The sequence below is a fragment of the Agarivorans sp. 1_MG-2023 genome (assembly GCF_030548385.1).
Classification (GTDB): domain Bacteria; phylum Pseudomonadota; class Gammaproteobacteria; order Enterobacterales; family Celerinatantimonadaceae; genus Agarivorans.
Genome location: NZ_JAUOSJ010000014.1, coordinates 1 through 115343 on the forward strand (window position 1 = coordinate 1; position 115343 = coordinate 115343).

General features: G+C 44.7%; 117 protein-coding genes (1 of these 117 running past the window's edge). 53 read left to right on the plus strand and 64 right to left on the minus strand.

The features are described from left to right. Positions 1-144: 144 nt before the first annotated feature. The 3 genes from Q4592_RS17785 to Q4592_RS17795 form a co-directional block, all read right to left on the minus strand. Positions 145-645, minus strand: coding sequence for a C40 family peptidase (locus Q4592_RS17785; RefSeq protein ID WP_303515960.1), 501 nt, complete (start codon positions 643-645; stop codon positions 145-147). Positions 646-647: 2 nt separating this feature from the next. Then, the gene (locus Q4592_RS17790; protein WP_303515675.1) at positions 648-1262 is read right to left on the minus strand and encodes a flavin reductase family protein; all 615 of its coding nucleotides are present in this window, start codon (positions 1260-1262) and stop codon (positions 648-650) included. A gap of 80 nt (positions 1263-1342) precedes the next feature. After that, a complete protein-coding gene (locus Q4592_RS17795; protein ID WP_303515677.1) occupies positions 1343-2467 on the minus strand; it encodes an alanine--glyoxylate aminotransferase family protein in 1125 nt (374 codons plus the stop codon). 792 nt (positions 2468-3259) lie between these two features. Between Q4592_RS17795 and Q4592_RS17800 the strand changes: the two genes are divergently transcribed. Next, positions 3260-3469, plus strand: coding sequence for a DUF1127 domain-containing protein (locus tag Q4592_RS17800; RefSeq protein ID WP_137673896.1), 210 nt, complete (start codon positions 3260-3262; stop codon positions 3467-3469). Positions 3470-3587: 118 nt separating this feature from the next. Next, entirely contained in the window at positions 3588-4517 is a 930-nt protein-coding gene (gene miaA, locus Q4592_RS17805; RefSeq protein WP_303515680.1) for a tRNA (adenosine(37)-N6)-dimethylallyltransferase MiaA, read from the plus strand. On the opposite strand, the gene Q4592_RS17810 is transcribed toward miaA, so the two are convergent. Together Q4592_RS17810 and Q4592_RS17815 are read right to left on the minus strand one after the other, a co-directional pair. Continuing rightward, positions 4518-4763, minus strand: coding sequence for a DUF3624 family protein (locus Q4592_RS17810; RefSeq protein ID WP_303515682.1), 246 nt, complete (start codon positions 4761-4763; stop codon positions 4518-4520). Positions 4764-4795: 32 nt separating this feature from the next. Further along, a complete protein-coding gene (locus Q4592_RS17815) occupies positions 4796-6187 on the minus strand; it encodes a coniferyl aldehyde dehydrogenase (protein WP_303515684.1) in 1392 nt (463 codons plus the stop codon). A 124-nt stretch (positions 6188-6311) separates the two neighbouring features. On the opposite strand from Q4592_RS17815, the gene Q4592_RS17820 reads away from it, so the two are divergent. The 3 genes from Q4592_RS17820 to Q4592_RS17830 are packed head-to-tail and all read left to right on the plus strand — an operon-like array spanning position 6312 to position 8462. After that, positions 6312-7310: a hydrolase gene (locus Q4592_RS17820; protein ID WP_303515685.1), complete on the plus strand. Its 999-nt coding sequence runs from the start codon at positions 6312-6314 to the stop codon at positions 7308-7310. Next, positions 7307-7555: a YheU family protein gene (locus Q4592_RS17825; RefSeq protein ID WP_137673892.1), complete on the plus strand. Its 249-nt coding sequence runs from the start codon at positions 7307-7309 to the stop codon at positions 7553-7555. The genes Q4592_RS17820 and Q4592_RS17825 overlap by 4 nt, the downstream gene beginning before the upstream one ends. 37 nt (positions 7556-7592) lie before the next feature. Then, entirely contained in the window at positions 7593-8462 is an 870-nt protein-coding gene (locus tag Q4592_RS17830) for a phosphoribulokinase (RefSeq protein WP_137673891.1), read from the plus strand. Between the two features lies 1 nt (position 8463). Here the strand turns inward: Q4592_RS17830 and Q4592_RS17835 are convergent, their stop codons facing one another. Further along, complete coding sequence (locus Q4592_RS17835) at positions 8464-8868, minus strand: OsmC family protein (RefSeq protein ID WP_137673890.1); 405 nt, start codon at positions 8866-8868, stop codon at positions 8464-8466. A gap of 211 nt (positions 8869-9079) precedes the next feature. Between Q4592_RS17835 and crp the strand changes: the two genes are divergently transcribed. After that, positions 9080-9718 carry a cAMP-activated global transcriptional regulator CRP gene (gene crp / locus Q4592_RS17840; protein WP_016403770.1) on the plus strand — a complete coding sequence of 213 codons (639 nt, stop codon included), beginning with the start codon at positions 9080-9082 and terminating at the stop codon, positions 9716-9718. A 48-nt stretch (positions 9719-9766) separates the two neighbouring features. Here the strand turns inward: crp and Q4592_RS17845 are convergent, their stop codons facing one another. The 9 genes from Q4592_RS17845 to rpe form a co-directional block, all read right to left on the minus strand. Beyond that, positions 9767-10561, minus strand: a complete 795-nt coding sequence (locus Q4592_RS17845) for a DUF1338 domain-containing protein (protein ID WP_303515696.1) — start codon at positions 10559-10561, stop codon at positions 9767-9769. 10 nt (positions 10562-10571) lie between these two features. Next, positions 10572-12041 carry a succinylglutamate-semialdehyde dehydrogenase gene (gene astD / locus Q4592_RS17850; protein ID WP_303515698.1) on the minus strand — a complete coding sequence of 490 codons (1470 nt, stop codon included), beginning with the start codon at positions 12039-12041 and terminating at the stop codon, positions 10572-10574. 40 nt (positions 12042-12081) lie between these two features. Then, positions 12082-13113, minus strand: coding sequence for an arginine N-succinyltransferase (astA, locus tag Q4592_RS17855; protein ID WP_137673887.1), 1032 nt, complete (start codon positions 13111-13113; stop codon positions 12082-12084). Between the two features lie 115 nt (positions 13114-13228). Next, positions 13229-14440 carry an aspartate aminotransferase family protein gene (locus Q4592_RS17860; RefSeq protein ID WP_303515704.1) on the minus strand — a complete coding sequence of 404 codons (1212 nt, stop codon included), beginning with the start codon at positions 14438-14440 and terminating at the stop codon, positions 13229-13231. A gap of 294 nt (positions 14441-14734) precedes the next feature. After that, positions 14735-15316, minus strand: a complete 582-nt coding sequence (locus tag Q4592_RS17865) for an aminodeoxychorismate/anthranilate synthase component II (protein WP_303515706.1) — start codon at positions 15314-15316, stop codon at positions 14735-14737. A gap of 88 nt (positions 15317-15404) precedes the next feature. After that, positions 15405-16313, minus strand: a complete 909-nt coding sequence (locus Q4592_RS17870; protein WP_303515707.1) for a cation transporter — start codon at positions 16311-16313, stop codon at positions 15405-15407. A 146-nt stretch (positions 16314-16459) separates the two neighbouring features. Then, positions 16460-17464: a tryptophan--tRNA ligase gene (gene trpS / locus Q4592_RS17875; RefSeq protein ID WP_303515708.1), complete on the minus strand. Its 1005-nt coding sequence runs from the start codon at positions 17462-17464 to the stop codon at positions 16460-16462. Between the two features lie 30 nt (positions 17465-17494). After that, positions 17495-18190 (minus strand): phosphoglycolate phosphatase, encoded by a 696-nt coding sequence (locus tag Q4592_RS17880; protein ID WP_303515709.1) that lies wholly within the window; start codon positions 18188-18190, stop codon positions 17495-17497. A gap of 9 nt (positions 18191-18199) precedes the next feature. Continuing rightward, complete coding sequence (gene rpe, locus Q4592_RS17885; RefSeq protein ID WP_137673881.1) at positions 18200-18877, minus strand: ribulose-phosphate 3-epimerase; 678 nt, start codon at positions 18875-18877, stop codon at positions 18200-18202. A 118-nt stretch (positions 18878-18995) separates the two neighbouring features. Here rpe and Q4592_RS17890 point away from each other — a divergent pair, with 118 nt between their 5' ends. After that, a complete protein-coding gene (locus Q4592_RS17890; protein ID WP_303515714.1) occupies positions 18996-19178 on the plus strand; it encodes a DUF2970 domain-containing protein in 183 nt (60 codons plus the stop codon). Here the strand turns inward: Q4592_RS17890 and Q4592_RS17895 are convergent. The 9 genes from Q4592_RS17895 to pilM all read right to left on the minus strand — a co-directional run bounded on the left by Q4592_RS17895 (position 19175) and on the right by pilM (position 28087). Next, a complete protein-coding gene (locus Q4592_RS17895; protein ID WP_303515716.1) occupies positions 19175-19990 on the minus strand; it encodes a Dam family site-specific DNA-(adenine-N6)-methyltransferase in 816 nt (271 codons plus the stop codon). The two genes, Q4592_RS17890 and Q4592_RS17895, sit on opposite strands and share 4 nt — an antisense overlap. Before the next feature lie 2 nt (positions 19991-19992). Continuing rightward, positions 19993-21459 carry an AAA family ATPase gene (locus Q4592_RS17900; RefSeq protein WP_303515718.1) on the minus strand — a complete coding sequence of 489 codons (1467 nt, stop codon included), beginning with the start codon at positions 21457-21459 and terminating at the stop codon, positions 19993-19995. A 10-nt stretch (positions 21460-21469) separates the two neighbouring features. Next, positions 21470-22546, minus strand: a complete 1077-nt coding sequence (aroB, locus tag Q4592_RS17905; protein WP_303515720.1) for a 3-dehydroquinate synthase — start codon at positions 22544-22546, stop codon at positions 21470-21472. A 7-nt stretch (positions 22547-22553) separates the two neighbouring features. Then, positions 22554-23069 (minus strand): shikimate kinase AroK, encoded by a 516-nt coding sequence (gene aroK / locus Q4592_RS17910; protein WP_137673876.1) that lies wholly within the window; start codon positions 23067-23069, stop codon positions 22554-22556. A 170-nt stretch (positions 23070-23239) separates the two neighbouring features. Next, positions 23240-25312: a type IV pilus secretin PilQ family protein gene (gene pilQ / locus Q4592_RS17915; RefSeq protein ID WP_303515724.1), complete on the minus strand. Its 2073-nt coding sequence runs from the start codon at positions 25310-25312 to the stop codon at positions 23240-23242. A gap of 10 nt (positions 25313-25322) precedes the next feature. Then, positions 25323-25850, minus strand: a complete 528-nt coding sequence (locus tag Q4592_RS17920; protein ID WP_137673874.1) for a pilus assembly protein PilP — start codon at positions 25848-25850, stop codon at positions 25323-25325. Further along, positions 25847-26443 carry a type 4a pilus biogenesis protein PilO gene (locus Q4592_RS17925; protein ID WP_303515727.1) on the minus strand — a complete coding sequence of 199 codons (597 nt, stop codon included), beginning with the start codon at positions 26441-26443 and terminating at the stop codon, positions 25847-25849. Before Q4592_RS17925 ends, Q4592_RS17920 begins: the two co-directional genes overlap by 4 nt. Continuing rightward, a complete protein-coding gene (locus Q4592_RS17930; protein WP_137673872.1) occupies positions 26443-27018 on the minus strand; it encodes a PilN domain-containing protein in 576 nt (191 codons plus the stop codon). Before Q4592_RS17930 ends, Q4592_RS17925 begins: the two co-directional genes overlap by 1 nt. Further along, complete coding sequence (gene pilM, locus Q4592_RS17935; RefSeq protein ID WP_137673871.1) at positions 27011-28087, minus strand: type IV pilus assembly protein PilM; 1077 nt, start codon at positions 28085-28087, stop codon at positions 27011-27013. Before pilM ends, Q4592_RS17930 begins: the two co-directional genes overlap by 8 nt. A 159-nt stretch (positions 28088-28246) precedes the next feature. Between pilM and Q4592_RS17940 the strand changes: the two genes are divergently transcribed. Beyond that, a complete protein-coding gene (locus tag Q4592_RS17940; RefSeq protein ID WP_303515731.1) occupies positions 28247-30823 on the plus strand; it encodes a penicillin-binding protein 1A in 2577 nt (858 codons plus the stop codon). Here Q4592_RS17940 and oxyR read toward each other — a convergent pair. From oxyR to Q4592_RS17960, 4 genes are all read right to left on the minus strand, one after another. Beyond that, positions 30820-31710, minus strand: coding sequence for a DNA-binding transcriptional regulator OxyR (gene oxyR, locus Q4592_RS17945; RefSeq protein WP_137673869.1), 891 nt, complete (start codon positions 31708-31710; stop codon positions 30820-30822). The genes Q4592_RS17940 and oxyR overlap by 4 nt on opposite strands. Before the next feature lie 215 nt (positions 31711-31925). After that, positions 31926-35264: an esterase gene (locus tag Q4592_RS17950; RefSeq protein ID WP_303515734.1), complete on the minus strand. Its 3339-nt coding sequence runs from the start codon at positions 35262-35264 to the stop codon at positions 31926-31928. A gap of 686 nt (positions 35265-35950) precedes the next feature. Beyond that, complete coding sequence (gene groL / locus Q4592_RS17955; RefSeq protein ID WP_137673853.1) at positions 35951-37609, minus strand: chaperonin GroEL; 1659 nt, start codon at positions 37607-37609, stop codon at positions 35951-35953. Positions 37610-37661: 52 nt separating this feature from the next. Beyond that, the gene (locus Q4592_RS17960; RefSeq protein ID WP_137673852.1) at positions 37662-37952 is read right to left on the minus strand and encodes a co-chaperone GroES; all 291 of its coding nucleotides are present in this window, start codon (positions 37950-37952) and stop codon (positions 37662-37664) included. Positions 37953-38277: 325 nt separating this feature from the next. On the opposite strand from Q4592_RS17960, the gene Q4592_RS17965 reads away from it, so the two are divergent. Then, positions 38278-38460: a hypothetical protein gene (locus tag Q4592_RS17965; RefSeq protein ID WP_137673851.1), complete on the plus strand. Its 183-nt coding sequence runs from the start codon at positions 38278-38280 to the stop codon at positions 38458-38460. A gap of 54 nt (positions 38461-38514) precedes the next feature. On the opposite strand, the gene Q4592_RS17970 is transcribed toward Q4592_RS17965, so the two are convergent. Then, the gene (locus Q4592_RS17970; protein WP_137673850.1) at positions 38515-38997 is read right to left on the minus strand and encodes an FxsA family protein; all 483 of its coding nucleotides are present in this window, start codon (positions 38995-38997) and stop codon (positions 38515-38517) included. Between the two features lie 191 nt (positions 38998-39188). Between Q4592_RS17970 and cutA the strand changes: the two genes are divergently transcribed. Both cutA and Q4592_RS17980 read left to right on the plus strand, forming a co-directional pair. Then, positions 39189-39509: a divalent-cation tolerance protein CutA gene (gene cutA / locus Q4592_RS17975; RefSeq protein ID WP_303515743.1), complete on the plus strand. Its 321-nt coding sequence runs from the start codon at positions 39189-39191 to the stop codon at positions 39507-39509. Further along, positions 39485-41287, plus strand: a complete 1803-nt coding sequence (locus Q4592_RS17980; RefSeq protein WP_303515749.1) for a protein-disulfide reductase DsbD — start codon at positions 39485-39487, stop codon at positions 41285-41287. Before cutA ends, Q4592_RS17980 begins: the two co-directional genes overlap by 25 nt. Positions 41288-41612: 325 nt before the next feature. Here the strand turns inward: Q4592_RS17980 and Q4592_RS17985 are convergent, their stop codons facing one another. Next, a complete protein-coding gene (locus tag Q4592_RS17985) occupies positions 41613-43634 on the minus strand; it encodes a methyl-accepting chemotaxis protein (RefSeq protein ID WP_303515752.1) in 2022 nt (673 codons plus the stop codon). Between the two features lie 314 nt (positions 43635-43948). Between Q4592_RS17985 and Q4592_RS17990 the strand changes: the two genes are divergently transcribed. Next, positions 43949-44845 (plus strand): LysR family transcriptional regulator, encoded by an 897-nt coding sequence (locus Q4592_RS17990; RefSeq protein ID WP_303515754.1) that lies wholly within the window; start codon positions 43949-43951, stop codon positions 44843-44845. 58 nt (positions 44846-44903) lie between these two features. Here Q4592_RS17990 and Q4592_RS17995 read toward each other — a convergent pair whose 3' ends face one another. Next, positions 44904-45920: a GlxA family transcriptional regulator gene (locus Q4592_RS17995; protein WP_303515757.1), complete on the minus strand. Its 1017-nt coding sequence runs from the start codon at positions 45918-45920 to the stop codon at positions 44904-44906. A 96-nt stretch (positions 45921-46016) separates the two neighbouring features. On the opposite strand from Q4592_RS17995, the gene Q4592_RS18000 reads away from it, so the two are divergent. Continuing rightward, positions 46017-46988, plus strand: a complete 972-nt coding sequence (locus Q4592_RS18000; protein WP_303515758.1) for an alpha/beta hydrolase — start codon at positions 46017-46019, stop codon at positions 46986-46988. 171 nt (positions 46989-47159) lie between these two features. After that, a complete protein-coding gene (locus tag Q4592_RS18005) occupies positions 47160-47453 on the plus strand; it encodes a DUF5522 domain-containing protein (RefSeq protein WP_201798749.1) in 294 nt (97 codons plus the stop codon). Positions 47454-47467: 14 nt separating this feature from the next. On the opposite strand, the gene Q4592_RS18010 is transcribed toward Q4592_RS18005, so the two are convergent. Next, the gene (locus Q4592_RS18010; protein WP_137673844.1) at positions 47468-47959 is read right to left on the minus strand and encodes an ABZJ_00895 family protein; all 492 of its coding nucleotides are present in this window, start codon (positions 47957-47959) and stop codon (positions 47468-47470) included. 285 nt (positions 47960-48244) lie between these two features. On the opposite strand from Q4592_RS18010, the gene Q4592_RS18015 reads away from it, so the two are divergent. Together Q4592_RS18015 and Q4592_RS18020 are read left to right on the plus strand one after the other, a co-directional pair. Then, positions 48245-48853, plus strand: a complete 609-nt coding sequence (locus Q4592_RS18015) for a LysE family translocator (RefSeq protein ID WP_303515763.1) — start codon at positions 48245-48247, stop codon at positions 48851-48853. Positions 48854-48920: 67 nt separating this feature from the next. Then, positions 48921-49580: a response regulator transcription factor gene (locus tag Q4592_RS18020; protein WP_303515765.1), complete on the plus strand. Its 660-nt coding sequence runs from the start codon at positions 48921-48923 to the stop codon at positions 49578-49580. Positions 49581-49630: 50 nt separating this feature from the next. Here Q4592_RS18020 and Q4592_RS18025 read toward each other — a convergent pair whose 3' ends face one another. Both Q4592_RS18025 and Q4592_RS18030 read right to left on the minus strand, forming a co-directional pair. Beyond that, on the minus strand, positions 49631-49939 hold the full coding sequence (locus Q4592_RS18025) for a hypothetical protein (protein WP_303515766.1): 309 nt from the start codon (positions 49937-49939) through the stop codon (positions 49631-49633). 197 nt (positions 49940-50136) lie between these two features. Continuing rightward, a complete protein-coding gene (locus Q4592_RS18030; protein ID WP_303515771.1) occupies positions 50137-53658 on the minus strand; it encodes a hybrid sensor histidine kinase/response regulator in 3522 nt (1173 codons plus the stop codon). Between the two features lie 367 nt (positions 53659-54025). Here Q4592_RS18030 and Q4592_RS18035 point away from each other — a divergent pair, with 367 nt between their 5' ends. The 5 genes from Q4592_RS18035 (at position 54026) to Q4592_RS18055 (ending at position 60195) form a co-directional block, all read left to right on the plus strand. Then, a complete protein-coding gene (locus tag Q4592_RS18035) occupies positions 54026-55825 on the plus strand; it encodes a DUF294 nucleotidyltransferase-like domain-containing protein (protein WP_303515774.1) in 1800 nt (599 codons plus the stop codon). A gap of 8 nt (positions 55826-55833) precedes the next feature. Next, positions 55834-56466, plus strand: a complete 633-nt coding sequence (locus Q4592_RS18040) for a 3'-5' exonuclease (RefSeq protein ID WP_137673839.1) — start codon at positions 55834-55836, stop codon at positions 56464-56466. A 157-nt stretch (positions 56467-56623) separates the two neighbouring features. Continuing rightward, positions 56624-57430 carry a family 16 glycosylhydrolase gene (locus Q4592_RS18045; protein WP_303515778.1) on the plus strand — a complete coding sequence of 269 codons (807 nt, stop codon included), beginning with the start codon at positions 56624-56626 and terminating at the stop codon, positions 57428-57430. Positions 57431-57718: 288 nt separating this feature from the next. Beyond that, positions 57719-59671 (plus strand): acetate--CoA ligase, encoded by a 1953-nt coding sequence (gene acs, locus Q4592_RS18050; protein WP_303515781.1) that lies wholly within the window; start codon positions 57719-57721, stop codon positions 59669-59671. 158 nt (positions 59672-59829) lie between these two features. Then, positions 59830-60195, plus strand: coding sequence for a rhodanese-like domain-containing protein (locus tag Q4592_RS18055; RefSeq protein WP_303515784.1), 366 nt, complete (start codon positions 59830-59832; stop codon positions 60193-60195). Positions 60196-60275: 80 nt separating this feature from the next. Here the strand turns inward: Q4592_RS18055 and Q4592_RS18060 are convergent, their stop codons facing one another. After that, a complete protein-coding gene (locus Q4592_RS18060; protein ID WP_303515787.1) occupies positions 60276-63461 on the minus strand; it encodes an efflux RND transporter permease subunit in 3186 nt (1061 codons plus the stop codon). 8 nt (positions 63462-63469) lie between these two features. Next, on the minus strand, positions 63470-64708 hold the full coding sequence (locus tag Q4592_RS18065; protein ID WP_303515790.1) for an efflux RND transporter periplasmic adaptor subunit: 1239 nt from the start codon (positions 64706-64708) through the stop codon (positions 63470-63472). A 178-nt stretch (positions 64709-64886) separates the two neighbouring features. Between Q4592_RS18065 and Q4592_RS18070 the strand changes: the two genes are divergently transcribed. Next, entirely contained in the window at positions 64887-65528 is a 642-nt protein-coding gene (locus tag Q4592_RS18070) for a TetR/AcrR family transcriptional regulator (protein ID WP_137673834.1), read from the plus strand. 9 nt (positions 65529-65537) lie between these two features. On the opposite strand, the gene Q4592_RS18075 is transcribed toward Q4592_RS18070, so the two are convergent. Then, positions 65538-66380, minus strand: coding sequence for an AraC family transcriptional regulator (locus tag Q4592_RS18075; protein ID WP_303515793.1), 843 nt, complete (start codon positions 66378-66380; stop codon positions 65538-65540). Positions 66381-66522: 142 nt separating this feature from the next. Here Q4592_RS18075 and Q4592_RS18080 point away from each other — a divergent pair, with 142 nt between their 5' ends. The 4 genes from Q4592_RS18080 to accC all read left to right on the plus strand — a co-directional run bounded on the left by Q4592_RS18080 (position 66523) and on the right by accC (position 70342). After that, a complete protein-coding gene (locus tag Q4592_RS18080) occupies positions 66523-67908 on the plus strand; it encodes an MATE family efflux transporter (RefSeq protein ID WP_303515796.1) in 1386 nt (461 codons plus the stop codon). A gap of 143 nt (positions 67909-68051) precedes the next feature. After that, complete coding sequence (aroQ, locus tag Q4592_RS18085) at positions 68052-68498, plus strand: type II 3-dehydroquinate dehydratase (RefSeq protein WP_137673831.1); 447 nt, start codon at positions 68052-68054, stop codon at positions 68496-68498. A 35-nt stretch (positions 68499-68533) separates the two neighbouring features. Then, positions 68534-68986, plus strand: a complete 453-nt coding sequence (gene accB / locus Q4592_RS18090; protein WP_137673830.1) for an acetyl-CoA carboxylase biotin carboxyl carrier protein — start codon at positions 68534-68536, stop codon at positions 68984-68986. Between the two features lie 12 nt (positions 68987-68998). Continuing rightward, positions 68999-70342, plus strand: coding sequence for an acetyl-CoA carboxylase biotin carboxylase subunit (gene accC, locus Q4592_RS18095; protein WP_137673829.1), 1344 nt, complete (start codon positions 68999-69001; stop codon positions 70340-70342). 69 nt (positions 70343-70411) lie between these two features. Here the strand turns inward: accC and Q4592_RS18100 are convergent, their stop codons facing one another. Further along, positions 70412-71440, minus strand: coding sequence for an MBL fold metallo-hydrolase (locus Q4592_RS18100; RefSeq protein WP_303515799.1), 1029 nt, complete (start codon positions 71438-71440; stop codon positions 70412-70414). A gap of 249 nt (positions 71441-71689) precedes the next feature. Between Q4592_RS18100 and Q4592_RS18105 the strand changes: the two genes are divergently transcribed. The 5 genes from Q4592_RS18105 to fis all read left to right on the plus strand — a co-directional run bounded on the left by Q4592_RS18105 (position 71690) and on the right by fis (position 75040). After that, the gene (locus Q4592_RS18105) at positions 71690-72160 is read left to right on the plus strand and encodes a hypothetical protein (protein ID WP_303515801.1); all 471 of its coding nucleotides are present in this window, start codon (positions 71690-71692) and stop codon (positions 72158-72160) included. Between the two features lie 76 nt (positions 72161-72236). Next, positions 72237-72617 (plus strand): hypothetical protein, encoded by a 381-nt coding sequence (locus tag Q4592_RS18110; RefSeq protein ID WP_137673826.1) that lies wholly within the window; start codon positions 72237-72239, stop codon positions 72615-72617. Positions 72618-72706: 89 nt separating this feature from the next. After that, positions 72707-73585 carry a 50S ribosomal protein L11 methyltransferase gene (prmA, locus tag Q4592_RS18115; protein WP_303515805.1) on the plus strand — a complete coding sequence of 293 codons (879 nt, stop codon included), beginning with the start codon at positions 72707-72709 and terminating at the stop codon, positions 73583-73585. Between the two features lie 163 nt (positions 73586-73748). Next, the gene (gene dusB, locus Q4592_RS18120) at positions 73749-74705 is read left to right on the plus strand and encodes a tRNA dihydrouridine synthase DusB (protein ID WP_303515807.1); all 957 of its coding nucleotides are present in this window, start codon (positions 73749-73751) and stop codon (positions 74703-74705) included. 35 nt (positions 74706-74740) lie between these two features. Further along, entirely contained in the window at positions 74741-75040 is a 300-nt protein-coding gene (fis, locus tag Q4592_RS18125) for a DNA-binding transcriptional regulator Fis (protein WP_016402072.1), read from the plus strand. An 80-nt stretch (positions 75041-75120) separates the two neighbouring features. Here fis and Q4592_RS18130 read toward each other — a convergent pair whose 3' ends face one another. Both Q4592_RS18130 and udp read right to left on the minus strand, forming a co-directional pair. After that, positions 75121-75579 carry a hypothetical protein gene (locus tag Q4592_RS18130; RefSeq protein WP_303515815.1) on the minus strand — a complete coding sequence of 153 codons (459 nt, stop codon included), beginning with the start codon at positions 75577-75579 and terminating at the stop codon, positions 75121-75123. A 324-nt stretch (positions 75580-75903) separates the two neighbouring features. After that, positions 75904-76671 carry a uridine phosphorylase gene (udp, locus tag Q4592_RS18135; RefSeq protein WP_303515817.1) on the minus strand — a complete coding sequence of 256 codons (768 nt, stop codon included), beginning with the start codon at positions 76669-76671 and terminating at the stop codon, positions 75904-75906. Between the two features lie 242 nt (positions 76672-76913). Here udp and Q4592_RS18140 point away from each other — a divergent pair, with 242 nt between their 5' ends. Then, positions 76914-77321, plus strand: a complete 408-nt coding sequence (locus Q4592_RS18140; RefSeq protein ID WP_303515820.1) for an META domain-containing protein — start codon at positions 76914-76916, stop codon at positions 77319-77321. Between the two features lie 11 nt (positions 77322-77332). Here the strand turns inward: Q4592_RS18140 and Q4592_RS18145 are convergent, their stop codons facing one another. The 3 genes from Q4592_RS18145 to Q4592_RS18155 all read right to left on the minus strand — a co-directional run bounded on the left by Q4592_RS18145 (position 77333) and on the right by Q4592_RS18155 (position 79306). Next, a complete protein-coding gene (locus tag Q4592_RS18145) occupies positions 77333-78382 on the minus strand; it encodes an SO_0444 family Cu/Zn efflux transporter (protein ID WP_368509305.1) in 1050 nt (349 codons plus the stop codon). Then, on the minus strand, positions 78366-78773 hold the full coding sequence (gene zntR / locus Q4592_RS18150; RefSeq protein WP_303515823.1) for a Zn(2+)-responsive transcriptional regulator: 408 nt from the start codon (positions 78771-78773) through the stop codon (positions 78366-78368). Before zntR ends, Q4592_RS18145 begins: the two co-directional genes overlap by 17 nt. A 116-nt stretch (positions 78774-78889) precedes the next feature. Continuing rightward, a complete protein-coding gene (locus tag Q4592_RS18155; RefSeq protein WP_303515825.1) occupies positions 78890-79306 on the minus strand; it encodes a VOC family protein in 417 nt (138 codons plus the stop codon). A gap of 118 nt (positions 79307-79424) precedes the next feature. On the opposite strand from Q4592_RS18155, the gene soxR reads away from it, so the two are divergent. The 10 genes from soxR (at position 79425) to Q4592_RS18205 (ending at position 91333) form a co-directional block, all read left to right on the plus strand. Further along, positions 79425-79886, plus strand: a complete 462-nt coding sequence (gene soxR, locus Q4592_RS18160; RefSeq protein WP_303515827.1) for a redox-sensitive transcriptional activator SoxR — start codon at positions 79425-79427, stop codon at positions 79884-79886. 71 nt (positions 79887-79957) lie between these two features. Next, a complete protein-coding gene (locus Q4592_RS18165) occupies positions 79958-80134 on the plus strand; it encodes a DUF6435 family protein (RefSeq protein ID WP_137673817.1) in 177 nt (58 codons plus the stop codon). Between the two features lie 67 nt (positions 80135-80201). Then, complete coding sequence (locus Q4592_RS18170) at positions 80202-82037, plus strand: diguanylate cyclase (protein WP_303515830.1); 1836 nt, start codon at positions 80202-80204, stop codon at positions 82035-82037. 270 nt (positions 82038-82307) lie between these two features. After that, a complete protein-coding gene (gene purH, locus Q4592_RS18175; RefSeq protein ID WP_303515833.1) occupies positions 82308-83900 on the plus strand; it encodes a bifunctional phosphoribosylaminoimidazolecarboxamide formyltransferase/IMP cyclohydrolase in 1593 nt (530 codons plus the stop codon). An 85-nt stretch (positions 83901-83985) separates the two neighbouring features. Further along, positions 83986-85275, plus strand: a complete 1290-nt coding sequence (gene purD, locus Q4592_RS18180) for a phosphoribosylamine--glycine ligase (protein WP_303515836.1) — start codon at positions 83986-83988, stop codon at positions 85273-85275. A 157-nt stretch (positions 85276-85432) separates the two neighbouring features. Then, positions 85433-86029, plus strand: a complete 597-nt coding sequence (locus tag Q4592_RS18185; protein WP_137673813.1) for a YitT family protein — start codon at positions 85433-85435, stop codon at positions 86027-86029. Between the two features lie 3 nt (positions 86030-86032). Further along, positions 86033-87241 (plus strand): methyltransferase, encoded by a 1209-nt coding sequence (locus Q4592_RS18190; protein WP_303515839.1) that lies wholly within the window; start codon positions 86033-86035, stop codon positions 87239-87241. 78 nt (positions 87242-87319) lie between these two features. Then, positions 87320-88915, plus strand: coding sequence for a succinylglutamate desuccinylase/aspartoacylase family protein (locus Q4592_RS18195; protein ID WP_303515842.1), 1596 nt, complete (start codon positions 87320-87322; stop codon positions 88913-88915). A 26-nt stretch (positions 88916-88941) separates the two neighbouring features. Continuing rightward, positions 88942-89535, plus strand: a complete 594-nt coding sequence (locus tag Q4592_RS18200) for a DNA-3-methyladenine glycosylase I (protein ID WP_303515844.1) — start codon at positions 88942-88944, stop codon at positions 89533-89535. A gap of 847 nt (positions 89536-90382) precedes the next feature. Beyond that, the gene (locus tag Q4592_RS18205) at positions 90383-91333 is read left to right on the plus strand and encodes an NADPH:quinone reductase (protein ID WP_303515846.1); all 951 of its coding nucleotides are present in this window, start codon (positions 90383-90385) and stop codon (positions 91331-91333) included. Between the two features lie 63 nt (positions 91334-91396). Here Q4592_RS18205 and Q4592_RS18210 read toward each other — a convergent pair whose 3' ends face one another. Both Q4592_RS18210 and aqpZ read right to left on the minus strand, forming a co-directional pair. Further along, entirely contained in the window at positions 91397-92467 is a 1071-nt protein-coding gene (locus Q4592_RS18210) for a TRAP transporter substrate-binding protein (RefSeq protein WP_303515848.1), read from the minus strand. Positions 92468-92709: 242 nt separating this feature from the next. Further along, positions 92710-93408: an aquaporin Z gene (gene aqpZ, locus Q4592_RS18215; RefSeq protein WP_137673807.1), complete on the minus strand. Its 699-nt coding sequence runs from the start codon at positions 93406-93408 to the stop codon at positions 92710-92712. A 280-nt stretch (positions 93409-93688) separates the two neighbouring features. Here aqpZ and Q4592_RS18220 point away from each other — a divergent pair, with 280 nt between their 5' ends. Next, on the plus strand, positions 93689-94228 hold the full coding sequence (locus tag Q4592_RS18220) for a YfaZ family outer membrane protein (RefSeq protein ID WP_137673806.1): 540 nt from the start codon (positions 93689-93691) through the stop codon (positions 94226-94228). A gap of 67 nt (positions 94229-94295) precedes the next feature. Here the strand turns inward: Q4592_RS18220 and Q4592_RS18225 are convergent, their stop codons facing one another. The 3 genes from Q4592_RS18225 to Q4592_RS18235 all read right to left on the minus strand — a co-directional run bounded on the left by Q4592_RS18225 (position 94296) and on the right by Q4592_RS18235 (position 97379). Next, a complete protein-coding gene (locus Q4592_RS18225; protein ID WP_201798745.1) occupies positions 94296-95525 on the minus strand; it encodes an ABC transporter substrate-binding protein in 1230 nt (409 codons plus the stop codon). Positions 95526-95595: 70 nt separating this feature from the next. Beyond that, entirely contained in the window at positions 95596-96447 is an 852-nt protein-coding gene (locus Q4592_RS18230) for a carbohydrate ABC transporter permease (protein WP_137673805.1), read from the minus strand. Next, positions 96447-97379, minus strand: a complete 933-nt coding sequence (locus Q4592_RS18235; protein WP_174235951.1) for a carbohydrate ABC transporter permease — start codon at positions 97377-97379, stop codon at positions 96447-96449. The genes Q4592_RS18230 and Q4592_RS18235 overlap by 1 nt, the downstream gene beginning before the upstream one ends. Positions 97380-97638: 259 nt before the next feature. Here Q4592_RS18235 and Q4592_RS18240 point away from each other — a divergent pair, with 259 nt between their 5' ends. Both Q4592_RS18240 and leuA read left to right on the plus strand, forming a co-directional pair. Next, positions 97639-98742: an ABC transporter ATP-binding protein gene (locus Q4592_RS18240; protein WP_137673804.1), complete on the plus strand. Its 1104-nt coding sequence runs from the start codon at positions 97639-97641 to the stop codon at positions 98740-98742. Between the two features lie 282 nt (positions 98743-99024). Then, entirely contained in the window at positions 99025-100698 is a 1674-nt protein-coding gene (leuA, locus tag Q4592_RS18245; protein WP_303515856.1) for a 2-isopropylmalate synthase, read from the plus strand. Positions 100699-100739: 41 nt separating this feature from the next. Here leuA and Q4592_RS18250 read toward each other — a convergent pair whose 3' ends face one another. Both Q4592_RS18250 and Q4592_RS18255 read right to left on the minus strand, forming a co-directional pair. Beyond that, the gene (locus Q4592_RS18250) at positions 100740-101219 is read right to left on the minus strand and encodes a peptidylprolyl isomerase (RefSeq protein WP_137673802.1); all 480 of its coding nucleotides are present in this window, start codon (positions 101217-101219) and stop codon (positions 100740-100742) included. Positions 101220-101319: 100 nt separating this feature from the next. Beyond that, complete coding sequence (locus tag Q4592_RS18255) at positions 101320-101511, minus strand: hypothetical protein (RefSeq protein WP_303515859.1); 192 nt, start codon at positions 101509-101511, stop codon at positions 101320-101322. Positions 101512-101786: 275 nt separating this feature from the next. On the opposite strand from Q4592_RS18255, the gene Q4592_RS18260 reads away from it, so the two are divergent. Further along, on the plus strand, positions 101787-102209 hold the full coding sequence (locus Q4592_RS18260; RefSeq protein ID WP_303515861.1) for a hypothetical protein: 423 nt from the start codon (positions 101787-101789) through the stop codon (positions 102207-102209). On the opposite strand, the gene Q4592_RS18265 is transcribed toward Q4592_RS18260, so the two are convergent. The 3 genes from Q4592_RS18265 to Q4592_RS18275 form a co-directional block, all read right to left on the minus strand. Beyond that, positions 102206-102559, minus strand: coding sequence for a sirohydrochlorin chelatase (locus Q4592_RS18265; protein WP_303515864.1), 354 nt, complete (start codon positions 102557-102559; stop codon positions 102206-102208). The two genes, Q4592_RS18260 and Q4592_RS18265, sit on opposite strands and share 4 nt — an antisense overlap. Positions 102560-102717: 158 nt before the next feature. Further along, the gene (gene hupA / locus Q4592_RS18270) at positions 102718-102990 is read right to left on the minus strand and encodes a nucleoid-associated protein HU-alpha (RefSeq protein ID WP_137673798.1); all 273 of its coding nucleotides are present in this window, start codon (positions 102988-102990) and stop codon (positions 102718-102720) included. A gap of 167 nt (positions 102991-103157) precedes the next feature. Further along, positions 103158-103742 carry a YjaG family protein gene (locus Q4592_RS18275; RefSeq protein WP_303515871.1) on the minus strand — a complete coding sequence of 195 codons (585 nt, stop codon included), beginning with the start codon at positions 103740-103742 and terminating at the stop codon, positions 103158-103160. A 121-nt stretch (positions 103743-103863) separates the two neighbouring features. Here Q4592_RS18275 and Q4592_RS18280 point away from each other — a divergent pair, with 121 nt between their 5' ends. After that, the gene (locus Q4592_RS18280) at positions 103864-104796 is read left to right on the plus strand and encodes a D-2-hydroxyacid dehydrogenase (protein WP_303515874.1); all 933 of its coding nucleotides are present in this window, start codon (positions 103864-103866) and stop codon (positions 104794-104796) included. Positions 104797-104827: 31 nt separating this feature from the next. Here the strand turns inward: Q4592_RS18280 and Q4592_RS18285 are convergent, their stop codons facing one another. Further along, positions 104828-105067, minus strand: coding sequence for a TIGR02922 family protein (locus Q4592_RS18285; RefSeq protein ID WP_137673795.1), 240 nt, complete (start codon positions 105065-105067; stop codon positions 104828-104830). Between the two features lie 261 nt (positions 105068-105328). Between Q4592_RS18285 and Q4592_RS18290 the strand changes: the two genes are divergently transcribed. Further along, positions 105329-105541, plus strand: coding sequence for a DUF4177 domain-containing protein (locus Q4592_RS18290; protein WP_137673794.1), 213 nt, complete (start codon positions 105329-105331; stop codon positions 105539-105541). A gap of 3 nt (positions 105542-105544) precedes the next feature. After that, positions 105545-105928 (plus strand): TM2 domain-containing protein, encoded by a 384-nt coding sequence (locus Q4592_RS18295; protein ID WP_303515877.1) that lies wholly within the window; start codon positions 105545-105547, stop codon positions 105926-105928. On the opposite strand, the gene Q4592_RS18300 is transcribed toward Q4592_RS18295, so the two are convergent. The 6 genes from Q4592_RS18300 to nudC form a co-directional block, all read right to left on the minus strand. After that, positions 105925-106098: a PLDc N-terminal domain-containing protein gene (locus Q4592_RS18300; protein WP_303515879.1), complete on the minus strand. Its 174-nt coding sequence runs from the start codon at positions 106096-106098 to the stop codon at positions 105925-105927. The genes Q4592_RS18295 and Q4592_RS18300 overlap by 4 nt on opposite strands. A 26-nt stretch (positions 106099-106124) precedes the next feature. Continuing rightward, positions 106125-106454, minus strand: coding sequence for a hypothetical protein (locus Q4592_RS18305; RefSeq protein WP_303515881.1), 330 nt, complete (start codon positions 106452-106454; stop codon positions 106125-106127). Between the two features lie 10 nt (positions 106455-106464). Beyond that, a complete protein-coding gene (locus Q4592_RS18310) occupies positions 106465-107250 on the minus strand; it encodes a sulfite exporter TauE/SafE family protein (RefSeq protein ID WP_303515883.1) in 786 nt (261 codons plus the stop codon). A 21-nt stretch (positions 107251-107271) separates the two neighbouring features. Continuing rightward, on the minus strand, positions 107272-107454 hold the full coding sequence (locus Q4592_RS18315; protein ID WP_303515886.1) for a hypothetical protein: 183 nt from the start codon (positions 107452-107454) through the stop codon (positions 107272-107274). Positions 107455-107626: 172 nt separating this feature from the next. Further along, a complete protein-coding gene (gene hemE / locus Q4592_RS18320; protein ID WP_303515889.1) occupies positions 107627-108691 on the minus strand; it encodes a uroporphyrinogen decarboxylase in 1065 nt (354 codons plus the stop codon). A gap of 105 nt (positions 108692-108796) precedes the next feature. Continuing rightward, a complete protein-coding gene (gene nudC / locus Q4592_RS18325; RefSeq protein ID WP_137673790.1) occupies positions 108797-109591 on the minus strand; it encodes an NAD(+) diphosphatase in 795 nt (264 codons plus the stop codon). A 186-nt stretch (positions 109592-109777) separates the two neighbouring features. Here nudC and rsd point away from each other — a divergent pair, with 186 nt between their 5' ends. Further along, complete coding sequence (gene rsd, locus Q4592_RS18330) at positions 109778-110257, plus strand: sigma D regulator (protein ID WP_137673789.1); 480 nt, start codon at positions 109778-109780, stop codon at positions 110255-110257. 97 nt (positions 110258-110354) lie between these two features. Here the strand turns inward: rsd and fkpA are convergent, their stop codons facing one another. Beyond that, complete coding sequence (gene fkpA, locus Q4592_RS18335) at positions 110355-111119, minus strand: FKBP-type peptidyl-prolyl cis-trans isomerase (protein WP_137673788.1); 765 nt, start codon at positions 111117-111119, stop codon at positions 110355-110357. A 147-nt stretch (positions 111120-111266) separates the two neighbouring features. Between fkpA and Q4592_RS18340 the strand changes: the two genes are divergently transcribed. The 3 genes from Q4592_RS18340 to Q4592_RS18350 are packed head-to-tail and all read left to right on the plus strand — an operon-like array spanning position 111267 to position 112981. Then, complete coding sequence (locus Q4592_RS18340) at positions 111267-112244, plus strand: WD40 repeat domain-containing protein (protein ID WP_303515899.1); 978 nt, start codon at positions 111267-111269, stop codon at positions 112242-112244. A 4-nt stretch (positions 112245-112248) separates the two neighbouring features. Next, positions 112249-112470: a SlyX family protein gene (locus Q4592_RS18345; protein WP_137673786.1), complete on the plus strand. Its 222-nt coding sequence runs from the start codon at positions 112249-112251 to the stop codon at positions 112468-112470. A 13-nt stretch (positions 112471-112483) separates the two neighbouring features. Continuing rightward, complete coding sequence (locus Q4592_RS18350; RefSeq protein WP_303515901.1) at positions 112484-112981, plus strand: GNAT family N-acetyltransferase; 498 nt, start codon at positions 112484-112486, stop codon at positions 112979-112981. A gap of 42 nt (positions 112982-113023) precedes the next feature. On the opposite strand, the gene Q4592_RS18355 is transcribed toward Q4592_RS18350, so the two are convergent. The 3 genes in view from Q4592_RS18355 to Q4592_RS18365 are tightly spaced (at most 56 nt apart) and all read right to left on the minus strand, a layout consistent with a single transcriptional unit that may run on beyond the window. Further along, positions 113024-114019 carry a nickel/cobalt transporter gene (locus Q4592_RS18355; protein WP_303515903.1) on the minus strand — a complete coding sequence of 332 codons (996 nt, stop codon included), beginning with the start codon at positions 114017-114019 and terminating at the stop codon, positions 113024-113026. An 8-nt stretch (positions 114020-114027) separates the two neighbouring features. Next, positions 114028-114648: a DUF1007 family protein gene (locus Q4592_RS18360; protein WP_303515964.1), complete on the minus strand. Its 621-nt coding sequence runs from the start codon at positions 114646-114648 to the stop codon at positions 114028-114030. Between the two features lie 56 nt (positions 114649-114704). After that, positions 114705-115343 carry the 3' portion of a metal ABC transporter solute-binding protein, Zn/Mn family gene (locus Q4592_RS18365; RefSeq protein WP_303515905.1) on the minus strand. The gene runs 387 nt beyond the window's last position, so 639 of the gene's 1026 nt are visible here — the last part of the coding sequence; its start codon lies beyond the right edge, outside the window; the stop codon is at positions 114705-114707.

The window sequence follows — 115343 nt, forward strand, 5'->3', positions numbered from 1 at the left end:
GCAGCGCCGCTTGCCGTGTCAGTGGAGTCGCATTATAGGGATCCGCGATTTTGGTGCAAGCGTTTTTTGAAGAAAATCACAGAAATCGAGTCAAGTGTTCAGATAGTAGTCAGAAGCTGTGATTTTAGTTGGTTTTATCTACAATTAGAGCCGTTTTATCGTGATGATCTTTGGTGACCAATAAACATTATCGAGTCGAGAAAAGATCACGCCTTTAGAAGTAGATGCATGAAGAAAGTGCTGTTGGTCATAAATGACACCAACATGTCTCACTTTATGGCTGGTTTTAAAGAACACCAAATCACCGGTACGCGCTTTAGCTAAGTTAACGGTTTTACCCTGCTGCATTTGGGCTTGTGTAGTTCGAGGAAGCTGCTTTTGGTAGATACTACTATATAGATGTTGCACAAAAGCGGAACAATCAATCCCTGCTTTGTTCGCCCCCCCTAATTTGTAGGGCGTACCTTGCCAATGCTTATGTAGAGCCAAGAACAGAGTTTGCTCGCTGCTTATTGAATTAGCTTGCTGGTTCACCCCACCGCTAGTAGATGACTGACTACTGCAACCCACCAGCCACATTCCAGCAATGAACAAAGCCAGAAGCTGGTAACTACGCGCGACGTTATTAGCTAATTCAAACTTCATCACTATTTAGGCCGCTGGATAGTAAAGCTTTGACCGTTTGCCCAGTACTCTCCACCACCTAAACGGCCTAAAGGATTTAGCGCGTTAGTATCTAGATTCATACGGCCGTCATTCATTGTGGCAAATTGTTCTTCTATATATAGGTGTAATACTTTAAGGATGATCATCGACTGTGGCGTATTCCCGATAGACTGCATCTCAAACAGTTCACACGCCATGGCAATAGGTGCATCAGCTAAACGTGGTAATGCAAACCCTTCGAAAGAAGCAAGTTCTAGTTGCTGTTGAACAATCTCAGATTCACCATAAGGCAAGGTTTTTGCTGATTCCGTTACTTGCTTGGCTTGTTCTGCACTGGCGATATGCACTACACAGTATTTACCGTTCTGAATATTGACCTTGGTGTCTTTATCACTCCCGTCAGGCTTCTTACCCACTGATAGCATGATCAATGGTGGATCTGAGCTAATTGCAGTGAAATAAGAAAAAGGAGCGAGATTATAAGAAGTTGGCTGGCCATTATCGCTAAGTACCCACGCAATAGGACGAGGTACAATGGTTTGAGTCATGCAATGATAAACTTGGTTACTTAACAAGTCGGCAAAGTCGATATACACCTAAAAGCTCCTTAATATAGGAAGGTGGTAAACAACAAACCCGCAATAGCGGGTTTGTTTATCAGTATAGAACGAAATAATTAGTCTTTAGCCATTACCTCAGACAATGCCGCTAAACACAAGCTAACATTCTCTTGGCGAGCTGCGTAGCCCATCAAACCAATACGCCAAGCTTTACCTGCAAACTTACCCAAGCCGGCACCAATTTCTAAATTGTAATCATTAAGTAACCGAGAGCGAATTGCTTGCTCGTCTACCCCTTCAGGAATGGCCACCAGATTTAACTGAGGCAAGCGGCAACTCTCATCCACCATTAAATCTAAACCTAGTTTAGCTAAGCCTTCAGCAAGTACAGCATGTTGCTGAGCATGGCGTTGCCAAGATGCTTCTAATCCTTCTTTATATAACATGAGTAAGGATTCGTGTAAGGCATATAAAGCTGTTACTGGAGCAGTATGATGATACGAGCGTTTTTGCTCGCCTGACCAATAACCCATGACTAAGGTTTGATCTAAAAACCAGCTTTGAACTTTAGTTTTTCGTTGCTTGAGTTTATCTACTGCAACCTGACTAAAACTAACTGGAGACAAGCCAGGTACACAGGACAAACACTTTTGACTGCCAGAATAAATGGCATCAATGCCCCATTCATCTACTTTAAGAGGAATGCCTCCCAATGAAGTCACTGCATCTACAATAGTTAAGCTGTCATTTTTCTTGGCTAAGGCACATAAGGCTTGTGCGTCTGATGCGACGCCGGTGGATGTTTCTGCATGTACAAACGCCAACACTTTGGTATCTGGGTGTTGCTCAAATGCTTTAGCGACTTTAGTAAGAGAAACCGGTTCTCCCCAATTGTCTTCAACGACGATAGGCACCGCACCACAGCGCTCCGCATTCTCTAGCATGCGCTGACCAAATACACCGTTAATACATACAATTACTTTATCGCCTGGCTCAAGTAGATTAACAAAGCACGTTTCCATGCCTGCAGAGCCTGGTGCTGATACCGCGAACGTATGCTGATTAGTCGTTTGAAATGCATATTGCAGTAAGGCTTTAATCTCATCCATCATATTCACAAACAAGGGATCTAAATGACCAATAATCGGTCGGCTTTGCGCTTGTAATACTTGAGGAGAAATATCTGAAGGGCCTGGACCCATTAAGGTACGGCGCGGGGGATTAAAAGAACTTACGTCCATCCTAATGTCCTTATATTTATATTGTTATTTATTGTAATTATCTGTGTTGCGTAATTACTCTAACATTGCCTTAACAAAAGTTGAACGTAAAATGTACAGCTGCGCATCGACACTTTGTTTAACGCTATAAATTGCACAGTGAAGCGCTCGGCAACAACTTCGATATTGATAAGCAATTGCTAGTTTCAATCTAAAACAACACTGCGAGCCATTTAATAAATATAACTAAGTCTAATAAGGTTAACATCACAGTTAGTGAATAGCTGAAAAATCCCAATAATCAGCACTTACTTGAATAAGATCAAACCACCAACAACGCATTAACAAAAAAGTACAAAATTTAACCTGGAGATCACCAGTAAGGACGAGCTTGTTAAGCCTATCTAGTACCTGAAAATTGATCTAAAACATAAAACAGCCCGACTTTAACAATGTCCAACAAAGCCATACAGATAAAAGGTAAAGGCAATTATTAGAGCACTTAAAATGGCGTAGAATAAATAGTCAAATCGCGATCAAACCCTCCTCCTTGTAACTCTACTTAACAAACAGGCTATAAATCTAGAAACTTGGTTCAAAATCTAAACAATAGTTAATTATTCCTCGCTAGAATTTGTACTCTAAATTCATTTTAATGAATAACTATTCGCCTATTTTTTCACTAAAAATAAAGCTCCACAGAAAAGAAAGTTAAATTAGTTTTTCTAATGAAAAAGATGCAGTTTATTTTGTTTGAGAAAGCCCCAGAGCAAGCCTAAGATGGCCCCATCAACTGAGATGAGGTCCTAGATTATGAGCACTAACACAAATACTATCGGCAACAACAAAAACACGTCTTTCTTACAGCACGCTGTAGAGGTTTACCAACTTTGTAATGTTTGGCTGTTACGCCAAAAAACACGACGTCAATTAGCCCAATTACCTGCGTACTTATTACGTGATATTGGTTTAAGCGAAGCTGATCGCTACCAAGAGTCTCGTAAGCACTTCTGGGAAAACTAAAACAAACTCGTTTTTCGCCAAGGATCTCAGGCTTATTTAGAACGGCATGTTGCTTTGCACATGCCGTTTTTGTTTTTTCTTGTTACCATTCCCCGCAAAACCCGCTTTGAAAAACACTATGCAAACTGACTTAGCCAATCTCATCGTAGTACTCGGCCCTACCGCCTCAGGTAAAACTCACTTAGGTGTGGAATTAGCTCGCCACTATAACGGCGAAGTGCTATCAGCGGATTCACGGCAGGTGTATCGTGGTTTAGATATTGGCTCAGGGAAAGATCTTGCTGAGTATCAGGAGATCCCCTATCACCTGATCGATATCGTTGAACCCGATACTGAATATAGTGTGTTTCATTTTCAGCGAGATTTTTTTGCGACTTACGCACAAATAAAACAGGCTAAAAAGTTACCCATTATGGTGGGAGGAACGGGGCTTTATATTGACGCAGTCACTCAAAACTACCAATTGAACGAAGCGCCGGTAAACAAAGCGCTTAGAGACGAACTGGCCACGCTTAGCTTGGAAACGCTACAGCAACGTTTGCTCGCCTTAAAACCAGAGCAACATAACAGCACCGACTTAACAGTACGGCCACGCTTAGTGCGAGCGATAGAGATTGCTGAAGCCGATGTTCAAGTCAGCGGGCAAGATGTAGCGGTACACCCAACTATTACGCCGTTATATATCGGGATCCGCTGGGATCGCTCGGTATTACGCGAGCGCATCACGCTGCGCCTAAAACAACGCTTAGAAGAAGGCTTGATTGAAGAAGTACAGCGCTTGCATTCAGAGGGGGTAAGTTATCAAAAGCTGGAGTTTTACGGTTTAGAATACCGCTTGGTTGCCCAGCACTTACAAGAACAACTCACTTACAACGATATGTTCCAAAAGCTAAACTCACAGATTCATCAATTTGCTAAGCGCCAAGACACTTGGTTTAGGAAAATGGAACGTCGTGGCGATGTGATTCATTGGCTGGATCCACAGTATGACTTAGTAGAACAAGCGAAGCAGGTTGTTGAGCCACAGCTACATAGCTTAACAAGCTAGTTAATTAGAAGGTGGCTCTGAGGCAAACCAGCGGTAATAACAAAACATCAGCCAATGAGCCAAACTTAGCAAAGCAAAGGCTGCAAAAGCTAACCATAAGCTCAGCTGATAAACCGCGACCTTACCGCTATACATTACACTTAAAAGCAACATAACCAGCCAACCAAGATTCGCCAGCAACATGCATTGCTGGCAACGTCCTAACTTTTCTACAAACCACGCTTTTTGGCAAAACTGACAGCTCACAATGGCGACTCAACTGGTTTCAATTACGCTAATTATCCACGCGTCATCAGTTTGATCAAGAGATCAGTAAACTTGTTATAAGGTGGCTGCATTAGGCTAATCGCCGCAAAACGCCCTTGCTTGAAAATAGGCAGCATTTTTGAGAACTGCACAAATCCATCATAGCCGTGATAATGGCCCATACCACTTGCCCCTACTCCACCAAATGGCAGTTCATGCTGTGCTACATGCAGCAATACCTCGTTAATACATACCCCACCCGCTTGGGTTTGCTGTATCACTTGCTGTTGTAGCTGCTGTTGATTACTAAATACATAAAGCGCTAGCGGGTGTTCATGCTGATTAACATAAGCAATTGCCTCTGCAAGTTCTTCGTATTCAACCACAGGTAATAATGGCCCAAATATCTCTTGCTGCATCAAGGTGGTTGTAGCTGGAGCATCGAAGATTAAAGTAGGTGCTATTTTGCCACTACTTTCGCCTGCAATAAGCGGAGTAGTATTGGCTCCCTGCTGCTCTGCATCTCCTAGTATTTCGTGTAAGCGGGCCAGAAAATCACTGGAGATAATACTTGAAATAGATTTATCAGATAAATCGCTATAGTGCTTTTTGCAGTAAGCCAAACAAGCATCGATAAAGGCTTGGCGCTGAGATTTAGGTAGCAATATGTAATCGGGAGCCACACAGGTTTGCCCTGCGTTAAATAGTTTACCCATCATAATGCGTTCAGCCGCTAACTTTATTGGGTAATCATTAGCAATAATCACCGGAGACTTACCACCTAACTCTAGCGTTACTGGGGTAAGGTTCGCGGCAGCGGCTTGCATCACTTTACGGCCAGTATTGGTAGAACCGGTAAAGACTAGATGATCAAAGGCCAAACCAGAGAACAGCGGGCCTAGGTCGCCATCATCAGCGTAAATACTCACTACGTCATCAGGCAGGTATTGAGGCATTAGGTCTATCAGCAGCTTAGTAAGGTGCGGGCTTAGCTCTGACATTTTAATCATTGCTTTATTGCCCGCCGCCAATGCGTCGGTTAAGGGACCAATGGCTAAGTACAAGGGATAATTCCAAGGTACGATAACCCCAATAACCCCTAACGGCTGCGCAACTACGCTATTACTAGCCCCAAAATGCCAAATACTAACGCCACGCCGTTGCGGCTTAAGCCATTTTTTTAAGTGCTTAAGTGCATAACGGATCCCTTCAATAGAAGGGAATATTTCAATCAGCTGAGTTTCGTGAGAGCTTCGATGGCCAAAATCCTCGCTAATAGCCTTTATAATGGCACTTTGGTTTTCCAATATAAGTGCCAGCAGCTGGTCTAAATGGTATTTTCGCTGCTGCAACGTTGGATACGTTTGTTGTTTAAACGCTGCCTGCATACGAGATAAATCTTGATTAAGTTGCTGCTGATTCATGGGCGCCACCAATAATAGTTTGTCTTACGTTAATCTAGATTATGTTACCAACGGTAACTTGTAAATAAAAATGACAAAGCTTGAACAATTTTATGACTAAGCACATAGTTTGTAGCTAGCTATATTGTGGAGAAAAAGCATTAACCCAAGTCAATTTAAAGCGCCATGGTGGGCCAGCAACAAACATCTACAAACGCTACTTCCCACCTTTTTATTAAGGCGAAAAAAAATCACACTCGATTGGCAAAAGCTTGAGCTAAGCGACGGCGACTTTGTAGATTTAGCCTGGATAGATAGCGCTCAAGCTGCAACTCCCGAACAACCTATTGTAGTGGTATTTCATGGTTTAGAAGGCAGTGTAAATTCTCCTTATGCCAAGGGTATTCTGCAAGCTTGCCAACAACAAGGCTGGCGCGCGGTTGTGATGCACTTTCGTGGCTGCAGCGGTAAAGCCAATAAACTATGGCGGGGATATCACAGTGGCGAAATAGGCGATGCCACCGCATGCATTGCGCATTTGCAGCAGCAGTTTCCTAATGCGCCTTTATTAGCTTTAGGTTATTCGCTAGGGGGCAACATGCTCGTTAACTACTTAGCAAAAACACCTAGCTCCCCTGTTAAAGCGGCGGTTATTGTTTCTCCACCACTGCATTTAGCCGCGTGTTCAGAACGCTTGCAGCAAGGTTTTTCCAAAATTTACCAGCATCACTTGCTGTCTCGCATGAAAGACAATCTGGTCAAAAAAATCGCCCAAACTCATCAAGCCCCCTTAAAACCTCAGCAAGTTCAACAATGGCGCAACTTTGTGGAATTTGATGAACATTACACAGCTAAGGCCCATGGCTTTAAAGGCGCAGCAGATTACTATCAGCGTTGTAGCGGTCTACCGCTATTAAAAGACATTCAACACCCTACCCTGTTAATTCACGCTGCCGATGACCCGTTTATGGACCAACGAGTGATTCCTAATACCAGTCAGCTAAGCAAGGCAGTGGAGTATCGTTTAAGTGACACAGGTGGACACGTAGGTTTTGTTGGTGGTAGCCTGCTGCGCCCCAAATTTTGGTTGGAATCGAGTATTCCGCATTGGTTTAAGCAGCAATTAGAGCAAACAGATAAATGATTATTCCTTGGCAGCAACTAGATCCTAATACCTTCGATGCATTATTAGAGAGTTATGTATTACGCGAAGGGACTGACTACGGTGAGCAAGAGCTGAGCTTAAGCGAGAAACTTGAACAAATTAAACAACAAGTTATTAATGGTTCGGTTTTAATCGTATACTCAGAGCTTCACGAAACAGTAAACTTAATTGCCAAAGAGCAGTTTGATGCCTCTGCCATGGAAGGGCAGCAGGATGATGGGTAAACCATGTTTATAATCATCACCAACAGATAAGGCCACTATGTCAGCTAAGCATCCCGTTATTGCCGTTACCGGTTCTTCAGGCGCAGGAACATCTACCACCAGCGAAGTATTCGCCCACCTGTTTAGACAGCACAAGCTAAACGCGGCGTTTATCGAGGGTGACAGTTTCCATCGCTACACTCGCCCAGAAATGGACGTGGCAATCCGTAAAGCGCGCGAACACGGCAAACACATTAGCTATTTTGGCCCCGAAGCCAACGACTTCAATTTACTGTACGAATTCTTCAAACAATATGGTGAGAATGGCACTGGTCAATACCGCCGCTACCTGCATACTTTTGACGAAGCAGTACCATATAACCAAATGCCGGGTACTTTTACTCCTTGGCAAGACTTACCTGAAGAAACCGACGTATTATTCTATGAAGGTTTGCATGGCGGTGTGGTTTATGACGAGAAAAATGTCGCCTCTAAAGTGGACCTACTTATCGGCATGGTCCCCATTGTTAACTTAGAATGGATTCAAAAACTGGTACGCGATACCACTGAACGAGGCCATTCACGTGAAGCAGTGCAAGAATCAATAGTACGTTCAATGGACGACTACATTAATTACATTACCCCGCAGTTTTCGCGTACACATATCAACTTTCAACGCGTGCCCACGGTGGACACCTCTAACCCCTTCAGCGCGAAAAGCATTCCGACATTAGACGAAAGCATGTTGGTCATTCGCTTTAGAGGGCTGAAAAACGTCGACTTTCCGTTTTTGCTGCAAATGATTGACGGCGCTTATATGTCTCGGCAAAACACCATTGTGGTACCAGGCGGTAAAATGGGTTTTGCCATGGAGCTGATCCTGTCGCCAATGATTCAACAACTATTAGAGACAGGAAAAATTCGCTAAGTTAAGCGCTTTCAATACGATAGCTGTGGCTTATATCACAGCTTTTACTCAACATTAATGACACTGAACAGTACTTTTCCATGCTTAGTTGCACAGCGCGCGCTACGTGTTTTTCACTTAAATCATGCCCTTTTACCACAAACTCTAAGTGAATCTTGGTAAATACTCGGGGGGTTCCCTCGGCCCGTTCAGAATCTAGATTAACTTTACAATCAGTGACTTGCTGTCTCGCTTTGCCCAAAATTGAGATAATATCTACTGAACTACAGCCACCAGCGGCCATTAATACGTACTCCATTGGGCTTGCAGCAGCCTGTGCATTGTCACCGTCCATCAAAATTTGGTGACCTGAGCTACTTTCTCCAATAAATTGTAGTTCTTTAGACCACGTAACGGTCGCTTTCATGTTAGATTCTCCTAGGGAATATTTCGTCAGCCAGCTTAATCTAGGTCAAGGTTCAAGGCTAGTGTTTGCCTCATACTAAAGGCGTATAAATGCCTTGCAGCAAAGCCCGAAGCCTTTTATGCTAGAGGCGGAATGGACGACTACAACAATAAATACAATTTGTTAGTTATAAAGCTAGCAAATAATTATAAAGACAGAGGATTTCTTTAATATGGTAATTGGCAAACCTCAAGCTGATCCGGTGATGGAGTGGTTTCTTTCTCACTGTCACATTCATAAGTACCCATCAAAAAGTACTTTGATTCATGCTGGCGAAAAAGCTGAAACGCTTTACTACATTGTAAAAGGTTCAGTCGCAGTATTGATTAAAGATGAAGAAGGCAAGGAAATGATCTTGTCTTACTTGAATCAAGGTGACTTCATGGGTGAATTGGGTCTTTTCGAAGACACTGAAAATCCAATTCGTACTGCTTGGATCCGGGCTAAAAGTCCTTGCGAGGTAGCGGAGATTTCTTACAAGAAATTCCGTCAGCTAATCCAAGTTAACCCTGAGATCTTAATGCGCCTTTCAGGCCAAATGGCGAACCGTTTGCAAATCACCAGCCAAAAAGTAGGTGACTTAGCATTCTTGGACGTTACTGGTCGAATTGCACAGACCTTATTAAACCTAGCTAAGCAGCCTGACGCGATGACGCATCCAGACGGCATGCAAATTAAGATTACCCGCCAAGAGATCGGCCAAATTGTTGGTTGTTCACGCGAAACGGTAGGTCGTATTCTTAAGATGTTAGAAGAGCAAGAGTTAATTACCGCACACGGTAAAACTATAGTGGTTTACGGCACACGCTAGTAAGCTACCACGCTAATAAAAAAGCCGCTAAATGCGGCTTTTTTTGTTTTAGTGGGAGCGATCGGTACTGCTAAATATTTTATCTGCTGAGGCTTCTACAAAGCCCGAATAAAGCTCTCCGTTAGGCTTGGGATAACGCAAGGCAAACTCATAAAAGCAGCTAGGAATACTGTGCTTACTGTCGCTAAATACCACTTCAGCTTGATCGGCCAAGGTGGCAGACTGCTCTAGCAACACCTCTGGCGACCCTTTGATCTCTCCCCCTGCAGTATTTAAGCTAAAACCAGCCTCTTTTAGTTGCTGATTCACTTGCTGTAAATCATCCATACCCGCAAGTTGATTCACCGAAATAGTAAAATGATTGGCTCGATAACCATAGGCCGCTAACCAAGCCGCATATTCACTTTCGTTAAGCAGTGTTTGGTATTCAGCATAGCTAAGCTGCCAAGGTCGTCCGGAAAAAAATACCTCTGGTCGCTGGTATAAGTCGTTATTTACCTGTGCAGCTAAGCCTTGAACAATCGCTTGAGACTCTGGCGACAAACTTTCTACCTGCAGCTCACTAATAAACACCTTTGGAACAGTGGGGTCATCGTGTTCAAAATGTGCAGCATCCAAGTGTTTATTGGCAAAATGATATTCCCCACCCTTTCGATAACCCATAGCGATTAAATGCTTAGCAAAGGCATCAACACCGGTATTAGGTAAATTAAAGGTACGCACTGCAATGTGATCATTCACTACCTCAGCACCTTTACCGAGTAGCTGATGAATAGAGTCAGCACTAGGTGTAACCGCCAAGTATTGCTCCCACAAGCGCTCAAAAAACAAATCTACAGTCATAACTCACTCCTTAGAAGTGCAGGCCAGGGCTTAAGCTTGCTGGTAATACGCTGGCTTTACCTTCCATAGATGCAACAGGATAAGCACAGTAGTCGGCCGCATATTTGGCACTCGCGCGATGATTACCCGAAGCCCCCACTCCACCAAACGGCGCAGCACTTGAAGCGCCAGTAATTGATCTGTTCCAGTTCACAATGCCTGCGCGAATACGGTGGCGGAAGTTTTCCCACTTGTCCTCGTCCACGCTAAGTAAACCAGCCGAGAGGCCATAACGAGTATTGTTGGCTTGGGCTATCGCTTCATCCCAATCAGCGTAACGAATAACTTGTAACAAAGGCCCAAAGTATTCTTCGTCTGGCAGTTCTGCCACTGCCGTGACATCTACAATTCCTGGGCTAACAAAACCTTTACTTGGATCTGCTTGGCTAAGCTCAACTAAGGACTTAGCCCCTAAATCCAATAATTGTTGCTGTGCTGCCACCATACCAGCTGCCGCTTTCGCGCTAATCATGGCACCAATAAACGGTTGCTGTTCAGCGTCGTATTCGCCCACTTCTATGGCTTTAGTTACTTCCACTAAGCGGCTCAGAATTTTCTCGCCTTGTTCGTTATTAGGTAAAAACAAGCGGCGAGCACAGGTACAACGCTGGCCTGCCGAAATAAAGGCAGATTGCACAATGTCATGCACCGCAGCATCGATGTCTTCTACTTTATCAACCACAAGAGGATTATTGCCGCCCATTTCTAAGGCCAAAATCTTATCTGGCTGACTGGCAAACTGTTTATGCAATACGTGACCGGTATTTGAGCTACCAGTAAAGAACAAGCCGTCAATGCCAGCGTGCGAGGCTAAGGCCTTGCCTGTATCAACCTCACCTTGGACTAAGTTAAGCACGCCTTCAGGCAAACCTGCTTGCTGCCACAATTTAACCACTCGCTCGGAGATAGAAGGAGTCAATTCAGATGGTTTAAGTACCACAGTATTGCCGGCAATTAAGGCCGGAACAATATGCCCATTAGGCAGGTGGCCGGGGAAATTATAAGGGCCAAATACAGCTACGACACCATGCGGTTTATGACGTAATACCGCGGTCGCGATAGGCAACTCTGAAGATGACTCCCCAGTGCGCTCATAATAGGCTTTTTCTGAAATAGCAATTTTACCGATCATGGCAGCTATTTCGGTGCGTGTTTCCCACAATGGCTTGCCGGTTTCTTGGGCAATGGTTAACGCCAGTTGCTCTTTGTTTTGCTCCAGCAAGTGGGCAAACTGTTTGATCACTGCAAGGCGAGATTCAACGCCACTCATGTACCAAGCAAACTGCGCTTCACGTGCGGCAGCTACCGCATTATCAACTTGTGAAGAAAGCGCTGCTTTGCCTTGCCACACACTAAGGTTTTTAGCTGGGTCTATAGACTCAAATACGGTCCCTTCGCCTGCTAACCATTGACCATTAATAAACTGATTTAAATGTTCCATTACTAGCTCAAATCCTTTAATGCTGCCCGTAGGCGAAGTTCTATTGCTCGAAACGCAAGGCACCCACGCGAATGCTTGCTCCTTCATTTACCAATAATGCGTTTGCAGCTTCTGGCGAAATAAGCGCTGTTTGCTGCTGTAGATTAATATCGATAGCTGATACACAGGCGCGAAAGTCTTGAAGACGCGCGTTGGTGAGTAACATCTCTTCAGCTGCATCACTAGGCTGTCCAATACGAATCTTGAGTTTAAAAGAGTGCTTAACACTCTCAATCAACTTCAAAGGACACTCTACCGTTGGTCCAGCATCAAAAATATCTACATAACCGTGTTTGCAAAAGCCTTCGGCTTCCAACAAACGCAGTGCTGGCCGCGTTTTTTCATGCACTTCACCAATTACCGCTTGGGCTTCTTTACTAAGCAAATTCACGTAGATGGGATATTTCGGCATCAGTTCGGCAATGAACTCTTTTTTGCCTACGCCTGTAAGGTAGTCGGCAGTGGGGAAATCCACGCTAAAGAAGCTATCTTGCAACCATTGCCAAAATGGCGAACGGCCTTGCTCGTCGGATACACCGCGCATCTCGGCAATGACCGATTCATTAAAGCGCTCTTGGTGTTCAGCCATGAGTAAGAAACGACACTTAGATAGTAAGCGACCATTCTGACCTTGACGGTGCGATTCTTGTAAGAACAAGGTGCATAGTTCAGTAACGCCAGTGTAGTCATTGGTTAGCGTGAGCGTTTCCACCACGTTATAAACGTTTAAACTACGTGAAGCATGAACCACCTTGCCTAGGTGATAAGTGTAAAATGGACTGCTCATGCCTACAGCAGCATCAATGGCGCTGGTGCCAACCACTTCACCGGTTACGGTATCTTCCGCCACCATTAAATAGTGTTGGTCGCCAGGTTTATCGGTATCGGTTGCAAACGAACGAATAGAATGCGCTAATTTTTCACGCAATAAAGGCTCGTCAACCGGTAAAGAAGTAAAGCCTATCCCAGACCCAACCGCCATTTGTAACAAGGCAGGATAGTCCGTTTCCTTAATAGGACGGATAACTAACATGGCTACATCTCCCTTTTTTGAATAGCACAGAACCGTAGCTAAATATTAGCCACTACTCTTGATAGTTAAAAAGTATAACTTGGCTGGCCTTATTGCTAAGGCCAGCCCAAAAACGCTAAGCGTTTACCACGTTGGCAACAGCTTGCTCGAAACGCTGCATGCCTTGTTCAACATCAGCTTGAGGGACAATTAAAGAAGGCGTGAAGCGCACTACGTTAGCACCAGCGACTAATACCATTAAGCCTTGATCGGCCGCTGCCACTAAAAAGTCACGCGCTCGGCCTTGGTATTGCTCGTTTAGCACAGCTCCCAGTAACAAACCTTTACCCCGTATTTCTGAAAATACTTGGTACTTCTCGTTAATGGCATTCAAGGCTTCTCTAAACCATTGTTCGCGCTGCTTAACACCGTTTAGCACTTCTTCGCTGTTTACAATGTCGTAAGCGGTTTCTGCTACGGCACAAGCTAATGGGTTACCGCCGTAAGTACTGCCGTGGGTTCCTACTTTCATAGAAGCCGCAATCTCAGTAGTGGTTAACATCGCACCGATTGGAAAACCGCCACCTAAGGCTTTGGCTGAGGTAAGAATATCCGGCGTCACATCTAGGCCCATGTAGGCATACAACTCGCCAGTACGGCCCACACCTGTTTGTACTTCATCAAAGATAAGTAGCGCATTGTGTTTATCACATAGCTCACGCACTTTTTTTGCAAAGGCTAAATCTGGGCTGATAATGCCACCTTCGCCTTGCAACGGCTCCATCATCACTGCACAAGTTTGGTCGTCGATAATCGCTTCAAGCGCCGCTAAATCGTTGTAAGGGATATGCTCGACATCACCCGGCTTAGGACCAAAACCATCTGAGTATGTAGCTTGACCGCCTACGGTAACAGTAAAGAAGGTGCGACCGTGGAAGCCCTGTTCAAAGGCAATGATTTTGGTTTTGTCTTTTGAGCCATGCTCAATTGCGTAACGGCGCGCTAATTTAAGCGCGGCTTCGTTTGCCTCGGCACCCGAGTTACAGAAAAACACTTTTTCAGAAAAGGTACTGTCGACTAATTTTTTGGCTAAGCGCAGAGCTGGTTCGTTAGTCAATACATTACTTAGATGCCACAAGGTTTGACCTTGTTCGGTTAAGCTTTTCACCAACGCAGGGTGACAATGCCCTAAACAGCTAACCGCAATACCACCAGCGAAGTCGATATACTCTCGGCCCTTTTGATCCCATAAGCGTGAACCTTCGCCCTTAACCGGAATAATAGCCGCCGGGGCGTAATTAGGAACCATAACTTCATCGAATAGCGCGCGAGTAACAGCGTGTGACATGTAGTGTTCTCCTTTAGCTTTCTGGCGATCCCTTTATGTCAAAGGCCAGAAAGGTTAATAGTATGTAAAGAGTTTGGCGATTATGGCAAATATCGAGAGCGATGTCTGAGTATTCAGCCATTAAGCCATACAAAATATGGCCATTTTTAAGCATATTCAGTGCATAGTTCTAATAATAGCGTAGGGAATATTGCTTGCAATGCCCTCACATCAAAATCATCAAGCATAAATATGCATTATTTATTCATTCTATATAATCAATGCATTAAATCATTTTAAAGCCCATTCATTCTATTAATTAGAATCAATAAAGTTACTTAGCAACTGCAGACCTTGCTTTGTAAGAATGCTTTCAGGGTGAAACTGCACCGCATGTATCGGTAAATGCTTATGTTTAAGCCCCATAATTTCGTGCTTTTCACCTGCATCATTGTGGCTCCAAGCTGTCACTTCTAAACATTCCGGTAAGCTGTTTGCCTGAACCACCAAGGAGTGATAACGAGTAACAGCCATTGGGTTAGCGAGCCCACTAAATACCGAATCTTGCTGGTGATATACCGGCCTTACCTTGCCATGCATGGCTTGAGCCGCACGCACTACTTTGCCGCCAAAGTGCTGTGCAATACACTGATGTCCTAAACACACACCAAGAATGGGCAGCGTGTTAGAAAACTCGGCAATAACCGCGAGAGAAATCCCTGCTTCATTGGGTGAACATGGACCTGGTGAAATAAGCAAATGAGACGGTGCAAGCTGCTTAATTTGTTCAATGCTAATCTCATCATTACGACGAACCACAACCTCTACATTCAGCTGCGAAAAGTACTGATAGAGGTTGTAGGTAAATGAATCGTAATTGTCGATAATCAGTAGCATGTAACCAGAATAGCCTGCAGGTTAAAAGCGCTATAGTAGCTGATTTTTAGTTAGCAGGCAGCGACATTTCGAGCTGCTGTAATAATTTTCATCCAGCAGAAAATTCGCCTTGCTCTGAGGGTTCAACAAATACAATTTCGGTATAATTATTCTGGTAATACTGATTAGCCAAACTACGAATTTGTTTTCTCTGCTGAACCATATCGTCTAGCGCAAGTTGATGATTCCTGCACACCACCTCTATGGTGACCCAAAAGCGACGACCGGTTTTCATCACCACTATCTCTCCTAACTCAAAACCATTTAACATGGTTTGCTGCTCTAAGGCTTGAGTAAATGGTTTGGTATGTTCGGGTTCAGGAGCGCTCAGTAGTAGTTCTTTAAAGCCATTTTTAACCAGTAGGTAAGGGTCTTTTAAGAAGATAAGTGAAAATACAATCACTAGAATTTGGTCTACATAACGGGCTATCCACCCTACGCTGCTGTCTTGAATAAGTAATACAATGATTAATGCTACGCCAATGGCACCGGAGATCACCGAGTTTATTAGCCAGCCTTGCTGCTCAGCCAGCAGTAAGTTAGAAGCCTGCAGCTTATTACTGCGTAAACATAGCCACCAAGCCAATAAACAACCAGACACGGCGGGCACGACATAAATCAGCATCATGCCAATTTGCGGCTCGCGACCACCAGCTAACATGGTTTGCAAATTCGCCGACAAAGCAAACGCAACCAGCACCAGAATAGAGATCCCTTTCACCATTACCATTAGCGGCTCAAAGGCAAAGTAGCCCATAGGAAAGCGTTCGTTGTAGTTTTGGCTGGTGAGGTAGGCAATGCGGATCCCAGTAAAGGCCATTACTGAGGACAGTAGATTAAAAACCCCGTCTAACATGATAGCGCCAGACTCGGTGTGCACCCCCATAGCAATGCCCCATAGAGACAGTATCAAGGCGATAACCGCCGAATACACCAGAGTTTTGCGTTCCAGATCCATCTACTCGCTCCTCGGCATTGGCCGATTAAATCAATATGTTGATATTACAGCAAATACTAGCAAGCGGGCAGCTAAGTCACTAGCGTTAACTATTGGGTATAAAAAAGCCCAGCGCTTGGCTGGGCTTTAACACTTAGAACAAATTGCTACTTTAAGCGAATGAAACCTAAAACATCATAAACCGCCTCTAGGGTTTTACTGGCTTGCTCACTAGCACGGGCTGCACCTTTCGCCATAATGGCTTGTAGGGCTGCTTCGTCGTCGCGTAGTGCTTGATAGCGCACCTGAATGGGTTCTATCATCGCCACCACTGCGTCTGCCGTGTCAACTTTAAGGTGACCATACATTTTACCTTCATAGCTAGCCACCAACTCATCTATCGATTTTCCGGTAGCGACCGATTGCAAAGTTAGTAGATTTGATACACCTGGCTTTTCATCACGATCAAAATAGATACGCGCGGCTTCATCTGAATCAGTCACCGATGCTTTAATCTTCTTAGCGATTTGCTTTGGTGTATCGTTTAGCAAGATGAATGCTTTAGGGTTGTCGTCTGACTTTGACATCTTCTTAGTTGGCTCTTGAAGCGACATAACTCGCGCACCAAACTTAGGGATGAATGGTTCTGGCACAGTGAAAATGTCACCGTAAAGCGTATTGAAACGATGAGCAATGTCTCGGGTTAACTCAAGGTGCTGCTTTTGGTCGTCTCCAACAGGAACAGCATTGGCTTGATACAATAGAATATCGGCCGCCATAAGCGCTGGGTAGGTATACAAACCGGCATTAGTGTTGCTGGCGTACTTACTCGACTTATCTTTAAACTGAGTCATGCGATTCAGTTCGCCCATTTGAGTGTAACAGTTAAGCGCCCAGGCTAGTTGAGCATGCTCTGGTACTTGTGACTGAACAAATATGGTGCTTTTGTCTGGATCTAAGCCACAAGCAATATACATGGCTAAACCATCTAATACCTGGTTCTTAAACTGCGTAGGCTCTTGGCGAACAGTAATAGTGTGTAAGTCGGCTAACATGAAGTGACAGTCGTAGTCGTTTTGCATGTCAATCCATTGGTTTATTGCCCCAATATAATTACCAATGGTTAACGAACCTGAAGGCTGAATGCCACTTAATACTATGGGTTTACTCATGATGTTCCTATTCAAACAATTACGATGGGCTTAAGCCGTTACCGAGCCATTCATTAGCTCTACTAAAGTCTCAAGGCTGTCTGCCACAAATTCGGGGCCACTTAGTGCAATATCTTCACCGTAGTTGTAGCCGTAGGTCAAGCCCAGAGAGGCACAACCCGCCGCTTTTGCCGCTTGAATATCATTTTTTGAATCTCCCACCATAAGAAGCTGGTCGATATTCAATTGATAGTGCTCTACAAGATGCTGTAACGGCAGTGGGTCTGGCTTTTTACGTGCTAAGCTGTCGCCCGACAATACTACGTCAAAGTAGCGTGCAAGATTTAGCTGTTCTAATAAAGGTTGGGTAAACAAACCTGGCTTATTAGTAACAATGGCCATGGGAATATTTAGCTCCGCAAGCGCGGCAAGACTTTCCCCTACTCCCTGATAAAGTTTACTGGCGACACAGAGCCTTTCGCTATAGTGGCGATTAAATAGCGGTTTGGCTTTGAGGTACAAAGCTTCATCTAAATCTTCAGCAATAACAGAAGTACCAGATAAGGCACGTTTAATCAGCACTTCTGCACCATTGCCAACCCAATGACGAATAGTTTGCTCTGAGAATTCACTACGCCCTAAATCCACCAACATAGCATTTATAGCTAAAGCCAAATCTGGAGCGCTATCCACTAAGGTGCCATCTAAATCAAAAGCGATAAGTTTAATCTGTTTTAACTGAGTCATTAATTGGCCTTACTTTGTTGCTTTAGCTAATTCAGCACGCATTTGGTCAATTACTGCTTTGTAATCAGGCTTACTGAAAATAGCAGACCCTGCTACAAACATGTCGGCACCGGCAGCGGCAATTTCACCAATATTGTCAGGGGTTACGCCACCATCAATTTCTAAGCGAATATCGTAACCACTGTCATCGATTTTTTTACGTACCGCGCGCAGCTTATCAAGAGTATTTGGAATAAATTTCTGGCCGCCAAAACCTGGGTTAACCGACATTAACAAAATCATGTCTAGCTTATCCATTACGTAGTCAAGGCAATGCAAAGGTGTTGCAGGGTTAAGCACTAAGCCCGCTTTACAGCCTTGCTCTTTAATCAGCTGCAAGCTGCGGTCAATGTGCTCAGACGCTTCAGCATGGAAGGTAATCATGCTAGCGCCTGCTTTAGCAAACTGCGGAATAATTGCGTCAACCGGTTTTACCATTAGGTGCACATCAATCGGAGCGGTAATACCGTAGTCGCGAAGCGCCTTACACACCATAGGACCAACTGTTAAGTTTGGTACGTAATGGTTATCCATTACATCAAAGTGAACCACGTCTGCACCGGCAGCTAATACGTTTTCTACTTCTTCACCCAAACGGGCAAAATCGGCAGCTAAAATTGAAGGGGCAATTAAAAAGGGTTTGCTCATTGGGATAACCATTGGATTTTAAAGTGCGCAATTTTAGCGCAGCTTGTGCCGTGATCCAATCACTGTACAAAGATAGTTTTTATGGCATGCTGAAATTTCACATTCTAAGGAGCAAAAAATGGCTGGTAAAACTGCATCTTTGTTCAAAAGCGTACTGGGAGCACTATTTGGTGTTCAATCAGACAAGCAACGCCAACACGACTTCAGCCAAGGCAAAGCGTGGAAATTTATCGTGTTAGGCATTGTGATGGTGATAATGTTTGTACTGAGTATTGCGCTACTAGTAAAAGTGATTACTTAATTAGCGTGGTAGTAAGCCAGTAATTCGGCCACTTTCATGCGTTTATGCCCCTTCCGGCTAATAGTACGGCGCACACTTAGCTGACTCAACTCACTGCTTTGATAGATAGTGCGTGTTAGTGGTAAATCATGATTACTAATCAACACCGATGCCCCGCGCTGCTGAGCAGCTATTGCTAATTCGCCTAAACGTTCTTGGTCGCTGCGATTAAAGCCTTTACTGGCATAGTTGGTAAAACTGGCGGTAGGGCTTAGGGGAGCATAAGGTGGATCGCAATAAACAATGTCGCCGGCTTTAATGTCAGCAAAGGTGTCTACATAACTGCAACAACGAAACTCTGCACGCTTCGCCTTCTCAGCAAAAAACGCTAACTCATGCTCAGGAAAATAAGGTCGTTTGTAAGAACCAAAGGGCACATTAAAGCCACCACTCCGATTGTAGCGACACAGACCATTGTAGCCATGACGATTCATATACAAGAACATTAAGGAACGTTGATAGCTGTCTGTAGTCGCATTAAACCGCTTACGCACCTCATAGTAAAACTCACTCTGATTACACTCAGGCGTAAAGTAAAGCTTGGCGTCGTTAATGAACTTCTGCGGACTTGTTTGCAAAAGTTTATACAGATTAATTAAATCTGGGTTAATGTCGCTTAACAGATAACGAGAATAGTCGGTATTTAGAAATACCGAAGCAGCGCCAACAAAAGGTTCAACTAAAGTATCGCCTTCAGGAAGTTGTTGTTGAATATCTTCAATTAGGCCGTATTTTCCGCCAGCCCACTTTAAAAAAGCACGAGTTTTCTTCATTTCTATTGCGTCAATTCAAACTGTACCTGTTTAAATTGCTTAATCAATGAATCTAGATTTTGCTGTTTTAAACTTGTGCGAGCGGCTTGGGCTTCTTCGCGAGTAGCAAAGTCACCGTAAATAATTTTATAGGGTACGTTGGGGTTAGCACTTGAGCGATAAACCCAAACGTCAAGTGACCATTGGCGTGCAGAGACAAACTGTTGAGCTTTCTCGCGGTTATTCAGCGCCATTAGCTGTAAGGTGTAATGCTTACTTGGCTTAGCTTCTAACAGGGATTTCACATCGGTAACTTTAATTGCTACGTCACTGTTTTCCATCGTTTCAAGGCTTGGGCTAACGGCCTCTTCGGGCAGCTCCGCCAGTAAGTTATCGTTATCTTTAATCTCTGTCACTTGGCCGGTGTCAGCTTTAGGCTCGTTTTGCTCAGCCAATAGTTTATTAACTACGTCGTCTTCAACAATCACTCGTAGCTCATCGCTACTGCTTTGCGAACTAATATCAAGTTCTTCCGGTAAATCTTGAGACGGGAGCTCTGCGGTCTCGACTTGACTCCCGAGTAGGTTTGAACTGCTCGACGTTGTATCTGCAGCACTTTGGCTTGGTGAACTACCATTAGCTAAGGTCGGCTCTTCCATCAAGGCGAGTGCGATACGGCTGTCGTTATTGTCGCCATCGCCGCCCCAGTCGTTAATAACTTGTACCAGCAAACCGGCGACAGCTGCACATAACACCACTGCGATAACCAAATAGAGCTTGTTACGATTAGGACTACTTGCTTCTGACATGGGAATATCTCCGGTAACGATTTGATCGACAAATTGATAAATTAGACGAGGATTTCCTTTCGCCGAGGCTATATGTTGTTCAATGGCTTGTTGATTTTCAAACTCAGCCACATAGTCTGCCCGATTAAACAGTAGTGAAGCGAGTTCAAATGCTTCACTTTCGTTTAACGGAGAGACATCAAAATACAGTACGTCATTGCTTAGCGCATCCAATTGCGCATTAAACTCTGTGCCGCCTTCTGCAAACAACAGCAGCGACATATCGTGATGATAAAGTTGATTGTAGTGTTGATAAAACTCGACTAACTCTTTGAGTATATCGGCGCTCAAGTGCTGTGCATTGTCCACTATCACAACCAAGGGCGCAGCGCTTTCTTTTACATTGCGCTGGAAGCTATCAAATAGCGGATCGTCTTGATTAAAGAGAGGGTCTTTGAGTAACTGTTGAAGCAAATCACGACGCAGCCTACTGCCTTCATCGGCTGCTGCGGAAACAAAAGCGTGATTCGCAAAAGGGGCATGCTCTAATACCGAAGTAGCAAGGGATGACTTTCCTGAGCCAGCCTCACCCGTTACACAAATGAATTTAGCACTAAAGCGAATTTGGGTGATAAGTCTATCGCGCAAACGTAATTGACTTTGCAATTGCGCAAACTCGGCATCGCGCCGCACTTCCACCATTCAAATTGCCTTATTGAAATCGACTGATAACTGTTTTTATATCACTTTCAGTAATTGTATCAACTACTTCTGCTGTACCAATAGAGCTAGGTAGTACTAAACGTAGTTTTCCGTCTAATACTTTCTTGTCACGCATCATATGGGGAATAAACTGCGCTAAGCCCATATTCTGCGGCGGTACAATTGGTAAACCCGTTCGTTCAATCAGCTTACGCATTCGTTCAACAAGCGTTTTATCGATCATACCGGCCAGTTCAGCTGTTTCTGCGGCCATTACCATGCCAGCACCTACAGCTTCACCATGTAACCAAACACCATAGCCTTGTTCAGCTTCAATAGCGTGACCAAAGGTATGCCCAAGGTTTAGGAGCGCTCGAATACCTTGCTCAGTCTCATCTTTAGCAACAACTTCGGCTTTAATTTCACAACAACGAGCTATAGCACGCGTCATTAAAGCAGGGTCTAAATTCATAAGTTGATCAAGATTATCTTCAAGCCAACTGAAGAAATCAGCATCATATATAATGCCATACTTAATCACTTCAGCCATGCCTGCTGCTAGCTCACGCTTATCCAACGTAGCTAAGCAATTGATGTCGATAATCACCGCTTTAGGTTGGTAAAATGCACCAATCATGTTTTTACCCAGCGGATGGTTTACCGCTGTTTTCCCCCCCACCGAAGAGTCAACCTGTGACAACAAGGTCGTAGGTACTTGTATAAAGGGTACCGCTCGTTGATAACACGCAGCAGCAAAACCTGCCATGTCACCAATCACTCCACCGCCAAGCGCCACAATAGTGGTATCTCGGCTGTGTTGCTGAGCTAACAACTCTGAAAAGATTTGATTTAGCGTGTCTAAGTTTTTGTATTGCTCGCCGTCTGGCAAGCTCACTACATCTACGGTGTAGCCGCTTAAACAAGCCATTAGTTGCTCTAAATATAGTGGTGCGACCGTAGTATTAGTGACAACCATAACCTTTTTACTGGAGATGGCTGAACTAAATAAATCAGCTTGGTTTAATAAACCTTGGCCAATAGTAATGGGGTAACTACGCTCACCAAGAGCAACCGTCAAACATTCCATTGTTATTTTAGAATCCTAATAATTCGATGATTTGATTGGCCACTGCTTTGGCACTTTGATCGTCTGTTTTAACGGTGTAATCGGCCACATCGGTGTACATGGGATTACGCTCACCCGCTAAATTTTCCAATACTTCTCTAGGTTCATCTGTTTGAAGTAATGGGCGACGTTTATCACGTTGAGTACGCGCAAACTGCTTATCGATAGTGGTTTCTAAGTAAACTACGATGCCGCGCGCAGAAAGATGATTGCGGTTTTCTTTACTAATAACAGAACCACCACCCGTTGCTAATACGATGCCTTGTTCTTGAGATAGGTCGTCAATAACGCCTTCTTCACGAACTCTAAAACCGGCCTCGCCTTCTACGTCAAACACCCAAGCGATATCGGCACCGGTGCGGCGTTCAATTTCTTGGTCTGTGTCGTAAAATTGCAAGTGTAATTGCTGTGCTAAATGACGCCCGATTGTGCTTTTCCCAGCACCCATTGGTCCTACAAGGAAGATATTTCGTTTCTCAGCCATGCTTCTTCAAATTTGTCTTTGTCTATTTTCTCCCGGCAATGCGGGCACGTGATGTTCAAACCTTAGTAAAAAGATCAGGGCGGGATTATCTCAGTATGGAGGGGACTTTGGCAACCGCAAAATCACTCTCAAATCGAATGACTCGACCTGAGAGTGATTAAAAGGCTTGTTTACAGGGTGTCTAGCAAGATTTTAGGCGTTACAAATATCAGTAACTCATTCTTGTTAACACTCTCAGTAGTCGTGCGGAACAAGTAACCTAAACCTGGGACATCACCCAAAATAGGTACTTTTTTCACTCGATTAACATTTTGCTGTTGGTAGATACCACCTAGTACGATGGTTTCACCATTTTTAACCAGTACCTGAGTACCAATCTCTTGCTTGTTAATCGCAACTGCAGGGCCAGTTGGTGTGAGTACCGCTTCACCTTCTGAATCTTGAGTAATAACTAAGTCAAGAATCACATTACCGTCAGGCGTGATTTGCGGTGTTACTCGTAAGCTTAATACCGCTTTCTTGAAGGTGACCGAGGTAGCACCACTAGAAGCATTTTCTACATAAGGGATTTCACGACCCTGTTCAATGTACGCAGCTTTTTGGTTGGCAGTAGTAATGCGTGGACTTGCAATCACTTCACCTTTGTTTTCTTGCTCTAAAGCTGAAAGCTCTAAGTCAAGAATTTGGCCGTTGGCTAACTTGGCCACTTGGAAGGCGATTGAACCAGCAGGGTCTGCCACCGGTAAATTCACATTCAAACGGTCATCCAAGTCAGGGATGTTACCGGCGAGCACATCGTCAGCGCCTTCTAGAGTACCCGAAGTAATACCAGTGCCACTACCAGCAGAACCAGAACTCGTAACACCCCAGCGAATACCTAACTCTTCACTAACATCGTCACTTACCGTCACCATCCGCGCTTCAATCACGACTTGCTTAACCGCAATATCCAGTTTTTCAACCATCGCTTTGATGTTATTTAGTGATTCTTCAGTATCCTTAATCAACAAGGTATTAGTACGATCATCAACCGCTACCGAACCGCGCTCTGACAGCATTGAAGTCTGCTCGCTTTTCAGTAAAGCTGATAAGTCTGCCGCTTTAGCATAGTTAACTTGAATATACTCTGAGTAAAGCGGAGCTAGATCTGCCACTTGTTGAGCACTTTCTAGCTGTTGACGTTCCTGCTCAGCAAGTTCAGCGGCTGGCGCAATCAACAATACATTGTTATCTAAACGCTTATCTAAGCCTTTCACTTTCAAAATAATGTCTAGTGCTTGCTCCCAAGGCACATCGTCCATACGCAAGGTAATGTTACCGCGTACCGAATCAGTGGTAACCAAGTTAAGCTTGTTAAAGTCAGCAATTAGCTGCAGCACCGTACGCACAGGGATATCTTGGAAGTTCAGGGAAATAGGCTTACCCTGATACTCAACTTTGGCACCTTCTTCAGGTTCAAGCTGCTTAACCTCAACTAAAAACAGTTCGCCTGATTGGTCATAACGGTAATCAAAGTCACCATCAATGGCGATTTTAAGCTGTACCTTAGCATCATGTTTAAACACTTCTACACTTTCAACTGGTGTAGCAAAATCGTTTACATCCATGACATAAACATTTTCTTCAGCAATATCGGTATTGTAAAAATCAACAATTAGGCTGTTGTCTCGGCGCTTAATATCGGCAGCGATTGAACTGTTATTCAAATCAATCATCACCTGGCCTGAACCACCTTTACCGCGGCGGAAGTCTATCCCCTCAACGGTATTAATGGTGGCGTGCTCAACACGGCTAGCATTTTCAAAAGCATCATCAACAGAGCTTTGCGCATTCGCTGCCGCAATTGGCAGTGCACCAAGTTTAATTAATACCCTTTGTGAGTCTTTGCTTACCTGGTAAGGCACCAATCGCTCTAAGGCTAGCACCAGCTGCAAACCTGACTCAGTTTGCAAACTTTGAACTTGCTTAACGCCACCACCTTCAATGGGTAGAGGGTTAATTTTTAATGCAGAACTAGCGTTAGCAACATCAATAACCAACTGATTAGGCGAATATTCGAGGTGGTCGTTTACATTATCGATAGGCTTATCGAAAAGTAACTCTATTTCCACCGCTCCTTTCACCATTGGGTTAGTGTTTAGTTGAATTAACTGAGCATTTGCCCAAGCTTGTGTTATGCAACAAAACACACCAGCCAGCAGCAAGCCGCTTTTGTATACTCCTTGCAGCATCTTTCCCTTCATGCCTATTTCCCTATTGATCAACTTTCGAGAGCGAAAGTTGAGTAGTTCTTTCGTTCCAACAGCCTTCGCCGTCTGAAACAACTTCTTGAATATCCAAACCTACATCGCTTACCTTCACAATCATGCCGTGATGTAAGCCTAAATAGTAACCTTCTTTAACACGATACAGCTCACCACCAGGTGCCTCAACCAAGGCCCATAGGCTTGGTCCGTCACCCAAAATCCCACGCATAGTGAGACTGGATAAAGAGAACTGTTCAAGCGATTGCTTTTGACGCGTGATGCTTGGTGTAACAGTACACTCTTTCTCTGTGTTTAAGGTGGTATCAGCAAGTTCAGCCCTTGGGCTAGTGAACGGATTTCGTCGTTCAGTTGCTTGATAAGCTAAATGCTCAAAAGGTTTAATTTCTGGAACATCTTCCTTAACCGGTACTTTCCGTGCCTTCACTTCCATTACATATTGTTGCAAGTCATCTTGAGACGCCTCACAACCCACTAATGCAAGCAGGGTCAATCCAATAGCTATGGCTCTCATCATTTCCCCTTCGGCGCTGGTTTTTCTTTGTAGCGGTAAGTTTTGGCTAACATCGCCATACTTAATGTTCCGCCATCACCTTGTTTTTTCATGGTGATGTTATCCAAAATAACAATCCGAGGAAGCGCTGCAACAGCACTGACAAAAGCACCTAACTGATGGTAAGTACCACTCACTTCCAGCTTAATTGGTAGCTCAGTAGAAAACTCATGTTCTACTTCTGGCTCCCAATTAATGCGACGAAACTCCAAGCCATTATCAATACCGATAAAGCTAAGTTCATCCAGCAAACCGGGAATCTCATGTTTCTCTGGAAGCTGTTTAAGCAAAGATGAAAATGCCACGCGCATTTCTTCTACTTGCTTTTGGTAAATGGGTAAGTTGCCAGCAATAGCCGCTTTAACTTCAAACTTTGAGCGTAAGTCTTGCTCTTTAGCTTCAAGTTTCACCAACTCTTTTTGCTCGTCTGCAATTTGGTAATAATAAAAGCCTGCAGAAAGCAAACCACACACCACCAAGCCGAAAATAATCTTTGCAACTTTAGGCCAGGTACCAATGCTCTCTAAATCGAGTTCATTTAACTGCTGTAAATCCATTACTTAGCCTCCTTTTTTTCTTCAGGAACACCAAGTTTTACCGCAAAGTTAAGTTGGAACTTACTGAGTTCCATATCCGCTTGTTTACCTGGTAAAGCAACAATGGAACGAATACTAGGGCTACCTAGCCACACTTTTTGCTCAATATTGCGCATCAAGCTAGCCACTCGGTAGTTCGCCTCACTCTTACCATCTAAATTAATTGCTGAGTCTCTAAAGGCTAAGCTATCCAAGTAGATGCCGGTAGGGGCAATTAACGGCAGGTTATTAAAGATTCTAGTTGGAACGTTGCGGCTTTCTTGCAAGGTTTGAATCAATGCAATCCGCTCTTTCAAACTTTTCTTCTGTTCTTTAATTTTGCGAATTTCGCCAATTTGATGATCAAGAATGGCAATTTCTTTTTCAAGAAACTGATTTCGCGCAGTTTGTTTGTCTTGAAGGTTAGTGTAGTAACCCTGCACGCCCAGTAACGCTACCAGAGTAATAGCTGCAGCAGATGCTAAGCCAATCCAAAATTCACGCTTTTGTTTAGTTTTAACCTCATCGCGCCAAGGAAGTAAGTTAATGTTAGACATTATCAAAACTCCTTAAAGCTAGACCCAGCGCAACCATATATTTACCGCCTTCTTGACGAAGTTTTTCGCGGTCAACCGAACGGTCAAACTGACAATCATTAAACGGCGCAGCTTTAATTACTGGCACCTCTAGATCACTTTGCATCTGAAACATCAGTTCATCAGACAAAGCACTACCACCACTAACTGCGATAGCGTCTAAAGATTTATAACCACTGGAGCTTAAAAACAACGACACCTGACGGCGTACATTTTGAATAATACCGCTAACAAACTGAGCAAATACGTCTATTTCGTAGTTTTCCGGTAAGCGACCGCTTACTTTCATCTCTTTCGCTTCTTCTAAGCTAAGACTATAGAAACTCGCAATTTGTTGGGTATATTGAGCGCCACCAAAGTTTTGTGCTCGGTTATATACCACTTCACCTTTATCCAAAATGGCAAAGTTTAACGTGGTTTCACCGATATCAACTAAACCGATAATTTTGCTTTCATCAAACTCTTCGTCTTGCTGGTTAAGCACGTAGTTCCAAGCACGCCCTAAAGCATGTGACTCAACGTCTACAATTTTGGTTTCAAAATCAGCATTGGTTAGCACTTCAGCACGGATGCTTACAGCCTCAGTGCGGGCAGCACTTAACAACACATTATTTCGATTAGGCTCACTTTCGTTAATACCTAACACTTCAAAATCAAGACTAATTTCATCAATTGGAAATGGAATAGAGTTTTCAGCCTCAAGCTCTACTTGGGTCTCTAACTCTAATTCTGACAAACTACTGTCCATGTAAATTACTTTAGTAATTACATGGCTACCTGCTACAGCTGTCGCCACCTGGCGACTACGCGATGGAAGTTTTCGCTTCAATTCGCGTAATGATTCAGTAATCTCTTCCGGAGAAACAACTTGGTTATCGACTAACGCGCCTGTTGGTGTATCAACTTCGGCCACAGACTCAACTTTCAACCCTTTTGAGGATTTTGAAAGCAATAAGCCCTTAATTGTGGCAGATCCAAAGTCGATACCTAACAAAGCAGTCGATGATTTTTTACCTATCCCTAGTACCATGACTCGCCAACTATCTTTTTAAATTTAAACAGTTACCTGTGATTGCAGAATAACGGGTTATTGATTTAGGTGCTAATAGTTATTAAGAAAGTTGTCGAAACAGGTCACAATTTGACGATATAATCGGCGATTCTTTAGATACAGAGTGCAAAATTCGGAATGAAATGGCTTAAAAGACTGTTATTTTTGATTTTCTTAGGGTTTAGCCTTGGGCTAGCAGCAGTCACTGCATTATATTTTTATTTTGCACCTCAGTTGCCCGACGTGACAACTTTACGAGATGTGCAACTACAAACCCCCATGCGAGTATTTAGTGCGGATGGCGAGTTAATCTCCCAATTTGGAGAGAAACGCCGTATTCCCTTACAAATTGATGAGGTTCCCGAACAAATGCTGCAAGCATTTTTGGCTACCGAAGATGCCCGCTTCTATTCACATCCAGGTATCGACCCAATTGGTATTACTCGGGCTGCAGTAAACTTGATCGCTACCGGCGAAAAAAGCCAAGGCGCAAGTACTATTACTCAACAAGTAGCGCGTAACTTTTTCTTAACTCGGGAAAAAACTTACATCCGCAAGATCAAGGAGATCTTTTTAGCGATAAAAATTGAACAGGAATTATCGAAAGATGAAATTCTGGCTTTATATCTCAATAAAATCCCCTTGGGCTATCGCTCTTTTGGTGTCGGCGCCGCTGCACAAGTATATTACGGAAAAACAGTAGATCAGCTTACACTACCGCAAATAGCGGTTATTGCGGGTTTGCCCAAGGCTCCTTCTGCGTTAAACCCTATTCGCTCTCCAGAGCGTGCCCGCGACCGTCGCCGTGTGGTATTGGGCCGTATGTTAGAAACCGGCTATATTGATCAAGCAAGCTTTGATGAAGCGAATCAAGCACCGATTACTGCGACTTATCACGGCGCTGAAATCAGCCTCGCTGCGCCTTATTTGGCCGAGATGGTTCGTCAGCAAATTCTCGAGCAATTTGGCGAAGATGCGTACACGACAGGCATGGATGTGTATACCACCGTGACTGCCAAACGACAAAATGCCGCAACCGACGCGTTACGAACAAACCTTAAAAGTTATGATCAACGCCATGGTTTTCGCGGCGCGATTAAACAGCTATGGAAAGACCAAGAACCAGCGTTAAGCCAGGAAGACATAAACAAACAACTCGCCAGTTTACCTAATTACGGCGTACTACGTGCTGCAGCAGTAATATCGACTACTGACAACAGCGCAAATATTCTAGTTAAAGGTGGAAAGCTTGGTGTAATCGCCTGGGATCATATGAAATGGGCACGTCGGTTTATTACTGATACTCGCCAAGGTCCTGCGCCTAAGTTAGCCGGTGAGATACTATCTGCCGGTGATGTAGTATGGGTAGAAGCAATCGCCGATAACCTAGATACCGCAGGCAAAGAAGCTAGTGACAGCAGTGAGCCTGAGAACCAACCTCTAGCAAGCAGCTACTCGCTTTCTCAGCTTCCGGATGCTGGCGCTGCACTAATTGCTATTTCTCCATTAGACGGAGCTGTAGAGGCCTTAGTGGGTGGATTTAGCTTTAATCAAAGCAAATTTAACCGAGTTACTCAGGCCAGCCGTCAAGTAGGCTCAAATATAAAACCATTTTTGTACTCGGCAGCCTTTGAGCAGGGTATGACCTTAGCCACATTGGAGAACGATGCGCCTATTAACCGTTGGGATAAGGCAATGGGAGTGGCTTGGCGCCCGAAAAACTCCCCGCCTGTTTATGATGGCCCTATCCGTCTGCGAGTGGCTTTAGCTCAATCTAAAAACGTTGTTTCAGTACGTTTAATGCGAGATTTAGGTATAGATGCCGTTATTAAACATTTAGCCAAGTTTGGCTTCCCAGCAAACGAGCTACCGCGCAACGAATCTCTCTCTTTAGGCTCAGCATCGTTAACGCCCATGCAAGTTGCCAGTGCCTATGGTTCTTTTGCCAATGGCGGATATTTAGTGAGTCCTTATTTCATTGACCGTATAGAAGATGGCGAAGGCAATATCATCTTCCAGCAATTGCCAAAAGTAGCCTGTGATTCATGTTTTGAAACCATTGAGCACGCCCCTAGTTTGGGCAAGTTACTCAATGTTAAAGGTAATCCTTTAAAACAATGTGATATTTCATTTGCTCAAGAAGATGATTTAGCACCAAGAATTATTAGTGCTGAAAATGCGTTTTTGGTCTCGCAAGCGATGAACAGTGCCGTTTGGGGCGGTGGTAGTTGGGCACATAAAACAGGTTGGAATGGTACCGGGTGGCGAGCAGCGAAAGAGCTTAAACGTCGAGACATAGCCGGTAAAACGGGTACAACAAACGATGCCAAAGACGCTTGGTTCTCAGGTTTCTCTCCCGACCTAGTGGTGACATCTTGGATTGGTTTTGATGACTTTAACCGCGAGTTAGGCGAGGCATCGTACAATGCTAATTTAGACAAAAACCAAGTTACCGGAAAAGAGTTCGGCGCAAGAACTGCTCAGCCAGCCTGGATCGATTTTATGAAAGTAGGTTTAGAAGGCGTGCCAGAACAAGCCTTCACACCACCTAAAAACGTAAGTACGGTAAGGATTGATCGCACCACCGGTTTGTTGACCAAATCGAGCGATCACACAACTCGCTTTGAGTACTTCGAGAACGGTACCGAACCCAAAGAATATGTAAAACCATCTTCAGGTTCAGTATTTGATAGTGAAGAAGAAGAGTTGTTCTAAGCTAACTCTGTATGAGATTGAATCAGTTTAGCTAACTGATTAAAGCATGGTCGTCGAACCGAGTTGTTTCTATAAAGCAGACTTATTCGGCGACTAGGCTCTGGGGAGCTAAAGTGGCGATAACAAATGCCATTTTGTTCTTCAGTATCTGGTATCGCGAGTTGAGGTAATAAGGTAATACCCATTCCGGCCGCAACCATATGCCGTAAGGTTTCTAAGCTGGTTGCTTTAAAACTGGTATCTTCTTTGGCACCAGCTGCAAAACAGTAACCCATCGCTTGGTCACGCAAACAGTGACCATCTTCTAACATGAGTACTTGCTCACCGCTCAGTTCAGAGAGTTGAACTTCTTGCTGATTTTGCCATTTATGGTTGCTTGGCATTGCCAACATTAAGGGTTCATCAAACAAATCAATTGAGCCAAAACGCTCCATGTCTGGTAAATAAGCCAGCAGCAGACAATCAAGCTCGCCCTCTTCTAATCTTTGTAATAAAACATGAGTTTGTTCCTCATAAAGAAACAACTCCATTTCACTAAACTCTTCACGAATATGTGGCACGATTTTGGGTAACAAATAAGGAGCAACAGTAGGAATTAAACCCACATGCAACGGCCCAGCCATAGGTGCTTGGAAGCTTTTAGCCATGTCCTTCAAGCCTTTAACTTCGAGTAGAATGGTACGCGCCTTAGCTGCAAGCTCATCGCCAGCATGGGTGAAAATCACCTTCCGCGATGTTCGCTCAATCAGCAGTAATCCGAGTTCTTCCTCTAACTTAGCAATTTGGCCGCTTAAGGTGGGTTGGCTAACAAAACACTTTTCTGCCGCTTTGCGGAAGTGTTTTAGCTCTTGTAGTGCAACCAAGTATTCTAGATCTCTTAAATTCATTTAATTCTCATTTTCAACTTTGCTGAACACTAGCGCAGTGCTGCAATAGCTAATCATTTTTCCTTAGCTTACCATCATTAGTTGTCTGTTCATCAAATATGCGACTTCAGTTAGGGAGTGACTAGCAGCTAAATGAAGATTCAAGCCAGAAAGGCAGGTATTGCTAAATGGGAAAAACAGCCAGTAGCAAAGCAACTGGCAGTTTAACTAGTAGGTTACTTAACCGCAGCTTGGATTCGAATAGCAGCAATATCGAGCAAGTTAATTGCAGCATCTTTGGTATCAGTAAAAGTGCTATTAGCAGCTAAATAACTCATATTGTAAAAATCGTACAAAGCCAGTGAGTAGTTGCCAATGGCTAACTCAGCCTGCAGCGGTGTAGAGTACACCAGTGGCTTAGTATTAGCCTGAGTACGCGCATGTGGCATTTGGATTGGCCCCTCTGCCACTACATCACCACTGCTATTTTTAACTACCATCCACTTCACCGCGTTGGTTACTCCTAGATTAATCGCGTTATGGTCATTATGGTATTTAAGTTGAATGTTATAGCTGCCGTTGGCGCTAATTTGTAAATTGCTCACACTTAAACTATCGCCTTGGTTACCCCATTGCTTTAAGTAAGCTTGAGCAATCACCGCATCGGCAGGGCTTGCCGCAACGTTACTACTTACCCGAGAATCACTCACCAGTATTTCTTGGCCCGATGAATAACACTGCGGCACACTGTGATGCGACACATTGTCTGAGGTGCTAAATACTGCTTCTACGCTATAACAAGCAGCAACGCCTGCTTCGGGGGCAATGTTGTCTAGATAAACGCCTAAGGCTTGTTGAGCGCCAATTTGATCACCATTACGGTAGATGCGATAACTTACTGGTTCGTTGTTTTGAGTATCACTTATCTCTAGCGCTAGCTTGCCTGCCTCTAAAAATACTCGTTCGATCACTGGAGAGAATGGAGCAAACACTTGTGGGGCTTGGCTAGCTAGAGCCTCAGCTGTCACCTGAGTAATATCATTAGCTCCTGCTACCAAATCTCCTAGTGTAATCACTATGCTATTACTGTCTGCCAATGCCGACCAGGCGATTGAAGAAGCATTGCTTGTCCCATTTAAACTGACACTTTGAACAGGATAATAGCCAGGCTCGTCACTCTCTGCGGGCAATTCGATTTGTACATCAATATTGTGACCACGCAGGGTAAGCCCTTGTAAACTAATAGTGCTGTTATTGGCAAACAGGGTACGGCGTAATTTACTGGTGATAAACGGATTGAGATTTATGCCGCTCTCTTCTGTTTGCACGCCAAACACACCATCAATCACCATGCCTACATAGGCCCCCACAGACCAAAGCTGGCGAGTCGAATTAATCACCGGCCCAGATAATCCCGGATTATCGATATCCAATAAATTAGGTTTAAGGCTTAACCATTCTAGGTTTTCCATATTCGACAGATTCAGCGATGCAGCCCGAATCAGGGTATCAAAGGCAGCATCGGCCACCGCAACATTATTGGTGCTTATCGCCGCTTTCAACCCATAAGCAGTCACAAATGGCCAAACTGCACGATTGTGGTAAACAGCAATTCCCGGTTGCTGAGGAAAGATAACCGGCGCGCCTAAGTCGCCGTGTGGATAATTGGCCACAACACTTGCCGCTTGCGAGCTATCAGCAATACCGCTTACCACCGCTAAAGCTTGGCCTAACCAATCAAACTTGTATAAGGCTGCGCCATCTTGATGACCAGCAATAATGCTACTGTACAAACCTTTATCGGCTAACCAAAACTCTTGGTTAATAGCATTTTTAAGATCACTTGCCCAACCCAGATACTTAGCTGACGCAACACTGTCTCCCAACTCTTGGGCTAACGATGCAGCCAGCTGAATTGCTTGGTAGTGCAGTACATTAGTAGATAAGGCTTTGCTGCTGCCTAGACTCGCAATGTCGTTAACAATCCAGCTGGCGTAGCTTTGTTCACGCCAATCAAGAAACGACTGTTCGCCTCTATATAAGCCGTCTTGCGTGTCAAACGCAGCAACTCGATCATTCTCTAAGGTATTAACTAATGCTGGGTATGCTTGGTTCACAAAAGCTGTTCGATCATTGCCACTCAAATTATGCAGTAGCTTTTCGGCCCCCATTGCCCAAGTAACGCGATCGGTACTGATTGGCCAACTTCCGCCCGTGCCAGTATCTTGTACAATCTGTAAACCGTCGTCAGACCCTTTTGCGTAAGCGGGTTTAGTTTGCCCTTCACGGTATGGTGACAGCTTAAATTCTAATGAGTTTTTAACACGCAGAGGATCAATCATTGCCAAGCCCAAGTGAGCAGCGTAAGACAGATCTCTGGTCCACACGTAGTGCCATTTAGCTCCCGTTTCAAAACAATCACATGGAATAGCTTCACCCCCGTTGTAATTGTCATCAACAATCTCGCTTACGCTGTTTTGCACCGTTTCATTTAGGGCCAGCGCAAACAAGCCGTCAAAGGCAATGTTTCCGGTACGTACCTTAGCCTGGCCAGCTAGCTCTTGGTAAAGTACGTAGTTATTGCCGGGGTCCCGTAAATCTTGAGTCGTTGATTGGGCATATTCGCGTAGTTCTGCCGCTGCCGTTTTAACTGAAAATGTCGCTTTGCTAACATCGTCATCAACGGTATTCGGGTAATTCAACTCAAGGGTGAGCTCATGATCCAAATGGGGATCTATGGTTACATCACCGCTACCATCGGTTTCAGTAACACTAAAGACCAGTGCAGAAGGTTGACTAGCATCGATAGTAAACTGGTAAAAAGCCGTTTCTGTAACAAAAAAACTACTGTTCGGGCCACTTTCCTCCAAGGTGTACTCTTTATCTAGCTCTGCCACCACCGGATTATCGGCATCCAACACCCACTCGCTCGACCAATCAGCATAAGCCAATTTAAACTCATGGTTACCGGGGGCGATTTGCTTAGTTAGCTGATATTGGTTATCACCTAAATACTTCAGCTCATCATCACTAGTCCAGCCATTAAAGCCGCCGCGAATATAGAGTTTTTGAGCTAATGGAGGTATATCTTCCTTGTAGCTAAATACCGGAGAAGAGAGATCCTCGCCTACCGTTAACACAAAATCATAAACACCTGCATTTTCTAACACTAAAGACATATTCGCAGCTGCTTCGCCAATGGCTAGAGGGTAATCGGTGTTAGGGCTGAGCTGAGTTAGCTCATCAATATTTGCTGTAAAGGTTGTCTCTAAGGTCCAGTTTTCATCGGCGACCTTAAACTCATGAACTCCTGCGGTAAATTCAGTGTTATCTAAGTGATAATTTTCGCCATTAAAGCTCATCTTAAACTTCTCTTCGGCAGACCAACCGCTAAAGCTGCCTTTCAAAAATAAAGGAGCTTGGTAAGGAGCCGCACTCACACAAGCGGTACCCTCGGCATTTTGTTCTAAGGGCGGAGCGCAATTTAACGATGAATCATCAGATAAACAGCCGTTCAGCAATATAATTGAGCTAAGGCCAATAAAGCCTCTGCTCACTGTAATTTTTGTTAGCATTTGTTATTCCCACTATAACGATTATTCAGTACTTTGCTCTGCGTTTACAGCCGCCAAGAAACCCTTAGTAACTGCAAATTTGTTATCTTTTTAGTGCGAGGCAAAGGCACACCTAAGGCATTAACACCTTATTGATAAGTATATATTTAGTGGTTGTATGGTAAGTGAAGTCCATCACGCTTCATTGCTGACTAAAAAGTCACTACTGATTTTGTGAGGCAAGGCCTTAACTGTTAATAATCAACAGGGCTAAATTTTTTACCTAAACCAACTCTGTTAGTGAATAGTGTTTGGTAGCCGAAATAGTAAAATCAATAACGCGATTCAATGCAAAGCACGATGGTGGAAATTTTGTGGCCATAGCTTGGAAGTAAAGGCAGGCTTTCACGATTAAGAGTATTAAGGCGACAGTGAACATGACGCATGCCCGAATGGCGTTCAATTAGCTTGCTAAGTATTCAATTTAATTATCCGGTACTTCATGAACTTGGCTTATTCAGACTTAAAGCCGAGCAAGCAGTAGCAGCCCCTCTAGGCCCTATAGCCTTTCTGCAATCAAACTAGAGCGGAGATGTTAGTAATTGATAGTCAGAATACAAAAATTACAGTAATAAAAAAGCCGGTAAAGCTAAGCTTTACCGGCTTTTAGAAACCTTATGAGTTTCTATGAATAGCTGGAGCTATGATTACATCATGCCGCCCATGCCACCCATGCCGCCCATACCACCCATGCCGCCCATATCAGGAGCGCCACCAGCAGCTTTATCTTCAGGCTTGTCAGTGATCATACACTCGGTAGTGATCATCAAACCTGCAACAGAACCAGCAAACTGAAGAGCAGAACGGGTTACTTTGGTTGGGTCAAGAATACCCATTTCTAGCATGTCGCCGTATACGCCAGTACCAGCATTGTAACCGTAGTTAGCTTCGCCTTCTTTAACTTTGTTAGCAACAACAGATGCTTCGTCACCCGCGTTAGTTACGATTTGGCGAAGTGGAGATTCCATTGCGCGAAGTGCTACACGAATACCTACGTTTTGGTCTTCGTTGTCACCTTCAAGGCCAGCTACTTTAGCTGCAGCGCGCACTAGAGCAACACCACCACCAGCCACTACGCCTTCTTCAACCGCTGCGCGAGTTGCATGTAGTGCATCTTCTACGCGGTCTTTTTTCTCTTTCATTTCAACTTCAGTAGCTGCACCAACTTTAATTACCGCTACACCGCCAGCTAATTTAGCTACGCGCTCTTGAAGTTTTTCTTTGTCGTAATCAGAAGACGTATCTTCGATTTGTTGACGAATTTGATTTACGCGGCCTTGAATTGCCGCTTCTTCACCAACACCATCAATGATAGTAGTGTTGTCTTTAGAGATAACTACGCGCTTAGCTGTACCTAAGTCTTCTAAAGTCGCTTTTTCTAGCTCTAGGCCAACTTCTTCAGAAATAACAGTACCGTTAGTTAGAATAGCGATGTCTTGAAGCATAGCTTTACGACGGTCACCAAAACCCGGGGCTTTAACAGCAGATACTTTAACAATACCGCGCATGTTGTTAACTACTAATGTTGCTAGGGCTTCGCCCTCAACATCTTCAGCAATAATAAGCAATGGCTTACCCGCTTTAGCTAGTGCTTCCAATAAAGGAAGAAGTTCGCGGATGTTAGAGATTTTCTTATCAGCCAAAAGAATGAATGGGCTGTCTAGCTCAACAGTACCGTTCTCTTGGTTGTTGATGAAGTAAGGAGATAGGTAACCGCGGTCAAACTGCATACCTTCAACAACGTCTAACTCATCTGTTAGCGCTTGGCCTTCTTCAACCGTAATTACGCCTTCTTTACCTACTTTTTCCATTGCTTCTGCAATGATGTTACCAACAGTGACATCAGAGTTAGCAGAAATAGTACCTACTTGAGCAATCGCTTTAGTATCGGCACATGGTGCAGATAAACCTTTTAGCTCTTCAACAGCAGCGATTACCGCTTTGTCAATTCCGCGCTTAAGATCCATTGGGTTCATGCCAGCAGCTACTGCTTTAAGGCCTTCGTTAACAATAGATTGAGCAAGTACTGTTGCAGTAGTCGTTCCGTCACCAGCAGCATCGTTGGCTTGAGAAGCAACTTCTTTCACCATTTGTGCGCCCATGTTTTCAAACTTGTCTTCAAGTTCGATTTCTTTAGCAACAGATACACCATCTTTAGTGATGGTTGGAGCGCCAAAAGATTTGTCTAATACTACGTTACGGCCTTTAGGACCTAGAGTAACTTTTACTGCGTCTGCAAGTACGTTTACACCAGCCAACATTTTGCTGCGTGAATCGTTTCCAAATAATACGTCTTTAGCTGCCATGATACATTTCCTAATATTCGTTCAGCTTTTTCTTAACCAGAAAAAAGGGAGATTATTCTACAATTGCTAGAATGTCTGACTCAGACATGATTAGCACTTCTTCGCCATCAACTTTTTCAGATTTAACGCCGTAACCTTCGTTAAATACTACAGTGTCACCAACTTTTACATCTAAGGCTTGGATTTCACCGTTATCAAGCATACGACCTTTACCTACGGCAACTACTTCGCCACGCGTCGATTTTTCAGCCGCTGAACCAGTTAGCACAATGCCACCAGCAGACTTACTTTCTTGATCTTTACGTTTGATGATAACGCGGTCATGCAACGGACGGATGTTCATTGCTATCTCTCCTTTAAAAAACATTCATGTTTGTTTGTAAAATGCAGCCAAGGCTACAAAGCTTTCTGTTGAAAATAAGATGGGGGCGTTCAAAGCGCATACAAGGGGTAAAGCAGAAATTTTTTGGTTTTTTATCGCAAAAACTTAGCGAATATCAAAATGAAAACATTTTCAGCAACAAATTTTACAAAAAACACTTGAACCCGAATAAAAATTTGAGCAGGATCACAGCTACTGGTCGTACTAGACAGTTATACCAACATTTGAATAACAAATAGATAACAAATTGTTGGTTAAATTTAGCGTAATAGCGGGAGCACTTAGCATGCAGCAACTTTACATTGCATTTGAGCGTTTAAGCGGATTTCTCTCAAAAGAGAAAACTGTTTATTTGTCTTTCCAGGGTAGCGTTAAAGAAGCCGAAGAGCATCTGCGTTCCGATGAGTTTGATTCATTTTTGTCTACCAGCAAAGGCTTGAATCCACGCATCGTGACCACCAAACACTAAGCAATAAGCTTTAGACAGATATAAAAAAAGAAGGGCTTGCCCTTCTTTTTTGTTTTAATCGTCTTTTCTTTCAAACTCGCCTTCAATGGTGCTACCGGGTTTCTCACCCACTTTACCGCTTGGCGGATTAGCATCTTTCACATTGCCGCCTCCTGGCGTTTGAAAACGCATCGACTGCATCTTAAGCGCTTGAGATTTTAATACTCGCGACGCCAAAAAAGCCCGTAGTGGCGGCAGCAAAATAAGTAAACCAAAGGTATCCGTAATAAAACCAGGCATTACCAGCATAGCGCCAGCAATAATCAACATTAGCCCTTCAATCATTTGCTGAGCAGGTGTTTCTCCTCGCTCCATCGCCGAACGCGCTTGAAAAGCGGTTTGTAATCCTTGGCTACGAACTAATGACGCACCCACCAATGCGGTAAGAATAGTGAGAGCGATGGCGCTTAAGGCTCCCATTTGGCTGCCCACCTGAATCAGTACATAAATCTCGGCGTACGACAGGCCAGCAAACAACAAAAATACATATAAAAACAAGGCGTAGTTCCTCTAAGTCATGGAGAAGCTTAATCAGCGCTTCACCTTAAGAGTAAAATATGGGGGCTAATGGGGCAAATTTAAAGGTTTGTGTTCAATAAAGCAGCGGTTAACCCTGCTGTTAGTAAATAGCTTAAGCACTTAACGCCAAGGTTTCTACACTTTAATAAAGCCTTAAAAAGGAGTTGATAATGGACACTGCCTGCTATTTGGTTCTCACCACGTTCCCAGATCAAGACTCAGCGCAACGCTTTGCCCAGCAAGTGGTAGAAAAAAAGTTAGCCGCTTGTGTTAACATTTTACCGCAACTCAGGTCTATCTATCGGTGGCAAGACAAAATTGAGTCTAGCCAAGAAGTACAACTGCAAATTAAAACCAATTTACGGTGTATAAATCTATTACAGTGTTTTTTAAGAAAAGAGCACCCTTATGATTGCCCTGAATACATTGCACTACCGATTGAACAAGGAGCGAGTGATTACCTCAAATGGCTAAACGATTCTTTACAGTAGTATTAGCGCTCTGCTTGAGCCTACCCGCCCATGCCAACAACTTACTTGATCAGCTACCGGGTTTAAATACTGGCCCGTCGACCAACGCTCATGATTTTTTGCCGGTAGACAGCGCCTTCGCCTTTAACTTTGTAGAACAAGACAAGGCCCTGCACTTAAGCTGGCAAGTGGCTGAAGAGTATTATCTCTATCAGGCGCAGTTTATTGTTGAAGCCGACGGACAATCTCTAGATTTAAGCTCTCGTTTACCACAAGGTAAATTGTACAACGACGCCTATTTTGGTGAAGTGATGATTTACCCACACGATGTTTCCTTTTCATTGCCCTTAAGTGAGTTTAATAACGCCAATAGTATTACCGTGACTTACCAGGGTTGTGCTGAAGCAGGCTTATGTTACCCACCGGAAACCAAATCGGTATTTCTTTCGCAAAGCGGTTCAGCGTCTACTGACTCAGCGAACTCAATTAGCGACGCCGACAATAACAGCCCAGCGCAATCAGCTAGCACTGAATCAGTGCCTATTAGCCAACAATGGGTACTCGCCGAGCGTTTAACCAATAGCAGTATTTGGCTAAATACGTTGTTGTTTTTTGTATTGGGAATTGGCCTGGCCTTTACACCTTGCGTATTTCCTATGTACCCCATCCTTACTGGTATTATTGCCGGCTCGGGCAAGCAACTGAGTAGCAAGCGCGCCTTTTCATTGTCTTTAGCTTATGTGCAAGGCATGGCGGTGACTTTTACGGCTATAGGCTTAGTGGTCGCCAGCGCCGGATTACAATTTCAAGCAGCCTTACAGCACCCTGTTATCTTAGGCAGTTTAGCCATACTGTTTGTGGTGTTGGCGCTATCGATGTTTGGCGTTTTCAACCTACAGCTTCCGAGCAACTTACAACAAAAGCTAAACAACTTAAGCAATAAGCAACAGGCCGGCTCGCTCACTGGCGCTGCAATTATGGGGATGATTTCAGGTTTGGTAGCCTCGCCTTGTACAGCAGCACCGTTGTCTGGCGTGCTCATTTATGTGGCCCAAAGTGGCGACATTGGCTTGGGCGCGCTCACTTTATACAGCTTAAGTTTAGGCATGGGCTTACCGCTGCTAATCCTTGGCGCAAGTAGCGGCCGCTTACTGCCTAAAGCTGGCGCATGGATGAACCACGTTAAAACATTTTTTGGCGTGATGTTATTAGCGGTAGCGGTATTACTGCTAGAACGATTTATTCCGGCTTCGGCGGTTCACGCTTTATGGGCGGTATTAGTGATTGGTGCTAGCGCTTACTACTATCATCAGAACCGCTTAACCGTATTAAGTGCCTGGCAAACTGCCCGTCAGCTTATCTTGTCGGCAATAATGATTGTGGCCTTGCTGTGGGCTGCTCAACCTTGGTTGTCGCCTCCTCAAGCCATTAAACAAGGCGAGTTTATTCAAGTAGCAAACTTGGAAGAAATGCAGCAGCAGTTAGCGTTAGCCGCTGCGCAAGGAAAACCCGCGCTGGTCGATTTTTACGCCGATTGGTGTACCGCCTGCAAAGCCTTTGAAAATGAAACCTTTCATGCGCCACAAGTGGCTGCAAAGCTTGACAACATGGTACTGATTCAAGCCGATGTGACGAAAACCAATGCCACAGCAATAAAACTACTCGGCCATTATGAAGTCTTAGGTTTGCCCACCATATTGTTGTTTAACCACGCAGGCGAAGAACTAAACCAAGCCAGAGTCACTGGTTTTATGAACGCCGAAGCCTTTAAAGCCCACTTAATACTCAACGGTTTATAGTTAATAAAAAGCCACCTTAGGGTGGCTTTTTATTGAGTGCTGTTATGGCTTAGCGCTACTTAAGGCTCTACTCAACATGTTCGTTCGCTAGCACTATTGGCCTGTTAATGACTAAATCCTAAAATGGAGTCGTCATTAACAATTTTAACGTGGCGCTAGATATAGTGGTGTCGGTTCAGCTTTCGCTTTCAGTAAGGCCTAATGCCTTAGCAAAGATACAGTAAGTGTTCCACCTACTGCCGGCCTTTTAAGGCGGACTGTGGCTACCAATATTAGCCAATAAAAAAACCACCCTAAGGTGGTTTTTCTTTAGTACCGTCGAGATTTAAGCGACCTTAAAGCCCTGTACCAAATCAACTTGTTCTTTAGCCACCGATTCTAAATCATCACTCAGGCGATTTAGTTCAGTAACTACAGTTAAGTTTTGCTGCGCCGCACTCGAAATGGTTTCCATACTGCACGACACATCTTCACTGGTTGTTTGCTGCTGATTAGTGGCTACACTAATTTCTTCATTAAGCAGCGATAGTCGCTCAATGTGAGTATTAATATCGCGTATCTGCTGGTTAATGCTGTTCACGTTGTTGGCATTCAGCTCCATACTCTGGTTACACTGCTCAATCTCTTTCACTGCCAGTGAGGTATCTTGCTGAAGCCCACCAATCATGGTTTGAATCTCAGTGGTAGACGACGCGGTACGCTGTGCTAGTTGTCTAACTTCATCTGCTACCACAGCAAAGCCACGACCTTGTTCACCGGCGCGAGCCGCTTCAATGGCAGCATTAAGCGCTAACAAGTTAGTTTGCTGCGTAATCCCTTCAATCACTTCCAAAATGCCAAAAATGGCGTTGCTGCTTTCATTAACGTGTTTAACTCTATCAGTCGAACTCGCAATATTGGCCGCTAAGGCTTGGTTGTTCTCTAAAGCTTCTTCAGTTAAACGCACACCATCTTGGGTACTATCACTAATTTCTCGCATCCCTTGGGCGGCTGATTCGGCGCGTCGAGCCACATCTTGAATCGCCTGTTCCATTTCAGTCATGGCCGCCGACACGGTAATACACTGGCTGCGTTGCTCGTCCAGTTGCTTCAACATGTCGTTGCCGTGCTGGCGGTTAACCGTAGAAGCTTGGCCTAGAGCCTCACTCTTATTGCGCAAACCGGTCACAGTGTCGCGCTGTTGCTCAATCACTTGGTTAAGCTGCGAACTCAACATGCCAAACTCGTTGCCACTTTGGTATTGGCAGCGTTGGCTTAAATCGCCGGCTGCTAAGTGCTTCAAGGTTTCGATCAATTGCTTCAATGGAGCCCTAATCAATTGTTGAATAGTTAATCCCATGGCTAAACAAAACAATACCGTTAAGGGAATGACCACTGCGCCGCTGCTAATCAAGGTAGAAATACTGCCCGACGCACCTTCAATTTGCTTCTCTGTGGCGCTTTGGCTCTCGGTAATTAGCTGGCTAAGGTTGGCATTAACGGCCTCTAATTGTTCTGTGATAGAGCCTTTCAGCTTCATTAACTGGTTTTGCTTAATTAAATACTGTTGGTATTGACCCAATAAACCACCAAAAGCGGTCACTTCATTCAATAACCATGGAACTTGCGTTACCAACTCATGCTCGCCTTGAGAGCCACCTGATAGCTCTTTTTCCACAATCAAGTCACCAAAATCTTCTTCTACGTAGGTTTTGGTTTCGCGGTTGCTGGTCATCAATTTACCCACTTCTCGCGGGTCAGTTGAATTTAATACGTTAATGGTGGCCAATTGCATGGCCGATAAATCGGTGCTTACCGCATCCAATAACACTCTGGTCATATTAGGATCGGTTTCATCAAACAGCTGGCCTAACAATAAGTTAATACGAAGTGAAATACCTTGGAAAGTTGCAGTGCGCTCTGACAAAGAAGTACCGCTAGAAATAACATCCTGGTGCAGTTCTAATAAGCTTTCGCTATCTTCGAACAACAGCTCATTTTGCTCTTGCACTAAAGTGAAACTCTCGCTCTCTACGCCGTTTTCAGCTAGCCAGTTAACCAGTACATCTTCAGCTACCTTGTAGTCAGCCACACGCTGACGATACTGCTCAATGAGTTGATTAACTTGTTGCTCATCGCGCTCTTGAATCGCATTATTCAGTACCCGTTCAACCGCGGTTAAGCTTCGGTCTAAATGGCTGGTATGCTCCATTAATGGGAACGCTTGGGTAATCACTTCACCCATGGTATTTTCGGCTTGCTGCATTTGCTTCCATGCCACTAAGCCTAAACCTAACAATACGACACATAGCAGCGAAAATGTTGCGAGAATCAATTGAGTAATTGACAACTTTTTGTGTATTAGCATCTCTATCTCACTTTTAAAAATTTGCCACATCCATATGTAAGCGCTTACATGTTAACTGGATGGCACATCACCACTTATTATGTTTTCCAGATCAGCAATTATGTAATCACGTTTTCGAGAGCTAAGCTAAGTTTGTGTGAACGTTAACATCTTGTTACAAAATAAAAGAGTGATATAGCTCAACAAAGAGCTGTAGCAAAACAACACACTGACAATAAAATCAATAATATCAACAAATAGGGAATCAAACTATTTGCCGCTATACACAAAACACCAGCCCGAGTAAGCTAAACACTTCATAACAGGAACACCCCATGCAACTTGGTAAGATAAACCTAAATTTACTCAGCGCTTTGTATTACCTGCTGCAAGAGCAAAGCGTAACTCGCGCGGCTGAGAAAATGCATTTAAGCCAATCAGCCATGAGCAAGCATTTAGCTAAATTACGCGAAGTGTTTGGCGACCCGTTGTTGGTACGTGTGCAGGGTCAATTACAAGCCACACCTAAAGGCTTAGAGCTAAAAGCCCAAGTGGCTCCCCTGTTGGATTCAGTCGAAAATCTATTACATCAACAGGTTTTTGAGCCCAGCCTCTGCCAGCGCACCTTTACCATTGCCACCTCCGACTATGTTAGTGAGCACTTACTACCTAAAGTGCTAGGCTTAATCTACGAGCAAGCACCGCAGCTTAATATAGAACTGTGCAACTGGGATCACACCACCAATCGGTTACTGCACAGTGGTGAAGTAGATTTAGGCATGACACTACCGCCTAAAGACAGTACCGAGTTACATGCCACTACCTTAGGCACCGACCGCTTAGTGTGTTTAATGCACCAACAGCATCCCTATTTAGCCCTTAACACGCCCAGTGTCGCTGATTATTGTCGCTATCCCCATGCCATTATTACCACCGGGGCAGATAAAAATAGCCACATTGACCGGTACTTACAGCAACAAGGGTTTCAGCGACAAATACAGTTTCGTGCATCGTCTTATCCAGCGACCGTTCAAATACTTAGCGAAACACGTTTTATTCTTACTTTGCCAGCAAAGATTGCCCAGCAGTTAGTAAAACAGCGACCACTGGCGATCGTTGATTTACCTTTTACTGTAGAAAATTTTGAGTATTCGCTAATTTGGCATCACCGTAATCATCACGATCCAGCGCACTCTTGGTTTAGGCAGCAGATACACCAAGCAATGACATAAACAAGACGTAAGTAAGCACTTACACGAACAAATTAAAGGCTTAATAAAGCAACTGTTCTTATGCTGAAATACTGTGAGCCATAATGCCAAATTGCTGGCGATAGGTTTCCATGGTCATTGCCATCTGCTTTTTAAATAATCGGCGGAAGCTACTTTCGTCTTTATAGCCCACTTCTAGTACAATTTTGCTACTCGGCAGCTGAGTTGCCTCTAACAAATTACAAGCTTGATTCACCCTCACCTGTTGCAAGTACTGCAGTGGTGAACAAGCTAAGGCAGCTGCAAAACGGCGCTTTAGCTGGCGATCACTAATATTCAGTTCCTCGGCTAACCCCACCATGTTCAGTTCTTCGCTACTATTACGTTGCAAATACAATTGCGCCTGTTGCACTAACGCATCTTGGTGTTCAGGTTTGAAGTGAGTCGCCCGATAAGGCGCAGCAGGCGGCGCGTTTAAGTCCATCATCAATAACTTAGCAGTGTTAATTGCCGTTTGATGTCCCGCAAAACGGCCAATTAAACGCAACACTAGGTACTCATAAGCCATGCTGCCGCCAATTGAGCACAACAAATTGTGATACTCAGCAATGGTGTTTTGACTATCAATGGTGAGCGTAGGGAATGCTTGACGAAAATGGTGCTCGTTACGCCAATGCATTAGTGCAGGGTTCTTACCCAGTAAATCGGCTTGGGCCAGTAAAAACGCTCCGGTACACATGCAAACAATCATCTTGTCTTCAGCCATGTGTTGTTGCAGTACCGGTACCATTACTTCACTTTTTTGCATTGCCGCCTGCACCTTACCAAAATTACTGGCCGACTGATAAATACCGGGAATAATCCAAATATCGGGTTTATCGCCACGCGCGACAAAACTGGCTAAATCACAATCGGCATCAATGCGTAAACCATTGGTGGGTCGCACACTATTGCCGTCTAAAGACACTAACTCCCACTCAAATAAAGGCTGCGCACCAGACTTGATTAAGCTGTAGTTGGCGGCAATTAGGGCGTCTAAAATACCGTTAATACCTGTACCAAAACAGTTATCCATTAATAAAATTGCGGCTTTCATCTCATGTCCAATTTCACCATTACATTGGCAAATATGACACTTATTTTGTGTTCTAGCAATCGGCATACTAGCCACTCAGTCGCATGGAGCCATAAAATGAATCAGCCCATCTCTCAAGAACCAACACCGATTAATAGCGAAACAGCAAAAGCGAGTACCGATATTAATCATGCCCTTGCAGGTAAGCGCCACAAACGTGTGGTGCCACTGAGTTACCAAGCAGCGGGTTTGTTATTTAACTTGGCGGGGTATTGCCATCAACGTTGGGCGGGAGCCCAACTCGCCAATTTGTGGTTTAGAGTGTTTAAACGTAAACCTAGCCCTAAGGCTCAGCAATTTTGGCAAAGTGCCGAGCAAGTGCACTCTATCAATGTAAACCAACATAAAGTGGCTCTACACCTATGGGGAAGTGGGCCATTGGTGGTGTGTTTACATGGCTGGAGTGGCAGTGGGATTCAATTTCGTCATTTTATAGAACCATTGGTGGAGGCTGGATACCAGGTTGCAGCATTTGACGCCCCTGGTCATGGCATGCATACAGACAAACATAGCCACTTGCTTAATTTTAGCGACAGCCTCAGCGCGATTGCTCAGCAATATGCCCCTGTGCACTGCGTATTAGCTCACTCCTTTGGGGCGATGGCTACTACCACCGCTCAGCAGCGAGGGTTTACCACCAACAATATTGTGATGCTAGCGCCACACTTAAACGTTCAAGAAATGTTTAATACCTACGCCAAGCTACTTAACTTAAGTCGTGGGCTTAAAACCTCGTTTCAACAACAAGTGGGCGAAAAAATGCAGAACTTGTTGGCGGGCGACGATCCTTGGCAGTTATTTACCGTAGAGCGTTTGGTGCCGCAAACCACCAAAGGTTTGTTGATCAGTGATGCTCAAGACCAAGAAGTAGCTCAACAACAGTTCAAGCAAATTGAGCAGCGCTGGACAGCCGCTAACCACTACCAGACCCAAGGTTTAGGCCATTTTAAGATCCTTAAAGACCCACAGGTAATTGAACAAACGGTGCAGTTCTTGGTAAACCAGCGAAAAATAGACGGTGAGGTTTAACAGGGAAACATAGGCGGAAGTAGCGAAATTGTTTATGCTGGCGAATATCAAGTATCGCCTAATTAGGCCACCATGAATAAACCTAAATCAACTACACCCTCTTCGTCTATCTGCCCGGGGTGCGGGGAATCACTCGCCTGCACCGCAAATGCACAATGCTGGTGTATGAAAATGCCCACAATATTGCCGGTTACGCTGGGTTTAACCGGCGATGCTTGTTTCTGCCAAGGCTGTTTATCTAAAAAACTGGCGGTTAAACTAGAACGGTTAATTGCCAGTACACCACATGCCGAAATGTTAGAACAAGCAGCGCGCTATCGCCCTATAGGAGAGGCATCAAGCAAACTTCAAGAGCATCTAGATTACACAACAGAGAATGGTTTTATGGTGCTTAGTGCTTGGTATCACCTTAAGCGCGGCACATGCTGCGGCAATGGCTGTAGACATTGCCCCTACCCAAGTTAAACCAAAATTGAAGCCTAAAGTGGATTTGTTCTGGCTAATTGCTTAGTAAATGCTTTATTAGCAAAGCCATAAGCTAAACGTGTTAAGCCCCAAAATACTAATAATACCACTGCAATAATCGCATAAAGAGCATGTAAGTCGATAGACAGTTCAAATAATAAAGCCGACAGTTCTGCTTGCACATCTAACCAAGCAATCATGCCGTAAATCTCGTAGAAAGAATAAGCAAACACCGCCAGCAACTCGATCACAGAAATAAGCACCGACGCTAACCAAGACCAAAAACTTAAATACCGCAGTTCACGCCGAGTAAGTACCCGGCGATGATCGTTTACAAACAGCTGAACAGTTATTAAAGCCGACAGCATCAAAATAATAAGGCCTAAAAAGCTATTGGTTTCTAAATCTAAGTAAGACACCACCATGCCAAATACTAAGGAGCTGGCGAAATACACCAGCGAAAACCAGAGTAAATATTTGTTAATTGATACATCAGCTGTTTGCACGCTCTTCCCTTAACTTTGTTTAGCTAAACATCGATTGCCACAGCAATAACTGCATGGCGTAGTTTACCTACTAGCCAAAAATTATCACTGCCTACCCAAAAACAAATTAACCCATATCAACTTAAGCAGCGCTACAAAAACTCAGCTCACATTTTCTACAATAACTCGTTTAGACAAGCTAAATTCCATTTTGGAATACTTTAAATGACAATAATTCCATTTATCTGGTCAGCGTTGCTTCTTACACTAGCGCCAGTTTTCGACTTCCAGTTTCAGGGATGGCCCGTGTTAGAAGCCCTCAGCGCTCTTTTATTAATTAATCTTCTTGGCATGTTAAGCCCAGGCCCAGATATGGTGATGGTATTGCGCAATGCTAGTAGCGGTAAACGCCAAGCCGCACTATGCGTGATGGGTGTATTGCTAGGCTTTAGCATTCATATCAGCCTAGCTATTGGTGGGCTGTCTATCCTTATCAAACAATCGCCCTTGCTGTTCGAAATTTTGCGTTGGAGCGGCGCTGGCTTTTTAGTATTTCTTGGTTTAAAAACCTTATTTAGCCGCTCAGAGCTAATTGAACTAGCCGGAGAGCCACAACCCAAACGAGCTAAAAAAGTGGTGCTTAGTGGCGTTGCTTGTAACTTACTCAATCCTAAAATTTTAGTGTTTGTGGTTAGCGTATTTAGCCAGTTTATTGGCAGCGATACTTTGCTTAGCGAAAAGCTGATTTTGGGTGCAGCCTTGCTGCTCGAAACCGCCCTGCTTTGGTACGTAATCGTGCGAATTCTTTCACATCATCGAGTACAAGTTAAGCTGCAACGTTATCAACAATGGGTAAATCGCTTTAGCGGATCAACCCTGCTTGGCATGGGAACTTTGCTCGGCCTTCACAGTTAATTAGTAAGCAAATTGAATCCGTGAGGGCTTGGTGCTATGGTCAAAAAAAAGGCAGAAAACCCTCGCTATGGAAGATACTTACAAGATCATTATCGCTGATGACCACCCCTTGTTTCGTAGTGCTCTTCAGCAAGCAGTGCAAACTGCAGTTCCCGATGCTCAGTTACTAGAAGCTGAGAATGTTAACGACCTACTCAAGCTCTTAGACCTAGAGCGTGCCCCCGACTTATTACTACTCGATTTAAAAATGCCTGGTGCCAATGGTTTCTCGGCATTTACCCATTTACATGGCCAATACCCCGAGCTACCTATTGTGGTGATTTCGGCCAGTGAAGAAACCAGCGTAGTACAAAAAGCTAAGCAATTGGGCGCGACGGGGTTTATTCCTAAATCAACGCCATTGCAGCAGCTAGTTGCCGCTATTCAACACATTATGGAAGGCGACGATTGGTTTCCAGCCGGTATCGATTTTACCAGCCAAGTAGAAGAAGACCCACTCGCCGAGCGCTTAGCCAGCCTCACACCACAGCAATACAAAGTATTAGTCATGCTGAACGAAGGTTTGCTAAACAAACAAATTGCTTACGAACTCAGTGTGTCTGAAGCTACTATTAAGGCGCACGTTACAGCTATTTTCCGCAAACTTAACGTTAAAAATCGCACCCAAGCGGTAATTGCACTGCAGCAATTGGAGCTAGAGCCAAGCCCGGAAGATAACGAAATTTAGGAAACTTTATTACAAAAGAAGCCCGCTGTAGCGGGCTTAAACTAACAGTACTAGTGAATAGCTATTATTCCAACGGTTGGGAATTCGGTCGGGTCAGTATCATTAGTCCAATATCTAACACGAATGTTACTTTGATTGTTTAATTTAGCCGCTAGAGCTGTTGAATATAGCGCATCGGCATTAGGGTTTCCTGCTTCCCCAATACGTAACCACCCATTAACGCCTTCAAGTTGCATCAAGTAGTCACCACCACTACTCACATAAACAACTGATATACTAGCCCCAGTTTTATCAATCATTTCCGAATAACTAAAGCTTGAGGTTAAGCATAAAACTGCGGCCAATAGATATTGCTTCATTAATGTAATCCCTTACGTTTCATAACTAAAATGTGAAGCTCGGATATTTTGTTGCAAAGTACCCTCAGATTCACGACCAAATAGAACACTTAACTTAACATTTTTAACCTAATAAATCAGTTACCTAGAGCAGACTAATTAACAAACAATATCCCGCGGACTTCTTTATTTTTATAAATATAAAATTCACGATAACCTTAAGAGTTCGGCTTTAGCCAATAATTCGCTGCTGTTTTGCTGTTAAGCAGTTGCTGGCAGAGCTTTTTCAAACGCAGTGGTCGCAACGGTTTACTCAAGTATGCGAAACCTTGGGCGCGTACTCTGTCGATGAGATCAGTTTGTCTGTCAGCGCTAATCACTATGCCATGACACGATAAGCCGCGTTCATGAATGAGTCTTTGCAGGGCTTCTAATCCAGTTTTATCAAAATCGAGGTGGTAATCGCTAAGTATTAGCTCTGGCACCCAGCCGCCGTCTATCACTTCTTCGGCTACGTTAGCATCTTCACAGCAAATAACTTCGTAACCCCAGCGACTAAGTAAACTCTCCATGCCCACTAATATGTCTGGTTCATTATCAATACACAGTACCCGCGCGCCTTGAGTGGTGGTAATTGCATCACCTTCTGGCTTCACTTGCTTATGCACGTTTAATGCTTCAACTACTGGCACAGTGATATAAAATACGGAGCCTTTACCGGGTACCGATTCCACGCCAATCGGTATCTCGAGCAATTCGGCAAAACCCTGAGCAATGGCTAAACCTAAACCCAGTCCTTCTTCTCGGGCTCTGCCAGATTTTTGTAGCTGCTGAAACTCTTCAAATATTTGCTGCTGTTTGCTTTCTTCAATACCGGGGCCGTTGTCCCATACCTCTAAACGCAGGTTGTTACCTTTACGCCGACCGCCCAACAGTACTTTGCCATTGGGGTTATAACGCAAGGCATTGGTTAAAAAGTTCTGCAATATTCGACGCAATAATTTACTGTCGCTGCGCACGGTTAACTTGCTAGCCTGCAACTTAAGCGCAACACCTTGCTGTTGAGCCAGAGGAATAAACTCTGCATGAATATGATCCAGTAAATGGCCAATCTCGAACTGCTCGGTACTCACCACTACTCGGCCAGATTCCAAGCGCGAAATATCCAGCAAATCACTGATGATTTCTTCGGCAGAATATAAGGATTTATCAATGCTGGCAGCTAAAAACTTGGCCTCTTTTTCTAACTCGGCTTCCAACAGTGAACCGGTAAACAATTTGGCTGCATTAAGCGGTTGCATTAAATCGTGGCTCACCGCCGCTAAGAAACGGGTTTTGGATTGGTTAGCTTGCTCGGCAGAGCTGGTGGCATGTACCAGCTGCTGGTTAATTGATGAAAGCTGCTGAGTACGCTGTGCCACTCGCGCTTCTAGAATTTCGTTGGCCTGTTTAAGCATATCTTCGGCTTGGCGGAAGGTAGTAATGTCACTAAATGTCATCACATAGCCACCATTGGGCATAGGGTTTCCCTGCACTTGAATCACCCGCCCATCACGGCGGATCCGCGATGATGTGTGGCTATTACCACGGCGTAAATGCTCTACCCGCCGCTCTACATGCTCTTCAATATCTCCAGGGCCACATAAACCGTTTACGGCATTATGGCGAATTAAATCTTCTATCGGCCGGCCTACTGAGATCATGCCGTTTGGAAAGTCGAAGAGCTCGGTATAGCGACGATTCCACGAGACCAGCTTGAGCTCTTGATCAACAATGGCAATGCCTTGGTCAATGTGTTCAATCGCGCCTTGCAATAAGTGTTTATTAAACTGTAAGAGTTCAGAGGCTTCTTCGGCGATAGAAGCAAACTCTTCTAGCTGAACTTGCTTACCTTGCAAGGCAGAGCCTAATACTAAACGCGCCGACGAAGAGCCAAATACACCGCCTAACATACGCTCGGTTTCGGCAATTAATTCTACCGGAGCTTGCTGGTTTGGGCTTAACTCTACGCCGCGTGAGGTGGCATATTTACCAAAGGCATCACTGATACGTTGGGTGCCCAAAAAGCGCGACGCCAGCATGTGTAACTCTTCTACGCTCACTTTCGATTGGTAGAGCGCGCCAGCGTCATCGCTCTTACCCGGTTGGCCAACAAAGTTACTGGCTTGCAGCCACTCTGATACCGCTGGGCTAGATAGCTTAGAGATTAAAATGTAGGCCGACAAGTTTCCTAACAAACTCAGTAATATGCCCCAATTTTGATTAGAGATAAGCGCATGGCCCTGTAACTGCGGCGCGCTTAACCAATCGGCAATCCATTGATTAAAAATAAGTGGGTTCAAACTATCGGTCATATTTAACAGATTGAGCAACCACAGGCTCATACCCACCAACAAACCGGCATACACACCAGTGCGATTACCTTCGCGCCAGTACAAACCAAATATTAAAGGAATAGCCAGTTGGGCAATGGCGGCAAAAGACAAAAAGCCAATATCGGCAAGATTGCTAATCTCACCCAACATTAAGAAGGTGCCCCAGGCTAGTAGCAAAATGACTAAAATAGTGGTGCGACGCACGTTTAGCAGTAATTCACTAAATTGAGCAAAGTTACGGCGGCTTAAGCCACCTTGTTTAAGCAGTAGAGGCAGCACTAAATCATTGCTCACCATAATCGCCAAAGCAATGGTAGACACCACCACCATACCGCTTGCGGCCGAGGTGCCACCTAAAAAGGCCACCATACCCAATATGTTTTGGCCGGCAGCCAATGGCAGGCTAATCACGTAGTTGTCGGCAGGGGTATTGCTCGGTAACAAGTAGTCACCCGCAAAGGCGATGGGCAATACAAAAATGGCCAACAGCACTAAATAAGTTGGGAATAACCAGCGAGCAGTTTTTAAATCATTAACTTGGTTGTTTTCAACCACTGTCACGTGAAATTGGCGGGGCAAACAAATCACCGCCGACATAGCCAGCAAGGTTGCCACAATTAAATCGCTAACATCGGCAAAGCTAATCTCTTGCCACTTAAGACTGAATGACTCACCCACAGCCTGCTGAGCATCGAGCGGTAAATCCCAGAGTATTGATACAGCCAGCAAGCCAACGCATACAAAGGCCACCAGCTTTACTAGTGATTCGAACGCTATCGCCACAATTACCCCGCGATGGTGCTCGGTGGCATCAATATGACGAGTGCCAAATAACATGGTAAATATCGCCAAGGCAATACTCACAAATAAGGCGATTTGTGAGCTGCTGCCTTTACCCACCGCTTCGCGCATGGCTTCGCCACCAAACAGATCCAAGCCCATAACAATGGCACGTAATTGCAAGGCGATATAAGGCAATACACCAATGATGCAAATCAGTGAGATGACCACTGCTAAGGTTTGAGATTTACCGTAACGTGCCGCGATAAAGTCGGCAATGGTTGTGATATGCTCGCGTTTGGCGATCAAAACCACTCGCGCAAGCAGTTTCCAACCAAATATAAATAGCAGCACAGGGCCAAGATAAATAGGAATAAAGGATAGGAAGTTTTCGCTGGCCTGCCCCACCGTGCCGTAAAAGGTCCACGAGGTGCAATACACTGCAATAGAAAAACTATAAAACGCGGGTTGCCAGCGTAAGCGAGCACTAGAGTTTTGATCGGTATAGTAGGCAATAACAAACAATAGCCCCAGGTATGCCAAAGACAAGGGAATCACTAACCAACCTTCACTCACTATCTGCATCTAAAATCCGTTTCCTAGACTTTCATTTTCCAAAATGATTTATTACTGATCATCTACCGCAAATTAACGATAGAACCGCCAAACTTCACTCTTCACTCAGCGACATATCAGCATCTAAAATCCATTTCCTCGACTTTCATTTTCCAAAAACTAAATGCTTATCGTCGTGCGTTAGCGATTAAAAGACCCGCCCAATTTCATGAGTCACTTAGAGTAAGCATCTGCATTCTGTTCGAGTGCTCATTTAGCCCACTTTACTCTGTTAAACCCGTGTTGTGAGCACGTTTAGACTAAAGTCGCCTTGGTTACGTTAGCAAAAAAGAACAAGCTTAACTGTGATTAATTTACCGAACTGCTAGGTGAGGCAATGAGCTCAGACTTTAATTTTCAGCACCCGCCCTTTGATCAGCTTGAGCCTAAGCAGCGTGACCTTGTGTCTAGCAACCTAGATATTCATTATTTTCAAAGCCAGCAAAAAATTGTTACTGCGGGCGCACTCGCCGCCGACTTATTCATTGTAATAAAAGGCCAAGTAGAAGAGCGTGCCGACAATAACGATGAAGTATTTGCCCACTACACCGTAGAAGACTGGTTTGATGTTCGCTCGCAATTTGGCGGCTACGCCAAACACGATTACATCGCCCTAGAAGAAACCCTTTGTTACGCCCTTCCCAGCCAAGTATTTCGCCAACTGGTGAGTGAAAACAGCGACTTTGGTGATTACTTTCAACGAGATTTAGCCACTCGCCATCAACTGGTTGAATCGCGCGAAGGTAACAAAAACCTGGCCGAATTTATTCTTACCACTATTGATGAACGCAATGTGCAGCCCGCAGTTGTGATAGAGGGAGAAACTTCGCTACAACAAGCCACTTTAATTATGCGCGAGCAAAAATTGGAATCACTGCTGGTGAATCACGATGGTTGTTTTGGCATGCTAACCGGCACCGATTTACTGCACGCAGCCGTGCTAGTGCAGCAATCTTTAGACACGCCAGTTTGTCAGTTAGCTAACTTCAATTTAATTAGCGTAAACAAAGGTGACTTTCTATTTAACGCCATGCTGCTAATGACTCGCAACAGCATTGAACGAGTAGTGGTGAAGGATCAGCAGAAGATCATTGGCATACTCGAAATGGCCCACTTGCTTAGCTTGTTCTCTACCCATTCGCATGTATTGGCTCTGCGCATTGCCCGCGCCTCTACCATTGAAGAGCTGAGCGAAGCCGCACATACCCTCAATACTTTGGTAGAAAATCTGTGTAACAACGGTATTCGAACCCTGTTTATTATGAAGCTGCTAGCCACCATGAATGAGCAGATTATTAGCCGCGTATTTGAGCTAAGTATTCCCCAGCAACATCACAACCATATTTGTTTAATGGTAATGGGCAGCGAAGGCCGCGGAGAACAGATAGTAAAAACTGATCAAGACAACGGCTTGGTGATAGAAGATGGCTACGACTGGCCAGAAAAACAACAGCAGCTTAATCAGTTTAGCGAATACTTGCTCGAATTAGGCTACCCACCTTGCCCTGGCAACATAATGGTGAACAACACACAATGGGTGCAGCAACAAAGTCAATGGAGCCGAACCATTGCTAAATGGATAGAAACAGGCCACGGCGATGCAATGATGAACCTAGCCATTGTGATTGACGCCCACGCCATTGCCGGTAATAAAAGCCTACTGCGGCGTTTGCGAAAAGACTTAATGGCACAAATGGCTAATCGCAGTGTAACCCTGGCGTTTTTTGCCCAGCCGGCCCTTAAGTTCCATACTCCTTTAACCTTGTTTGGCAACATCAAGTCTAAACAAGCTGGCTTAGATATTAAGAAGGGCGGTATTTTCCCCATCGTGCATGGCGTAAGAGCGCTCGCCTTAGAGGGCTCGATAGCCCCCACCAATACCCTTGAGCGAATCGAACAACTCGCCTTGCTAAAAGTGCTAGACGAAGATACCGCTGCTAACCTTAAAGAAGCTTTACTGTTGTTCTTTAAATTGCGCATCCAGCAACTATTCCCAGTGGATGAGAACCAAGATTATCACGTACTAAAAGTGGACCAACTTAACCATAGCCAACGGGATTTATTGCGCCACGGGTTGCATGTGGTGAAGAAGTTTAAACAGTTATTAGCCCTACACTTTAATATTCGCGATTATTAGGTAGTTCGATGTTGCAACGTTTGCTTTACCAACGAAAATATCGAGATAGTCCTTTTGCCACGCTGTTTCAGTACTACCGTGGTCCAGAGTTTGTTGCTTTAGATTTAGAAACCACCAGCTTAGATACCAAGCAGGCTGACATTGTTTCTATTGGTGCTGTCATTATTCGCGAGCAGCGCATTTTGTCGAGCCAATGTTTCGATGTAAAAGTGCGCTCCACAGAGAAATTAGCCGCCGATTCAATAAAAATTCACCGCTTACGCCACAGCGATTTAGAGCAAGCGAGTCAGCTAGAAGAAGCACTGCCCAAACTGCTAGATTTTATAGGTCCAAGGCCAATAGTGGGTTACAACATAGCTTACGACCAACGCATTCTCAATCGCTTTTGTCGCCAATTGTATGGCTTTAAGTTGGTCAATCCTTTAATCGATGTTGGCCGCATGTTTGCCGACAAAGTGCATGTAGACCACGTAGGTATTAGCCCCAACTTGGACTTAGTCCATATTTGCCAAACCTTGGGGATCCCCTTGTCTGGCCGCCATCAAGCCATTGACGACGCCATTACCGCGGCAATGATTTATCTGCGGCTGCAGTTTGGCCCTCGCCCCACTCACGCAATTCCACAAGCTATCTCCGCATAAGTGCCACTTTTTGTATTAAAAATGACAAAGCATTTCATCGTTATTTCAACAAACTAGCGCTTACTCACAGGCTGAGAAAGTGACCCAATATAGCGCTGGAGAGATCCTCTTCAAGTCGCTAAATTGAGGGCAATTATTATGATGTATGGAACAATTCATGAAAAAAATCGCCCTACTCACCTTACTTTCCGCAGCCCTCTCGGCATGTGCTGTTGCAGAACAACCCAACCAAGATACACATGCACAAACCGGCGCATTAAATCGCAGCGACAAACCGCTGTTTGGGGCAGAGGTTTATAGTAACGACAAAGTCTTATACGGCAAATTTGTTACTCGCATGAAGCTAGTGTCTAGCCCTGGTGTAGTATCGTCATTTTTTACCTACGATAACGAATCTTGGCAAGGCAAAGGGATCCCTTGGAGCGAAATCGACTTTGAAGCCATTGGTAAAACCCCAAACCAATTACAAACTAACTTGATCACTGGCCAAGTGAATAAACGAGTGCACAGTGAAAAGAAACACAATGTTCCTCAACTTGAAGAATTTGTTGAATACACCATCACCTGGACACCCAACGATATTATTTGGCAAGTAGACGGAGAAACCGTTCGCCACGACAGCGCCTCTAAGCAAGTGATTGCAATGCGTGATATACCACAAAGCTACCGGATGAATATTTGGATCTCCGAAGCCATTGGCTGGGTAGGGCAATTCCAAGCAAGCAGCTTACCGCTACACCAAGTGGTTGATTGGATGGAATACTACGAATACCAAGACAACGGCCAGTTTTCGCTGTCTTGGCGTGATGACTTCAACAACTTTGACGAAAAACGCTGGGGCAAAGGCGACTGGGGTTTTGATTCAAATTTAGTGACGTTCTCGCCAAACAACGCCAACATTGTTAACGGTAAGCTAGTACTAAGCCTTACCGAAGAAGGTATGCCTGCCAACTACAGCGAGTAAGCTGTTTCAAACCTCAGCCTACGCGCTGGGGTTTCTCCCTACACTTTTCCGCTATAACAACTCTGACCAGAAGCACTAACCATTTAGTGTTCAAGCGCCGTGAGCCGCCTCTCAGTTTGACCTCGCAACAGAAAAAATCACTTTGATTAATAAAGCATTTTACTATTCTTCACAAATAATTAACCAAAAGTCTAATTGTCGACAACCTATGTCGGTGCGAGTCTAGAATCAAATCCGAGACGTCATTGACGATATCCCGCCTCGATAAGAGGAAGCAAGGAGAGGAACATGAGTGAACAGAAGCTGTACCCGGTTAAACCTAATATTGCAGAAAGCTGCCTACTAAACGACCAACAGTATTTAGACATGTACCAAGAGTCTATTACTCAGCCAGACCAATTTTGGGGTAAACACGGTAGTGAGTTACTCGAGTGGATCAAACCGTTTAACAGCGTAAAAAATACCTCTTACGACCCAGGCCATGTCAGCATTAAGTGGTTTGAAGATGGCCTGCTAAATGTCAGCGCTAACTGTATCGACCGTCACCTAAAAGAACGAGGTGATGAAGTAGCCATAATTTGGGAAGGCGATAGCCCAGCAGAAGACAGCAAGCTCACTTACAACGAACTGTATGAACAGGTATGTAAATTCTCTAACGCGCTAAAAGAACAAGGTGTGAAAAAAGGTGAAGTGGTATGTTTGTACATGCCAATGGTGCCAGAAGCTGCTGTTGCCATGTTAGCTTGTACCCGCATTGGCGCAGTGCACTCTATTGTGTTTGGTGGTTTTTCTCCTGAAGCCCTATCGGGTCGAATCATCGACTCAAACTCCAAATATGTGATTACCGCCGATGAAGGGGTACGCGGTGGCCGAGGCGTTCCACTCAAAGCCAACGTAGATCAAGCCTTAGAAAACCCAGATTGTGCCTTTGTTAAAAGTGTCGTAGTGCTTAAACGCACCGGAGGCTCGGTAGATTGGCATGCTGGTCGCGATGTGTGGTGGCATGAAATTACCGAGAATCAAGCTGGTGACTGCGAACCAGAAGCAATGAATGCCGAAGACCCACTATTTATTTTGTATACCTCGGGCTCAACGGGCAAACCTAAAGGCGTATTACATACCACTGGCGGTTACTTACTTTACGCCACCATGACTTTTAAATACGTATTTGATTATCACCCTGGCGACATTTACTGGTGTACAGCCGATGTAGGATGGATTACCGGCCACAGCTATTTGGTTTATGGACCACTGGCCAACGGCGCCACCACCATTTTGTTTGAAGGTGTGCCAAATTACCCTACTTCAGCACGTATGAGCGAAGTATGTGACAAACACCAAGTGACAATTTTATACACTGCACCCACCGCTATTCGTGCACTAATGGCGCAAGGTGACGCCGCTATCGAAGGTACCAAACGCAGCAGCTTGCGTATTATGGGTTCAGTAGGTGAACCAATTAATCCAGAAGCTTGGGAATGGTATTACCGCACGATTGGTGACGAGCGCTGCCCCATTGTAGATACTTGGTGGCAAACCGAAACAGGTGGTATTTTAATTACTCCACTACCAGGCGCCACGGCCTTAAAACCCGGTTCTGCAACTCGCCCATTTTTTGGTGTGCAGCCCGCTTTGGTTGATAACGAGGGCAATGAACTAGAAGGCGCTGCCGAAGGCAACCTGATTATTAAAGACAGTTGGCCAGGGCAAATGCGCACCGTATACGGTGACCATGAACGCTTTGAGCAAACCTACTTTTCGACCTTCCCGGGCACTTACACCACGGGTGATGGTGCGCGCCGCGACGAAGATGGGTATTTTTGGATTACCGGCCGTGTAGATGATGTGTTAAACGTAAGCGGTCACCGCATGGGCACCGCTGAAATTGAAAGCGCACTGGTAGCTCACCCTAAGATTTCTGAAGCAGCCGTTGTGGGTGTACCACACGAAATCAAAGGCCAAGGCATCTACGCTTACATCACCCTCATGGCGGGTGAAGAAGCCAGCGCTGAACTTCACAAAGAAGTGAAAGCTTGGGTACGTAAAGAAATTGGCCCCATCGCAACCCCCGATATTTTACACTGGGCAGAAGCGCTACCAAAAACCCGTTCAGGTAAGATTATGCGCCGTATCTTGCGTAAAATTGCCACCAATGAAACCGACTCATTGGGCGATACTTCAACCCTTGCCGATCCGTCGGTAGTCGATAAGCTAATAGAAGAAAAATCTAACGCAGCCTAAACGCTGATTAAAAAAGCCGCTAAATTAGCGGCTTTTTTGTGTATGCTGATTAAGAACTGTCCAGCTAGCGAATTTAGATCAAAATATTAAGCGAGCTGTGCCGATACACTACTGTGAACTAGACCAATGCAGAAATTAACTTCATTACAAGGAACATTATGAAGATGATTCGAATATTAAGCTGTTTATGGCTTTGCAGTATTTTCAGCATTACCGGGGCTCAGGCGACGGAACGCGCAGATACAGCTTGGCAAAATGTACTTAAACAACAAGCCCTATTGATTGATGTACGCACCGAAGGAGAGTTTTCCCAAGGTCATATTGAGCAGGCTTATAACATTCCACATACCGCAATTGCAGAGCAAATTGCTTCAGTGACTAAAGATAAGAACCAGCCAATCGTTGTATATTGCCGCTCAGGTAACCGCTCTGGTTACGCCTTGCAGGTATTACAAGCAATGGGTTATCAACAAGTGGTAAATGGTGGTGGGCTAGACGAGATGCTAACCTCTCAGCCTAAGTAACCAAGACAAAAACTAAAACGCCGCCGCTTGAATCTCAAGCGGCGGCGTTTTCTTTTCAATGTGTAATGATTAAAACAGGGTCACTTAGCAATAAACACAGGGTTTGCCATAGCTAAATCTTGTTTATCATCTTCTTCACTAGGCTTTGGTGTACGCTTGGCCAGCAAGTAATAAAACAGTGGCGTGAGTAACAGTCCAAATACCGTCACACCGATCATACCTGCGAATACCGCTACTCCCATGGCTTGGCGCATTTCGGCCCCTTCTCCAGTAGAGAACACCATCGGTACCACTCCCATAATGAAGGCAATTGAAGTCATTAATATCGGGCGTAAACGTAAGCGAGAAGCTTCTAATACAGCTTCCATCACGGTGCGACCTTGGTCTTGCAGCTCTTTGGCAAACTCAACAATTAAAATGGCATTTTTGGTCGCGAGGCCAACCAGTACAATTAAGCCAATTTGGGTGAAGATGTTGTTATCTCCGCCCCACAGCAATACTCCGCTAATCGCCGACAACAAAGTCATTGGAATGATCAGAATAATCGCCATTGGCAAACGTAAGCTCTCGTATTGTGCCGCTAACACCATAAACACCAAGATAATCACCAGCGGATAAATCAACATGGCAGTATCACCCGACAGCTTCTGTTGGTAAGTTAGCTCGGTCCATTCGTAAGTCATGCCTATTGGTAATGTTTCCGCCAATATTTGCTCGATAGCCGCTTGCGCTTCACCACTACTGTAACCCGGCGCAGGGCCGCCGTTAATTTCTGCGGTGGTATAGCCGTTGTAGTGCATCACTCGGTCAGGGCCTGCTACATAATCCACATCAACAAATGAGCCCAGCGGTACCATAGCACCATCAATATTGCGTACTTTAAGCTGACTAATTTGCTCTGGCGATTGCCTAAACGATTCGTCGGCTTGCACGTTTACTTGATAGGTACGGCCAAACTTATTGAAGTCATTCACGTAGGTAGACCCCATATAAGCTTGCAAGGTAGAGAAGACTTCGTCTACCGATACTCCCTGCTGCATGGCTTTAGTTCGGTCTAAATCCAAATCAAGCTGCGGAACATTAACCTGATAACTAGAGAATACTCCTGCTAACGCTGGTGTGCCCCAGGCTCTTTGCATCACTTGCATAGTGACATTAGCCAGCTCTTCATAACCGTGGTTAGCTCTATCTTGAATCTGTAACCTAAAGCCACCAATAGTGCCTAAACCCTGCACCGGTGGCGGTGGGAATATCGCAATAAAGGCTTCTTGGATACCGGCAAATTGTTGATTGAGCGCACCAGCAATGGCATTAGCCGACAAGCTTGGATCTTTACGTTGGTCAAAATCAGCCAAGGGCGTGAATAAAATCGCGCTATTGGGGCTATTAGTAAAACCATTAATGCTTAAGCCAGGAAAGGCGACTGCGTGCTCAACACCCGGTTGCGCCAAGGCAATTTCCGACATTTGTTTTACCACCGCTTCGGTACGTTCTAGCGAAGCCGCGTCTGGCAACTGAGCAAAAGCCACTAAGTATTGTTTGTCTTGCCCCGGTACGTAACCGGTTGGCGTTGTATCAAACTGGTAAGCAGTTAAGCCTAATAAACCAACATAAATAATACCCACTAAAGCCGACAAACGAATGGTCTTTTTGATAATACTTCCGTAAGCATTTGCGCCTTTGTCAAACACGCGGTTAAACGGCGCAAAGATAAATCGACCAAACAGACTATCCATAATACGGGTTAAGCGATCCTTCGGCTGGTCATGCCCTTTCAGCAATAAAGCAGATAAGGCTGGGCTCAGGGTTAATGAGTTAATCGCTGAAATAAAGGTAGAAATAGTAATGGTTAAGGCAAACTGCTTATAAAACTGTCCGGTTAATCCCGACATAAACGCGGTAGGAATAAACACCGCTGCCAACACTAAAGTAGTTGCTACAATCGGGCCGGTCACTTCTTTCATCGCTTGTTGAGTCGCAGCCACCGGGCTTAAGCCTTCGGCAATGTTTCGCTCAACGTTTTCAACCACCACAATGGCGTCATCCACCACAATACCAATCGCCAGCACTAAACCAAACAACGACAAGGCATTGAGCGAAAAACCCATTAGGTGCATAAAGGCAAAGGTACCTACCAAAGAAACAGGCACCGCCACTAACGGAATAATCGACGCACGCCAAGTTTGCAGGAATAACACCACCACTAGCACCACAAGTAGTACTGCTTCAAACAAGGTTTTGACTACCGCCTCTATCGAGCCACGAACAAATACCGTGGGATCGTATACCGTGTCGTAGCTCAAGCCTTGCGGGAAACTCTTTTCCAGCTCAGCCATGCGAGCACGTACGTCTTCAGATATTTGAATCGCGTTCGAGCCAGAGGCTTGGAATACCCCAATAGCAATGGCGTCTTTATTATCTAACAACGAACGCAAGGCGTAGCTGCTTGCGCCAAGTTCGACTCGGGCAACATCTCTAAGCCGACTCACTTCACCGTTATCACCGACTTTGATGATTATATCTTCAAATTCTTCGGTGGTATTTAAACGGCCTTTTACATTAATCAGTATCTGAAAATCAGATTCACCGCTAGGCTGAGCACCCAAACTGCCGGCAGCTGCCTGTTGGTTTTGCTCACGAATAGAAGCGATAATTTGATTAGGGTTAAGCCCAAGAGATGCCACTTTATTAGGGTCTAACCAAATACGTAGGCTGTAGTCGCCAGCGCCAAACAAGCGCACCGCGCCTACCCCTTCAATACGAGCCAGTTCATCTTTTACGTTAAGCGCCGCATAGTTAGACAAGTACAACAAGTCGTAACGATCTTCTGGCGAACTTAAGTGAACCACCATGGTTAAATCGGGTGACGATTTTTCGGTCACAACACCTAAGCGCTGCACTTCCAAAGGCAAGCGCGGCGTAGCCCGGTCGACCCGGCTTTGCACTTGGCTTTGTGCTTGGTCTACATCGGTGCCAATGGCAAAAGTCACCGTCAGAGTCATGCGGCCATCAGAGGTCGCCTGCGAAGACATATACAACATATCTTCTACGCCGTTAATTTCCTGTTCCAGCGGCGAAGCCACGGTTTCGGCAATCACTTTTGGGTTGGCGCCTGGGTAATTTGCAGTCACCACTACGGTAGGCGGCACCACTTCGGGGTATTCGGTAATCGGCAGTTGCCACACTGCAATTGCTCCACCAATAAACATCAGCAAGGAGATAACTGCGGCGAAGATCGGCCGTTTAATAAAAAACTGAGAAAACATAAGCTAACTTATCCTTGTTGAACTGATAACTTGGCGTTAAGACTTAACTGTTGATGCTGCTGCTCTAACAAACGCTGAGACTGACGAAGCTCCGATATGACTTCATCACTGGCCATGCTGGCAGGTACCGGGGTAACTTGCATTTGTGGGCGCACTCGCTGAATGCCGTTAACCACAATCCGCTCTGAACCAGACAACCCCTGCGACACAATTCGCAAACCATTGATTTGCTCGCCTAATACCACGGGGCGGTATTGCACTTGGTCATTATCGTCCAATACCAGAACAAACTTGTTATTGAGGTCAGTACCTACAGCTTTATTATCAATTAACACTGCTTGGTAACGGCTGCTGCCAGCAATTTGCAAACGAGCAAACATACCAGGGCGTAACTCGCCAGTTTGATTGTTAAAGCGAGCACGTAGGCGAATGGTGCCAGTTGCACCCGTTAAAGCGTTATCAATGAAGTCAATTTTACCCAAATGTTTAAACACACTGTCATCCGCCAAGGCCATTTGCACAGCGGCAATCGAATCTTGACTGTCAGACAATGGAATCACATTGTTCAGCTCTTGGTATTTAAGAAAACTTTGTTCATCCACGTCAAAATAAGCATACATATGCTGGATAGATACAATCCGGGTTAACTGACTTGAACCTAGGTTTACGTAGTTACCTTCGGTGATCAGCGCATTAGAGACCCGACCAGCGATAGGAGCGCGCACTTCGGTAAAATCTAAATCAAGGCGAGCACGAGATAAGGCCGCGGTGATTGACGCTACTGCCGCTGCACCTTGCTCCCTGGCAGAGAAGCGACTATCTAAGATTTCATCTGAGATAGCATTTTTCTTATTCAAGGCTTGGGCCCGTTTATAGCCTTTTTTCGCCAAATCTAAGCTACTTTTAGCGCTTACTAATTCGGCTTCTAAACGCTCAACTTCAGCAGCAAAAATACGATTATCGATTTTAAATAGCACTTCGCCCTTTGTTACTACGCTGCCCTCATTAAACAACACTTGGTCGATATAGCCCGATACACGCGGTACCACCATTACGGTTTGCGGAGCTTGTAAGCGACCGGTGTAAAAATCTGTTTCGGTAATTTGTTCTAGCAGAACCTCTGCAACATCTACACTGGGAGGTGGAGGGGTTTGCTGAGTAGCCGCTTCGGGTTTACCGCAGCCAATTAACGATATGCTTAATGCACTTATTGCGATGATTTTTGTTAAATCAAAAACTGAAGCCATCTCTGATCCCTCAAGTGATGAATAATTGATAATTACTAGATGTTTTGTACTGCTTGGTATATTAGTTCTGAAACATGATCAAGATCAAGAACTTTTTGTACCGGTCGGTATGCATTTATCTAGACAGGGCTATTTGGCTTAGCTATGATCAGCGTAGAAAGTAAACCAAGGTTACAAAATGTCTCCCAAATGTTGTTCGCATATCGGTCGCCCTCGTAGTTTTGATGCAGAAGATGCATTAGAAAAAGCGCTAGAGGTGTTTTGGCAAAAAGGTTACGAAGGCGCCTCACTCAATGAGCTCACCCAAGCAATGGGCATTAATAAACCCAGTATGTACGCTGCATTTGGCAATAAAGAACAACTATTTCTGCAAGCGATAGAACTCTACGAAAAACGTCCCCAAGCCTTTTTTTACCCTGCTCTCGAGCAACCCACCATTTACGATGTAGTTGATTTTATGTTGAAGGGGGCGGTGGCTAACTTAAGCGACCCAGACCAACCACAAGGTTGTGTGATTGTGCAGGGAGCCTTATCTTGCAGCGAATCGGCCAGCACCATTAAAGAAGCCCTTAAAGCTCGCCGAGCCGAAGGCAGTATTGCCCTTCAACAACGCTTCGAACGCGCCCAACAAGAGCAAGATTTAGCCCCAGATGCTGACCCAGAAGCGCTAGCCCATTATCTTGCCACCGTTTTACAAGGTTTAAATGTGCATGCCACCAACGGCGCAAGCCAACAACAGTTGCAACAAGTGGCAGAACTTACTTTAGACACTTTTAAGAGAGTGAGTGTGGCCAAATTGGCTGCAAGCTTACAACGATAATGCTTAACGCTAAGCTTGGCTTTGCCTACGATAACGCCCCGGAGATACCCCAAAGCTTTTTTTGAAGCGGTGAGCAAAAGCAAAGCCGTCTTGATAGCCCAGCTGGCTAGCGATAACGTCGATAGACCAGCGGCTTTCGCGTAATAGATAGCTGCCATGCTCTAAGCGTAAACGGGTAAGGTATTGTTTAGGGCTACATTTAAACTCTTGTTGAAATAAGCGATAACAATGCGCTTCAGATACCGATAAACGCTGCGCCATCTCGCTCACTGTCCACGGATAGTGCAATGAAGAGCGCAATTGCTGCTCCAAATTATGTAAGGGGCTAGGCTCTTGGTTCTTCAAAGGTTTGAGCAACTGTAATAAATAGCGTTTAAGCAATTGGGTTAACGCTGATTCCACCAGTGGGTCTGCCTTGGTTTTGCCTTCCTCATCTAACAGTAGCTTCAAACACTTATCGATATTTTGGCTGGAGTTAATCTTCATTACCTTGGCTTTTTTAGGGAAACGGTACCAAGAGATATCAGCCGAAAACTGAAACCAATTATGTCGCCAAAAATGACTCGCCAAGCTAAACGAATAATCGGTTCCCGCGGGCAGAATCACCACTTCATTGGGTCCCAAGCGTTGTCGTCCTTCTGGCGTATGCAAACTGCCAACACCCGCCATAGAAATTAAAATTGAGTGTTCTTGCGGGGCTCGTCGACTAACGAAGTACTCGCCTCGAATATAAGATACCCCCGCTAAATTAACTTGAAGCTTAGCCAGCTCAGAAAAACGCTCGGTGGTTAAAAAGCGTTCAACGCAGGCGGGGCCTATATCAAACTTGTCTTGCCAATGCTGCTCATTCATAAATGATAGTTTTGAACATATTTTAGATAGCTTCAATTATGTGGAAGTTCTTATATATAAGATAGTATCGCGCCCATAATTTCTGGTTACCGTTTTCAAGCGGATAGCTTTTATCTGATGCAAGTCACGTTTTGAGGTTGTTATGCAAGCATCTCCTATTACATTGAATCGCTCATGGCTAGAGCAGTTCTGGCGCCTAGCTTGGCCAATATCTTTACAAGCAGTACTGCTAAGCCTGTTAGGCCTAGTGGATGTACTTATGGTTGCTACTTTAGGTGATGCCGAAGTGGCAGCAGTAGGTTACGCTGGTCGTGCGTTTTTTGTAGCAATCGTCATCTTGAATGGCTTTTCTACTGCTTGCGCTATTTTAAGTGCTCAGCACTGGGGAACTAAGAACTGGAACGCCATTGGCCGCACTGTGGCACTGTCGTTTTATGCAGGGCTTATATTTACCCTTACCACCTTGGCATTTATGGTCTTTAGCCCAAGCACCATTATGCAATGGGGCAGCAGCGACGCACACTTGGTTGCCATTGGCAGTGACTACATTCGCGCCACCGCGTTGATGATCTTATTCACCCTACCCGTGATTGTGATTGAGTCTGCCTTGCGTGCTAGCGGCAATACCAAACTCCCGCTGTACATTAGTATTTTTGCGGTAGTCGCTAATATTCTATTAAACCAGGTGCTTATTTTTGGCTTTGGACCCTTCCCTGCAATGGGCATTGTTGGCGCAGGCGTAGCAACAGTGATTGCCCGTTTATTGCAGCTTGTGGTATTGGTTATCAGTTTATGGTGGCAATCGCACCCACTACTAAAAGTATCAATGATTGGTTTTTGGCAATTTAGCCGCGCAGAAGTAAACAAATACGCCAAGCTGGCACTGCCTTTAGTGATCAACTTTAGCATTTGGTCTAGCGGTGTATTTGTATTTGCCACCTTATATGGTCAGCTAGGCACCAATGCCTTAGCAGCAATGAGCTTGATCAGCCCTATTGAAGGCATGGCTATTTCTTGTTTCATGGGCTTTTCTGCTGCTTGTTCCATTATGGTGGGTAATAAACTAGGCGCGAACCAGTTTAACCAAGCTTGGGTTGATGCACGTTTAGCCTTACTGGTTAGCCCAATTGCCGCTATCGCTATTGGTGTTGCAGTGTGGCTATTAAGCTACCCTTTATTGAACTTGTTTGGCGCGCTAGAGTCTGAAACCTTGGAACTCGCACAACAATTGGTGCTAATTTTGGCCGCCTCTACCTGGTTACGCATCTTCAACATGGTGCTAATTAACGGTATTTTACGTAGCGGTGGTGATAATGGTTTTTGCTTAATGTCGGATACCTTCTGCCAATGGGGAGTGGGTTTAATGCTAACGTCTATCGCAATCTTTGTGTTTGATGTGAGCTTAATTACTGCCTTCTGTATTGCCCTAAGCGAAGAAGTATTTAAGGCTATGTTGTGCTTTTGGCGAATGAACCAAAAGAAATGGCTACGTAACCTAACAACAGAGCCTCTCGCCGAAACGAACTGATTAGACCAGAAAAATGCTGCCATTTTCTGCGAAAACACTATAATTACCGAAAATGTCGATGACTTAGCACATTTACCATTGATAAATGTGCTAATCTTCAGAAACCGACACGTTCTATAATTTAAGCTGGCTTTTCAACGAAAATGACTAATAAATTCTCTATTTTGTTACTCAATGGTCCAAATCTTAATCTTCTTGGTAAGCGTGAACCCGAGGTTTACGGTCACCAGAGTTTAGACGACATTGTTGAGCAGCTACGCATTCAAGCCCATGACATGGGTGTTAGCCTTCAGGATTTTCAATCCAATATCGAAGGCGAGCTGATTAATCGCATTCATCAAGCCATGGGCGAGATTGACTTCATTATCATCAATCCTGCGGCTTTTACTCATACCAGTGTGGCGCTGCGTGATGCTCTGCTCGGTGTGAATATTCCTTTTATAGAAATTCACTTGTCTAACGTGCACGCACGTGAACCTTTCCGCCATCACTCATACTTAGCAGACAAAGCTGAGGGAGTGATTTGTGGCTTGGGTAGCCAAGGATATCAATTTGCTTTGACTGCAGCCTTAAACAAGCTGCAGCAATAGTTGTTAATTAACCTAATACGATAAAGAGAGCCCTTATGGATATTCGCAAGATTAAAAAATTAATCGAATTAGTTGAAGAATCTGGTGTAGCTGAATTAGAAATCACTGAAGGTGAAGAAGCAGTACGCATTAGCCGTAATTTTAGTGGTGCCGCGCAAGCAGTATACGCCCCAGCACCTATTGCTGCGCCAGCGCCAGTTGCCGCTCCTGCTAATGCTCCTGCAGCGCCAGCTGCCAGCGAAGCTGTGGCATCTGGTCACAAAATGTTATCGCCAATGGTAGGTACTTTCTACCGTTCATCTTCACCTGAAGCACAACCGTTTGTGCAAGAAGGCCAGCAAGTAAACGTAGGCGATACCTTGTGCATCATTGAAGCAATGAAAATGATGAACCAGATTGATGCTGACAAAGCTGGTGTAGTAAAAGCCATCTTAGTTGACGACGGTGAAGCTGTTGAATTTGATGAACCGCTATTCATCATCGAATAAAGAGGCATTTGTATGCTAGATAAAGTAGTTATTGCTAACCGTGGTGAAATTGCCCTGCGGATTTTGCGCGCCTGTAAAGAATTGGGCATTAAAACCGTTGCTGTGCACTCAACAGCCGACCGTGATTTAAAACACGTATTGTTAGCCGATGAATCAATTTGTATTGGTAAGCCTGCAGCATCGGAAAGTTATTTAGACATTCCGCGCATTATTGCTGCCGCTGAAGTCACTGATGCAGTAGCGATCCACCCGGGCTACGGTTTCTTGTCTGAAAACGCCGAATTCTCTGAAATAGTTGAGAAAAGTGGTTTTGTTTTCATCGGCCCTAAAGCTGAAACCATTCGCATGATGGGCGACAAGGTTGAAGCAATTAAAGCCATGAAAAAAGCCGGTGTACCATGTGTACCTGGTTCAGATGGCCCACTAGGCACCGATGAAAAGCAAAATGCTGCCATTGCTAAACGCATTGGTTACCCGATTATTATTAAAGCTGCTGGCGGCGGCGGTGGTCGTGGTATGCGTGTGGTTCACAAAGAAGAAGAACTACATACTTCTGTTGATTTAACCCGTACTGAAGCTGGTTCGTTCTTTGGTAACGATATTGTTTACATGGAGAAGTACTTAGAAAACCCACGCCACGTGGAGGTTCAAGTATTGTCTGATGGCCAAGGCGGTGCAATTCATTTAGGTGAGCGTGATTGTTCTATGCAACGTCGCCACCAAAAAGTGGTAGAAGAAGCGCCAGCGCCAGGCATCACTGAAGATATGCGTCGCAATATTGGTGAGCGCTGTACTCGTGCCTGTATTGAAATTAACTACCGTGGTGCAGGTACTTTTGAGTTCTTGTACGAAAACGGCGAGTTCTACTTCATTGAAATGAACACCCGTATTCAGGTTGAGCATCCGGTTACCGAAATGGTGACAGGTATCGACTTAATCAAAGAGCAACTGCGCATTGCTGCTGGCCAACCACTGTCGTTTAGCCAAGATCAAGTGAAGCTAACGGGTCACGCCATTGAGTGTCGAATTAACGCTGAAGATGCGGAAACCTTTATCCCATCTCCAGGCCGCATTAACCGTTTCCACCCACCAGGTGGTATGGGTATTCGCTGGGATTCACACGTTTATGCAGGTTACTCAGTGCCGCCTTACTACGATTCAATGATTGGTAAACTGATCACTTACGGTGAAAACCGTGATATAGCGATTGCTCGTATGAAGAACGCATTGTCAGAGCTAGTGATTGACGGCATCAAAACTAACGTGCCGCTTCAGCAAAAAATTATGCAAGACGAAAACTTCCAATTTGGTGGAGCAAACATCCACTACCTTGAGAAAAAACTCGGCATGCAATAAGCAACAAGCTGATACTAAAAAGGCCCTAAGCATGCTTAGGGCCTTTTTTATTGGCGTAAATCCAAGTACTTACTTTAAGTCTCGCCACCATGCTTCGGTAGGTTGGTGTTGACCAACTTTGAAAACTTCACCAATTTTGGGTGTCACTAACTCCACACCCGCTTGCTGGCTTAGCGCACTAATGCGTTCTAGTGGTTCGTACCAGGAATGAAACGCCAAATCGAAAGTAGCGTTGTGTACTGGCATCATGGCTTGGCCACGTAAATCGAGGTGAGCCTGCAGCGTTTGTTCGGGTGTCATATGCACCGCTGACCAATCTTTATCATAAGCGCCAGTTTCCATCATAGTGAGATCAAAGGGACCAAAGCGCTCACCAATTTGCTTAAAACCATCAAAATACCCAGAATCACCACTAAAGAAGATCCGTTTGTGGGGAGAGTCAATCACATACGACGCCCACAGGGTTTGGTTTCCATCGAATAATCCGCGCCCAGAGAAGTGCTGAGTTGGCGTAGCAGTGATGCTTAGCTCACCAAATTCTGCAGATTGCCACCAGCGTAAGCTTTGAATGCGCTCAGGCTTTACGCCCCAATCAATTAAATGCTGATCAACACCTTCAGGTACTACAAAGTGCTTAACCTTGTCTTTTAATAGGCCAATGCTGTATTTGTCTAAATGATCATAATGGTCATGGGAGATCAATACCCCATCAATATTATCTAGCTCATTAAGATTTAGCGGGGGCTGATGAAAGCGCTTTGGCCCAATAAAACTAAACGGTGAAGTACGCTGTGAGAAAACCGGGTCAATTAACCATCGCTGCCCACCCACCAGCATGTAAACACTAGAGTGGCCGAAACGAATCACACTATCTTGCTCTACAGGTAAGGCATCGAGTGCAGCGGCAGTTAATGGCAACACTGGAATAGCTTTGGTCGGCGTGGCATCTACTCGACGCTCAGTCACGTAACGCCATAAAATTCCCCATGCCGAGCTGTTGGCAGGGCTTGCTTGGCTGTTTTGATACTTGCCATCAAGCTGTGTGGTATTAAATATGCTGTTGTCTGCCGCCAGTGCGGGTGCTATCGAAGTGCTCATTAATCCTCCCAAACAAAAACTCATTACGGTACGTCGAATTGTCAACATCTCTACCTCTACAAATTACACCGAGGAGTTTACATTTAAATCAAACAAAGTAAACCATAAAGTTTACTTTCTTAAAGGCTAAATATCGTTCAATCTGTAACCAAGTTGTTACAGCAAACAAGCAAGCTAATCTCACGGAAAAAAGCAGAATCTTCATTTTGACTTACACTTTGTTCATCTTAGTTAGAGCAAAGTTATGCTTTGGGAAGTGGTAATTTAGCCGATAAACACAATGGAATAGCGTGTAACACCATGATCATTAAGCCAATATATGAAATATTGCCAAGCCTGTATTTGGCCGCAGGGTCTAGCTCTGTATTATGGATAGACTCAAACTTAGGTGTAGCTGGCGGCGCGCTGTTGTTTTGCCTTGGCGCGCTTATATGGGTGATGCGTTCCAACTTTAGGCGCCACGATCAAGTGGTCCACTCTCGCAAACGCTTTACCATTCCCGAATCCTTGTACGAATTTATGCCCTTCTTCTTTATCGCAGTAGCACTAAGCTTAGCCTCTACCCAATCTACTTTACTGGCTTACGGCATCGCTATGTTATGCATGTATCGTGGCTGTTCGCTGCTGTATTTGCGGCACAAATACCGCCAACACGCTTGGCAAAAAGCGCAAACCACAACTGCAGCAGCCCAATCATCTAAACATCGCACTGTAGATTAGTAGACTATTTGGTCAATTTCTTCATTGAGTCTATGCTTAATAAGTTAATGGAATGTTAAGAGCAATGGAGGCAACCATGTTACCGAAAGCGATATACGAATTACTACCTAGTGGATATTTGTATGCAGGCACCAGCTCCATGTTGTTTCTAGAGCCTTGGTTAGCCCATGTAGGTGGGGCTATTTTATTTGCCATGGGAGCCTTAGTGTGGGTGCTTAGGTCTAACTACCGTCGTTACGACAAATTTAAAAAATCCTTTCTACGTAAACGGAAGGTGATCCCAGAGCCTCTATACGAATTTATTCCTTTTCTCTATTTAGCCATAGCGGTGGTGATTGTTAGCGTGGTGTTCAATGCACCTTCCATTGTACTTGCCCTGTTGGCCTGTTACCGAGGCCTGCAGCTATTATACAAGCGTGCTAAATACCGCCATCGCGGATTAAGCCCGAGCAGTTAAACCCGCCACTTAAAGGCTTAGCATATTTTTAATGCTAAGCCTTATCTAACCCAGTACACTTGCCGCATAATCTTCTAGAGGAGCGGACAATGCCTTGGATCCAGCTAAAAATTAACGCCACAAAAGACACTGCCGAGACCATTGGCGACATACTAATGGAAACCGGTAGCCAAGCCGTTACCCTGTTAGACCGCCACGACACACCAGTATTTGAGCCCTTATTAGGGGAAACACCGTTATGGGGTGATACCGACGTACAGGGCCTTTACGACGCCACCACCGATATGACGCCTATTCTTGAGTTCTTGCGCGAAGCGCTGATAATTGACGATGGCAACTACAAGCTAGATCAACTTGAAGATAAAGACTGGGAACGCGAGTGGATGAAAGACTTCCACCCGATGCAGTTTGGCAAGCGCCTTTGGATTTGCCCAAGCTGGACCGACGTACCCGACCCAAGCGCAGTAAACGTAATGCTCGACCCTGGGCTTGCCTTTGGTACCGGTACTCACCCCACAACAGCGCTATGTTTAAAATGGCTAGACCAGCTCGACCTTAGTGGTAAAACAGTGGTGGACTTTGGCTGTGGCAGCGGCATTTTAGCGATTGCCGCTATCAAGCTTGGCGCTGAACGCGTAGTAGGTATTGATATCGACCCTCAAGCCATTCTTGCCAGCCGTGACAATGCCGAGCGAAATGGCGTTGCCGACAAACTCGAGCTATATCTACCCAAAGACCAACCAACAGATTTTAAAGCCGACATCGTAGTGGCCAATATTCTCGCAGGGCCACTTAAAGAATTGGCAGAAGTAATACTCGCCTACCTAAAACCGCAAGGTTTAATTGCCTTATCTGGCATTCTAGAAGAACAAAGTTCCACCGTTGTGGATGCTTATCAATCACAGTGCGATATGGATCCGGTTGTTCTCGATCAAGAATGGTGTCGATTAAGCGGCACAAAACGCTAAGTTACCCTAAAAAGTGGGGCAAACCCTATCTCAAAGGGTTTGCTGCCATATTCCTCCACTAAAAATCCAGCTTTTTTTTTGAAAAATGTTCAAAATATAGCCTTTCCAGCGTGCTAAAAAAGTCGTAAACTACGCCGCCCTGAGATTGAGAAGAACGCGAGTCATGAATATAGGCAGTTATAAACTGGACAATCCGGTGATACTAGCGCCTATGGCTGGCATTACTGATCAACCTTTTCGCCGCTTATGTTGGCGACTAGGCGCAGGGCTTACGGTTTCAGAGATGGTGTCCAGTAACCCTCGGGTGTGGAATAGCCAAAAATCGCTAAATCGTATGGTTCACCTAGATGAATGCGGCATACGCAGTGTTCAAATAGCTGGAGCTGACCCAGAATTGATGGCTCTCGCCGCCCAACATAATGTGGCAAATGGCGCGCAAATCATCGATATCAATATGGGTTGTCCTGCGAAAAAGGTAAACAAAAAGCTGGCTGGTTCGGCGCTATTACAGCAACCGGAACTAGTAGCAAAGATTCTTGATGCTGTTGTACAGGCGGTTGATGTTCCTGTGACCTTAAAGATTAGAACTGGATGGTCGCCAGAACACCGCAATGCTTTGCATATTGCCAAGCTTGCAGAAACGGCTGGCATTCAAGCTTTAGCCATTCATGGTCGGACGCGAGCATGTATGTATAAAGGTTTGGCTGAGTACGACACTATCAAAGCAGTAAAACAAGAAGTCTCAATACCGATTGTGGCTAATGGTGATATCACCACCCCAGAGCAAGCCAAGCATGTGCTGGCCTACACTGGAGCGGACGCCATCATGATCGGTCGAGGAGCCCAAGGTAACCCTTGGCTTTTCAGAGAAATTAATCACTTCTTAAGCACTGGTGAGCATATTGCTTCACCACAGGCCGAAGAAGTGAAGGAAGTAATGCTTCACCACTTAGACAACCTGTATTCACACTACGGGGAGTACCAAGGGGTACGTATCGCTCGCAAACATGTGGGGTGGTACTTGAAGCAATTAGCGGACACGGACGAGTTTCGTAGCCAGTTTAACCAGCTTGAATCAGCCCTGGCACAAACGTCCGCGATTGAGCAGTTTTTCGAATAGTTGTGATCATTAATTAATTAAAAAGAGCGTCAAGTATGTTTGATTCAAATACCACCACAAACACACTTTCTACTATGACTAGCAGTGCTACGAGTACTGAAGTGAAAGAACGTCCATTGCGTGATTCTGTTGAGCAAGCATTGCGCAACTACTTCGCACAGTTAAATGGCGAAGATGTGTCTGAATTGTACGAATTAGTACTATCTGAAGTTGAAGCTCCGTTGCTTGACGTAGTTATGCAATACACGCGTGGCAACCAAACTCGCGCTTCAATCATGTTAGGTATCAACCGCGGTACTTTACGCAAGAAGTTAAAAAAATACGGTATGAACTAAACACCTGTTCATAACATATTGATTAAAAAGCCAAAGTAATTAATTTCACTTTGGCTTTTTTGTGTCTGCTACACACTGAGCTAGCTAAATTCGGTACCAAATTTACGGCTGCAGGTGGCTTTAAATTCTTCAACCTGAGGCTGAGGGATATCTATAGTAAACTCGACATCGTGAATCATACCTTGGGCAAATAAGCTCGCATTGCCACTCTTCAACAACTTATCACTAGATGGCACATCTAAGGCAACACCTTGATTATTGCGGATTGCACTGCCTATTCCCTCAAGGGTTTCGCCACCCGCTAATTTTACCTTGGTGCTAAGTTCTATCCGAGGTTCGTGGTAGGCGCGATTTCCATACATATTTGCTTGATAGTTACCCTCGGGATAGCAAACAAAGATCAACATATTGCGCTCATGAGAGACGATGGTAGCGATATGAGTAATCTCTTCACCAAATGCATCTTTGTGAACTAAAACATCTGCGCTTGCCGTCGCTGAAGCCATGATCAAGGAAGTTGCGATAAGTCGTTTTTTCATAATTAACACCATCAAGATACGCGCCAAATTTAACAATAGATAAAGTACCATTGGTGATATTTAATATCGTCAAATTAATAATGAGCAGTTTCTAATACTTGAGGGCGATCGTATTTTAGGCTGTAGCGGACTAACACGATACTGGGTTTAGCTAAGTGACTTCGACTACTTGTATTAGCGAGATGGACTGCATGTTGAGATTGCCCAATCATTCACCTATCAGATTCTGACACAGAAAAGCCCAATCACTCCTAAAGAGAGATTGGGCTAAATGTTTGGAAAGGATCGCCAATACATCAGACAACATGTATTGGCATTTTATCGTTAGCCAAGCATCTTACGTGCGGCTTCTACTACAATGTTTACTGCTTGATGCTCAGTGTTTTTCATCAAGCTTTCATCAGGAATTTCTTGTTGAGTACGGTTAACTATAACGCCCGCTACACAACCGGCTTTTAAACCTTGAGATGCACACATGGTGAATAAGGTGGCACTTTCCATTTCAAAGTTAAGCACCCCCATAGCTTGCCACTCTTCCATCGAGCCTTGAAAGGCTTTCACTACTCGGCCAGATACCGTGTCGTAACGCTCTTGTCCTGGGTAAAAGGTATCACTTGAAGCAGTTACACCGACATGGCAAGTCGCGTTAGCGTCTAGCGCCGCGCTGTTTAAGGCCTGCATACAGGAGAAATCGGCAACTGCTGGGAATTGCATTGGAACAAAATGGCTGCTGGCTCCGTCTAAACGAACCGATGCCGTGGTAACAATCACGTCACCAACATTAATGTGCGGCTGAATAGCGCCAGTAGTGCCTACACGCAAAAAGGTGCGAATACCTAACTGGGCTAATTCTTCTACCGCGATTGACGTAGATGGACCACCAATACCAGTTGAACACACTACAACAGGTGTGCCATTCAACTTGCCAAGGTAAGAGGTAAACTCACGCTGTGAGGCTAAAAATTCTGGCTCTTCCAATAATGAAGCAATACGCTCTACGCGTTGTGGATCACCCGGAATGATGGCCAACGTGGCGCCTTTCAGCATTTCTGGGTTCAAACCTAAATGAAATACACTCGCTTGCTGATTCATGTTTACCTACTTAATTTCGTCCAATGATTGATGAGCGAAGCATAGGACGAGAACTGTCCAATAAGTGTGAAACATCTCGCATTTGGCGGTAACTTAGTGCCAATTAGGCTGATATTTACTTTTTGTGTTGATATTAAAACCACCTAAAAAAAACATTAATTTTATCAGTAAACGAACTTTTAACTCTCTCTGTGTTCTACAATAGCTTGAAATAGTTTTTGTGCTTACTTGAGGTAACTACCATGAATAAACAGCTAATTTTGGGTTTAACAATCGCGTTGGGCTTAACCGGCTGTGCCAGTAATCAATCGGAGCCAAGCATGGATTTAGCAGATAGCCGTTGGTATATGACCGGTGACTTTTACAACATTGCCGACATTAAATTGCCAGCGTTCACCTTAGAAGAAAACGATAAGGGCTTTAAAATTTCTGGCACCACGGGTTGTAATAACTTTTTTGGCCAAGCTGAGTGGAATGGCAAACAGCTGATGGTTAATCAGCCTATTGGCATGACACGCATGTTGTGTGACGACATGGCGAACAAGATTGAAATGGAGTTCATTCAAGCGTTAGAAGAACCACTAATGAGTGACGGCGAAAATTTGCGCTTAAACAACGGTGCAATGTTTAAGCGCGTGCCAACTAATTAATAATAATGAACTTATGCGGCAGTGCTCACCCAGCGCTGCCGCGCATCATTAAGTCCTGCGCGTAACATCAATATCGCAATAACCACACTACTACTTACCACCCACCAGCTATTCACTAACTGATGCTCTTGCCAAGCTACCGGATTTACTTGCCAGTGCCATTGGCCAATTGCCCAATCTAAGCCCCAGCCAAAGGCCATTGCACTAACAACAACACCAGTTAAGTAGGCGACTAACGCACGCATTCCCATTTCTTGGCGAACCAACATTAAGGTAGCAACATTAGTGGCCGGTCCCGCCAGCATAAATACCAAGGCCGCCCCTGGCGATATACCAGCAATGATTAAACCTGCGGCAATAGGCGTTGATGCTGTGGCGCAAATGTACATAGGCACGCCAACTAACACCATCACTAACATAGTGATCCAGCCTTGTCCCCAGCGGGTCATAAAGCTCTCAGGCAAGTAAGTTTGAATCAAGGCGGCAAATACCAAACCGATCAATAGCCATAAATAGCTGTCTCCCACCAGTTCGGCAAAGCTGTTCAGCCAAGCGCTTATTTTTTGTTTAACGCTGAGCTTTACCTCAGCAGTTGCTTGCTGCTGTTGGCTAGCGTTTTTTTTGCTACAGCAGCTTTTTACTTCGCTAGTAACCGGCTTATTATCTTCGCTGTTTCCCACAAGTAAACCGGCCACTATTGCACTAGTAATAGCAGCTACGGGCCGAACAATGGCCATTACAGGCCCCAATAAGGCATAAGATACTGCCACTGAATCTACACCTGTCTCCGGTGTGGCAATTAAGAAAGAGGTGGTGGCACTTTTAGATGCGCCCGCTCGGCGCAGGCCCATGGCGGCGGGAATAACCCCACAAGAGCACAAAGGCAAAGGGGCGCCAATAAACGCCGCTTTAATGGTAGTACTGGGCTTATTATTGCCTAAGTGCTTCGCTAGCCAACGGCTGGGTAAGCCTAATTTCAAGCTAGCAGCAATAACAAAACCTAAAAACAGCCAAGGAGCAGCACTTAAAAACAAACTTACAAAGTTATTCAATAACATCATCTAAGGCCTTTAATATTGAACAAGAGGTGGCACTTTCTTCACCGCCGCAGCACTCGTCATGCAGCTTTTTGAGGGTGGCTTCAAACGCTTGTAGTTGAAGCAATTGTTCCTGCACCTTATATAGCTTATGGGCTACCACACTGCTTACATCGCCACAGCTAGAGGTTTCAGCATGCTCGCGCAGGGTAAGCAGCTCCAAGATATCTTTAATTGATAACCCGGCTTGCTTGGCGCGCTGAATAAAACCAAGCCTTGCCAGGTCTTGTTCGCTATACATTCGGTATTGATTCGCCCCACGAGCTACTGGCGCTAACAAGCCCTTACGCTCGTAAAAGCGCAACGCTTCCACAGTTAAACCACTGAGTTTTGCTAATTCGCCAATTTTGTACATGCGACCCTCCATCTACACCTATGATAAACCCTGTAGCTAGGTATAGGGTCAAGGATTTTTTCAAAGAAACAAAAAAAGCCTGACAAGCAGGCCTTTAAAATGGGTGTAGGTGGAGTCTATTGGTAAAGGTTTCGCTCTTTTGGTAAGTCTGATGAGTACTCTACAAACTCCACTTCAAAGCCATTTGGGTCGCGGAAATACACGTTACGCCGATGCGCACTTTGCGCCCCTTCATGATGAATTTCAAAACCTGCCGCCAGCAAGCGACTAATCACAGCATCTAGGTCAGCCGTTACATATCCATAATGCGCCACGCCTAATTGATTCCCCTCTAAAGGCCGATTTTCACCATATCCATTGTCGTTAAAGGCGAGATAATGATTGTCGTCGCCAAAGTGCAGCCACCGCCGCTCAGTGCCGTACCACGTTTGCTGGCCCTCCCCCCTCACCCACCAATGGGGAAATGCCGCTTTATAAAAAACTAACGTTTGGTCCAAGTCTTTAACTGTTAGGTTTATATGTTCTAAATACATACGCTTCTCCGTAATTGCTTAATCGTCTTAAGTATTGACTTAGTAAACACCTTAAAACCTCAAGCTAAGTTGAGGTAAAGCTTTTTCTTTACTAAACTCGAAAAAAATGGAGAGCAAGATGAATCAACAAGCCAAACACGCTTTGTCGGTAGGCGCAGTGGCCAAACGCTGTGGCATAAAAGTATCTACCCTGCACTTTTATGAGGCCAAAGGCTTGATTCAAAGTCAGCGGAATCAAGGTAATCAACGTCGTTACCACCCAGAGATACTAAGAAGAGTATCGGTAATTAAAGCGGCCCAAAAAACGGGAATTAATCTGGCAGATATTAAAGCGGCTTTTGCCAGTTTGCCAAACAACCGCACACCCAATAAAAATGACTGGGAACTGCTCTCTCAGCAGTGGCGAGAAAACTTAAACCAACGGATTGAGACAATGACTCGACTGCGAGATTCCTTAACCGGTTGTATTGGTTGCGGTTGCTTGTCAATGAACAGCTGCCCGCTGTATAACCCCGACGATCAGTTAGCCGCTCATGGCACCGGTCCAGTGATCTTAAATCGCAGCAGTGAACAAACCTAGCCAAAAATAATCGATTTACAGAGAACTTTTTACTGAATCCATGCGTTCTTATTAATAACAAAGGAGTGTTTATGTTTAGTTTTCTGAAACCCAACCCTATCAAACGCAAACGCCAAAAGTACGATGCCTTGCTTGAATCAGCGATGTTGGCGCAACGGCGCGGTGACATTATGACCTACTCAATGTTAAGTGCCGATGCAGACGAATTGTGGAAAGAGATTGAGCAACTAGAGACTGAAGTGAAATAGCAGCTTTAACTGGCTTAAATAACCTATGCGCAAGTTATTGATGTAAAAGTTATTTTAAGCCATTAAGTTGAGACAACACGATACCCCGTCCATACTGGTTAATTATCAATCAACCTTTGTACTCTTGGTGAAAGATATTTTAAGCAATCAACAAGACTCCAAACCCAAGTTCGTGAAATTAGGCACCGTGGTCGCAATGGTCGCCTTCTTCAGTTTAGCTATTCTCGCCATTGTATTTACCGCGCTAGAGAATATCGAAGATGAGGTTCAGCTTAAAGTTAAAGAATCTTTGCGCACCGTGCTAAGGGCTACTCAAGAAGCTCATCATATTTGGATCCAACACCGCTTGTTAGAGCTACGTAATGCCGCTCAGTCGGAACGTATTACTCTGTCTGCCGAAATTTTTAGCAACCCTAAAAGCCCCTCTATGTTACTCGCTAGTGCCGAAGCTAACGTAGAACGAAGCTTTGCCTTAATGATGGAAACCTATCAAGACGATGCCTACTGGTTAAGCGATGTAGAAGGGCGAATACTTAACTCGAATATGCACAATCAAGTCAATACCCTGCACCCTTTGTTTGAATATGAACACCTTAAAATGAATCGGGTTTTAGAAGGCGAAGCCATTTTTATTACTGGCATTAACCAAGCTAAAGCCAAACAGCTCAACAATATGTACTTCTCTGCACCGGTTATTGACCAGCAGCAACAAATTAAAGGGGTGCTTATTATTAGCGTGAATCAAGCTGACCACTTTAGCCGAATTACCCAACTCGGCCGAATTTGGGACTCTGGAGAAACCTATGCCTTTGATCGTAACGGCCTAATGCTCTCGTCCAGTAGATTTGATGAAGAGTTACATCGCTCTGGCATTTTGGAACCGGGGCAAAGCGCAATTAATAACCTCTATATTACCGACCCCAAAGCACAAGCTAACGGCACCGATAGCAGCTTCAAAGCGCTCACCTTTATGGCTCAAAGTGCCACTCAAGGTAATACCAGCTATAACACCGAAGGTTATCCAGATTATCGAGGTGTAACAGTGGTAGGCGCTTGGACATGGCAACCCACCTACGATTTTGGCTTAACCACCGAGATAGACAAAGCTGAAGCCTTTGAAGTCTACGGACGCACGCGAAACATTGTGGTACTAGGCATTGTTAGTTCGGTGTCGGTAGCAATCAGTTTGTTTTTTCTACTCTACTTTAGCCAACGCAACGCCAAGCTTAACTTACGCCAGGCTCAGTTAGTATTAGAAGACCGAGTACGGGAGCGCACCTCTGATTTAGAAGCCTCGCAACAAGAGTTAAGAACCGCTTATCGAGAACTAGAGAAACAATCAATTACCGATAGCCTCACCGGGATCCCTAATCGCCGCTGCGCGGATGAGTTTTTAGAACAAGAATGGCGACGCGCCCAGCGCGGCGGCTATCCAATTACTATTATGCTGATAGACATTGATCACTTTAAACAATTTAACGATCACTACGGCCACCCTGCAGGTGATGTTTGTTTAGAGCAAGTCGCCAAAGCCCTCATTGATACCGGCATTTGTAAACGCCCCGGTGATTTAATCGCCCGCTATGGCGGCGAAGAGTTCATCGCCATTCTTAGTAATAGTGATTACGACTATGCCGAGTACGCGGCTAACCGCCTAATTAAATCAATAAACCAGCAACAAATACCCCATAAGTTCACCCGAGTGGAAAGCTTATCTCATGTCACTATTAGCGTGGGAGTGTCTATTGCAGAAAGTGCCGATATCGGCCTTGAAGAAATCATTAGCTTGTCTGATCAAGCCTTATATAACAGCAAGCAAAATGGCCGAAACAGTTACAGCTTTAAGCTACCTATTGCCGCCAAGCAGCAAGCAAATACCCAGCAAACCACCAAATCGGGTTAACGAACAAAAAGTCTAAGGCCAGCCTCAACTCCGCCTTTAAGGCCTATTTTTATCACCAAGCGGTCAACAAAGCCCAGTTAACGGCTTGTGTTCATAGTACTTTCTGCGCTTTTAGTCACCCAGTTGGTGTCAATTCCCAAGATTATTCAGCTAAAAACGGCGCATTCTTCACACTTTTACTGTAAAATGCGCGCCTCAAACCTAAGTTGTTTATTTTTCGGGCAACTTGTACCGCTAGCGCATATAACTGCTAATGAGGATAAAACTCCAATGGAAAACGCTCGACCAATTCGACGTGCACTGATCAGTGTTTCAGATAAAACAGGCATCATCGAATTTTCTCGATCTTTAGCCCAACAAGGCGTAGAGATCTTGTCTACTGGTGGCACCGCTAAACTACTTGCCGAAAACGGCATTGAAGTGATTGAAGTTTCTAACTACACCGGCTTTCCTGAAATGATGGATGGACGTGTTAAGACCCTTCACCCAAAAGTACATGGTGGCATACTAGGTCGACGTGGTACCGATGATGAAGTGATGGAAACTCACGGCATCAACGCTATCGATATGGTAGTAGTAAACCTATACCCATTTGCAGCCACAGTTGCTAACCCAGATTGTAGCCTTGAAGATGCGGTTGAAAACATCGACATCGGCGGCCCTACCATGGTGCGCAGCGCGGCTAAAAACCACAAAGACGTAACCATTGTGGTAAATGCTTCTGACTACGATCGCGTATTAGCTGAAATGGCGAGCAACGATAAGTCACTCGCACATGCAACACGCTTTGACTTAGCCATTGCCGCTTTTGAGCATACTGCTGCATACGACGGCATGATCGCTAACTACTTCGGTACCATGGTACCAAGCTATGGCGACAACAAAGAAGGCGACGAAGAAAGCAAATTCCCACGTACCTTCAATAGCCAATTCACTAAGAAGCAAGACATGCGCTATGGCGAAAACAGCCACCAAGCAGCTGCTTTTTACGTAGAAAACAACATTGAAGAAGCGTCAGTATCTACTGCCACTCAACTACAAGGTAAAGCCTTGTCGTTTAACAACATTGCCGATACCGATGCTGCACTAGAGTGTGTAAAAGAATTTAACCAACCTTGTTGTGTCATCGTAAAACACGCTAACCCTTGTGGTGTGGCGCTAGGCGATAACATTCAACAGGCTTACGAACGTGCTTACCAAACCGACCCTACCTCTGCATTTGGCGGCATTATTGCCTTTAACCGCGAGTTAGATGCAGATACCGCTGAAGCGATTGTTTCTCGTCAGTTTGTTGAAGTGATTATTGCTCCTGCAATCTCTAAAGCCGCAGCACAAATTGTTGCCGCTAAGAAAAACGTACGTTTGTTAGAGTGTGGCGAATGGTCTACTAAAACCACTGGTTTACAGCTTAAGCGTGTAAACGGCGGTTTGTTAGTTCAAGACCGTGACCAAGGCATGGTAAACCCAAGCGACTTAAGCGTAGTAAGCAAGCGCCAACCGAGTGAAGAAGAGTTGCGCGATGCACTATTCTGCTGGAAAGTAGCAAAATACGTTAAATCTAACGCGATTGTATATGCTAAAGGCAACATGACCATTGGTGTTGGCGCAGGCCAAATGAGCCGCGTTTACAGTGCCAAAATTGCTGGCATTAAAGCGGCCGACGAAAACCTAGAAGTAGCCGGAAGTGTAATGGCATCAGACGCCTTCTTCCCGTTCCGCGATGGTATCGACGCAGCAGCCGAAGCAGGTATTACCTGTGTAATTCAGCCTGGTGGTTCAATGCGTGATGATGAAGTGATTGCCGCAGCCGATGAACATGGCATGGCCATGGTATTCACTGGCATGCGCCACTTCTACCACTAGAAACCAACAGCCAGCCCTGCGCTGGCTGTTTTGTATTTTGGCTTGGTGCGCCAAGCCCCGTTTACTCAGTATTGGATAGACAAACATGAACGTACTTGTGATTGGCGGCGGTGGCCGCGAGCATGCTCTAGCATGGAAGGCTGCGCAATCTCCTTCAGTTGAAAAAGTATTTGTTGCCCCAGGTAACGCAGGTTCTGCGCTTGAGCCTAAGCTAGAAAACGTAGCCATTGGTGTAGAAGACATTGCCGGCTTACTTAGCTTTGCGCAGCAAAACCAGGTTGAACTGACCATTGTTGGCCCAGAAGCGCCACTGGTAATTGGTGTGGTAGATGCCTTTAGAGCGGCAGGCCTTAAAATCTTTGGCCCTACTGAAAAAGCGGCTCAACTTGAGGGCTCTAAGTCATTCACTAAAGATTTCTTAGCGCGTCACGATATTCCTACCGGTTACTACCAAACCTTTACTGAAGTAGCGCCTGCGATTGCTTACGTAAAAGAGCAAGGTGCGCCAATTGTAGTAAAAGCTGATGGCTTAGCAGCAGGTAAAGGCGTAATTGTTGCCATGACCGAAGCTGAAGCCATTGCCGCCATTGAAGATATGTTAGCTGACAACGCCTTTGGTGAAGCCGGTTCACGTGTAGTTATCGAAGAGTTTTTAGATGGCGAAGAAGCCAGCTTCATCGTAATGGTTGATGGTAAAAATGTACTCGCCATGGCAACTAGCCAAGACCACAAACGTGTGGGTGACGGTGACAGCGGCTTAAATACTGGCGGCATGGGTGCTTATTCGCCCGCACCAGTGGTTACACCAGAAATCCACCAGCGCATTATGGATGAAGTGATCATGCCTACCGTTAAAGGCATGACTGCAGAAGACAATGAATACACTGGTTTCTTGTACGCTGGTTTAATGATTATGGCCGATGGTTCGCCAAAAATTATTGAGTATAACTGCCGCTTTGGTGACCCTGAAACGCAGCCTATTATGATGCGTATGCAATCAGACATCGTAGAGTTATGTTTAGCTGCGGTAGACGGCAAACTAGATACGCAAACGGCTCAGTTTGATGCTCGACCTGCCATGGGTGTAGTACTTGCTGCAGCAGGTTACCCAGGTTCTTACCCTAAAGGTGACGTAATCACCCTGCCTAGCCTTAGCGAAGAAAGCGCTAGCGCAAAAGTATTCCACGCAGGCACCAGCAATAAAGACGGTAACATTGTCACTAATGGTGGCCGGGTTGTATGTGCCACAGCATTAGGCAACACCGTAACCGAAGCACAAGCAAACGCTTATGACTTAGTGAAAAAGGTATCGTGGGAAGGCATGTTCCACCGTAACGATATTGGCTACCGCGCGATTGCCCGCGAAAAAAGCTAATTTAGCCACTAAGCGGCCTGTAGCATAAACAGATAAAACCACTATGAGTAATAATCATGGTGGTTTTTTTTGTTTCTATGATTTCATATAGCGATTTATCTCAAACACTGACTGGCGATGCTATTATTCACTGTCAGTATTTAATAACGGAAGCTCAATGGAACGGCACAATCTTTTAGAAGATATATTAGCCTTGTTAATTGGCACCACCATGGTAGCTTTAGGGGTATTCTTTTTTAAAGAGACTCAGCTACTCACCGGAGGTACCGCTGGTTTAGCCTTACTCGCAAACCAATTTTTAGACCTCTCCTTTGGCCAAATCTTCTTAATTATTAACCTACCCTTTTTTGTATTAGGCTTTGTCAAAATGGGGGCCGCCTTCACCTTTCGAACTATAGCGTGTGTATTGCTGGTGTCCTTGTTTACCGATTACATGCACCTTGTGATTGATATCGCTGCGCTCAATCGCGCCTATGCCGCTGTGGCAGGTGGTTTCTTAATTGGTACCGGTATGCTTATTTTGATCCGCCATAAAGGCAGCTTAGGTGGGGTAAATATTCTGGCACTATATCTACAAAAGCGCTTTAATATTCGAGCCGGACACGTGCAAATGGCGCTAGACATTGTCATTGTGGCAGCATCTTACTTTTTGGTACCACTTAGCGTGCTGCTATGGTCTATTGCAGGCGCTGCCGCCTTAAACATAGTCATAGCCCTTAATCATAAAAGCGGCCGCTACCAGGGCTTGTCTTAAGCAATGTTTCAAGCACTAACGCCACAGGCTTTACACGCTCAATTTAGTCAACATGATCACTTGCTAAGCAGGTATCAAGCTTACTGGCAGCTCACCCCTTTTCAGCATCAGCAATTGCCTTGGCACAACCCAGGGTTGCTAAATAGCTTACAAAACCTAAGCGAAACCCAAATCAACCAGCTGGAATTAGAGCCTGCGTTAGCCCTTGCTCACTTCGCTGAATTTTTCCCAGAGTTAAGCCCATGCCTTGAGCAGTGGTCACTTGCCCCAGCCAAACAACAGCCTTTGTCTACTCCCTTTTGGTTTAACACTGGTATTAAAGGGCGAAAAGCTGAGCAGATCCAAGCCTTTAGTCAGCAACTGAGCGATACAAAACTACCCATTTTAGAATGGTGTGCAGGTAAGGGGCACCTTGGTCGACTGATTAGCTTTCACCACCAACTGCCAGTGACTAGCTTGGAATGGCAAGCCAGCTTATGCGAACACGGTGAACAGCTCGCCAAGCAGTTCAATGTAGATCAACATTTTCATCACTGTGACGTATTAAACGCTGACTCCCACCAGTATGTAAAACCCCAGCAACATGCCGTTGCCTTACATGCCTGTGGCGAACTGCATTTACAGCTGTTGCGCTCAGCCGTTCAAAGTAAAACCCAAGAGCTTAGCCTGTGCCCCTGCTGTTACCACCTAATTACCGGCGAGCACTATCAAGCCTTGTCAGCTCGCGCTAAGCAAAGCGTATTGCATTTAACTAAACAAGATTTGCGTTTAGCGGTCGCCCAATCCGTCACATCAGGACAGCGAGTACAAACACTGCGCCAAAGAGAAATTCATTGGCGTTTAAGTTATCAATGTTTACGCGAAGCGCTCAGCGGAGAGACTCACTACCAAGCGCTACCTTCAGTGGCGAAGCATTGGTTTGCCCAAGGTAAACCGTTTAATGATTTTGCTCTTTGGGCCTGCCAACAACACTCACTAACCCCGTCAGCCAATCTCGATTGGCAGCATTATTTGCGCTTGGGTAAGCAACGCCACCTATTAGTACGACAAATAGAGTTGGTACAGCACCTGTTTAGGCCCATAATGGAACACTGGCTGTTGCTAGATCGCAGTCTGTTTTTACAAGAACACGGTTATCAAGTTGGATTAACGGAACTTTTCCACTTCCAAACCAGTCCACGTAATGTATTAATACAAGCAGCACTAGCCTAAACCTGCTTTAATCACTGTTGCTGCATTTGCTGTTCGCATTGCTTTAGTGCCAAACCATTTGTTTTAATTGGAGACGCTATGTCACGTTGTGTTTTGTTTGTTTTGTTGTGTTTCAGTTTTACTGCCTTTGCTACAGAGCAAGAAGATCAATATGAAGAGGTGATGAATCCAAAGCTATCGGAAGTGGAACAAGCCGACCTTAGTGAACCTGCCGAGCTCAAGCAAGCCGCCCCGTCATCAGAACAAACGCAAGACTCAAGCAGCCCGGTCAACAACGCTGATATTGATAGCGCAGGCACAGATAACACAAGCACCAACAATGATGCGCTAAGCGCTAAGACTAGCGAAGCGCTAGAACTGCCCGATCAACCTAAGCCAATTATTCCTATTGTTGTGGGCAAAAATACGCCAGCCAAGGAAGATGTAGAAACCGCCATCGACGAAGCGGCTCAAGAACCCGTTTGGGGCCCTTTAACTTTACTGAATACCGAACTTAGCCCTAACAGCACTGCAACTCTAGATTGGTATTCTGGTCACTTACCTGGTGGTTTTGAACTCGCCACCCCAGTAGTGGTTATTCACGGTAAAGAGCCCGGTCCTAGAGTATGTTTAACGGCAGCGATTCATGGCGATGAAGTAAACGGCGTAGAGATTGCGCGCCGGGTAGTGCAAAACTTAAAATCAGAAGATCTCAAAGGCACCATTATTTCGGTGCCAGTGGTTAACATTGACGGCTTGTGGCGTAAAGATCGCTACATGTCTGATCGTCGCGACCTTAACCGAGCGTTCCCTGGTGATCCTAACGGCTCTACCGCTTCTCGAGTGGCCCATAGTTTGTTCACTAGCATCATTCGTCACTGTGATAGTGTTATCGACCTACACTCTGGCTCTATGTACCGAGAAAACGTAAGCCAGTTACGCGCTGATATTACCCTGCCAGCCGTATCTGAATTAGCCAGTCATTTTGGCGCAATTCCCGTACTGCAAAGCATCGCCCCTCCCGGCAGTTTACGTGGTGCTTCTACTGCTGCAGGTATTCCTGCGGTAGTCATGGAAGTGGGCGGCCCATTTACGGTTGATGTGAAACTTGTAGAAACTGGGGCTAAGGCGCTGCGCAGCTATTTAAGTGCCATTGAAATGCTGCCTCGTTCATTTTTTTGGTCATCACCTCAGCCAGTATTTTACGCCTCTGAGTGGATCCGTTCTCGCCAAGGCGGGATCTTAATTAACAAAGTCAGCCTTGGACAAAAGGTCAAAAAAGGTCAGTTATTGGGTGAGATTAGTAACCCCATTACTGAAGAGGTGGAACTTATTAATGCTCCATTTAATGCCATGGTATTAGGCCGAGCCCAAGATCAGTTTGTGAGTGCCGGTTACGCTGTCTACAACTTAGGCGAGCAGCGAAGCATTGAAGATCTCGAACAGCAAGGCGAGCAAATTAAGAAAAAAGTGGTTGAGAAAAACGCCGAGCAAATGGGTATCCCTAAAGCTGAAGACGCCGTCAATGACGAACAAGCAGATAACGAAACAGATTCAGCAACAGACTCTGAGGGCGCAATAGAGCCGGCACTGCCCAGCGAGGAAGAGCCCCCCGCCGAAAGCTCTAACGCGACGAGCGGGGAAACCCAGAGCGTAACTATACAATCAATTGACCCACTCAATGAAAGCCATTAAACAAAACCATTAAGAGGATTTGCAAGGTGACTAAAACAACACTGCCGGTTCGCTGCCAATGGTGCGGCGACGATGAAGACTACCAGCACTACCACGACCAAACGTGGGGGCGTCCAGTTTATGACTCTGTAGAGCTATTTGCCAAGCTGTGTTTAGACGGTCAACAAGCGGGCTTGTCGTGGATTACTATCTTGCGAAAACAACAAAACTACTATCAAGCTTTTGCCCAGTTTCAACCTCAGAAAATTGCCCTATTCGATCAGCAAGACTGCGAACGATTAATGCAAAACAAAGGGATCGTGCGTAACAAGCTTAAGATCAACTCAATAGTAAAAAATGCAAAAGGCTACTTAGCCATTGAAGCGCAAGGTGGCACGTTTAGTGACTACATTTGGAGTTTTGTTGGCGGAAAAACCATTGTTAATCAACATGCTAGTTCAAAAGATATTCCTACCGAAAGTCTCGAATCTCAAGCTATGTCTAAAGCATTAAAAAAAGCGGGGTTTAGCTTTGTTGGCCCAACTATTTGCTACGCCTTTATGCAAGCTGTAGGGATGATCAACGACCACGTTGTAGGCTGTCATGTCTATCAAGACTGTGTCGAGTTAGCTCGAGTGTAATCAGGAGGCATTAAAAGTTACAAAAGGTAGATGTCTGTTTAAGAGTTTCTTTCTAGAGGGTAACGCTTTGGAGTATTAGCTTCCTCAGTGAGTGTGAGGAACGCTTTTCGCCTGATCGGCGATTACATCGTTATTACTGTGTTACTTGTTCTTTTCTTGCTTGTTCTGTTGTTACTGCAGTTCTGAAATTAACGGCTTAATTCAGCAATGCGTTGTTCTTCAGTTTTTTTGTTTTGTAAGTAGCTTAGTGCAACCCAACCCATAAAATCCATCATAATCATTCTCTCTCTATTTAGTGTAAAATTAACGGCTACGTTCTTGAAGTTTTTGTTCTTCAGTTTTGTTTTTACCAAAGTAGTTAAGGGCTACTAATCCAAAAAGTTCGTACATAATCTTGTTCCTCTAATTTAATTAACTGTATTAACGGCTACGTTGAGCTGCAGTTTGTTCGTTGTTAAAGTTTTTTGCGCGAAGTGCGTAATATAAACCGAATAATTCCATAATATTTCCACCTATTGGTTTTAGTTAAATGTGAAAGTAAATAACGCCTGCTTGCTGCTTCTTGTTAGTAACTTTCTTCTACGGTTTTAATTTTATGCGACATACCGCACACTTAGTATTATGAAAATTAATTTTAATGTTATTAAATTTAATTTTTGGTAATTTTATTACCAAAACAGCCTTTGAAAACATTTTCATTACAGTTTCAAAATTTGTCTTTTGTCGAAAATGGTCATTTTAAATTCTTAAAAAGGATCACAGTGTTGAAATTTGCTGGATTTTCATCCGGCTTTTTTGGGTTATGCTGACTAAATCTAGATTTTTCACATAGGTTGGAAGCAATTTAATGAAAACGATCCAAGCAGAGTTCCATGGTGATCAACTTAAGCTCAATCAACGTCCTGATTTAGTGGCCGACGATCAACAAATCTTAATCAAGGTCGCCGCTGCTGGCGTAAACCCAGTTGACACCTATATTGTGGCAGGCACTAACAACTACACGGCTAACTTCCCACACACTCCCGGTAAGGATGCTGCAGGCACGATTATTGGTTTAGGGGAAAACGTGGAAGGCTTTGAACTAGGCCAACGAGTTTATTGCGCAGGCACGCTAAGTGGCGCTAGCGCCGAACTGTGCTTAGCCAGCCCAAATCACGTTTATCCATTACCGAACAACTTGAGCTTCGAGCAGGGTGCTTGTTTAGGCACACCTTACGCCACCGCTTGGCGCGCATTGTTTATAAGAGCCAATAGCCAAGCTGCAGAAACGGTACTGATTCATGGGGCCAGTGGCGGCGTAGGTTTAGCAGCAATTCAACTTGCCAAAGCCGCTGGTTGCAGGGTATTTGCTACAGCAGGAAGCGATGCTGGTTTAGCCCTATTGAAGCAACAAGGTGCGGATGTAGTCGCCAACCATCACCTCCCCGAGCATTACCAAGCACTTCAGCAAGCTGGCAAGGTAGACGTTGTACTAGAGATGCTGGCGAATCAAAACTTAGGCGATGACCTGCCCTTGCTTAATAAAGGTGGCAGAGTGGTGGTTATTGGTAGCCGTGGCAGCGTTGAAATAAACCCTAGAGACTTAATGGCTAGAGATGCCTGCATCATGGGGATGGCGTTAGCCAATGCAACTCCGCAGCAATTACAGCAAATTCATGCTGCTATTTATGCAGGGGCCGAAGCGGGCTTTGTAAACCCTGTTATTGCCAAGCGTTTTGCCTTGGCTGATACCACCGACGCCCATCATGCAGTTATGCAAGCCGGCGCCACCGGTAATGTAGTGATCAACGTGGGTTAGCCAATCAGTTAATGGCTAAACAAAAAGCGGCCGAAGCCGCTTTTTTTATAAAGCCTTGGCGGCTTAGAGATCTTTGGTACTTTCTAAGTAGCCATAATCAGAAATTAAAGTATAAGCGCGGGCTTTTTTAGTGAATGCCTGCTGTGACTCAATAATCTCTTTAGCGAGTGGGTCACGCGTGGCGTGCTCAGCCAACAACTCATCATTGGCTTTTTTAAGCGCTGCTAATACTTCTTTAGGAAAAGTGCGCACTTTAATATCTGGGTACTCTTGCAGCATAGTTGCCCAGTTGTTGGTACTCATGGCGGTCGCTTCAACGTAAATATCAAAAGCTGTTGCGCGCATTGCTGTTTCCAATATCACTTGTAGATCTTTTGGCAGCTTTGCAAACTTCTTCTTATTAATTAAGAACATGTTTTCTGAGCCAGGCTCATGCCAACCGGTGTAGTAATAAGGTGCAATTTTATGAAAACCCATGCGTAAGTCTAATGAAGGCCCCACCCATTCCAAGGCATCAATGGTATTTCGCTCTAAGGCTGTATACAACTCGGCAGGAGGAATATTAACCGGTGTTGCTCCTAGTTTAGCCAGCACTTCCCCAGCAAAACCAGGAATGCGCATTTTGAGATTTTTTAGGTCTTCAACACTGTTAATTTCATTACGAAACCAACCGCCCATTTGCACACCGGTATTACCACCAGGATAAGTGAGCAAATTGTGGGGTTCGTAAACTTTGGCCATTAACTCTTTACCACCACCATATGCATACCAAGCATGCTGCTCCATGGCTGTCATACCAAATGGCATAGTAGTGAAAAACATGGTGTTAGGCACTTTGCCTTTATAATAGTAGGAGGCTGAGTGCCCCATGTCGTATTGACCACTTTTCACCAAGTCAAATACACCCAGAGCGGCCTTGTGTTTGTTTGCAGAATCAACCCGAATTTGTAATCGACCGTCTGACATTTCCTCAGCCATTTTTGCAAAGCGCTGAACGCCAGTATCTAGTAAAGGAAATTTGGTCGGCCAAGACTCCGCCAGTTTAAGTTTGTACACTTTTCCTTCAGCAGCCACAGCGCTCAAGCTTAAGCAGCTGGTAAGCAATGCTGCAAAGCACAGCAATCCCTTTCTCATTGGTATATCCTTATATGTAGGTTACAGGTCTTTTTTATTATGTTGTGTAATGCCTAAAGCTAATGCCAACTAGCATGCATTAACAGAATAGTAACAGACCTGTGGCAAGGCTAAAACCAACGTTTAGTCAGCAACTTAAGAGAAAGAATTTGGAGTGAGATTTAACGCTGAAACGCCTAAAAAAAAGCTCTCCCTCTATATAAGGAAGAGCATTATTTAAGATCTAGCTTCGTTCGATACACTTAGCTTTTAGCTGATATTTGCTTGTACATTAACGCTGCGCATACCGCACCGATAATAGGAGCTACCCAAAATAGCCACAATTGACCCAATGCAATACCACCTTCAATTAATGCCGGAGCAGTACTCCGAGCCGGGTTTACCGAGGTATTTGTGACCGGAATGGAGATGAGGTGGATTAAGGTTAATCCTAAACCAATAGCGATAGGGGCAAAGCCTGCAGGTGCGCGCTCATCTGTAGCACCCAAAATGATAAACAAGAACATAAAGGTCATCACTATTTCACATACTAATGCAGCGATTAAGCTATAACCACCTGGCGAGTGCATATCAAAACCGTTACTCGCTAAACCATGACTTGCAAGGTCGTAATCAGCATTACCACTGGCAATTAAGTACAAAATAATAGCGCCAACAAACCCGCCTAGTAACTGGGCACAGATGTACGGGAATACATCAACCTTAGAGAAGCGCCCTGCAGCCATTAAACCAATGGTGACTGCAGGGTTTAAATGACAACCAGAAATATGGCCGATAGCAAACGCCATAGTCAGTACCGTTAAACCAAAAGCGATAGACACCCCGACTAGACCAATGCCTACCTCAGGAAATGCAGCCGCTAATACTGCACTACCACAGCCCCCTAACACTAACCAAAATGTGCCAATCCCTTCGGCAATTAAACGATTAAACAATGGCATGTTTGCTCTCCTTTTCAAACATTTAATGAGTATTACAACAACAAGTTGTAGCAGCCTAACTATAGGCTACTCTCGCCATTCACACTGTGTTTTTTAATTGAAATTTTAGTGATGCCCTAGTTCGCTCAGCGACAATTTGCCCCCTTAAATTGTGATTAAACAACTAATTGCCAATCAAGTAGTTTATCCGTTCAAAATAAAGGCGATTATCAGATAATTAAATAAAATAGTGGTACAATCTCGGCGTTTTAGTCTGGATGAACATCAATATAGGAAACTTATGTTTAAACGTTCTTTGTTAGTTGCGAGCCTTTTCGCAATGAGTAGCACCGCCGCCCTTGCTAGCTCAATTAAATTTGACCTTAATAACGACGTATTTGAGACCGGCTTTTCAACCGCCATTGCACCAGGTGCCGAGATGTCCGCTAACTACATGTACTCTCGTCCAGAGGGTGATTTAGCAGACTTTGGTATTAAGGCTACTCACCAACAAGATATTCATAAGTTTTCTATCGGCGCTAAATTTACCAAGCTATGGGCAAACAACCGCGAAAACCCACACGCGTTTGCAATTGGTGGGGATTACAAAATTACTGTGGCACAAAACTTAAATGTGTCAGCGAGTGCTTATTACGCTCCGTCAGTGTTAACGAGCAGCGAGTTAAACCGCTACTACGATTTAGATGCCAAAATCGCTTACTCGATTATGCCTCAAGCTGATGTTTACCTTGGCTATCGCGCCATTCAGTTTCGTTACAGCAACGAGCCCGATTTAGATTTTACTAAAGGCCTATACATTGGTGCAGCCTTTAATTTCTAAATAAAAAAAGCCCTGTTAAACAGGGCTTTTTATTAGAGGTATGTTCTTAAGGAAAAGAAATATAAAACTATTTAAAAGTACGCTGGCGCGTTTTTTCTAAGCCCTTCAAGATCTTATCTAAACGATCAGGGTGAACCATAAACTCCTGGAAACCTTTCATGCCGGCTTTGGCCATTGCAGGATCAGTATCGCGATCATAGAACTGAGCAGTACCTGCTGCAGATCCCAACATAGCCACACCTTTATTCAAGAATTCATTGTCTTCAGCTTTAGCCTTCTTGTTAGGCGGAATTTGCAATAAGGCTTTATTGATTTTGGTTTGGTTCTCAGGACGAGCCATAAACGCTAGGTATTTTCTGGCGTCTTCTTTGTTCTTGGCTTTTACAGGAATATGTAAAGTATCCATTGGCGCATCTTCCGCCACACCTACCGTTGGGTCGATAATAGGGAATTGGAAAAAGCCCATTTTATCTTTCATGTCTTCTGGGAAGTTAGGCGTAATGAAGTTACCAATCAGGTACATGGCTGCATCACCGTTGTATAGGAACGGCTGCGCTTCTTGCCAAGAGTATGAAGCGTGGTTTTCTAGGAAGTAACCAGGCTCGATCATCTCTTGCCATTTCTTCATCGTTTTCACAACACGAGCATCAGTGTAAGGCACCTTGCCTTCCATTAATTCCATGTGGAAATCTAAGCCATTTACTCGCAAGTTCATGTAGTCGAACCAACCTGCAGCAGTCCAAAGGTATTTGGTACCAATTGCGATGGGAGCAACACCATTCTCTTTAAGGATTTTAGAGGCTTCAAGTAACTCTTCCCACAAGTAAGGCTCTTCGATGTCGTACTTCTCGAAGATATCTTTACGGTAGTAAATGCCCCACTGGTAGTAGGTGTAAGGAACACCCCATTGCTTACCGTCAATGGTCATAGCTGGAGCTGCGGTAGCAAAATCTGAGGCCATATTGTTGGCTTCCCAAATGTCACTCACATCTTCAAACAAACCTTTGTCTACAAAAGCCTTCATACGGTTACCCGCATACCAGTGAACAACATCTGGCGGCGACGTCACTAACCAGTTACGGATAGTGGTTTTGTAAGCTTCGTGATCATACAAATTGTATTTCACTTTAATGTCTGGGTACTCTTTTTCAAATTCAGCAATGATTTCTGCAAATGCGGCTTTAGGTGCAGGGTCAGAAGCGTCAGAGTTAATAATCAGCGTACCAGCATTGGCATAGCCACTGATTAAAGTAGCTAGCGCAAGCGCCTGACCACATTGTTTTAGTTTACTCATCATTTACATTCCTTAGTTTTTGTTGTCCTTGTGAAGGATTTATTACTTCCCTCATTATTGCTTGAGGGTGCGTTTAGCCTTTGGTTGCCCCTAGAGTCAACCCAGCAATAAAATGACGTTGCATGGTAAAAAATAGTATGACCGGAGGTAAGGCCGCAACTACTGCACCGGCTGATATCAACTGCCAAGATGCCAACCATTGTCCTTGCAACGCACTGAGGCCAGCGGTAACGGGGCGAACTTCATCGCTTTGTACCAATACCAAGGCCCAGAAAAAGTCATTCCAAATAAAGGTAAATACTAATACTGCTAACGCGGCTGTTGCCGGTTTAACTAGCGGCAATACAATATGCCAGAAAATCTTAAACTCACTAACGCCTTCAACCCGCGCAGATTCAATCAGTTCGGTAGGTAAACCAACAATAAAGTTACGCATAAACAGCGTACAAAAGCCGGTTTGGAAGGCAATATGAAACAAAATCAATGCCCAGTGAGTATCGTACAAACCAAACTGAATAGTGAGGTCTCGCACCGGAATCATTAAGATCTGAAACGGAACAAAGTTACCTGCAATAAAAGTAGCAAAGATCCAAATATTGGCTTTGAAGTTGTACTTAGCCAGCGCAAAACCAGCCATGGTCGACAAGGCCACACAGCCAGCTACCGCAGGTAAAGTAATAATTAAACTATTCAATAAATACTGAAACATCGGGGTTGATGTAAAAACCTGCGTATAGTTTTCAATCAACATCCACTCGCTTGGCCAGCCCCAGTAATTACCTTGGTTAATGTCATCCAGTGAGCGCACCGACGTTGCCATTACAGCAATTAACGGCAGTAGCCATAGCACTATCGAAATAGGTAGAGCGACTCGGTAACTAATATTGGTAAAGGCAGAGGCCTTTTCTATAGGACGTGGGTACATTATTTCTCACTCCTTATCATCCGCCACAAGAAGTAAGCGATATAGATATCCATAATTAAAAATAGCACTACAGCCACCGCAGCACCGTAACCCATGCGATAGTTGAAAATAGATTCTTCGTACATCATGTATGCCAGTACGGTTGAGCTTCCCCATGGTCCGCCAGCGGTCATGGTGGCCACTAAGTCGAAGGAACGTAGCGCACCAATCACTGTGACAACAATGGCAATAAATGTCGCGGGCCTTAGCTGAGGCAATACGATGTACCAAAGCATTTTAAAGCCTTTGGCGTTATCTAAACGGGCAGCTTCAAGCTGTTCGTGATTAAGATTGTTTAAGCCGGTGAGGTACAAAATCATACAGTAGGCAATTTGTGGCCATAAACCCGCAGCAATAATGCCGTAGGTCACTAAATCTTCATCGGCGAGAATAGAAATGGGGTCACCACCTAGGAAGCTAATAACGCTATTTAGTACGCCAAAGCTCGGGTCGTAGAACCAAGAGAAGACTAAACCCACTACCACTTGTGAAATAACAAAAGGGAAAAAGAATAACGCTTTAACTAAGCGTATTCCGTATACCTGCTGATTCAAGAACAGGGCAATAGCCAATCCCATCGGTGGCGCCAGCATAAACAACACCATCCATAAAATGTTGTTGGTTAAGGCTGTCCAAAATTGGTCGCTGTCAAACAGCTCTACATAGTTTCCAAAACCAATAAAGGTTTTCTCGCCCAAACCATCCCACTCAAAAAAGCTAAGCCAGATGCTGTCCAGTACTGGAAACAAAACATAAATTGAAAAGATGATTAACGCTGGACCTAAAAACATCCAAGGTGCTACGTCACTAGCGCGTAATCGTTTACCCGACACTAACTCAGACGCCGTATTTACGGCATTTTTCTGAGATTTATTTGAAGAACTCGACGCCATTCCATGTTCCTTATTTGCCTGCCGGTATCCAGTAATATAGCTATAAATAGCAGATTTCTGTTGATACGCATCGCATTTCAGCAAGTTTCACCGCCCTTTCGAGCGTTCTAGTATCTATCGTTATTATCAAACTTAGATCAAATATTGTGACAAGTAAACGTTTTCACCAAGCAATTGTTAAGGTAAAGTAACGAACTATGATCAACATCATACTTGTTCAGTTGCTAGAATTATAAGTGACCAATGATAGGGATAGAAAATGGCAGATATCACACTAAAGGGCTTAGTTAAACGCTATGCCAAAGTAGAAACAATTCACGGCGTAGACCTAGACATCAACCACGGAGAGTTTGTCGTGTTTGTTGGCCCATCGGGTTGTGGTAAGTCTACCCTACTGCGGATGATTGCTGGCTTGGAGGATATCTCCGACGGCGAACTAAGCATTGATAATCAAGTAGTTAACCAAGTTGACCCGGCCGAGCGCGGCGTGGCAATGGTATTCCAATCTTACGCCCTTTACCCCCACATGACCGTAGCCGAGAACATGGGTTTTGGCATGAAAATGAATGGCGTAGACAAAGCTGAAATCGATAAAAAAGTGTCCATGGCAGCCAAAACACTGCAGATGGAAAACTTACTACAACGCACACCAAAAGAGCTTTCTGGTGGCCAACGCCAACGAGTTGCAATTGGCCGAGCCATTGTTCGCGATCCTCGCGTATTCCTGTTTGATGAACCGCTATCAAACCTCGACGCAGAGCTGCGTGTTGAGATGCGTTTACAAATTGCCAAACTGCACAAAGAACTACAAACCACCATGGTCTATGTAACTCACGACCAAGTAGAGGCGATGACCTTAGCCGATAAAATTGTGGTACTGCGTGCTGGTAATATTGAGCAAGTAGGTTCGCCACTAGAACTCTATAATTACCCAGAGAACTTGTTTGTGGCAGGCTTTATTGGCTCTCCAAAAATGAACTTCATGCCAAGCACCGTAAAAGCATTAGAGGGGAATACTGCAACAATAGAGCTACCAGACGGCCAGCAAATTAATATAGAGGTGAGAGATAACAGCGTCACAGTAGGTGAAAAGCTGCAACTGGGTATTCGCCCAGAGCACTTGCGCTTAGATGACAGCGGCGAACTCAAGCTGGCCTTCCAAAGTGAAGTGAGCGAACGCCTTGGTAATGCCACCTATTTGTTTGGTCAATTGGGCGAAATTGATGGAATCAAAGTACATGTAAACGGTGACCACCAAGTGCCCCGTTACACTGAAATTACCCTTAGCTGTGACCTAAACGAATGTTATTTGTTTAACGAAGCAGAACAAGCGGTAAGGGTTTACCAAAAAACTATTAAGTAATACTAGTTGGCTATATCACACTAACGGAACAAAACGCGTAATCATTGCTCATTAAGCACACTTAAACAGTAATGATTGCGCATTATTATTCAATACCAACAATTTAAACAAACACTCCCCCTTCGCTTTTGCGTATACTTTTCAACATGTTCATTTGTTGAGAAAAATCATGTTAATCAAAACCCTGCGACTAAGCCGCAGTCAGCGCACTATCTAGGCAAGCGCTGGCTGGCAATTCGCCTTACTTACCCATGACTTACGCTCGCAATCAAGGAAATTAGCATGTCTCAATTTAGTCACTCAAAATACCAAGCCTTTAAACCCGTCGCTTTGTCTCAACGACAATGGCCAAGCAATACCATTACTCATGCCCCTCAGTGGTGTAGCGTAGATTTACGTGATGGTAACCAAGCCCTTATTGAACCCATGTCAGTAGAACAAAAACAGCGTTTATTCGCGTTATTGATCAAACTAGGTTTTAAGCAAATTGAAGTGGGCTTTCCTGCCGCATCTACTACTGATTACGACTTTGTTCGCTGGCTTATTGAAACCAATCAAATCCCAGACGATGTCTCAATTCAAGTATTAACCCAAGCGCGTCCAGCCTTGATTGCAAAGACATTTGAAGCCTTAAAAGGGGCAAAAAATGCCATTGTGCACTTGTATAACTCAACTTCAAAAGTACAACGCGACAAAGTGTTTAAGCTAGATAAAGCCGGGATTATTGAAATAGCAGTTAAAGGCGCACGCGAATTACAACAACATGCAGACTGCAATCCCGACACCAATTGGCAATTTCAGTATTCTCCAGAGAGTTTTACTGGCACAGAATTAGATTTTGCCGTGGATATTTGTAATGCCGTGGTTGCCGAATGGCGGCCTAAAGCCAGCCAAAAAATCATTTTAAATTTGCCAGCGACGGTGGAGATGTCTACTCCCAACATTTATGCCGATCAAATAGAGTGGTTTATTCATCACATCGATCATCGCGAAGATTTAATTATTAGCCAGCATACTCATAACGACCGTGGTTGCGGCATTGCTGCAGCAGAATTAGGGCAATTGGCTGGCGCAGATCGGGTAGAAGGCACCTTGTTAGGCAATGGTGAGCGCACCGGCAATATGGATATTGTGACCATGGCCATGAACTTGTATAGCCAGGGCATTGATCCACAATTGAACTTGGCCGATGTAGACGAAATTGTGCAAGTCGTGAAGTTTTGTACCCAATTACCGGTGCACCCACGCCACCCTTACGTGGGCGAGTTGGTATTTACGGCCTTTTCTGGCAGCCACCAAGATGCAATTAAAAAATGTTTGGATATTCAACAGCCAGAACAACACTGGGATGTGGCCTATTTACCCATCGACCCAGCTGACCTTGGACGTGATTATCAAGAAGTGATCCGTATTAACAGTCAATCCGGAAAAGGCGGCATCGCATACATCTTAGATAAAGACTATGGTATTCAGTTGCCACGCTGGGCACTTATCGAATTTAGCGCAGTGGTTCAGCAAGATGCCGAGCAAAGCGGTGAAGAAATTAGCCCCGACAAAATTTGGCAGCTATTTCAGCGCCAGTATTTGCAGCAACAACGCGCTTATCAGTTGGCTAATTACCAAGTCAATTATGAGCAGCAAGAGCAAGTACAGGTATTGTTAGAGCGTGACCAAGAACAGTTTCAGATAAAGGCCAGCGGAAATGGTGCATTAGCCGCCTTTGTTAATGGCTTAGCTCAGCAGTTCAATATTGAGATTGAAGTGTTAGATTACAATGAACATGCCTTGAGTAAGGGCGCAGAGGCCGAAGCGGTTTGTTATATTCAAGCCAAAATCGCCGGCAAACGCTACCTAGGTGTAGCTATTGATAAAGACATTCTAACGGCAAGTTTAAAAGCCACACTATGCGCTTTAAACCAAGAGTTATGCCAGCAGCCTATTGGTGAGCCAGCATAACTGAGTACTTAAACCAGCGCTTGGCAGCGCTGGTTTATTGATTAATGCTGATGACCACCAGCGCCATGAGCATGGCCATGTGCCAGTTCTTCTTCTGTTGCAGCACGCACTTCTACAAGCTTAATGGCAAAGTCTAAGTGTTTCCCGGCATAAGGGTGATTAGTATCGATAGTCGCCATAAACTTGCCCACTTTTACCACTGTGACTTGGCGTGGGCCTTGCTCGGTTTGTACCACTGCAGGCATACCCGCTTTCCAGTTTTTAGCACCTTGTAAATGCTTAACTGAAATACGTTCAACTGCATTCTCGTCACGCACGCCATAGCCGTCTTCCGGGGCTAAACTAAGCGCTATTTCTGCGCCTGCTTCTTTCCCTTCAAGACCCGCTTCAATAGCGGGAATCATCGCTTTATGTCCATGTAGATAAGCCACGGCATCTTGTTGGGTGCTTTCTAGCATTGGGCCGTCTGTTTCGTGCAAGGTGTACTCAAAACGTACAACACTATCTTTAGCAACTTTCATGTTCTTTTCTCAAACCATTAAATGTTGCAACACTAAAACAGAAACCACTATCTTTGCCAAGTCTTAGGGGTGTTTTAGCTAAACGCGGGTAATGTGCTGACTAATCAAGGAACAGTATCAGGCTGTTCGACTCATCGTTGATACTGGCTTCAAACTCACATTGAGATTTACTCTTAGACTTTGTGGAAACGTTTACATCCATTTCCGACTTAGTGAGTGCATTTCGTCGATTACGGCGTCGTCGTGATGGCAATACTGCCATTTCAACTTCCTTGATGTCATACGCTAGCATTCAGCTCTCCCTGCAAATTAGCTTTTTAATTAGTATGCGGATTTATTGTTACAGGAATTCAGCCTAGTTGAAGATATCGCTTTCTACAGCACGACCTTAGTCGTATTTACTTTTTAGCTATCACGTAAGCAGCTCAGTCTCTATGCGCTAATTCATAAATTGAATAACAGTGATAACCATGAGGTGCTTGCCCAATCCTTCATATATGTTCAGAATCCAATCAGATATGACGAAAGATTAATCAACAAGGAGGTTGAAATAATAAGAGGTGACCGATGAGTATAGATAATGTTGTTCAATATGCATCCCCTACAGAACCAAGCCATGCATCACAAGCACTAATGGAGCACTTGTTCTCTTTACGCAGCTTGCCTAGCCAGCAGCATCTAAATGAAATAGCCAGTTTAAGCCTAGAGATTCAATCTTTAGACACCTTAAACCAACTCTCAATTTTGCGTGATACTGCCGAGCGTCAACACCTATTCGAAAACTTTGAGTCTAGCTCGTGGTTTGTACAAGAAGGTGGTGACTACTTGTATCGCCCAGAGCTACTGCGTAATGCCCCGCTGACTAAAGTGATGCTACTACTCAAAGAAACGCTCACTTATCGTAATTGGCAGGGTTTATTGCAATTAGCTCACCCGCATTACTTACCGCAGCTACTAGGACGCATAAGAGATTTTAGCGACTTAGATTAAAGCGATTGGCAGATAAACTCTGCTAAACCATCAAAACCACCGAGATGGGGCTGCAGATCTATATCTAAATCAGGGTAATCTTGCTTAGCTTGTTCAATTATTCTCGGCAAATCGTTCACAACATGGGTGCCCGCAGCCAGAAAATGCGGGTACATAACGATTTGCCTGATCCCCGTTTGATAACACTGCTCGATTTTTTGCGAAATACTCGGCTCAACTAACTCCAAAAACGCGGCGTGCACTTGCTGATAATCACTCAACTTGTTAGCCATTGCTTCGGCGAGAGTGACCACTTCTTGATTTGATTGGGGACGGCGGCTTCCGTGTGCCACTACCAATAAGGCTTTCATATTCTTCCTACTGATCGATTGAACGGCTGAAATAGCAGATCGCTTTGCAGCTTAATTTAAGACTTAGTTTACTGAATCGAACCGGAGATGGGAAAAATAATCTGAAGGAAACAAAAGAGGAAAAATTAGCCTCTGCAAGCAGAGGCTAATTAAAGAAACTATTTAACAGCGTCTTTTAATGCTTTACCAGCTACAAAGGCAGGTACATTGGCTGCTGCAATTTGGATCTCAGCACCAGTCTGAGGATTGCGACCAGTGCGGGCTGCACGATGATTAACTTTGAATGTACCAAAGCCGATTAGCTGAACTTGGTCGCCTTCTTTAAGCGCACCAGTTACCGCACCTAAAGTTGTTTCCAATGCTAGTTTTGCTTGAGCTTTTGATAGGTCAGCTTTTTCAGCAATAGCATCAATTAGTTCAGTTTTGTTCATAATGTCTAAATCCTTTATGTTCGTTTTAAATAATCCAGCTTCACTTTAAGAGAAAAAAAAACCCCGCGCAAAGAGTTTTTCTGCTTTAGAGCCTTGTTTGGCGGGGCTTTAACCAATTTATGCGTAAACAGTCACAAAAACACCCAGTATTTGACGTTTATTCCGAACTAATTGCTTTCTAAGCAGATACCTAAATTGCTGACACCTTGGTTCACTGCCAGCGTTTTCAAGGCTTGAATGGCGTTTTTATCGCCATCTGCTTGGTCAACAAGATCCAACAATGCACTCTGAAAAGCCATTTCGTGCTGTACTAATTCTTGCTGCATTATTTCAGCTTCGCTTTGCTCACCAAACTGCAACTCCAAAAAACTTAAAACGCTGGCTAAAGAGGTTTGGCTAGCTTGCTCTGCTTCTTGGCCAGTAGATTCTAACAAAGCACTAAACAAACACTCTGTCACTACGCAACAATCTAAAGCTGGATATACCCCGTACATATCGTAATCTTGAGGCTCTGGGATCAAGTCTTCAAAACGTTCCCGCTGCGCGGAAAAGTTAATGCGAGTTTTAGGGTACATGGCACTTTCCCAAAACAGCGCCAATAGTTTTTTAAAGTCGGCATCATGCTCAAGCTCTACCGCCTGACAAAACAACAAATAATTTGGCGACATTCTTTGCAACAGTGCTAGGCAATATAAAGATTGTTGTTTGGCAGACAACTGCGCTAAACGGTCGATATCACATGGGGTAAGCATTGTTTGCTCCGCGCTAAATAAAACGATTAAGATAATCGAAAGGCTAATAGGTTATGCAGCTTAACACCAGCGTAATCGCTTAGCTAAATTAACTCTTGTTTGCGAAGAACTAAGGTGCAACATGCAGATCACTATTATCAACCCGCAGGCTAAACAATATGCCGCGGCCCTTCAGCCACAATTTCCTCAATGTGATTGGCACCTCGCGTCGCATGTCTCTGAGCTGTCTGATATGGCTCTACAAAGCCAAGTATTATTAGCTACGCCCAGTGATGCAGCCCAAGTGCTTACCAGCATGAAAAACCTAGCATGGCTTCACTCTACCTTTGCAGGAATAGATGCCCTACTCGCCGAAGATTTGCCTAAGCATTACCTACTCACAAATAGCCGAGGCACCTTTGGTCCTTTAATGAGCGAGTATGTGTTTTCTTATCTACTTGCGCACACTCAGCAGCACCTTGCCTATCGGAGCCAGCACCAACAAGCCTTGTGGCAGGCTCTGCCTAGCAATAGCTTACAGGGGCAAACCTTTTGCTGTATTGGCAGTGGCAATATCAGCCAACACCTCGCAGGTACAGCTCGTCACTTTGGTATGCGACCGGTCGCATTAAGCCATAGCGGTTCGCCAAAAACGGCCTTTGACCACGTACAAGCGTTTTCCCAGCAGCAACAACTCTGCGCTACGGCCAAGGTCGTGGTAGCCGTATTACCCAATACCCAAGCGACTCAAGGTTTGCTAGACCAGGATTTTTTTGCGGCCTTAGCCGACGATGTGGTGTTTTTTAATGTAGGCCGAGGGGCAACATTAAATCAGCAAGCCTTACTGCAGTTTCTAGAAGCCAAGCCCAAAGCGCGGGCAATACTTGATGTCACTAACCCCGAGCCGTTGCCAGAAGACCATCCTTTATGGCAACAAGCCAACTGCATGATCACGCCACATATCTCGGCACCTAGCCGGGTAGCAGATATCATTCAATTGTTTGCCGACAACTTAAGCCGTTATTTACAGGGAGAAGATTTGATAGATAAAGTGGATTTTACGAAAGGTTATTAACAGGCAGCGAACGATTCGCTGCCTTGAGAGATTAATCTGCGTCGCCTTCAAAGGCGATTTGCTTTTCTAAATCAAAGGCGGCAAATGCGCGGTCACCTAAGGAGTTAAGAACTTTCACCTCTCCATCTAAAATGGCAATGATGATTTTTCCTAGTTTATCTTCATTAGGGATAATGACCCGGCCTTTGCTACTTTGACTCAGCTCAGACAGTACCTGTTGCTGTAACAACAGTGGATTATCTTCATCATAGTAAAGCATGGTTACTTTCATAGCTGTTCCCTAACGCTTACCCATCAACTTAAACATACCAACAAACTCACTAGCAAATAGCAAGTTTGGCTCACATAAACATCAAACGCTCTGTATTAAGCCTGTAACAAGCAATAAGCTTTTGTCTCTAAAGACTATTTGATTACAAAAACCACCGCTATGTATTTAAAAGTAGCATAGCTTTTGAATTGCGCTTAATGATGGTTTTGCTTTTAAGCATAGCTTATAGTCGAACAACTGTTATTAGAGAATGAGAGCAACATGGCTTACAAAGAGTACAAAGTAATCGCAATTACCGAAGGGGCTTTAGGCACCTTGTTTCTAGGTGCATCAGGCATGCCTTTGCAAAAAGTAGAGGCAAGCTTGAACAAGGAAGCTAGCGATGGTTGGCAGCTGGTATTTCAGGTGATTGAAAATCGTCGCTTCTGGTTATTTTGGAGTCGCGAAACGGTAATTGTGACTCTAGGGCGTTAAACCATGTTAAACCGCGAGCAATTAGAACAGCAGCAAGAACAACTGCGTTTATCGGTGAGAGAGCTGCCTGACGAGCGACGTAAGCAGTTTCATCATGCTTGGCAAAAACAAGTAAAAGACCCAGATAGCTACGCTGTGCTTAACTATTTGATGCTCGCGGGATTACACCATTTTTATCTAGCTAAGTGGCTACGAGGTTTGCTCAATCTTGGCATTTCACTGGTGGCTCTACTGTTAATGCTAGGTGGCGTTTGGCAATGGGGTTTAGCGATGTTAATCGCCATCACCGTGGTCGAACTGCCCGCACTGTTTCGTTCAGAGTTAATGGTGCTGCAGCACAATAACCAAAAAATGCAGGCCTTACTTAAACAACTAAAAGAGCCCTAGTTTTTGGGCCCTTTGAATAACCACAATACAATGCCAGCTAGTGGCAGTAAGCAGATTAAAAATATCCAAAGATATTTACGGCCAATTTCCGCACTGCTGTTTAAAATCTTCACTATGGCGAATATGTCGCCAACTAAAATCACAATGGCTAACAACAATGACAGAGACATTGTTACTCCTCGTTAAAAAATTTTGCCTATTCTAAATCAATTTGGCGACGCAGGTTAAACAGAATGCTCTGACGGCTTTTTGCTAATTCGTTATCTGGTTGCAAACTTATTTGTTGAGTGGCCATTTGCAGCTCAAAATACAACCAGCTACGCACAAATACTCCGTAGCGAGTATCTAAGCCAAATGCCACTAAGCGTGAATAATCATTGGCTTGGCCAGGTTCAGCTTGGTAAAGCTGATTACGCGATTCCACCAGCACTTCGCCTAATTGCTTCTCTGAAACAGGGGCAGCAGCAAATGCAGCAGCACTAGAAAACCAAGCAATCAGAACTGCCGAGAATAAAAACTTTTTCATCAAACCTCTCCTACTCAATCAATAACTTAATGGCCATTACTAATAGCAGCAAGGCAAATGCTTGCTTAAGCCGTTTGGCGGGCAAACGATAAGCTAAGCGACTACCTAAACGGGCAAATATGGAGCTGGTAAGCACAATGCCTAACCATGCCGGCAAATAAACATAACCCAAACTCCAGGCCGGTAAGTCGGCTTCATGCCAACCATTATAGATATATGCAACAGTGCCCACTAACGCAATCGGTAAGCCACATACTGCCGAAATAGCAACAGCTTTGGGAGCTGATACGCCATACCAACTCAAACTAGGAAAAGTAATGGTACCGCCGCCAATGCCAAACATAGCAGAGATACAGCCCACAATAGCACCTAATAAACTAGTGCCTGCAGGCCCAGGTAAACAGCGTTGAGCCTTAGGCGTTCTACCAAACGCCATATACAGCGCCATAACCAGTAAGAAACCAGCAAAATAGTTAGTTAAGTGATCGGCATGTAAGCGGGTAGCCACCCAAGCGCCAAGCATCGATCCAAACACTATGCCGCCACCCAAGCGTTGCACAATATTCCAATCAATTGAGCCACGACAATAATGGGCGTAGCTGGCGCTACTAGCTGTGATAATAATCGAGGCTAATGACGTGCCAATGGCTAAGTGAATCGCCGACTCACTGGCAAAACCCATGGCTCCAAAGCTACCAATTAGCACCGGCACAATGACTAAACCACCACCAATACCAAATAACCCCGACATTAAACCTGCCGCGGCACCAATAAGTAAAAAACTAAGAAACATCATAGCGATAAATAGAAAATTCGATTATCTAGTGCGCTCAGTCTGCGGGATGACTAGCTGTTGCGCAAGCACTTCTGTTTTACCATTGAGGGTATGATAAGAAAGATAAGGAAGAACGTTAGGTTCACCTACACTTTTTAGCTTATAGGTAACAACCATTATCAGCACAAGAATAAACACTATGCCTATTTGCAAAGGGGATTTCATAACAAAAAGCTCTCAGTTACGGCCAAAAATGAACTTCATCCGTAAAGAGTTCTAAGTACTTTACTATATCAAAGCTGAGGGCAATAGCGAGGGTAATTCAGTTAAATAACACGCCGTATAGCTAATACGTGTTATTTAACTTTGTTATATGTGAAGTAGGTAGATATTAACGCTACTTGTGATAAGGCGCGCTTAATTCATGAACAGCGTCAATAAAGGCACCCGCATGCTCAGGGTTTACATCTGGGTGAATGCCATGGCCTAAGTTAAATACGTGACCATTGCCTTCACCAAAACCTTCAAGAATAGTGGCAACTTCTTCACGAATACGCTCTACTGGCGCATACAACATTGAGGGATCCATGTTGCCTTGCAAGGCCACTTTGTCGCCAATGCGTTTTTTCGCTTCAGCAATATTAATGGTCCAATCTAAGCCTACCGCATCACAACCCGTAGCAGCGATTTGCTCTAACCACTGACCACCGTTTTTGGTGAATAAAGTCACTGGCACAGTTTGGCCATCGGCTTTACGGGTTAAGCCATCAACAATTTTGTGCATGTAACGTAACGAGAACTCGTTGTAATCGCGTGGCGATAATACACCGCCCCAAGTATCAAATATCATCACCGACTGAGCACCAGCAGCGATTTGCGCATTCAAATATAAGATCACTGATTCAGCTAGTTTATCGAGTAACAAGTGCAGAGTTTGCGGCTCGCTAAAGGCCATTTTTTTAATACCAGCAAACGACTTAGTCGTGCCGCCTTCAACCATATAAGTAGCCAAAGTCCAAGGGCTACCAGAAAAGCCAATCAGCGGTACTTCGCCTTTCAGCTCTCGCTTAATAGTGCGAACGGCATTCATTACATAACCCAGCTCTTGCTCTGGATCTGGCACACCTAAGGATTCAACTTGTGCCCTGCTGGTCACTGGGCGTTCAAACTTTGGGCCTTCTCCGGTAGAGAAATACAAACCTAAACCCATAGCGTCAGGAATAGTAAGAATGTCGGAAAACAAAATAGCCGCGTCAAGCTTAAAACGACGCAGTGGCTGCAAGGTTACTTCACAAGCCAAGTCAGCATCACGACACACCGACATAAAATCACCTGCGTCTTTGCGTACAGCTCGATACTCAGGCAAATAGCGACCCGCTTGGCGCATCATCCATACTGGTGTTACGTCTACAGGCTGCTTTAACAGTGCGCGCAAATAGCGATCGTTTTTAAGTTCCGACATTAACTTTCCCGATTATCTAAAATTTTAGCTAGTGCATTGTAACTAGCTGCCTTAACAACTCAAGCCTTATAACTAAGCCTGAGCAGTTTATGTAAGACCCCATAATTATTCGTTAGTTTTTTGTCCAAGCCAGTGATTAATCATATCTCGGGCAATCGTGCCAGTTGGCGGAAGGTGAGGCAGGTCGCTGTAATCAAACCACTGGGCATCGGCCAGTTCGCGACGGTCAATATTCACCTCACCAGTGTCATATTCGGCAAAATAAGCGGCCATAATTGAATGTGGAAACGCCCAAGGCTGGCTCCGCCAGTAACTCACATTTTTAACCCTAATACCGGTTTCTTCATGCACTTCTCTATGCACGGTTTGTTCAAGCGTTTCTCCCGCTTCAACAAAACCAGCAATGGCCGTGTATATCGGTTGCTCTTGCTTTTGATGGCGGCGATGGTTTGCTAACAGCACTTTGCGGCCATCACTAATTAGCACAATTATGCTGGGCGAAATTCGTGGGTACGCTCTAAAGCCGCAATGGTCACATTGCATGGCTAACTCCCAGTCCACCCGTTCTAGGGCTTCACCGCAACTGCCACAAAAACGATGGGTTTTAAGAAACAAGGCAAATTGTTGCGCTTTTCCTACCAAGTTAAAGAGCGGGCCACTGAGTACCGACATACTGCTGCGTAAATCAATCCACTCACCCATGCCCAAATCAATTGCTTCGCTCAACTCCAAACGCAAACATGCCTCGCCTTTATAACTGGCAAAGCGTTCAACTTGGGTAAAATCTAACTCGGGTAAAGGCAGGTCCTCAACATCACCGTAAGGAATACACTCACCTTGAGGGATCACTAATATCTGGTTGCCGCAGGTAAAAAACCACCAGCCAAATTGTTTACTCACACTTCATCCTTTCTCTAACGCGAGCTTGCTCAATAGGCAAATAATGACCAAGCTTACACTACATAACAAGCTTTTCACGACTGACAAATGTTTAGCCACGCCTCACTTAAACTAAATATCGGTTGACGAAAGCCCCGATTTTATTTAGTTATAGTTATATTCTTTAGGGATTTAGGAGCAAGGGCAATGCTAAGCAAACTTGAACAAGCTCAAGCCAAATGGGGAGGCGCCAGCCAAGTTATCGATGCTTGGTTAGACGCTAGAAAACAATTGTTAATTGCCTACTGTGAATTAGCAGGTCTACCGCCCTACGACACCGCTGAACGCTCGCTACCGCCACTGCCGGCGATTACCCAATTTTGCCAACAGTTAGTTGATTACGCATCAACAGGTCATTTTGAAATCTACGAGCAAATTGTGAGTGAATGCGCCAACGATGGTGATACCAAACCTGGCGAAAGCTTATTACCGCAAATAACCGAAACCACCGACACCGCGCTGGCCTTTAACGACAAGTACGCCGAAGTGAGTGAAGACATCGAGCTCAATAGCTTCGACAGAGACTTATCTCAGTTGGGTCAAGAAATGGAAGAACGCTTCGCAGTAGAAGACGAGTTACTCGACCATTTATACCAGCACAGCCAACAAAGCGCTGCTGCAGAATAAATACTTAAAAAAGGCCTCACAAGAGGCCTTTTTTATTACTTTGCTATAAACAAAAACGCAGCACCTAAGCGCTGCGTTTTTTTGATCAAGCTATTGATTAGCTAGCTGGCGTTTCTGCCGCTGCATCAGCTTTTTCAATTTCCATCAACTCAACTTCAAATACTAAGATTGAGTTAGGTGGAATGCTACCTGCGCCGTTTTCACCGTAACCTAGCTCTGAAGGGATGAAGAATTTGTACTTCGCGCCTTTAGACATAAGTTGAACACCTTCGGTCCAACCTGGAATCACACGGTTTAGTGGGAACGTTGCTGGCTCACCACGGTCGTAAGAGCTATCAAAAGTAGTTCCGTCAGTTAGGGTACCTTTGTAGTGAACAGTTACTGTATCAGCAGCGCTTGGCTTGTCGCCTTCAGCGTCAGTTAATACTTCAAACTGTAGACCAGATTCAGTCACTGAAACGCCTTCGCGAGCAGCGTTATCTGATAAATACTTAGCGCTTTCAGCTTGAGCTGCAGCAGCATCTTCAGCCGTTTTAGCTTCTACCAATCCAGCAAGTTTCTCGTCTAGCGCTTTAAGTGCTAGCTGAATTTCTTCTTCAGACATGGCTACTTCGCCACTTAAACCGTCTTGCATGCCTTTAAGAACTAATGCGTTATCTAATTCAAGACCCAATTCTTTTTGCTGCTCAAGTGTAGTGGCAATGTAACGAGATACAGAAGCACCAATTGCATAGGCTTGCTGTTGACCTTCGTTCTCTAAGGCTACTTGAGCTACCGCTGGAGCTTCAGCTTTCTCTTCCTGACAGCCAGTAACGGCTAAAATCGAGGCGGCCAAAACCGACACGGCAAAATACTTTTTCATTCATTTATCTCCAATTAAGTCGCATTAAATCTGTGGCATAGCGTGCAAGATCATTATGAATAATTAAACACTTAGCCCGCAAAGCCCTTATACTAACCCTATTAGTCAACACAACCTAGTGACAGTTCCGTAAAAAAACGCAAAAAAATGACAATTATTAAGTTATTTGTAATTTATAGCTTTACTCTGCTATTAACCAGTTGTAGCGACGACTCACCTCCTGTTCGCAGCTGGGAGCAAGCTACTGACGGATCTTATGCTGCCGATTTTTCGTCTGACGGCAGCCTCAGTTTGGTCTCTTCTATTCACCACGGTTTAAGCCTGTGGGATGTAAAAGAACAACGTCAGCTATTTCAGTGGGATCATCAAAATCAAGCCAACAACCAAGTCTTTTTGGTTAAAATTGCCGAGGGTAACCGCTATGCCATAAGTGCCAGCCGTGATGATTTTGTGGTGTGGGATATCGCCAGTGGCAGAGCGCTAGGTTATTGGAAGCTCAGTGAATCGAGCATTCGCGACATTGCCTTAACCAGCAATGGCCAACAAGTTCTGATTGGCTTAGGCGATGGCAAAGTCATCCACCTCGACCTACTCTCTGGCCGTCGCTTAGAGTTTTTAGGTCACAGCGAAAAAATTAACGCAGTGGCGCTATCCGCTAATGGCCGTTACGCCCTCACCGGCGGTAACGATTACCAAGCACTATTTTGGGATACCCAAACCGCCCAAGTTATTTTGCGCTTTCCGCATCAAGGGCGGGTATCATCGGTCGCTTTAGAGTCTAACGGTAAATACGCGTTTACTGCCGATAACGGCAAGCTAGCCCGAGTATGGGCCATTCCAAGCGGCGAGCAAGTTAGCCAGTTAAAACTTACCGCCCGACAAAACATATTTTCATATGTGAGCTTTGCTAATCAAGGCGAGTGGTTACTTACCGGCTCAGCCGCCAGAAAGTTAAGCGTTTGGCATGTAGCAAGTGGCCAAGCACTGCAACATTGGCTAGTCACCCCTACCAAAAAAACACGTCCCAAAAGCGCGGTTGTGTATAGTGCGGCGATGCTCGATAATGGCCAGCTAGCGAGCGCCAGCTCGAGCGGTTTAGTCGAATTTTGGGAATTAAAGAAGTAGCGGTATGAATCAGCAAGAATTAGACGGCGTTATTGAACGCCTTGAAACCAAAATAGCCTTTCAAGAAGATACCATCGAGCAGCTAAACCTTGCCCTACAAGATCAACAAAATCAGCTAGAAACGCTACAACATCAGTTTAAGCTTATTCGCGCCAAATTGTTTGAAGGCGATGGCAGCGCAGCCGTCGCCCCTCAAGAGCAAGAAACACCGCCACCGCATTACTAAGTGGAATACTGACATGTCTGTAGCCTTTCGCCTGGCGCTTGAAGCCGACCTTCCTCGCATTGTAGAGATCTACAACTCGATCGTAGCCTCTCGCCAAGTAACAGCCGATACAGAAGAACAAACGGTAGCCTCACGCCTTCAATGGTTTAAGCAGCACCAACACCCCAAGCGCCCTTTATATGTAATAGAACAAGCCGGGGAAGTGGTTGCCTGGTTAAGCTTTAGTGATTTTTATGGTCGCCCAGCTTACCAACATAGCGCCGAAATCAGTCTCTATTTAGCTGAAGACCAGCGCGGTAAAGGCTTAGGCAAACGCTTGTTACTTGCCGCTGAACCCATTGCCCAAGAACTGGGAATAGAAATCCTGTTGGCCTTCATATTTAGTCATAATGTGCCTAGCCTTGCCTTGTTTGAAAAGCTTGGTTATCAAGACTGGGGCCAGCTGCCAAATGTGGCAAGAATGGATCAGCAAGATTATAGCCTGACAATTTTGGGCAAAACCTTAGCTTAATAAACTAACACCATGTGTATCCAAAAACTGCTCATGGTTATTTCACAATATCGGTGAGAATAATAAGGACTGGCTTTTCAGCATAACGAGCCCCACTAAACAAATTAAGCCTGCGGCAGCCAATTTTACGCCTAAGCGCAGCACTCGATATTTTTGGCCGGTTAAGGAAACATAACGCTTAGCCAGTCCTCCTCCCGATAATGATAGCCAAGCAAGCAAACCGATCGCTATCGCCGTGCCCAATCCCATTGACAGCGCACTGACTACTCCCAACCAATAAACATTTAAAGATTTTGCAAATATCAGTGCCATTAGCGCCCCGCTGCATGGCCGCATACCAATACTGACAACAATAGCGAAATAGTCTTTCAAGTTGCTGGCCTCGGTTAATGACGCTGAACTTGCTACATGGCTATGCCCGCATTCACAATCGTTATTGTGTGGGCTTAACAGTGGCGTAAAAGGCACTGTATTGGTCTTAAGCTCTTGGCCAGTAAGCCGTGGCCCAATATTCACCAGATTCAGTTTTTTCTGCGAGCTTCGGTATTGTTTAATGCCCTTCCAAGCCACAATTAGGCCCAGTAATATCATCGCGATATAACTCAACTCAACCAGCCGTTCAGCCTGAATATTGAGTTGGCTAATGCTGCTGTCCATAACAAATAGCAGGGTACTCACCAAGGTGATAGCCACCAGCGCTTGCAGCATAGCCGCAGATAAAGAGAGTTTAAGGCTGGTCTTAAGTTTCGCCGGATGAGTACTCAAGTAACTGGCCATAATCACCTTGCCATGCCCCGGCCCAACTGCGTGTAAAACCCCATAGCTCAGGCTAGCTAAAAACGTTGTCCACATTGCCTTTGCCGGATGTTGCGATGCCAAGCTCAACAGCTCACTAATGTAGCGACTCAGTTCCATTTGCCAGCGCTTAGATTGCATCCACAGCTGAGGAAATGACAACCACAGATAAATACTGCTTCCGCCCACAACTAACAATAGACAGGCCAATAGCAGCACAGAGCGATGGTGACGGCTCATCATTTACATCCTTACAGTGATTCGCAGGTAATCACGCCCTGCTGAGTAAACAATTTACCTAAAGCGTTATCAGGGCTAGCATCGGCAGGCAGCGCCAAGGCATAACTCATTTGTTCTGAACTAGGGCTTGGCTCTATAATTTTTTGACTACACGCCGCTTGTAACTCAATCGCGAGAGCAAGATCGCCTGAATCGCGCCAGGACATATCAATGTAATAGCTGGGATCAAAAACACGGATATCTAAGGTCCCCTGTCCCATTGAAATAGCTTGCATTGAAATAGGCTGTTTGAACGACAGGTAAAAACTAAAACTCACCTTGAGCCCTTCAATAGTAACCCGTTGCATGCTAGCTCCGGCCAACTCGACTGGCTGCTGATTCCAATAAACCTTGGTAAAATAATCAAAATCGCTAATGTTATTCACTAAGTCTTGAGCCATACGGGTTAAAGTTGGCTGGCGATTAACACCGTCTAGATCTTCGCCGTCCAACATATAAGCAGAGGTCATAGGGTCAAATTGCCACACCATGCTTATCCCGTTAATTTGCTGGTTTTTTCCGTCCACATAACTTCGCACATCAATCCATGAATGAGGGTGTGCGCTCACCAATAAGGGCGCCATGCATAGCATGGCAACCCACCACAGCGCTCTATTTATTTTAAGCACCTTTGGACTCGCTAAAACCGCTACTTAAGCGCATTCACTAAAGTGGAGATGTTATGCTCCATCATTCCTATGTAGGTTCCTGCGGCTTGATCCTCGCTTGCTAAAGCATCGGAATACAGCTCACCGCCAATGTTAACGCCGGTTTCGCGGGCTATTTGCTCGATTAAACGCGGATTAGATACATTTTCTACAAATACGGCTTGGATATTTTGCTGGCGAATTTGTTTGATAATGTTAACCACATCGGCAGCAGACGCTTCTGCTTCGGTACTCATACCCTGTGGAGCAGTAAAGTGAAAACCATAGTCTTTAGCTAAGTAGCCGAAAGCATCATGCGAAGTAATCACATTACGTTTGTTTGCAGGAACCGAAGCCATTTCGGCCGCTAAACGTGCTTGCAGCTGCTTAAGCTGACTAAGGTAACGCGCGGCGTTTTCTTCAAAGTAGGCTCTGTTTTCGGGTGATACCTTTACCAGCGCCGCAAGTATGTTGTGAACATAAGTACGCGTATTTATCACACTATGCCAAGCATGTGGGTCAAACTCGCCATGGTGATGAGCATGATGCTCTTCTTTACCTTCGTCATGGTGTTCAGCTTCATCTTCGTGATGTGTTTCGTGTTCATCATGGTGAGTAGCCTCGTCTTCATGGTGTGCTTC

Bases quoted from the DNA above. Each gene is read 5' to 3' on its own strand.
- Q4592_RS18285 (WP_137673795.1), bottom strand. From the start codon at position 105,067: ATGAAAGTAACCATGCTTTACTATGATGAAGATAATCCACTGTTGTTA.
- Q4592_RS18240 (WP_137673804.1), top strand. From the start codon at position 97,639: ATGGCAGATATCACACTAAAGGGCTTAGTTAAACGCTATGCCAAAGTA.
- groL (WP_137673853.1), bottom strand. From the start codon at position 37,609: ATGGCAGCTAAAGACGTATTATTTGGAAACGATTCACGCAGCAAAATG.
- Q4592_RS17960 (WP_137673852.1), bottom strand. From the start codon at position 37,952: ATGAACATCCGTCCGTTGCATGACCGCGTTATCATCAAACGTAAAGAT.
- aroK (WP_137673876.1), bottom strand. From the start codon at position 23,069: ATGGCTGAGAAACGAAATATCTTCCTTGTAGGACCAATGGGTGCTGGG.
- astA (WP_137673887.1), bottom strand. From the start codon at position 13,113: ATGTTAGTTATCCGTCCTATTAAGGAAACGGACTATCCTGCCTTGTTA.
- Q4592_RS17870 (WP_303515707.1), bottom strand. From the start codon at position 16,313: ATGGATCTGGAACGCAAAACTCTGGTGTATTCGGCGGTTATCGCCTTG.
- Q4592_RS18060 (WP_303515787.1), bottom strand. From the start codon at position 63,461: ATGTTTTCTCAGTTTTTTATTAAACGGCCGATCTTCGCCGCAGTTATC.
- Q4592_RS18220 (WP_137673806.1), top strand. From the start codon at position 93,689: ATGTTTAAACGTTCTTTGTTAGTTGCGAGCCTTTTCGCAATGAGTAGC.
- Q4592_RS18075 (WP_303515793.1), bottom strand. From the start codon at position 66,380: ATGAATGAGCAGCATTGGCAAGACAAGTTTGATATAGGCCCCGCCTGC.
- hemE (WP_303515889.1), bottom strand. From the start codon at position 108,691: ATGTCGGAACTTAAAAACGATCGCTATTTGCGCGCACTGTTAAAGCAG.
- Q4592_RS17925 (WP_303515727.1), bottom strand. From the start codon at position 26,443: ATGGATTTACAGCAGTTAAATGAACTCGATTTAGAGAGCATTGGTACC.
- rsd (WP_137673789.1), top strand. From the start codon at position 109,778: ATGCTAAGCAAACTTGAACAAGCTCAAGCCAAATGGGGAGGCGCCAGC.
- Q4592_RS18110 (WP_137673826.1), top strand. From the start codon at position 72,237: ATGTTACCGAAAGCGATATACGAATTACTACCTAGTGGATATTTGTAT.
- Q4592_RS18070 (WP_137673834.1), top strand. From the start codon at position 64,887: ATGTCTCCCAAATGTTGTTCGCATATCGGTCGCCCTCGTAGTTTTGAT.
- Q4592_RS17835 (WP_137673890.1), bottom strand. From the start codon at position 8,868: ATGAAAGCGACCGTTACGTGGTCTAAAGAACTACAATTTATTGGAGAA.
- purD (WP_303515836.1), top strand. From the start codon at position 83,986: ATGAACGTACTTGTGATTGGCGGCGGTGGCCGCGAGCATGCTCTAGCA.
- Q4592_RS17990 (WP_303515754.1), top strand. From the start codon at position 43,949: ATGCAACTTGGTAAGATAAACCTAAATTTACTCAGCGCTTTGTATTAC.
- Q4592_RS18250 (WP_137673802.1), bottom strand. From the start codon at position 101,219: ATGAAAGTTGCTAAAGATAGTGTTGTACGTTTTGAGTACACCTTGCAC.
- Q4592_RS18360 (WP_303515964.1), bottom strand. From the start codon at position 114,648: ATGCTATGCATGGCGCCCTTATTGGTGAGCGCACACCCTCATTCATGG.
- Q4592_RS18055 (WP_303515784.1), top strand. From the start codon at position 59,830: ATGAAGATGATTCGAATATTAAGCTGTTTATGGCTTTGCAGTATTTTC.
- Q4592_RS18185 (WP_137673813.1), top strand. From the start codon at position 85,433: ATGGAACGGCACAATCTTTTAGAAGATATATTAGCCTTGTTAATTGGC.
- Q4592_RS18155 (WP_303515825.1), bottom strand. From the start codon at position 79,306: ATGTATTTAGAACATATAAACCTAACAGTTAAAGACTTGGACCAAACG.
- astD (WP_303515698.1), bottom strand. From the start codon at position 12,041: ATGGAACATTTAAATCAGTTTATTAATGGTCAATGGTTAGCAGGCGAA.
- Q4592_RS17890 (WP_303515714.1), top strand. From the start codon at position 18,996: ATGGCTGGTAAAACTGCATCTTTGTTCAAAAGCGTACTGGGAGCACTA.
- pilM (WP_137673871.1), bottom strand. From the start codon at position 28,087: ATGGTACTAGGGATAGGTAAAAAATCATCGACTGCTTTGTTAGGTATC.
- Q4592_RS17900 (WP_303515718.1), bottom strand. From the start codon at position 21,459: ATGGTGGAAGTGCGGCGCGATGCCGAGTTTGCGCAATTGCAAAGTCAA.
- Q4592_RS18310 (WP_303515883.1), bottom strand. From the start codon at position 107,250: ATGATGTTTCTTAGTTTTTTACTTATTGGTGCCGCGGCAGGTTTAATG.
- Q4592_RS18230 (WP_137673805.1), bottom strand. From the start codon at position 96,447: ATGTACCCACGTCCTATAGAAAAGGCCTCTGCCTTTACCAATATTAGT.
- Q4592_RS18345 (WP_137673786.1), top strand. From the start codon at position 112,249: ATGAATCAGCAAGAATTAGACGGCGTTATTGAACGCCTTGAAACCAAA.
- Q4592_RS18045 (WP_303515778.1), top strand. From the start codon at position 56,624: ATGAAAAAAATCGCCCTACTCACCTTACTTTCCGCAGCCCTCTCGGCA.
- Q4592_RS17950 (WP_303515734.1), bottom strand. From the start codon at position 35,264: ATGCTAACAAAAATTACAGTGAGCAGAGGCTTTATTGGCCTTAGCTCA.
- rpe (WP_137673881.1), bottom strand. From the start codon at position 18,877: ATGAGCAAACCCTTTTTAATTGCCCCTTCAATTTTAGCTGCCGATTTT.
- Q4592_RS18130 (WP_303515815.1), bottom strand. From the start codon at position 75,579: ATGAAAAAACGACTTATCGCAACTTCCTTGATCATGGCTTCAGCGACG.
- Q4592_RS18225 (WP_201798745.1), bottom strand. From the start codon at position 95,525: ATGATGAGTAAACTAAAACAATGTGGTCAGGCGCTTGCGCTAGCTACT.
- Q4592_RS17940 (WP_303515731.1), top strand. From the start codon at position 28,247: ATGAAATGGCTTAAAAGACTGTTATTTTTGATTTTCTTAGGGTTTAGC.
- miaA (WP_303515680.1), top strand. From the start codon at position 3,588: ATGCAAACTGACTTAGCCAATCTCATCGTAGTACTCGGCCCTACCGCC.
- Q4592_RS18280 (WP_303515874.1), top strand. From the start codon at position 103,864: ATGCAGATCACTATTATCAACCCGCAGGCTAAACAATATGCCGCGGCC.
- Q4592_RS18210 (WP_303515848.1), bottom strand. From the start codon at position 92,467: ATGAGAAAGGGATTGCTGTGCTTTGCAGCATTGCTTACCAGCTGCTTA.
- Q4592_RS17880 (WP_303515709.1), bottom strand. From the start codon at position 18,190: ATGACTCAGTTAAAACAGATTAAACTTATCGCTTTTGATTTAGATGGC.
- aroB (WP_303515720.1), bottom strand. From the start codon at position 22,546: ATGGAATGTTTGACGGTTGCTCTTGGTGAGCGTAGTTACCCCATTACT.
- Q4592_RS17815 (WP_303515684.1), bottom strand. From the start codon at position 6,187: ATGAATCAGCAGCAACTTAATCAAGATTTATCTCGTATGCAGGCAGCG.
- prmA (WP_303515805.1), top strand. From the start codon at position 72,707: ATGCCTTGGATCCAGCTAAAAATTAACGCCACAAAAGACACTGCCGAG.
- Q4592_RS18005 (WP_201798749.1), top strand. From the start codon at position 47,160: ATGCCCACAATATTGCCGGTTACGCTGGGTTTAACCGGCGATGCTTGT.
- Q4592_RS18025 (WP_303515766.1), bottom strand. From the start codon at position 49,939: ATGAAGCAATATCTATTGGCCGCAGTTTTATGCTTAACCTCAAGCTTT.
- hupA (WP_137673798.1), bottom strand. From the start codon at position 102,990: ATGAACAAAACTGAACTAATTGATGCTATTGCTGAAAAAGCTGACCTA.
- Q4592_RS18255 (WP_303515859.1), bottom strand. From the start codon at position 101,511: ATGCTAGCGTATGACATCAAGGAAGTTGAAATGGCAGTATTGCCATCA.
- oxyR (WP_137673869.1), bottom strand. From the start codon at position 31,710: ATGAATTTAAGAGATCTAGAATACTTGGTTGCACTACAAGAGCTAAAA.
- Q4592_RS17830 (WP_137673891.1), top strand. From the start codon at position 7,593: ATGTCAGCTAAGCATCCCGTTATTGCCGTTACCGGTTCTTCAGGCGCA.
- cutA (WP_303515743.1), top strand. From the start codon at position 39,189: ATGGACACTGCCTGCTATTTGGTTCTCACCACGTTCCCAGATCAAGAC.
- Q4592_RS18065 (WP_303515790.1), bottom strand. From the start codon at position 64,708: ATGGCTTCAGTTTTTGATTTAACAAAAATCATCGCAATAAGTGCATTA.
- Q4592_RS18295 (WP_303515877.1), top strand. From the start codon at position 105,545: ATGTTAAACCGCGAGCAATTAGAACAGCAGCAAGAACAACTGCGTTTA.
- Q4592_RS18275 (WP_303515871.1), bottom strand. From the start codon at position 103,742: ATGCTTACCCCATGTGATATCGACCGTTTAGCGCAGTTGTCTGCCAAA.
- Q4592_RS18205 (WP_303515846.1), top strand. From the start codon at position 90,383: ATGAAAACGATCCAAGCAGAGTTCCATGGTGATCAACTTAAGCTCAAT.
- soxR (WP_303515827.1), top strand. From the start codon at position 79,425: ATGAATCAACAAGCCAAACACGCTTTGTCGGTAGGCGCAGTGGCCAAA.
- leuA (WP_303515856.1), top strand. From the start codon at position 99,025: ATGTCTCAATTTAGTCACTCAAAATACCAAGCCTTTAAACCCGTCGCT.
- dusB (WP_303515807.1), top strand. From the start codon at position 73,749: ATGAATATAGGCAGTTATAAACTGGACAATCCGGTGATACTAGCGCCT.
- accC (WP_137673829.1), top strand. From the start codon at position 68,999: ATGCTAGATAAAGTAGTTATTGCTAACCGTGGTGAAATTGCCCTGCGG.
- purH (WP_303515833.1), top strand. From the start codon at position 82,308: ATGGAAAACGCTCGACCAATTCGACGTGCACTGATCAGTGTTTCAGAT.
- Q4592_RS18190 (WP_303515839.1), top strand. From the start codon at position 86,033: ATGTTTCAAGCACTAACGCCACAGGCTTTACACGCTCAATTTAGTCAA.
- Q4592_RS18350 (WP_303515901.1), top strand. From the start codon at position 112,484: ATGTCTGTAGCCTTTCGCCTGGCGCTTGAAGCCGACCTTCCTCGCATT.
- Q4592_RS17825 (WP_137673892.1), top strand. From the start codon at position 7,307: ATGATTATTCCTTGGCAGCAACTAGATCCTAATACCTTCGATGCATTA.
- Q4592_RS18265 (WP_303515864.1), bottom strand. From the start codon at position 102,559: ATGAAAGCCTTATTGGTAGTGGCACACGGAAGCCGCCGTCCCCAATCA.
- Q4592_RS17965 (WP_137673851.1), top strand. From the start codon at position 38,278: ATGCAGCAACTTTACATTGCATTTGAGCGTTTAAGCGGATTTCTCTCA.
- Q4592_RS18165 (WP_137673817.1), top strand. From the start codon at position 79,958: ATGTTTAGTTTTCTGAAACCCAACCCTATCAAACGCAAACGCCAAAAG.
- Q4592_RS18195 (WP_303515842.1), top strand. From the start codon at position 87,320: ATGTCACGTTGTGTTTTGTTTGTTTTGTTGTGTTTCAGTTTTACTGCC.
- accB (WP_137673830.1), top strand. From the start codon at position 68,534: ATGGATATTCGCAAGATTAAAAAATTAATCGAATTAGTTGAAGAATCT.
- aroQ (WP_137673831.1), top strand. From the start codon at position 68,052: ATGACTAATAAATTCTCTATTTTGTTACTCAATGGTCCAAATCTTAAT.
- Q4592_RS18340 (WP_303515899.1), top strand. From the start codon at position 111,267: ATGACAATTATTAAGTTATTTGTAATTTATAGCTTTACTCTGCTATTA.
- Q4592_RS17785 (WP_303515960.1), bottom strand. From the start codon at position 645: ATGAAGTTTGAATTAGCTAATAACGTCGCGCGTAGTTACCAGCTTCTG.
- Q4592_RS18040 (WP_137673839.1), top strand. From the start codon at position 55,834: ATGTTGCAACGTTTGCTTTACCAACGAAAATATCGAGATAGTCCTTTT.
- Q4592_RS18355 (WP_303515903.1), bottom strand. From the start codon at position 114,019: ATGATGAGCCGTCACCATCGCTCTGTGCTGCTATTGGCCTGTCTATTG.
- Q4592_RS18030 (WP_303515771.1), bottom strand. From the start codon at position 53,658: ATGCAGATAGTGAGTGAAGGTTGGTTAGTGATTCCCTTGTCTTTGGCA.
- udp (WP_303515817.1), bottom strand. From the start codon at position 76,671: ATGAATCAGCAAGCGAGTGTATTTCATTTAGGTTTGAACCCAGAAATG.
- Q4592_RS17895 (WP_303515716.1), bottom strand. From the start codon at position 19,990: ATGAAGAAAACTCGTGCTTTTTTAAAGTGGGCTGGCGGAAAATACGGC.
- crp (WP_016403770.1), top strand. From the start codon at position 9,080: ATGGTAATTGGCAAACCTCAAGCTGATCCGGTGATGGAGTGGTTTCTT.
- Q4592_RS18300 (WP_303515879.1), bottom strand. From the start codon at position 106,098: ATGTCTCTGTCATTGTTGTTAGCCATTGTGATTTTAGTTGGCGACATA.
- fis (WP_016402072.1), top strand. From the start codon at position 74,741: ATGTTTGATTCAAATACCACCACAAACACACTTTCTACTATGACTAGC.
- Q4592_RS17980 (WP_303515749.1), top strand. From the start codon at position 39,485: ATGGCTAAACGATTCTTTACAGTAGTATTAGCGCTCTGCTTGAGCCTA.
- zntR (WP_303515823.1), bottom strand. From the start codon at position 78,773: ATGTACAAAATTGGCGAATTAGCAAAACTCAGTGGTTTAACTGTGGAA.
- Q4592_RS18000 (WP_303515758.1), top strand. From the start codon at position 46,017: ATGAATCAGCCCATCTCTCAAGAACCAACACCGATTAATAGCGAAACA.
- Q4592_RS17795 (WP_303515677.1), bottom strand. From the start codon at position 2,467: ATGGACGTAAGTTCTTTTAATCCCCCGCGCCGTACCTTAATGGGTCCA.
- Q4592_RS17985 (WP_303515752.1), bottom strand. From the start codon at position 43,634: ATGCTAATACACAAAAAGTTGTCAATTACTCAATTGATTCTCGCAACA.
- Q4592_RS17845 (WP_303515696.1), bottom strand. From the start codon at position 10,561: ATGACTGTAGATTTGTTTTTTGAGCGCTTGTGGGAGCAATACTTGGCG.
- Q4592_RS17920 (WP_137673874.1), bottom strand. From the start codon at position 25,850: ATGATGAGAGCCATAGCTATTGGATTGACCCTGCTTGCATTAGTGGGT.
- acs (WP_303515781.1), top strand. From the start codon at position 57,719: ATGAGTGAACAGAAGCTGTACCCGGTTAAACCTAATATTGCAGAAAGC.
- Q4592_RS18305 (WP_303515881.1), bottom strand. From the start codon at position 106,454: ATGAAAAAGTTTTTATTCTCGGCAGTTCTGATTGCTTGGTTTTCTAGT.
- pilQ (WP_303515724.1), bottom strand. From the start codon at position 25,312: ATGAAGGGAAAGATGCTGCAAGGAGTATACAAAAGCGGCTTGCTGCTG.
- Q4592_RS18235 (WP_174235951.1), bottom strand. From the start codon at position 97,379: ATGGCGTCGAGTTCTTCAAATAAATCTCAGAAAAATGCCGTAAATACG.
- Q4592_RS18020 (WP_303515765.1), top strand. From the start codon at position 48,921: ATGGAAGATACTTACAAGATCATTATCGCTGATGACCACCCCTTGTTT.
- Q4592_RS18140 (WP_303515820.1), top strand. From the start codon at position 76,914: ATGAATAAACAGCTAATTTTGGGTTTAACAATCGCGTTGGGCTTAACC.
- Q4592_RS18315 (WP_303515886.1), bottom strand. From the start codon at position 107,454: ATGAAATCCCCTTTGCAAATAGGCATAGTGTTTATTCTTGTGCTGATA.
- Q4592_RS17800 (WP_137673896.1), top strand. From the start codon at position 3,260: ATGAGCACTAACACAAATACTATCGGCAACAACAAAAACACGTCTTTC.
- Q4592_RS18145 (WP_368509305.1), bottom strand. From the start codon at position 78,382: ATGATGTTATTGAATAACTTTGTAAGTTTGTTTTTAAGTGCTGCTCCT.
- trpS (WP_303515708.1), bottom strand. From the start codon at position 17,464: ATGAGTAAACCCATAGTATTAAGTGGCATTCAGCCTTCAGGTTCGTTA.
- Q4592_RS18100 (WP_303515799.1), bottom strand. From the start codon at position 71,440: ATGAGCACTTCGATAGCACCCGCACTGGCGGCAGACAACAGCATATTT.
- Q4592_RS17995 (WP_303515757.1), bottom strand. From the start codon at position 45,920: ATGAAAGCCGCAATTTTATTAATGGATAACTGTTTTGGTACAGGTATT.
- fkpA (WP_137673788.1), bottom strand. From the start codon at position 111,119: ATGAAAAAGTATTTTGCCGTGTCGGTTTTGGCCGCCTCGATTTTAGCC.
- Q4592_RS17930 (WP_137673872.1), bottom strand. From the start codon at position 27,018: ATGTCTAACATTAACTTACTTCCTTGGCGCGATGAGGTTAAAACTAAA.
- aqpZ (WP_137673807.1), bottom strand. From the start codon at position 93,408: ATGCCATTGTTTAATCGTTTAATTGCCGAAGGGATTGGCACATTTTGG.
- Q4592_RS18260 (WP_303515861.1), top strand. From the start codon at position 101,787: ATGAGTATAGATAATGTTGTTCAATATGCATCCCCTACAGAACCAAGC.
- Q4592_RS18290 (WP_137673794.1), top strand. From the start codon at position 105,329: ATGGCTTACAAAGAGTACAAAGTAATCGCAATTACCGAAGGGGCTTTA.
- Q4592_RS18080 (WP_303515796.1), top strand. From the start codon at position 66,523: ATGCAAGCATCTCCTATTACATTGAATCGCTCATGGCTAGAGCAGTTC.
- Q4592_RS17860 (WP_303515704.1), bottom strand. From the start codon at position 14,440: ATGTCACACGCTGTTACTCGCGCGCTATTCGATGAAGTTATGGTTCCT.
- Q4592_RS17865 (WP_303515706.1), bottom strand. From the start codon at position 15,316: ATGCTACTGATTATCGACAATTACGATTCATTTACCTACAACCTCTAT.
- Q4592_RS18035 (WP_303515774.1), top strand. From the start codon at position 54,026: ATGAGCTCAGACTTTAATTTTCAGCACCCGCCCTTTGATCAGCTTGAG.